General features: G+C 72.8%; 72 protein-coding genes. 28 read left to right on the top strand and 44 right to left on the bottom strand.

The features are described 5' to 3' along the window. Positions 1-197: 197 nt before the first annotated feature. A complete protein-coding gene (locus DFQ13_RS11155; protein WP_110079679.1) occupies positions 198-2,684 on the bottom strand; it encodes an SdrD B-like domain-containing protein in 2,487 nt (828 codons plus the stop codon). 251 nt (positions 2,685-2,935) lie between these two features. On the opposite strand from DFQ13_RS11155, the gene DFQ13_RS11150 reads away from it, so the two are divergent. Continuing rightward, positions 2,936-3,700, top strand: coding sequence for a hypothetical protein (locus DFQ13_RS11150; RefSeq protein ID WP_233438350.1), 765 nt, complete (start codon positions 2,936-2,938; stop codon positions 3,698-3,700). 8 nt (positions 3,701-3,708) lie between these two features. On the opposite strand, the gene DFQ13_RS11145 is transcribed toward DFQ13_RS11150, so the two are convergent. Then, complete coding sequence (locus tag DFQ13_RS11145; RefSeq protein WP_233438349.1) at positions 3,709-4,815, bottom strand: right-handed parallel beta-helix repeat-containing protein; 1,107 nt, start codon at positions 4,813-4,815, stop codon at positions 3,709-3,711. Positions 4,816-5,100: 285 nt separating this feature from the next. Between DFQ13_RS11145 and DFQ13_RS11140 the strand changes: the two genes are divergently transcribed. After that, positions 5,101-6,237, top strand: coding sequence for a Dyp-type peroxidase (locus DFQ13_RS11140; protein ID WP_233438348.1), 1,137 nt, complete (start codon positions 5,101-5,103; stop codon positions 6,235-6,237). Positions 6,238-6,370: 133 nt separating this feature from the next. Here DFQ13_RS11140 and DFQ13_RS11135 read toward each other — a convergent pair whose 3' ends face one another. From DFQ13_RS11135 to DFQ13_RS11110, 6 genes are all read right to left on the bottom strand, one after another. Then, positions 6,371-7,156, bottom strand: a complete 786-nt coding sequence (locus tag DFQ13_RS11135; RefSeq protein ID WP_110079677.1) for a hypothetical protein — start codon at positions 7,154-7,156, stop codon at positions 6,371-6,373. A gap of 13 nt (positions 7,157-7,169) precedes the next feature. Beyond that, the gene (locus tag DFQ13_RS34395; RefSeq protein WP_035286687.1) at positions 7,170-7,484 is read right to left on the bottom strand and encodes a hypothetical protein; all 315 of its coding nucleotides are present in this window, start codon (positions 7,482-7,484) and stop codon (positions 7,170-7,172) included. A gap of 11 nt (positions 7,485-7,495) precedes the next feature. Further along, on the bottom strand, positions 7,496-8,020 hold the full coding sequence (locus DFQ13_RS11125) for a hypothetical protein (RefSeq protein ID WP_146241194.1): 525 nt from the start codon (positions 8,018-8,020) through the stop codon (positions 7,496-7,498). A gap of 196 nt (positions 8,021-8,216) precedes the next feature. Then, positions 8,217-8,600: a hypothetical protein gene (locus DFQ13_RS11120; protein ID WP_035286685.1), complete on the bottom strand. Its 384-nt coding sequence runs from the start codon at positions 8,598-8,600 to the stop codon at positions 8,217-8,219. A 259-nt stretch (positions 8,601-8,859) separates the two neighbouring features. Continuing rightward, complete coding sequence (locus tag DFQ13_RS11115; protein ID WP_035286684.1) at positions 8,860-9,258, bottom strand: VOC family protein; 399 nt, start codon at positions 9,256-9,258, stop codon at positions 8,860-8,862. A 17-nt stretch (positions 9,259-9,275) separates the two neighbouring features. After that, positions 9,276-9,917, bottom strand: coding sequence for an HD domain-containing protein (locus DFQ13_RS11110; protein WP_110079676.1), 642 nt, complete (start codon positions 9,915-9,917; stop codon positions 9,276-9,278). Positions 9,918-9,987: 70 nt separating this feature from the next. Here DFQ13_RS11110 and DFQ13_RS11105 point away from each other — a divergent pair, with 70 nt between their 5' ends. Next, positions 9,988-10,938 carry a GlxA family transcriptional regulator gene (locus tag DFQ13_RS11105; protein ID WP_110079675.1) on the top strand — a complete coding sequence of 317 codons (951 nt, stop codon included), beginning with the start codon at positions 9,988-9,990 and terminating at the stop codon, positions 10,936-10,938. A 95-nt stretch (positions 10,939-11,033) separates the two neighbouring features. Here the strand turns inward: DFQ13_RS11105 and DFQ13_RS11100 are convergent, their stop codons facing one another. Further along, positions 11,034-11,195: a DUF397 domain-containing protein gene (locus DFQ13_RS11100; protein WP_110079753.1), complete on the bottom strand. Its 162-nt coding sequence runs from the start codon at positions 11,193-11,195 to the stop codon at positions 11,034-11,036. 227 nt (positions 11,196-11,422) lie between these two features. On the opposite strand from DFQ13_RS11100, the gene DFQ13_RS11095 reads away from it, so the two are divergent. Further along, positions 11,423-12,010 carry a NucA/NucB deoxyribonuclease domain-containing protein gene (locus tag DFQ13_RS11095; RefSeq protein WP_035286682.1) on the top strand — a complete coding sequence of 196 codons (588 nt, stop codon included), beginning with the start codon at positions 11,423-11,425 and terminating at the stop codon, positions 12,008-12,010. A gap of 2 nt (positions 12,011-12,012) precedes the next feature. Then, positions 12,013-12,438 carry a hypothetical protein gene (locus DFQ13_RS11090; RefSeq protein WP_035286681.1) on the top strand — a complete coding sequence of 142 codons (426 nt, stop codon included), beginning with the start codon at positions 12,013-12,015 and terminating at the stop codon, positions 12,436-12,438. Between the two features lie 57 nt (positions 12,439-12,495). Here DFQ13_RS11090 and DFQ13_RS11085 read toward each other — a convergent pair whose 3' ends face one another. Together DFQ13_RS11085 and DFQ13_RS11080 are read right to left on the bottom strand one after the other, a co-directional pair. Further along, positions 12,496-12,660, bottom strand: a complete 165-nt coding sequence (locus DFQ13_RS11085; RefSeq protein ID WP_084176220.1) for a DUF397 domain-containing protein — start codon at positions 12,658-12,660, stop codon at positions 12,496-12,498. Positions 12,661-12,662: 2 nt separating this feature from the next. Next, the gene (locus DFQ13_RS11080; protein WP_052021723.1) at positions 12,663-13,493 is read right to left on the bottom strand and encodes a helix-turn-helix domain-containing protein; all 831 of its coding nucleotides are present in this window, start codon (positions 13,491-13,493) and stop codon (positions 12,663-12,665) included. A 159-nt stretch (positions 13,494-13,652) separates the two neighbouring features. Between DFQ13_RS11080 and DFQ13_RS11075 the strand changes: the two genes are divergently transcribed. After that, entirely contained in the window at positions 13,653-14,132 is a 480-nt protein-coding gene (locus tag DFQ13_RS11075) for a hypothetical protein (protein ID WP_110079674.1), read from the top strand. Between the two features lie 72 nt (positions 14,133-14,204). Here the strand turns inward: DFQ13_RS11075 and treZ are convergent, their stop codons facing one another. From treZ to DFQ13_RS11055, 4 genes are all read right to left on the bottom strand, one after another. Next, entirely contained in the window at positions 14,205-15,929 is a 1,725-nt protein-coding gene (treZ, locus tag DFQ13_RS11070) for a malto-oligosyltrehalose trehalohydrolase (protein ID WP_035286680.1), read from the bottom strand. Continuing rightward, positions 15,926-18,190 (bottom strand): malto-oligosyltrehalose synthase, encoded by a 2,265-nt coding sequence (gene treY / locus DFQ13_RS11065; protein ID WP_110079673.1) that lies wholly within the window; start codon positions 18,188-18,190, stop codon positions 15,926-15,928. The genes treZ and treY overlap by 4 nt, the downstream gene beginning before the upstream one ends. Positions 18,191-18,193: 3 nt before the next feature. Continuing rightward, a complete protein-coding gene (glgX, locus tag DFQ13_RS11060) occupies positions 18,194-20,314 on the bottom strand; it encodes a glycogen debranching protein GlgX (protein WP_110079672.1) in 2,121 nt (706 codons plus the stop codon). Positions 20,315-20,498: 184 nt separating this feature from the next. Next, entirely contained in the window at positions 20,499-21,707 is a 1,209-nt protein-coding gene (locus DFQ13_RS11055; RefSeq protein ID WP_110079671.1) for a serine/threonine-protein kinase, read from the bottom strand. A gap of 180 nt (positions 21,708-21,887) precedes the next feature. Here DFQ13_RS11055 and DFQ13_RS11050 point away from each other — a divergent pair, with 180 nt between their 5' ends. Genes DFQ13_RS11050 through DFQ13_RS11040 form a run of 3 tightly spaced genes read left to right on the top strand, consistent with a single transcriptional unit; the run spans position 21,888 to position 24,496 of the window. Further along, on the top strand, positions 21,888-22,391 hold the full coding sequence (locus tag DFQ13_RS11050; RefSeq protein ID WP_181399918.1) for a hypothetical protein: 504 nt from the start codon (positions 21,888-21,890) through the stop codon (positions 22,389-22,391). A gap of 3 nt (positions 22,392-22,394) precedes the next feature. Next, positions 22,395-23,639, top strand: a complete 1,245-nt coding sequence (locus DFQ13_RS11045; RefSeq protein WP_110079670.1) for a cupin domain-containing protein — start codon at positions 22,395-22,397, stop codon at positions 23,637-23,639. Then, positions 23,636-24,496: a sucrase ferredoxin gene (locus DFQ13_RS11040; RefSeq protein WP_110079669.1), complete on the top strand. Its 861-nt coding sequence runs from the start codon at positions 23,636-23,638 to the stop codon at positions 24,494-24,496. The genes DFQ13_RS11045 and DFQ13_RS11040 overlap by 4 nt, the downstream gene beginning before the upstream one ends. Before the next feature lie 32 nt (positions 24,497-24,528). Here the strand turns inward: DFQ13_RS11040 and DFQ13_RS11035 are convergent, their stop codons facing one another. Next, a complete protein-coding gene (locus DFQ13_RS11035) occupies positions 24,529-25,932 on the bottom strand; it encodes a DUF2867 domain-containing protein (protein ID WP_110079668.1) in 1,404 nt (467 codons plus the stop codon). Further along, the gene (locus tag DFQ13_RS11030; RefSeq protein WP_035286675.1) at positions 25,929-26,306 is read right to left on the bottom strand and encodes a hypothetical protein; all 378 of its coding nucleotides are present in this window, start codon (positions 26,304-26,306) and stop codon (positions 25,929-25,931) included. Before DFQ13_RS11030 ends, DFQ13_RS11035 begins: the two co-directional genes overlap by 4 nt. A gap of 122 nt (positions 26,307-26,428) precedes the next feature. On the opposite strand from DFQ13_RS11030, the gene cutA reads away from it, so the two are divergent. Then, entirely contained in the window at positions 26,429-26,746 is a 318-nt protein-coding gene (gene cutA / locus DFQ13_RS11025; RefSeq protein ID WP_110079667.1) for a divalent-cation tolerance protein CutA, read from the top strand. A gap of 8 nt (positions 26,747-26,754) precedes the next feature. Here the strand turns inward: cutA and DFQ13_RS11020 are convergent, their stop codons facing one another. The 3 genes from DFQ13_RS11020 to DFQ13_RS11010 form a co-directional block, all read right to left on the bottom strand. Beyond that, the gene (locus tag DFQ13_RS11020) at positions 26,755-27,909 is read right to left on the bottom strand and encodes a P-loop NTPase family protein (protein WP_110079666.1); all 1,155 of its coding nucleotides are present in this window, start codon (positions 27,907-27,909) and stop codon (positions 26,755-26,757) included. Continuing rightward, the gene (locus DFQ13_RS11015) at positions 27,906-29,630 is read right to left on the bottom strand and encodes a dynamin family protein (protein WP_325050921.1); all 1,725 of its coding nucleotides are present in this window, start codon (positions 29,628-29,630) and stop codon (positions 27,906-27,908) included. Before DFQ13_RS11015 ends, DFQ13_RS11020 begins: the two co-directional genes overlap by 4 nt. A 222-nt stretch (positions 29,631-29,852) precedes the next feature. Continuing rightward, positions 29,853-31,637: an IniB N-terminal domain-containing protein gene (locus DFQ13_RS11010; RefSeq protein WP_035286669.1), complete on the bottom strand. Its 1,785-nt coding sequence runs from the start codon at positions 31,635-31,637 to the stop codon at positions 29,853-29,855. Between the two features lie 273 nt (positions 31,638-31,910). Here DFQ13_RS11010 and DFQ13_RS11005 point away from each other — a divergent pair, with 273 nt between their 5' ends. Both DFQ13_RS11005 and DFQ13_RS11000 read left to right on the top strand, forming a co-directional pair. Then, positions 31,911-34,256: an Hsp70 family protein gene (locus DFQ13_RS11005; protein WP_110079664.1), complete on the top strand. Its 2,346-nt coding sequence runs from the start codon at positions 31,911-31,913 to the stop codon at positions 34,254-34,256. A gap of 73 nt (positions 34,257-34,329) precedes the next feature. Then, positions 34,330-36,732, top strand: a complete 2,403-nt coding sequence (locus DFQ13_RS11000; protein ID WP_110079663.1) for a helix-turn-helix transcriptional regulator — start codon at positions 34,330-34,332, stop codon at positions 36,730-36,732. Positions 36,733-37,298: 566 nt separating this feature from the next. Here DFQ13_RS11000 and DFQ13_RS10995 read toward each other — a convergent pair. The 5 genes from DFQ13_RS10995 to DFQ13_RS10975 form a co-directional block, all read right to left on the bottom strand. Next, a complete protein-coding gene (locus DFQ13_RS10995; RefSeq protein ID WP_110079662.1) occupies positions 37,299-38,465 on the bottom strand; it encodes an acyl-CoA dehydrogenase family protein in 1,167 nt (388 codons plus the stop codon). After that, positions 38,465-39,286, bottom strand: coding sequence for a MaoC/PaaZ C-terminal domain-containing protein (locus DFQ13_RS10990; protein WP_035278236.1), 822 nt, complete (start codon positions 39,284-39,286; stop codon positions 38,465-38,467). Before DFQ13_RS10990 ends, DFQ13_RS10995 begins: the two co-directional genes overlap by 1 nt. Positions 39,287-39,348: 62 nt before the next feature. Next, positions 39,349-40,041 (bottom strand): histidine phosphatase family protein, encoded by a 693-nt coding sequence (locus tag DFQ13_RS10985; RefSeq protein ID WP_233438347.1) that lies wholly within the window; start codon positions 40,039-40,041, stop codon positions 39,349-39,351. A gap of 41 nt (positions 40,042-40,082) precedes the next feature. Continuing rightward, positions 40,083-41,483 (bottom strand): hypothetical protein, encoded by a 1,401-nt coding sequence (locus tag DFQ13_RS10980; RefSeq protein WP_146241193.1) that lies wholly within the window; start codon positions 41,481-41,483, stop codon positions 40,083-40,085. A 60-nt stretch (positions 41,484-41,543) separates the two neighbouring features. Then, positions 41,544-42,068, bottom strand: a complete 525-nt coding sequence (locus DFQ13_RS10975; RefSeq protein WP_110079659.1) for a GNAT family N-acetyltransferase — start codon at positions 42,066-42,068, stop codon at positions 41,544-41,546. 39 nt (positions 42,069-42,107) lie between these two features. Here DFQ13_RS10975 and DFQ13_RS10970 point away from each other — a divergent pair, with 39 nt between their 5' ends. Next, the gene (locus tag DFQ13_RS10970; protein ID WP_052020501.1) at positions 42,108-43,118 is read left to right on the top strand and encodes a hypothetical protein; all 1,011 of its coding nucleotides are present in this window, start codon (positions 42,108-42,110) and stop codon (positions 43,116-43,118) included. Between the two features lie 41 nt (positions 43,119-43,159). Here the strand turns inward: DFQ13_RS10970 and DFQ13_RS33735 are convergent, their stop codons facing one another. The 3 genes from DFQ13_RS33735 to DFQ13_RS10955 form a co-directional block, all read right to left on the bottom strand. Further along, positions 43,160-43,453, bottom strand: coding sequence for a hypothetical protein (locus DFQ13_RS33735; RefSeq protein ID WP_181399917.1), 294 nt, complete (start codon positions 43,451-43,453; stop codon positions 43,160-43,162). 87 nt (positions 43,454-43,540) lie between these two features. Further along, on the bottom strand, positions 43,541-44,749 hold the full coding sequence (locus DFQ13_RS10960; protein ID WP_110079658.1) for an MBL fold metallo-hydrolase: 1,209 nt from the start codon (positions 44,747-44,749) through the stop codon (positions 43,541-43,543). Between the two features lie 67 nt (positions 44,750-44,816). Then, complete coding sequence (locus DFQ13_RS10955) at positions 44,817-45,011, bottom strand: hypothetical protein (RefSeq protein ID WP_035278232.1); 195 nt, start codon at positions 45,009-45,011, stop codon at positions 44,817-44,819. 557 nt (positions 45,012-45,568) lie between these two features. On the opposite strand from DFQ13_RS10955, the gene DFQ13_RS10950 reads away from it, so the two are divergent. Continuing rightward, positions 45,569-46,210, top strand: a complete 642-nt coding sequence (locus DFQ13_RS10950) for an LPXTG cell wall anchor domain-containing protein (protein ID WP_035278230.1) — start codon at positions 45,569-45,571, stop codon at positions 46,208-46,210. Positions 46,211-46,266: 56 nt separating this feature from the next. Here the strand turns inward: DFQ13_RS10950 and DFQ13_RS10945 are convergent, their stop codons facing one another. Next, positions 46,267-46,740, bottom strand: coding sequence for an Lrp/AsnC family transcriptional regulator (locus DFQ13_RS10945; RefSeq protein ID WP_110079657.1), 474 nt, complete (start codon positions 46,738-46,740; stop codon positions 46,267-46,269). A gap of 324 nt (positions 46,741-47,064) precedes the next feature. Then, on the bottom strand, positions 47,065-47,688 hold the full coding sequence (locus tag DFQ13_RS10940; RefSeq protein WP_181399916.1) for a TetR/AcrR family transcriptional regulator: 624 nt from the start codon (positions 47,686-47,688) through the stop codon (positions 47,065-47,067). Positions 47,689-47,719: 31 nt separating this feature from the next. On the opposite strand from DFQ13_RS10940, the gene DFQ13_RS10935 reads away from it, so the two are divergent. The 6 genes from DFQ13_RS10935 (at position 47,720) to DFQ13_RS10910 (ending at position 54,059) form a co-directional block, all read left to right on the top strand. Further along, positions 47,720-48,166 (top strand): HIT family protein, encoded by a 447-nt coding sequence (locus DFQ13_RS10935; protein WP_233438346.1) that lies wholly within the window; start codon positions 47,720-47,722, stop codon positions 48,164-48,166. A gap of 65 nt (positions 48,167-48,231) precedes the next feature. Then, positions 48,232-48,891 (top strand): Crp/Fnr family transcriptional regulator, encoded by a 660-nt coding sequence (locus DFQ13_RS10930; RefSeq protein ID WP_035278224.1) that lies wholly within the window; start codon positions 48,232-48,234, stop codon positions 48,889-48,891. Positions 48,892-48,976: 85 nt separating this feature from the next. Further along, the gene (locus tag DFQ13_RS10925; protein WP_146241192.1) at positions 48,977-49,771 is read left to right on the top strand and encodes a hypothetical protein; all 795 of its coding nucleotides are present in this window, start codon (positions 48,977-48,979) and stop codon (positions 49,769-49,771) included. Next, entirely contained in the window at positions 49,764-51,707 is a 1,944-nt protein-coding gene (locus DFQ13_RS10920) for a hypothetical protein (RefSeq protein WP_035278222.1), read from the top strand. The genes DFQ13_RS10925 and DFQ13_RS10920 overlap by 8 nt, the downstream gene beginning before the upstream one ends. Continuing rightward, positions 51,701-52,678 carry a hypothetical protein gene (locus DFQ13_RS10915; RefSeq protein ID WP_146241191.1) on the top strand — a complete coding sequence of 326 codons (978 nt, stop codon included), beginning with the start codon at positions 51,701-51,703 and terminating at the stop codon, positions 52,676-52,678. The genes DFQ13_RS10920 and DFQ13_RS10915 overlap by 7 nt, the downstream gene beginning before the upstream one ends. A 397-nt stretch (positions 52,679-53,075) precedes the next feature. Continuing rightward, positions 53,076-54,059: a hypothetical protein gene (locus DFQ13_RS10910; RefSeq protein WP_052020496.1), complete on the top strand. Its 984-nt coding sequence runs from the start codon at positions 53,076-53,078 to the stop codon at positions 54,057-54,059. Positions 54,060-55,432: 1,373 nt separating this feature from the next. Here the strand turns inward: DFQ13_RS10910 and DFQ13_RS10905 are convergent. Continuing rightward, positions 55,433-56,029: a TetR/AcrR family transcriptional regulator gene (locus tag DFQ13_RS10905; protein ID WP_110079654.1), complete on the bottom strand. Its 597-nt coding sequence runs from the start codon at positions 56,027-56,029 to the stop codon at positions 55,433-55,435. Between the two features lie 82 nt (positions 56,030-56,111). Here DFQ13_RS10905 and DFQ13_RS10900 point away from each other — a divergent pair, with 82 nt between their 5' ends. After that, positions 56,112-57,047, top strand: a complete 936-nt coding sequence (locus DFQ13_RS10900) for a sterol desaturase family protein (protein WP_063935882.1) — start codon at positions 56,112-56,114, stop codon at positions 57,045-57,047. A 400-nt stretch (positions 57,048-57,447) separates the two neighbouring features. On the opposite strand, the gene DFQ13_RS10895 is transcribed toward DFQ13_RS10900, so the two are convergent. After that, positions 57,448-58,131 carry a Crp/Fnr family transcriptional regulator gene (locus DFQ13_RS10895; protein WP_035279053.1) on the bottom strand — a complete coding sequence of 228 codons (684 nt, stop codon included), beginning with the start codon at positions 58,129-58,131 and terminating at the stop codon, positions 57,448-57,450. Positions 58,132-58,651: 520 nt separating this feature from the next. Here DFQ13_RS10895 and DFQ13_RS10890 point away from each other — a divergent pair. Beyond that, positions 58,652-59,968: a helix-turn-helix domain-containing protein gene (locus DFQ13_RS10890; RefSeq protein ID WP_084175311.1), complete on the top strand. Its 1,317-nt coding sequence runs from the start codon at positions 58,652-58,654 to the stop codon at positions 59,966-59,968. A gap of 82 nt (positions 59,969-60,050) precedes the next feature. Here the strand turns inward: DFQ13_RS10890 and DFQ13_RS10885 are convergent, their stop codons facing one another. Together DFQ13_RS10885 and DFQ13_RS10880 are read right to left on the bottom strand one after the other, a co-directional pair. Next, on the bottom strand, positions 60,051-60,449 hold the full coding sequence (locus tag DFQ13_RS10885; protein WP_035279049.1) for a DUF3224 domain-containing protein: 399 nt from the start codon (positions 60,447-60,449) through the stop codon (positions 60,051-60,053). Next, positions 60,446-61,909, bottom strand: coding sequence for an MFS transporter (locus DFQ13_RS10880; RefSeq protein ID WP_052020706.1), 1,464 nt, complete (start codon positions 61,907-61,909; stop codon positions 60,446-60,448). The genes DFQ13_RS10885 and DFQ13_RS10880 overlap by 4 nt, the downstream gene beginning before the upstream one ends. A gap of 255 nt (positions 61,910-62,164) precedes the next feature. On the opposite strand from DFQ13_RS10880, the gene DFQ13_RS10875 reads away from it, so the two are divergent. From DFQ13_RS10875 to DFQ13_RS10850, 6 genes are all read left to right on the top strand, one after another. Next, entirely contained in the window at positions 62,165-63,688 is a 1,524-nt protein-coding gene (locus DFQ13_RS10875; RefSeq protein WP_035279046.1) for an ABC transporter substrate-binding protein, read from the top strand. A 10-nt stretch (positions 63,689-63,698) separates the two neighbouring features. Further along, positions 63,699-64,649 carry an ABC transporter permease gene (locus DFQ13_RS10870; protein WP_110079653.1) on the top strand — a complete coding sequence of 317 codons (951 nt, stop codon included), beginning with the start codon at positions 63,699-63,701 and terminating at the stop codon, positions 64,647-64,649. Between the two features lie 23 nt (positions 64,650-64,672). Beyond that, the gene (locus DFQ13_RS10865) at positions 64,673-65,518 is read left to right on the top strand and encodes an ABC transporter permease (protein WP_233438345.1); all 846 of its coding nucleotides are present in this window, start codon (positions 64,673-64,675) and stop codon (positions 65,516-65,518) included. Next, a complete protein-coding gene (locus tag DFQ13_RS10860) occupies positions 65,515-67,092 on the top strand; it encodes an ABC transporter ATP-binding protein (RefSeq protein WP_110079651.1) in 1,578 nt (525 codons plus the stop codon). Before DFQ13_RS10865 ends, DFQ13_RS10860 begins: the two co-directional genes overlap by 4 nt. Beyond that, positions 67,089-68,183, top strand: coding sequence for an acyltransferase family protein (locus tag DFQ13_RS10855; RefSeq protein WP_110079650.1), 1,095 nt, complete (start codon positions 67,089-67,091; stop codon positions 68,181-68,183). Before DFQ13_RS10860 ends, DFQ13_RS10855 begins: the two co-directional genes overlap by 4 nt. A gap of 159 nt (positions 68,184-68,342) precedes the next feature. Further along, positions 68,343-69,986 carry a lipase family protein gene (locus tag DFQ13_RS10850; RefSeq protein WP_110079649.1) on the top strand — a complete coding sequence of 548 codons (1,644 nt, stop codon included), beginning with the start codon at positions 68,343-68,345 and terminating at the stop codon, positions 69,984-69,986. A 61-nt stretch (positions 69,987-70,047) separates the two neighbouring features. On the opposite strand, the gene DFQ13_RS10845 is transcribed toward DFQ13_RS10850, so the two are convergent. The 10 genes from DFQ13_RS10845 to DFQ13_RS33730 all read right to left on the bottom strand — a co-directional run bounded on the left by DFQ13_RS10845 (position 70,048) and on the right by DFQ13_RS33730 (position 89,755). Beyond that, positions 70,048-70,416, bottom strand: coding sequence for a nuclear transport factor 2 family protein (locus DFQ13_RS10845; protein ID WP_035279040.1), 369 nt, complete (start codon positions 70,414-70,416; stop codon positions 70,048-70,050). Positions 70,417-70,449: 33 nt separating this feature from the next. After that, complete coding sequence (locus tag DFQ13_RS10840; protein WP_110079648.1) at positions 70,450-71,571, bottom strand: nucleotide disphospho-sugar-binding domain-containing protein; 1,122 nt, start codon at positions 71,569-71,571, stop codon at positions 70,450-70,452. Positions 71,572-71,586: 15 nt separating this feature from the next. Then, a complete protein-coding gene (locus DFQ13_RS10835) occupies positions 71,587-73,143 on the bottom strand; it encodes an AMP-binding protein (RefSeq protein WP_110079647.1) in 1,557 nt (518 codons plus the stop codon). A 3-nt stretch (positions 73,144-73,146) separates the two neighbouring features. Continuing rightward, positions 73,147-73,416, bottom strand: coding sequence for an acyl carrier protein (locus tag DFQ13_RS10830; protein WP_219994354.1), 270 nt, complete (start codon positions 73,414-73,416; stop codon positions 73,147-73,149). A 28-nt stretch (positions 73,417-73,444) separates the two neighbouring features. Continuing rightward, positions 73,445-74,572, bottom strand: coding sequence for a nucleotide disphospho-sugar-binding domain-containing protein (locus DFQ13_RS10825; protein WP_035279038.1), 1,128 nt, complete (start codon positions 74,570-74,572; stop codon positions 73,445-73,447). A 70-nt stretch (positions 74,573-74,642) separates the two neighbouring features. After that, a complete protein-coding gene (locus tag DFQ13_RS10820) occupies positions 74,643-75,398 on the bottom strand; it encodes a thioesterase II family protein (protein ID WP_110079749.1) in 756 nt (251 codons plus the stop codon). A 2-nt stretch (positions 75,399-75,400) separates the two neighbouring features. Continuing rightward, the gene (locus DFQ13_RS10815; RefSeq protein WP_110079646.1) at positions 75,401-76,630 is read right to left on the bottom strand and encodes a hydroxymethylglutaryl-CoA synthase family protein; all 1,230 of its coding nucleotides are present in this window, start codon (positions 76,628-76,630) and stop codon (positions 75,401-75,403) included. Continuing rightward, positions 76,627-76,881: an acyl carrier protein gene (locus DFQ13_RS10810; RefSeq protein ID WP_110079645.1), complete on the bottom strand. Its 255-nt coding sequence runs from the start codon at positions 76,879-76,881 to the stop codon at positions 76,627-76,629. The genes DFQ13_RS10815 and DFQ13_RS10810 overlap by 4 nt, the downstream gene beginning before the upstream one ends. Then, complete coding sequence (locus tag DFQ13_RS10805; protein ID WP_084175308.1) at positions 76,878-77,918, bottom strand: LnmK family bifunctional acyltransferase/decarboxylase; 1,041 nt, start codon at positions 77,916-77,918, stop codon at positions 76,878-76,880. Before DFQ13_RS10805 ends, DFQ13_RS10810 begins: the two co-directional genes overlap by 4 nt. Then, a complete protein-coding gene (locus DFQ13_RS33730; RefSeq protein ID WP_267897647.1) occupies positions 77,915-89,755 on the bottom strand; it encodes an alpha/beta fold hydrolase in 11,841 nt (3,946 codons plus the stop codon). The genes DFQ13_RS10805 and DFQ13_RS33730 overlap by 4 nt, the downstream gene beginning before the upstream one ends. Positions 89,756-89,774: the final 19 nt, after the last annotated feature.

Here is an 89,774-nt window from a genome sequence, read left to right as displayed (position 1 = left end):
CGTCGTCGAACGCTGTTTCAACCGGCTCAAGCAGTTCCGCGGCCTGGCCACCAGGTTCGCCAAACGAGCCGCCTACCACCGAGCCGAGATCATCCCCGCCTGCATCGTCCTCCATCTCAAGTGAAGATCCGCAGGACAGGCCCTAGCCGTGCGCGAGATCACCGGCTCGATCTCGCGCACGGCGCGGCGGGTCGGCGTCAGCCGGTGCGGCGTCGGCGGCTGACGACGCGCAGCGCCACGCCCGCGACGACGGCCAGGGCACCGAGGAAGACCAGACCGGGCAGCGCGGAGAGGCCGGTGTGCGCCAGGGAATCCTCGTCCGCCCGGCTCGACGGCTGCTCGGGTGCCCCCGGCTCGACGGGTGACACCGCCTCGCTCGTGGGGAGTGCCCCGCTGGTGGGCGGCGTCGTGGGCGGGTCGGGCTTCGGGATGTGCACCCCGGCGTCGATCGTGTGGTCGACGCCGCCCGCCTCGGCGGGCGCGGTGACGGGGGTGGACCCGTCGCAGAGCTTCCCGGTGGTGGGCGGGGTGACGTTGGAGTCGCGGGTCCGGTCGTCACCGGCGGTCGGGAGCGTGAAGCGCAGGTCCTCCGCCGGTGGGGTGCCGGGGACGTTGTCGGTCGCCGCGGTGCACACGTCGAACCGCACCGTGTACCGCGCTCCCCTCGTCAGCTCGGGGGTGGCGCCGACCCCGCCGAAGTAGTACTCGCCCGCGGCGTCGGTCCGGGTGGTAGCGAGCTGCTTGCCCTCGGCGTCCAGCAGGTGCACGGTCGCGCCTTCGAGCGGCACCTCGTCCTCGTGGTACGGGTCCTGGACGCCGTTGTGGTCGCCGTCGAACCAGACCACGTTGCCGATCTGGACCGGCGCGTTCGCGGTCTGGTAGGCGATGTCGCCGAGGCCGCCCGCCTTGGCGAAGCCGTTGTCGCGGGGCCCGACGAACTGGTAGCCGTGGGTGGGGTTCTCGTGGCCGGGGCCGACACCGGTGTCCACGTCGTAGAAGCCCGCCCCGTTGGAGTTCACGTCCCTGGCCGGGTCCAGTTCGGTGCTGACGACCCACTGCTGCTGCGGGATGTAGGCCACCGACCCCTGCGCCGTCTCCTGGTGGGTGCCGCTGCCCGACCGGCCCGGGTCGAAGAAGTCGCCGTGGAAGTACTCGACGACGCCGTCGGGCTGCCTGCCGTTGTTGGCCGACGTGCCGTGGTTGGGGCACTCGCCGGTGCCCTCCCAGTCGAACCCGCCACCGGGCTTGGCGCAGGCCATGGTGATGTCACCACCGGACATGGCCGACTGCGGGGTGTCGACGGCCGGGCGCGGGTCGAAGCCGCCCGCGCCGAGGACGTCGGTGAACCGGTCGCGGAACCCCAGGACCAGCGAGCCGTCCCTGGTAAAGGCCATGGTGGCCAGTTCGGGCTGCGGATCGATGAAGACGCCCTCCCGGTTGCGCTCGTCCCAGCTCGCCGGGTCGGTGTTCCACGGGTTCCAGTGGTTGGTGTCGGGGTGGGTGCGCGAGGGGATCACGTAGCCGCGCGGGTACGCCAGCCCGTGGGACAGCACCTCGGTGAACGTCGAACCGTCGTAGGCGTGGACGAAGACCTCGAGGTCGGCCCGGTCCTGCGTGCTCTCGGCGGAGCACACGCCGCCGACGTAGAGCTTCGCGTCGTGGGCGGTGAGGGCGAACGGCCGCCAGTCGGTCGCCGCCGCGCACCCCGGGTCGGGGATGGGCACGGTCTTCGCCACGCCCGGCGCGGTCGCCGCGGTGGCGTCGAAGCTCACCAGCTCGCGCGTCAGCAGGTTCACCGCGTGGAGGGTCTTGCCGTCCTCGGTCACGGTGAGGCCGCCGAGGCCCTCCTTGCCCGGCACGTCCACGAAGGCCGGGTCCTTGCGCATGTCGACGGCGCCGTGCTCGGTCGTCGCGGCACCGGGCACCGTGGCGAACAGCACCGGTGGCGCCGAGCCGTCGGCGGGCGTCGCGTAGATCGCGCCGCCACCGCCGGGGCCGTACCGGGTGAAGCGCTTGGCGAAGGCGGACTGGAAGACGCGCTTGCGGTCCCTGTCGTAGGCCAGGCCCCAGGTGGTGCCGACCTGGGCCTGGGTGTTGACGACCGTCGGGCACGCCACCTGGTCGGGGCAGGTGCCGCGCGCCCCCTGGTCGAACGCCACCAGCGCCCGGCCGCCCGGGTCGGCCGGGCTGCCGTCGCGGTTCACGGCCGGGCTCTGCACGGGGACGTAGTAGCGGCTGTCGGGCAGCGTGTGGTCGGCCGGGTTCCACACCCCGGTGATCACCGACCGGTCCTCGCCGTCGCGGACGTCGGCGAAGGAGGTGAAGCTGTCGAAGTGGTCGGGCTTCGTCGAGGCGGGCGCCGCCCGCAGGTGGTCGCCGTACCGGGCGGGGATCGACACGTCCACGCGGTACTGGCCGCCGACGAGTTCCGCCGACGGCGGTACGACGACCTTGCCGGTCGCGTCCGTCGACGCCCGGATGCTGTGGCCCGCCACGTCGGTCACCTCGACGGTCATGCCCTGCTGCGGCGTGTCCATCGTCGTGTTGATGACGCCGGTGCCGAAGAAGTCCCGCAGCACCTGGACCGTCAGGGTGCCGTCCGTGGTCGACGCGGCGGCCGTGGCGCCGCCCGCCACCACCGTGCCCGAGGCGCACCCGAACAGCAGCAGACCGGACAACCCCACCCGGGCCAGTCGACGAGCGCCGGTCCGCGTTCTGTGGTCTCTTGTCTTACCGGCTCCGCGCACAGCCACAGTTGTCCCCTTGCCGTGGATGGTTTCCCGTTACCGGGCAACACATCCGGTTCGGGTTGAAGGCACGCGGCGGGTCGCGCGTGCAACCGAGCCGAACCAGGAAACCAGAACGCGCGCCTACCCGCTACGGGGAAGCGGGTGAACTTTCGGGTGAATCCGAACCGCTGTTAGCCTCGACGGTCATGCCGATCCCCAGGGAAACCGCCCAGCGGTCGCGGCGGCGGATCGCGGTCCTCACCGGGCTCGCCGCCGCGGTGGTCGTCGCGGTGGCCGTGGCCTTCACCGCTTGCGGGACAACGGATGTGGCGGGACCGCGCGCGCTGACCGCGGACGAGGCCGACCGGTTGGCGATCGCGCGGTTCCGCAACTTCGAGGCGGGCGGGCGCGCGGTGACGATCACCGTGCCGGACCCGGCGGGTGGCCTGGTCATCACCGGATCGGTGGACTACCGAACCCAACTCGGATACGGCGTGGTGCGCGGAACCGGGCGCAACACCTCCGGCGATGGGCTGATCGAGTGGTCGAGGACCACTGTGTTCGTTCACCCGATGGGGGAAACACCCACGCAGGCGCCGACCACGCCACCCACGACGGGGTGGCACCACCGTCCACTCCTGACATCCGGCAGCACACTGGACACCGCCCTGGCCATCGTGCTCGGGCTCGGCAGCGACCGGCCGGACAACGCCCAGTTGCTCCCGCAGAACGGCGCCGCCTGGATCGGGCAGGACCAGGTGAACGGTCACCGGGTCGACGTCGTGCTCGGTCCCGGCACCCGGGACCGGGCGGCCACGGCGGGCTCGGTGCGCTACTGGCTCGGGCAGGACGGCACCATGCACCGGGTCCGGGCCGCGGTGGCCTCCGAGCCGGAACCGGTCGTCGTCGACTTCGACACGCACAGCCGGGCCGCGGTGCCCCCGGTCCCCGGGATCGCCCCGCCGCGGTGACGGCCGCCCTAGGACACCCGCACCAGCGCGCGGTCGGCCAGCAGGGACGCCGACGGCGCCGGGACACCGGCGAGGTCGGGCAGTGCGGGGACGGCGGGCACCGCGGTCGCCCCGGCGGTGTTCGGGATCTGGGGCTGCGCGGGCGGTGCCGCCACGTCGGTGAACGGGATGCCCCGGGGTGGGCGCGGGCCGGTCAGCACCCCGGACGGGGAGGGCGACCCGGCGGTCGCCGGGCAGGGGGCGACCGCCGCGAGCCCGGCGGGCACGGTGCGCGTGTCCGCGTCGCCGAGGCAGTTGCCGTACCCCTTGGTCTGCGTGGGGAACGTCCAGGCCACGTCGACCCCGTTGGCGGTGAAGACGTTGTCCAGGACCTGGTTGCCGTTCGCCGGGAGGTCCTGGGTGGCGGTGATCACCAGGCCCGCGTTGGCGTTGTCGGTGATGCGGTTGCGGATCACCCGGTTGTCGCTCCCGCCGTCGATGCCCACACCGGTGCCCCACCCGCCGTCCGCCTGCTCGGGGGTGGCGGCCTGCTGGTTGGCCGCGACCAGGTTGCCCGCGATGACGGAACCCTGTTGCGGCAGCAACTTCTCCTGGTGGTCGGAGCTGGTGGTGAGGCCGACCCGGTTGCCGGAGAAGCGGTTGCCGACCACGTACACGTCACCGCTGGCGTTGGTCCCCTCGAAACCGATCGCGTTCAGCTCGGCGACGTTGTCGCGCACCACGACGCGGCACGGCTTGCACTGCCCGAGGTAGATCCCGGAGTCGGCGCTCCCGGAGGCGTACGAACCCTCGATCACGCCGTTGCGCGCGGAGAACGCGTAGATGCCGTACAGGCCGTTGCCGGTGGCGGTCACGTGCGAGACCAGGAACGACTCCACGAAGTGGACCTCCTCGTCGCCGGTGTCGTAGCCGCCCTCGCCCGGCGCGCCGTCGATCGCCTTGGCCGAACCCGTGACCAGGACCCCGTTCTGGGTGTTCCCCTTGACGGTCAGGTTCTCCACCGCCACCCCGGACGCCGCGACGACGACGCCGTTCGACTGCCGCAGTTGCCCGTCGAGGACCACGTCATTGCGGGATTCGCCCCGGAGGGTGATGTCCGGCGTCGTGATTTTCACTCGATCGTGGTACACCCCGGGCGCGACGAGCACGAGGTCCCCCGGCTGCGCGAGGGACACCGCGGCCGAGATCGTCGGCGCGTCGGCCGGAACCCGGATCGTGACGCGCTCACCGGCGGGGCGGTCGCCCTGACGTGCGCTGTCGTCGCCGGAACAACCGGGGAGCGACACCGCCAGAACGACCAGAAGCGCGGCCCGGAAACGAAAACCCACACGAGGCATGGACCGAGTCTGGCACGGCCCGGAACTGGCCCGCGTCGAGCGGCGTGTGGCACGCTGCGGTCCGTGAACCGCCACCCGTCACGTCGGACGTTCCTCGGCGCCGCGGGTGCCGCGGTGACCGCCGGTCTCGTCGCCGGGTGCGAAAGCCGTTCCGGCGGACCGCCCGGCCGACCCGCGCCCGCGGCCCAGCCTCCCGCGACGGGCGAGCACCAGGCGGGGATCGCCGAACCCCGGGACGCCCAACCCAACCTGCTCGCGGTCGTGGCCGACCTCGACGACACCACGGCGGTGGGACCGCTGCTGGCCGAACTCGGCCGGACCGTCCTCGCCCTCACCGCGGGCACCGACCCGCGACTGCTCGGCCTCGCGCCGGGCGACCTCACCGTGACGGTCGGGATCGGCCCCCGGGTCGTCCGGCTGGCCGACCCGGCGCTGCCCGGCGCGGCGGACCTGCCGCCGTTCGCCCGGGAGCAGGTCGCCGACCGGGAACGCGGCGGTGACCTGCTGGTGCAGGTGTGCGCGAGCGAAGCCCCGCTGCTGTCGGTCGCGGCGGCGGCACTCCTGGGCCGGGCGGGCGTCCGCGAGCGCTGGCGGCAGTCCGGCAGGCGCGGCCCGGGCACCGCCCTGGCCGAGGGGCGCACCGCGCCCCGGAACCAACTGGGGTTCGTCGACGGCATCGTGGGACCGCACACACCCGCCGAGCGGCAACGGGACCTGTGGCTGGCCGCACCGCCGCCGGTGGCCGGTGGCACCATCGCCGTGCTCCGCCGCATGGAGCTCGACCTGCCGCGGTTCGCCGGTCTGTCCACTTCGGACCAGGAAGCCGTCATCGGCCGCCACCGGGACACGGGTGCCCCGCTGTCGGGCGGTCCCGCCGCCGCCGGACCGGACCTCGCGGCCAAGACCCCCGACGGCAGGTACCTGGTCCCCGCCGACGCCCACGCGCGCCGCGCGCACGCCGGGGCGATCGGCGTCGGCCTCATGCTCCGCCGCTCCTACAGCACCGACGACCCCGCCCCCGGCCTGCTGTTCATCAGCTTCCAGAACGACCTGCGGACCTTCACCACCACCCTCACCCACATGGAGCGCTCCGACGCGCTCCTCCCGTTCACCACGACCACGGCGAGCGCGACCTTCCTGGTGCTCCCGGGGTTCGACCGGCAGCGGCCACTCGGCTCCACCCTGTTCCCCGCAGGCTGAACCGGGCGCTGGGGAGTTCGTGCAGCGGGCACAAGATCGGTGCTCCACGGGGCACATACCCCGCGCCGGGAAGGAACTCGATTCCCTACGCGGTGGTATGCGGGTGCCGGAGAAGGCGGGGACAAGGTCGGAATCAGGCAAGGGACCAGGTTGCGTTTCCATCTTTCACTGTGCCATCGCCATAGGTGGCGGCTACCGGGTCGGGCCAGGTGCCACCGGGGAAGACGCTGTTGTCGCGGGCTTCGCCGTGGAGGGCGACCAATTGCTGGGCTTGGGCGCCGAGGACGGCGGTGAGGGCGCTGATGGCGGCGATGATGAGGCCGGTGTTGACCCCCGCTTCCTCCACCGCCAAGGCCACGCCCGCCCAGGAGAAGGCCACCGAGCCCATGGCCGCCACCACGGCGATCATGGCCACGATGAACTTGACCAGGATGACGCCGATCGCGATGTAGAACGCCAAGCCTGCCGCCGCGCAGATGCCCAGTGCGACCGACGCCTTGTCCGCGACCGTGCCGACGCGGGTCGCCGCCGCACCCTGCGGGGGGATGTTCTTGCGGTAGGCGTCCGCAGCCGAACCGTGCCAGGCCGAGGTGCCGGTGAGGGCCTCCGGCTTCACCGAACCCACCACGTCACTTGCCAAGCCGCGAACATCCTGCCAGTCGAAGGCGTACTTGAAGAAGTGGACCGGGGCGGCGACCCCCTTGAGCACCTCGACGATCTTGTCCCAAATGGACTTCGCCAGGGACACCGCCTTCTCCGCCGACCATATCACCATGTCGGCGACGAAGTCCGGGACGTACCAGTGGTTCACACCCGCCCGGGCGGCCGGGAGGATCTCGCCCATCTTCGCTGACAGGTCGTTCATTCCGGTGTTGATTTTGTCGACGGCCGCCTGGAACTGGGCCTCGCTGAATGCCACGTGCTTCCCCTGCTCAGTAGACGTTGCGCAGGCCGTGCTCGTTCGCCTGCTCTTCCTGGTCGTAGGTGTTGGCGACCTGGATGAGCGTCGCGGCGATCTCGTCCATGCGCCGGGAGCCCTCGCGAGCTCGGTCGGTGACGGTGGTGACCGCCTCCTCATAGGCGGAGAAGACCACCTGGAACAGGCCTGCCTCGATCCTGGTCAGCCGCAGGCCCTCGGCCTTGCCCGCCAGGGTGTCGAGGACGCCTGCCTGCGCGGACCACACGGCACCCTCGGCGCGCAGCGCGTCGGTGGCGACCCGGATGCTCGCCTTGCTCGGGATGGTCATGGCGGTACTCCTCAGGGGCGCAGGCGGCCGGGGTCGCCGAGGATGGCGAAGACCTCCGACAGCAGGTCGTTGAGCGGGGACTCGGGCGCGGGCGCGGCCTCGCGCAGGGAGGCGCGGGCGGCGGCCAGCGCCTCCAGCAGGGCATTGGTGAGCATCGTGGCAGTCTGCCGCGACACCCAGGCCGGGTCGGCGGTGCAGGACACGAGCGCGGACGGCGACAGCGTCAGCGTCACCTTCCCGCCCGCCGCCGAGCCGGTGCCCGTCGCGGGTTTCGGGGCAGGTGCGCGGCCGACTTCGTCGAACGCGGAGATCAAGTCCTCGGCGAGGTCGCCGAGAGGACGCGGCGGCGGTTGCCCGGCGGAGCGCCGGAACGCGAGCGGGATCTCGCCGGAGACGGGCGTCGGGACGGTGCGCAAGTTGTCGACCTCGGCTTGCAGGCCGAGAGCCTGCTGGGTGCGGGTCCACTCCGCGAGCCGCTCCCCCGTCGCCGCCTGGAAGGCCTCCAGCACCGCAGACCCGAAGGCCTCCGCTTCCAACGCCCGATTCCAGTTGGCATCGACCCGGAGCGTTTCGAGCAGGCCGTCGCGGCCGAGCACCACCCGGATGGAGCCGGAGCGGTCGGTCCCCTCGGTCGAGCGCGGCGCTTCCGCCTACGCCTCGGCGAGCAGGCCACTGAGCCCAGCCGCGTACTGCTGCAACTTGCCGAGTTCGGCAAGCAGGTCTTCTGCCATCTCACACTCTCCGGTCATCACGCGACTGGGCACGGGGCAGGGCGGCAGCCAACGCGGCCATGGCGACGGCCGCGGCGAGCAGCAGGATGGCCACCCCCGAGGCGTCGGAGTCGGCCAGTGCCCCGAACCCGAGCACAACCACACCCCCGGCGGCCCCGGCGAGCGACACAGCGAGCACGACCCGGCCGCCCCTGGGCACCGGTGCGAACAGTGAAACCGCACCCAGCGCGGTCAGCACAAGACCTGCGACCAACACCACCCGTGGCCCCACCGCCGCCAACGCGGCACCCAATGACGGGCTCAGCCCGCCGAGCACCACCAACCCGACCAACAGGACCTCCGCCACCATGGCGCACACGACCGCGGTTGACCTCGACCCACTCATCCCCGATCTCCTGCCTCTAGGACGGCGAACCTAACAGCCAGGCGTGCGCCGTACGCGCCGTTTGGATGAAGTCAGGAGTGAGACATGCAACCCGGCTGTACACAGTCCGCCGGGCCAATGCCTGGGAAGCCGCCCAGGACATACCGGACGGCGCTTGGCTGAACACCTGGGTAGGCGACCTGCGCCGCACCACGGCCACAGCCCCTCATCGCGGTGATGATGCCGGGTCCGGGTCGGGGACTGTCCGCCCGGTGTGTTCTCAGCCCGCCGAGGTGTTCTTGACCCAGCAGATCTCCCACTGGTGGCCGTCGGGGTCCTCGAAGACGCGCTGGTAGAAGAAGTCCGCGTCCCACGGTGCGGAGTACTCCCGGCCGCCTGCCGCGACGGCGCGGTCCACGATGCGCTCGACCTCGTCGCGGCTGTCGACGAAGATGCCGAACACGGCTTCGGTGTCGGTCGCGGTGTCGACGGCGTGCTTCTTGGTGACGACCTCGAACGACGACGGGATGTGCAGCAGCACCTGGGCGTCACCGACGAGCATCGTGGCGAAGTCGTCGTTGGTGAAGGCCGGGTCGAAGTCGAGCCCGATCGCGGTGAAGAAGTCCTTGGCGCGGTCGAGGTCGGCGACCCGCAGGATGGTGAAGAGGCGGTGGTCCATCGTTCCTCCTCGGGAGGTCAGGCCGCGCCCCAGCGGGACATGAAGCCCATGTCGAAACCGTGGACGGCGTGGTGGAAGTAGTCGGCGGCGGACAGGTGCGGTGCCTTGCCGCGGTTGCGTTCGGCCTGCTCCACGATCTGCCTGCCGATGGACGTGTTGATGTCCAGCCGGGGGAACGCGTCGTTGATCACCGCGGCTTCCTCGTCGGTGATGTCGTCGGCGTTGTGGCCGAAGTCGAGTCCGGTGCCGACGTGGGTGAGGTCGCAGACGACGCCGCGGCGGGTGGTGATGCCGGGGCTGGTGTGCAGGGCGATGGCGTCCCACACGGTGTCGACCACCTCGGCGGCGATCCCGTGCCCGGTCAGGAATTCCGCGGCCAGGTCGGCGCCCGCGACCTCGAAGCGGTCCGGCCGGGCCTCGCCCTCGTCGGAGAGCCCGAGGTCGTGCAGCACGGTCGCGTAGAACAGCGTGTCGTCGTCGTAGTCGACGCCGCTTCGCAGCCCGCGCAGGTCAGCGGCCTTGGTGGCGAAGAGGTAGCTGCGGAGGCTGTGGTGCGCGACGGACCGCTCCTCGGCGGCGAGCACGTGGTCGACGGCCGCCTGGCGCAGCGGCGAGGACAGCAGGTCGGGTAGTGACAATCCGGGTGTGGAAGTGGTCATGCACCAACCATGGCCGCTGCGGGCACAGACAACCACTGGCAAGATTGACAACTTGGGTTATGTTATTGCCATGGTCGGTCATCGCGTCTCGGTTCTCGCCCTCGACGGGGTGCTCGCGTTCGAGCTGGGCATGCCGTTCATGACCATGGGCACCCTCGGCGACCGCTACGCGCTGTCGGTGGTGACACCGACGCGGCAGGGCGTCACCACCGACAGCGGTCTGCGGCTCTCCGCCGCGGGCGCGCTGACCGAACTGGCGGCGGCGGACACCGTCATCGTCCCCGGCTACGCGTTCGACCGCGGCATCCCGGAAAGCGTCGCCGAGGCCCTCCGCGCCTGCCACGACCGCTCGACCCGCGTGGTGTCGCTCTGCGTCGGCGCGTTCGCGCTCGCGCAGTCCGGTCTCCTCGCGGGGCGGAGGGCGACCACCCACTGGAGCCAGGCGGACCGCCTCGCGCGGGAGCACCCGGACGTCACCGTGGACCGCGGGGTGCTCTACGTCGACGAGGAGACCGTGCTGACCGCGGCGGGCACGGCCGCGGGCATCGACCTCTGCCTGCACCTGATCCGCAAGGACCACGGGGCGACCGTCGCCAACCAGGCCGCCCGCAACGTGGTCGCCGCACCCCACCGCGAAGGCGGCCAAGCGCAGTTCATCGAACACCACCTCCCCGCGGCGGCGGGCACGTCCCTCGCCGCGACCCGCGCCTGGGCGCTGGAACGCCTCGGCGAGCCGCTCCTGCTCCGCGAACTCGCCGCCCACGCGCACCTGTCCCAGCGCACGTTCATCCGCCGCTTCGTCGCGGAAACCGGCCTGCCGCCGATGAGGTGGCTCCAACTGGCCCGGATCGACCGCGCCAAGCAGCTCCTCGAACACAACGGCGCCACCATCGACGAGGTGGCCCGCAGGAGCGGCTTCGGCACGGCCCAGAACCTCCGCACCCACTTCGCCCAGCACTGCGGGCTGACCCCGTCCGCCTACCGGAACGTGTACGCCCGCGAACCGGCCCGGGTCCGGTAGGACTCGGGCGGAGTTCCGACCACGGCGAACCGCCCCTCGTCGGTGACCTGCTCGGCTCCCGACTCGGGGGCGTGCGGGAGCCGAGCGGGGGTTGGTCAGCGGGCCAGCTTGCCGGACTTGACGACGACCGACAGGCGGGGCAGGTCGACGGCAAGGGTGGGGCCACCGGGGTTCTTGCTGTCCCGGACGGCGGCCAAGTCCTGCCTGACCTGCACGCAGTTGGCATCGTCACTACGACTCGACTTGCGCCACTCCATGATCACGCCTCCCTCAGGATCGATCGGAGCATAGTCTGACTTTCGGCAGTGGAAAGGGCTTGGGTTGCGGCATGGTCGAGGATGCAACCCAATGGCGAGACCACGCCCTCCACTGGGCCGTTCAGGTTCACCTTTCGTTCGGCCCCGCGAAACCACCCATCCTGCCGATGCACCCTGGGATGCTCATACGACGGTCGAACAGTCTTCACGCGTGGCACGGGGGAGACATGAGCACGAAAACCAAAAGCGGGTTGTTGCCCATCCTGCTTGCGGTCGGGGCGGTCGTCGCAGTGACTCAAACCGATATCGCACAGGAGGTGATCAACTCGGTAGACATCGAGGAAAAAGAAGCGGACGAGGTTCTGGTTCCACCCAGCTTTCGGGGCCGGGTCAAGGAGTGCACGCCTGAGCAACTCACCAAGGACCGGCGCTGCAAAGACCTTCCTGTGGTCCCGATCGACGCCGAGAAGATGCCGTACATCGCCCGCCACATATCTGTGGCGTGGTCGACCGGACAGCCTGCCCTACTCCACTACGAAGTGGACCTGAAGGCGCGCGAGCTGAAGAACCGCTCGGTGTGCACGCCTGCTCGGCTGGCGGAGCTGAAGCCGAAGTCGTGCGACGAATACCCCTTCAAGTCCGCGAAGGAAGGCGGGCCGGGTGCGAGCACGCAAGGTGTTCCCACCATCGAGCAGAACCGGCAAGGCGGCGCGGTGGGACGCGCCTACACTGTCAACCGGTTGCAGGACGGCGACGCGTTCCTGGTCGTCATCATCAATCCTGGCCAGATCGCCACCGAAGAGTTCGAGGGGTAGCCATGCTGTTGTTGCGCCAGCCGGTCCGCCCGTCCCACGGGCAGGTGTGTCTCGGCGACTACAAGTCGGACCCCGACACCTGGCCGGAATGGACCGATGCGGAATTCGAGCGCGGTGTCGCCACATCTCCAGGAATGATTTTCATCAGCATCGATGACACCTCGGAGTTCGTCATCGTCGACGTCCGGGACGGGACTCCGAGCACAGGCGAGGCGGTCCTGTTCGATGGAGTGCTCGACGTGAGCACGCTGAGTGTCACCGGCGGTGGAACGACGACCGCACAATCCCTTCTCCTGCCCGACTCCCGAGAGCAGAAGGTGACGATCACCGCCAATGGCACGGATCGTTCCAACATCCGACACGTGACGATTCATTTTCCCGAGTACGCCGATCCGGACATGCCGGACGGGGCGTGGATGAACCTCTGAGCAGGTGACCAGCCCGGCTCCCGACGCAGGGGGCGTGCGGGAGCCGAGCGGGGTCGGTCAGCGGTCCAGCTTGCCGGACTTGACGACGGCCGACAGGCGGGACAGGTCGACGGCGAGCACGGGGCCGACCGGGTTCTTGCTGTCCCGGACGGCGGCCAAGTCCTGCCGCACTTGAACACAGTTGCCGCCGGACCCGCTGAAGCTCGACTTGCGCCACTGCATGATCACGCCTCCTTCAGGATCGACCGGAGCTTAGTCTGACTTTCAGTGGTGGAAAGGGCATTGTGATCCAGCTTGGCGAGCACCTTCGCGTACGGCTCCGCTTGGTCGTCGTGCAGGTAGACCCCACCTTCGGCCACCTCGACGTTCACGACGGGAGTGGTGTTGGGGAACGTCAGGTAAAGCCATGAGTGGCTGATCAAGCCGAGTGGCAGATGTTCCGGCACAACCCGAACGGAGATCCCCCGATCACGAGCCTCCAGGAGATGACTGAGCTGCCTTCGATGGGTTACGGCACCCCCGAATGGCGTCCGTAGTGCCGTCTCGCTGATGTAGGCGCCGTACTCCAGCGTGCCCAGGATCTGCTGTCGCCTACGCCTGGCCACCCATCGCAACTCCGCAACCTCCACCGACATATCATCGGAGAGCATCAACGCCATGGCGTAGTCCTCGATTTGGAGCAGGCCCGGTACCAGCGTCACCGCCCAGTCGGTCAGGCTGTCGGCGTCGACGGCGTAGCTGGCCAGGGTGCCGACTTCGGCGGGAACGCCGGGCAGGGGGCGGTCCCACCACCCGGAGGCGTTCTCCGCTCTGGCTTCGGCGATGATGTCCCTGCGCTCATCGGCTGGGATGCCGTAGACGGTGAGCATCATCGCCACCTCTTCGGTGTCGATGACGCGCTTGCCGTTCTCGATCCTGGACATGGTCGCCAGGCCCCAGCCGAGGAGCTTGGCGGCGGCTTCGAGGCTCAAGTCCGTCCGCTCCTTGCGGATCGCGCGCAGGCGGGCACCGATGATGCGGTCCCTGGGCCTCGGGGGTTGTCGCTTGCCCGACATGGTGTTGCCTTTCCACCCCTGGAAGGACGGATACCTTCCTGAAAGTAGAATTTACCTCACTCTGCGTGCCCGCCAGCGGCGCGACACTCCCACCGCCACGGGTTAGGCCGGTTGCCCGGCTGTCCAGCGGAGCGCGCGTGCCGGTGTCACCATCGTGCAATGAGCTACCCGGAGAGCGATCCCGAGCGGACCAGGGCCTTCCCGCCCCAGGAGCAGTACGTCGCACCCCGGCAGCAGCCGCCTCCCGGCCAGTACGGGCCGCCGGACGAGGAGGTCGTGCACGAGCGGGTGCGGGACACCCACGCCCAGCGGTGGCGCACGATCCGGATGATCACCTCGGCGGTCACCTTCATCACCGGGCTGTTCGCGGTGGTGCTGGTCGCGCAGATCATCCTGACGCTCGCCGAAGCCAACCCGGACAACGGGTTCGCGGGCTTCATCAGCGACTTCTCCGGGGCCGTCTCGCTCGGGTTCGACGGGCTGTTCACGCCGGGGTCGGCGAAGCTGGCGACCCTGCTCGACTACGGGCTGGCCGCCATCGTGTGGCTGCTGATCGGTGCGGCGATCAACTTCCTGATCCGCCGGTTCGCCTCGCCAGGGCCGCAGCGCGAGGTCCGCTACCGCCGCAGCGTCGAATAAGTCCCCGAAAACCACGGACCGGCCGCCCGAGCACTCGGGCGGCCGGTCCGCGTCATCAGACCTCGGGAGCCGTCAGACCTCCAGGACGGCGAACGTGTCGGCGGGCAGGACCACCGTGTCCACCCCGACGTGCACGCCCTCGGCGGCCAGCAGGGTCGACACCGCCGCCACCGGCAGCGACACCTCCGCCCCGGACAGGTTCACCGCCACCCGCAGCCCGCCCCGGTGCAGCAGCAGCCAACCGTCCCCGGCCTCGACCGTGAACCGGTCCAGGCGGGGGTCGCTCAGCTCCGGGCGGGCCTTGCGCAGGGCGATGAGCGCCCGGTACGTCTCGTACACGCCCCGGTGCGCCGGGTCGGCCAGTTCCGCCCAGTTCAGGGTGGAGGCGCGGACGGTGTCGGGGTCCATCGGGTCCGGCACCTCCGACTCGCCCCAGCCGTGCTCGGCGAACTCACGGCGGCGGCCGGTGCGGACCGCCTCGGCCAGTTCCTCGTCGGGGAACGAGGCGAAGAAGCGCCACGGGGTGGTTGCCGCCCACTCCTCGCCCATGAACAGCATCGGCGTGTACGGGGAGCAGAACAGGATCGCCGCCCCGCACAGCACCCGCTCTTGCGACACCGTGGCGGTGAGGCGGTCGCCGGTGGCGCGGTTGCCGATCTGGTCGTGGTTCTGCAAGTACGCCAGGAAGCGGTGGCCGGAGACCGTGCGGGTGTCCAGCGGCCTGCCGTGCGAGCGCTTGCGGAACGACGACCACGTGCCGACGTGGTAGAACGCCCGGCGCAGTGTCGTCTCCAGCGCGCCGGGGGTGCCGAAGTCGGTGTAGTAGCCGTCCGTCTCGCCGGTCAGGGCGACGTGCAGGACGTGGTGCAGGTCGTCGCACCACTGGGCGGTGAGGCCGTAGCCGCCCGCTTCGCGCGGGGTGGTGTGGCGGGGGTCGTTGAGGTCGGATTCGGCGATCAGCGACAGCGGGCGGCCCAGGGCCGCCGACAGGGCGTCCACTTCGGACGAAAGCTGCTCCAGCAAGTGGGTGGCCCTGGTGTCGCGCAGGGCGTGCACGGCGTCGAGGCGCAGGCCGTCGACGTGGAAGTCGCGGAACCAGCCCAGGGCGTTGTCGATGACGTAGCGGCGGACCTCGTCCGAATCCGGGCCGTCGAGGTTGAGGGTGGGGCCCCAGATCGTGCTGCCCGCGAAGTACGGGGCGAACTTGTCCAGGTACGCGCCCGACGGGCCGAGGTGGTTGTAGACCACGTCCAGCACCACGCCCAGGCCGCGCCGGTGGCAGGCGTCGACGAACTGCTTGAACGCGGTCGGGCCGCCGTAGGGCTGGTGGACCGCGCCCCACAGCACGCCGTCGTAGCCCCAGCCCTCGGTGCCGTCGAAGGCGTTGACCGGCAGCACCTCCACCAGGTCGACGCCCAGCTCCACCAGGTGGTCCAGCCGCTCGATGGCGGCGTTGAACGTGCCCTCCTCGGTGAAGGTGCCGATGTGCAGCTCGTAGAGCACCGACCCGGCCAGCGCGCGGCCGGTCCAGCCCTCGTCGGTCCAGTCGAACGTGCGGTGCTCGTAGCGCCGGGACGGGCCGTGCACGCCCTCGGGCTGCCACAGCGAACGCGGGTCGGGGTAGCTCTGCTCCTGGTCGTCGAGCAGGAAGGCGTAGTCGGTGCCCGCCCCGGTGCCGGGGACCTCGACGTGCCACCAGCCCGCGTCGTCCCTGGTCATCTCGTGCAGTTGGGCGCCGGTGGCGAGTCGGACCCGGTCGCGTTCGGGGGCCCAGACGGAGAAGTGCTCGGGGTTCACGCCTGGCCTCCCACCAGCAGGGCAACGGGGTAGTCCGACAGCAGGTCGGCGAGCCCACCCTCGGCGCGGCGACCGGTGAGGGCGTCGGTCCACTCGCCGTCCGGCAGGTCGAGCCGGGTGTCGCCCCAGCCGGGCAGGCTGACCGGCAGGCGGGTGGCGACGGCGATCAGGCCGGTGCGCTCGAAGGCGACGACGTGTTCGGCCGCGGTGCCGGTGGCGGTCACCGGGCGGTAGCCGGTGAACAGCTCGGGGCGGTCGCGGCGCAGCCGCAGCACGGTGCGCACCACGTGCAGCTTGGCGGCGCCGGTGTCGTCGACCGGCGGGAGCCAGCCGTCGTCGAGGCGGGCCAGCAGCGCGCGCCGCTCGGCGAAGTCCACGTCGCGGCGGTTGTCCGGGTCGACCAGGGACAGGTCCCACAGCTCGGTGCCCTGGTAGACGTCCGGGATGCCCGGTCCGGCCAGTTGCAGCAGCTTCTGGCCCAGCGCGTTCGACCAGCCGGGCGCGGTGATCCTCTCGGCGAGGGCGCGGACCTCGGCGGCCAGCTCCGGGTCGCCCAGCACGGCGGCGGGCCAGGCCCGCACGGCCGCCTCGAACTCCTCGTCGTGGTCGACCCAGGTGGTGCGGACCTTGGCCTCCTTGGCGGCCTTGTCCAGGTACGCCGAGAGCCGGTCCGGGCCGATCGGCCACGCGCCGAGCAGGGTCTGCCAGGCGAGCAGGTTCAGCGTGGGCTCCTCGATGCCCAGCTTCTCCGTCCAGCGGCGCACGGCGGCGGTGAACTCGTCGGGCAGTTCGGCCAGCACGGCCAAGCGGGCGCGCACGTCCTCCGACCGCTTGGTGTCGTGCGTGGACAGGGCGGTCATCGCCTCCGGCCACTTGGCCTCGCGCTCGGCCTGCGCGGCGTGGAACTCCGCGACCGGCACGCCGAAGTGGTCCGGGCTGCCGCCGACCTCGTTGAGGCCGACGAACCGGGAGTAGCGGTAGAACGCGGTGTCCTCGGTGCCCTTGGCCACGACCATGCCGGAGGTCTGCTGCACCCGGGTGGCCAGCTCCCCGGTCGGGTCGGCGCGCACCTGGGTGTCCAGGGCGGCCACCGCCTCGGCCAGCTCCGGCCACGCCGTGCGCACCCGCTCGATCGCGGCGGCCCAGTTCGCCTCGCCCTCGGGCAGGTACGAGCGGTAGACCGGGAAGGCCACCATCAGCTCGGCCACCGCGCGCCGGGCGTCCATCGGGTCGACCCCGGTCACCAGGTCGGCGATGCGGCGCACCTCGGCGGCCAGCGACGTGGTGGTGATGAGCTGCCTGCACTCCTCGCGCAGCAGCTCGAAGTCGGTCGGCACGCCCAGGGAGCGGGCCAGCTCGGTGAACGGTGCCTCGGCGGCCGGGTCGACGAACACCCCGCACACCTCGCGCAGCGCGTCGTAGCCGGTGGTGCCCGCGACCGGCCAGGACTCCGACAGCTTCTCGCCGGGCTCCAGGATCTTCTCCAGCACGATCCAGCAGCCCGCCCGCTCAGCCAGGCGCTTGGCGTAGCCGCCGGGGTCGGCGAGGCCGTCCGGGTGGTCCACGCGCAGGCCCTGCACGTCGCCCTCGGCGACCCAGCGCAGCACCTCGGCGTGCGTGGCGTCGAACACCTCCGGCTTCTCCACGCGCACCCCGGCCAGGGTGGTCACGTCGAAGAACCGGCGGTAGTTCAGCTCGGCCCCGGCGCGGCGCCAGTCGACCAGGCGGTAGTGCTGCCGCTCGTGCACCTCGCGGGCATCAGCGTCGACACCGTCCCCCTCGGTGCCGGGCGCGATGGGGAACTCGTGCTCGTAATAGGTGAGCTTGCCGTCCTTGACGGCCAGCTCGGTGATGTCGTCGTCGGAGCCGAGGACCGGCAGCAGCACCGGGAACGACTCGATGTCGAAGTACCCCGCGTACGCCGAGTCCGGGCCGTGCTCCAGCACGTCCCACCACCAGGCGTTCTGCGACGGCACCTCCACGGCCATGTGGTTGGGCACGATGTCGACCACCAGGTCCAGGCCCAGCTCGCGCAGCCGGGCGACCAGCGCCCGACGGCCGTCCTCACCGCCCAGCTCCGGGTTGGCCCTGGTCGGGTCCACGACGTCGTAGCCGTGCGTCGACCCGGCGGTGGGGGTCAGGATCGGCGAGGAGTACAGCGCGCCGACCCCGAGGTCGGCCAGGTAGTCGGCGATGGCGGCGGCGTCGGGGAAACCGAACGCCGGGCGCATCTGGACGCGGTAGGTCGACCTCGGGGCCACCTTCTACTCCGTTCCGGTGCGGCGCAGCACGATCAATGAGCGGGACGTCAGGGAGAGCTTGGTGTCCTTGGTGATCACCCTCGGCGCAGGCGCGGACACCTCACCGGTGGCGGTGTCGAGCACCACCTCCCACTCGGCGCCGTAGTCGCCGTCGGGCACGGTGACGTCGATGTCCTCGTGGTGGGCGTTGAAGCACAGCAGGAACGAGTCGTCGGAGACCCGCTCGCCGCGCTGGTCCAGGTCGGGGATGCCCTCGCCGTTGAGGAAGGTGACGATGCACCGGCCGAAGCCCGAACCCCAGTCCTCGTCGGACATCTCGTCGCCGGACGGGGTGAACCAGGCGATGTCGCGCAGCTCGTCGCCGCGCCGGATCGGCCTGCCCGCGAAGAAGCGCCTGCGCCGGAACACCGGGTGCTTTGCGCGCAGGGCGATCACCCCGGCGGTGAAGTCGACCAGGTCGGCGTTGGTCTCCGCCAGCGACCAGTCCACCCAGGACAGTTCGCTGTCCTGGCAGTAGCCGTTGTTGTTGCCCTGCTGGGTGCGGGCCATCTCGTCGCCGTGCAGCAGCATCGGCACGCCCTGCGACAGGAACAGGGTGGCGATGAGGTTGCGCCGCTGCCGGGCGCGCAGGTCGTTGACCTCGGGGTCGTCGGTCGGGCCCTCGACGCCGCAGTTCCAGGAGCGGTTGTCGTCGGCGCCGTCGCGGCCGTCCTCGCCGTTGGCCTCGTTGTGCTTGTCGTTGTAGGAGACCAGGTCGTTGAGGGTGAAGCCGTCGTGCGCGGTGACGAAGTTGATCGAGGCGAACGGCTTGCGGCCGTCCTCCTGGTAGAGGTCCGAGGAACCGGTGATGCGCGAGGCGAACTCGCCCAGGGTCGCGGGCTCACCGCGCCAGAAGTCGCGGGCGGTGTCGCGGTACTTGCCGTTCCACTCCGTCCACAGCGGCGGGAAGTTGCCCACCTGGTACCCGCCGGGGCCGACGTCCCACGGCTCGGCGATCAGCTTCACCTGGGAGATCACCGGGTCCTGCTGCACGATGTCGAAGAACGCCGAGAGCCGGTCGACGTCGTAGAACTCGCGGGCCAGGGTGGCGGCGAGGTCGAACCGGAACCCGTCGACGTGCATCTCGGTGATCCAGTACCGCAGCGAGTCCATGATCAACTGGAGCGTGTGCGGGTTACGCACGTTCAGCGAGTTGCCGGTGCCGGTGTAGTCCATGTAGTACCGCTGGTCGTCCTCGACCAGCCGGTAGTAGGCGTCGTTGTCGATGCCGCGCATGGACAGCGTCGGACCCAGGTGGTTGCCCTCGGCGGTGTGGTTGTAGACCACGTCGAGGATGACCTCGATGTTCGCGTCGTGCAGGGTGCGCACCATCGACTTGAACTCGGCCACGTGCGCGCCCTGCTCGGTCGAGGTCGCGTAACCGGAGTGCGGGGCGAAGAAGCCGATGGTGTTGTAGCCCCAGTAGTTGCGCAGCCCCTTCTCCTGCAGGCCGTGGTCGTGCAGGAACTCGTGCACCGGCATCAGCTCGATGGCGGTCACGCCGAGCTTCTTCAGGTGCTCGACCACCGACGGGTGCGCCAGGCCCGCGTAGGTGCCGCGCATCTCCTCGGGCACGTCCGGGTGGCGCATGGTCAGGCCGCGCACGTGCGCCTCGTAGATGACGCTCTCGTTGTACGGGGTCTTCGGCGGGCGGTCGTTGGCCCAGTCGAAGAACGGGTTGATCACCACCGACTTGGCGGTGTGCCTGGCCGAGTCCTCGTCGTTGCGCTGCTCGGGCTCGCCGAACTGGTAGCCGAAGACCGACTGGTCCCAGTCGACCTCGCCGTCGACCGCCTTGGCGTACGGGTCGATCAGCAGCTTGTTCGGGTTGCAGCGCAGACCCTGCTCCGGGTTGTGCGGGCCGGTCACCCGGTAGCCGTACTTCTGCCCGGGCAGCACACCGGGCAGGTAGGCGTGCCAGACGAAGCCGTCGACCTCGGGCAGCCGCACCCGGTGCTCGGTGCCGTCGTGGTCGAACAGGCACAGGTCGACGCGGGTCGCCACCTCCGAGAAGAGGGCGAAGTTGGTGCCCGCGCCGTCGTAGGTGGCGCCGAGCGGGTAAGGGGTTCCAGGCCAGGGGCGCACACAGTCTCCTCGGTCATGCCCAGGCCGGACTCCGGCCGAGAGGGCTGTCGTCAATCACCATATGGGGCGGGGGAGCCTCCCCGCCGGACGATGTGGCGGGGTCGGTGGGGGGTGGTCGTCAGAACAGTCGTCGGTCAGTCGTCGGTCAGTCGTCGATCGGAACAGTCGTCGGTCAGTCGTCGGATCAGTCGTCGCCCCGGCCGCTCCCGCTCACCTCGACCGGGTGGTCCGCTTTGGCCGCGCCCTTGGAGTGCTTCCTCGCGGCGGTCGACGATCCCCGGCCGCGCGCCGGGGTGGGGGGCCGCACGACCACGGTGGCGGCCCCGGTCCGCGTCGCCGCGGACGGCGACGGACCGAGCGGCACCGGCACGACGACGGCCGGGGCCTCCTGCGGGCGGGCCTGCTGGCGCGCGGCGCCGGGCAGGGTCGCGGTCACCGCGGCCAGCCCGCCGAACAGCAGGGCCCCGGTGAACAGGGCGGCGCGCAGCACGTTCGTCGGCCGCTTGTCCGCTGCGACCAGGGGAATCCGCACGGTGGTCGCCCGGGGCGCGGGCACCTGCCGGGTCGGGGCGACCGCGGGGCGGCGGGCCAGCGGGCCGCGCAGCGCGCAGTGCGCCAGCCTGCGGGCCACCTCGGCCATGTCCGGGCGGTCGGCGGGCTCGCGCAGCGTCATCGCCGCCAGCGTGTCCGCCCACACCCGGGGCAGCCACTTCGGGATGCGCGGCGAGCGCGACAGCCGGGCGATGGCGGCCTCGATGTCGGACCCGGTGAACTCCGGCTCCCCGGTCAGGCACTCCAGCAGCACCAGGCCCAGGGAGTAGACGTCGCCCGCCGGGCCGGTCTCCGCACCGCGCACCTGCTCGGGGGCGAGGTAGGCGGCGGTGCCCACGCAGTGCCCGGCCGAGGTCAGCCGCTCGGTGCCCATGGCCCGCGCGATGCCGAAGTCGGCCAGGAAGCAGGTGCCGTCGTGGTCGATGAGGATGTTCGACGGTTTGAGGTCGCGGTGGACGATGCCGCGCGAGTGCACGTAGGCCAGGGTGTCGGCCAGCCGCATCCCGAACCGGGCCACCGAGTCGGCGGGGAGCACGCCCCGGTCCAGGTGCCCGCGCAGGGTGGACCCGTCCACGAGCTGCATGACCAGGTAGGGGCGGGAGTCGTCGGCGCCGATGTCGTAGAGGCGGACCAGACCGGGGTGCGACAGGCCCGCCAGCAGCCTGGCCTCGGTCTCCAGCCGGGCGATGGTGGCGCCGTCGGCCTTGGGGTGGAACAACTTCACCGCCACCGGGCGGCTCAGCCGCAGGTCGACCGCCCGGTGGACGTCGGCCATGCCCCCCGTGCCCAGCAGGTCGCCGAGGCGGTACCGGCCGTCGAGCGGTGTCCCCGTCGTGCCCATCCCACCTCCACCTCGCCGCCGACACCGAAGATACCCGGCAACCCCCGTGGGCAAACCGCAGGCGGCCCCGGCGAGCCGTGCCCGATCGGACGCATGGATCACACCTTCCGGGGGTACCAGGGCGTACAACGGGGGTTGCGGTCGCCGGAACCCCGGTTCGACGAAACGCGAGGAGGCGTTATGTCCCTGGAAGACGACGACATCCGCAGTGGACACATCGGTGAGCACGGCCCCGCCGACAGCGGCGCGGGCACGGCCGACCACGGTGCCTCCGGTACCCCGGGCGGCCACGACGGCGGCGCCGATGGCGGTGCTGACGGCGGAGCCGACGGTGGCGCGGACAGCGGAGCCGGTACGGCCGACCACGGCGCCTCGGGCACCCCGGGCGGCCACGACGGTGGCGCTGACGGCGGAGCCGACGGTGGCGCTGACGGCGGTGCGGACGGTGGCGCCGACAGCGGCGCGGCCGGGCAGGCCGATCACGGCGCCTCCGGTGCCCCGGGCGGCCACGACGGCGGTGCCGACGGTGGCGCCGACGGCGGAGCGGGCCACGGCACGGCCGACAGCGGCGCGGGCACGGCCGACCACGGCGCGTCCGGCACCCCGGGCGGCCACGACGGCGGCGCTGACGGTGGAGCCGATGGTGGTGCGGACGGCGGTGCCGACGGCGGCGCGGGCCGGTAGACGATGACCCCGATCCCCACCGCCGCGCGCGCGGCGACGGCAGACCGACCGGCCCTGCGCCGGTGCGTGGCCGCCGAGCCGGACGCGTTCGCCGCCGAGCACTGGGGCCGCGCCCCGCTGCTGAGCCCGGCGGGCACGCTGCCCAAGGCGTTCGAGGACCTGCTGACCCTCGGTGACGTCGACGAGCTGCTGTCCCGGCGCGGCCTGCGCACCCCGTTCCTGCGGGTGGCCAAGAACGGTTCGGTGCTGTCGTCGGCGCAGTTCACCGCGCCCGGTGGGGTCGGGGCCGAGATCGGCGACCAGGTGTCCGACGACAAGGTGGCGCACGTGTTCGACCAGGGCGCCACCCTGGTGCTGCAGGGCCTGCACCGGCTCTGGCCGCCGGTGATCGACTTCGCCGCCCAGCTCGGGGTCGACCTCGGCCACCCGGTCCAGGTGAACGCCTACATCACCCCGGCGTCCTCCCAGGGCTTCTCCGCGCACTACGACGTGCACGACGTGTTCGTGCTCCAGGTGGCGGGCGAGAAGCGTTGGCTGGTGCACGAACCGGTGCACGCCGACCCGCTGCGCGACCAGCCCTGGGACCAGCACTCGGCCGCCGTCGCCGCCCGCGCGGAAGAGGAACCCCTGATCGACGAGGTGCTGCGCCCCGGCGACGCCCTCTACCTGCCGCGCGGCTACCTGCACTCGGCGCGCGCCCTGGGCGGCGTGTCCGCGCACCTGACCGTGGGCATCCACGTGCTGACCCGGTTCGCCCTGGTCGAGGCCCTGCTCAAGCTGGCGGGCCGGGACGGGGACCTGCGCGGGTCGCTGCCGCTGGGGATCGACGCGGCCGACCCGGACGCGCTGGCCCCGCACCTGGCGGAAACCGTCGACGCACTCGCCCGGGTGGTCAGGTCCAGCACACCGGGTGAAGTCGCCGAACTGCTGCGTGACCGAGCGTGGTCGGGCAACCGCCCGGCGCCGCTGGCCCCGCTCGCCCAGGTCGCGGCGGCCCAGTCGGTGGCCGAGGGCAGCCGCGTGGTGCTCCGCACGGGCCTGCGCTCCCGGCTCACCCCGGCTGGGGACCGCGTGCTGCTCGACGTCCCGGGTGACCGGCTGTCGCTGCCCGCCTACACCGCCCCGGCCCTGGCGGCCCTGCTCACCGGCGCCTCGGTGGCGGTGGGCGACCTGCCCGGCCTGGACGTCGCCGACCAGACCACGCTCGTGCGGAGGCTGCTCCGCGAGGGCGTCCTGGTCCCCGCGTGACGGCGGAGCGCTGCGCCGCCGCCTGCGTGCGCCGGGGCGACCCGATGACCGCGACCGCTCCCCCGGTGCTGCGCTGGTTGCTGGTCGAACAGCCGAAGGCGTGGGGCCCGGACCCGTGGCGCGACTGCGACTTACCCGGCCCGGTGATCACCGGACTGGCGGAACGGGCGGCGTCGGTGGGCGCCCGGGTGCTGCTGATCCGCAAACCCGGCAGGCACACCGACGCCCCGCTGCGCTGGGCCTACGTCGACTCGGTGCGCGAGCTGACCTGGTGGTCGACCTTCACCGACCCGCACGACCTGCTCACCGCGCCCTGGCCCAGCGGCACGCCCACGGCCGAGCCTGCGTACCTGGTCTGCGCGCACGGCCGCCACGACACCTGCTGCGCCCTGCGCGGGCGCCCGGTCGCCGCCGCGCTGGCCGCCACCCGGCCCGAGGCCACCTGGGAGTGCTCGCACGTCGGCGGCGACCGCTTCGCCGCGAACCTGGTCGCGCTGCCGCACGGCTTCTACTTCGGGCAGGTGGGCGTGGACGCGGTGACCGGGCTGGCGGACCGGTTCGAGGCGGGCAGGCTCACCGTGCCGCTGCTGCGCGGGCGCAGCACGGTCACCGCCCCGGTGCAGGCGGCCCAGCGGATCGCCCGGGAGCGCACCGGTGAGGACGCCGTGCACGCCTACCCCCCGGTGTCGGTGACCCCGCTCGGGCGCGACCGCTGGTCGGTCGCCCTGGACGGCCTGCCTGAGCCGATCCGCCTGCGCGCCACCTTCACCACGTCGGACAGCCCGCTCACCTGCTCGGCCACGGCGAACTCGCGGATGCGCAGCTTCACCGAGGACACCGAGGACACCGAGGGCTGAGCACGCCCGGGTACGGCCGTCGCGGCAGCGGGTCAGGCGGCGTCGGCGCGGTCGGCGAGCTTGCGGGCCAGGGCGTGCGCGCGCCGGGTCTGCTTGCGGGCCATGACCCGGAACACCACCAGGTGGATCGGGTACACCGCGCGCCAGTACGCCCAGCCGAGCAGTCCCTTCGACCGCAGCGCGCCCACCTGCCACAGCCGGGGCTCGGCGCCGCCCTCGATCCGGTAGCCCAACCACGCCTCACCGCAGAACCACTTGTCGGTGTAGAGCACGATGTGGTGGTCGCCGCAGTCGGCGACGGTCCACCAGTCGACGGTCGCGCCGACCTCCACGGTGTCCGGGCGGTGCAGGGTCAGCTCCTCACCGAAGAGCTTGCCCAGCCAGATGCGCAGCACCCACGCCCACGCCCAGCCGTACCAGTGCAGGTCGCCGCCGCAGCGCGACAGGTCGAGCCGGGCGCCCTTGACCTCGCCCCGGTCCATCTCCACGCTGGTGCTGAGGTTGAACACGCCGTCGACCACACCGTGGGCGAAGTCGAACACCTCGTGCGCGACCCGGTCGCGCTGCTCGTCCAGGGCGCGGGCGATGGCCTCGGCCATCGGCACCCGCTCGACGTCGAACGGGCTGTCGGCCCGGGTGACCACCACGTCGTTGCGCAGGCTGTCGATCAGCGACCCGCTGACCGCCCGGTCCACCGGGGTCACCGCGTGCACCCAGTACGACGACAGCCGGGGCGAGAGCAGCGGCACGCGCACGATCCGCCGCCTACGCAGGCCGCGCACCCTGGCGTAGAGCTGCATCAGGTCCTCGTAGGTCAGCACGTCCGGCCCGCCGACCTCGTGCACCCCCGGCGGCACCCGGTCCTCGTCGGCCGCCTGGCGCAGGCAGGCCAGCAGGTCGGACTCGGCGATCGGCTGCACCCGGGTCCGCACCCAGCGCGGGCACACCATGAACGGCAACCGCTCGGTCAGGTAGCGCAACAGCTCGAAGGAGATGCTGCCCGACCCGATGACCACGGCCGCGCGCAGCTCCACGACCGGCACCCCGGTCCCGGCGAGCAACTGCCCGACCTCCTGCCGCGACTCCAGGTGCTCGGAAAGCCCCTCGTCGCCCAGGCCGCCCAGGTAGACGATCCGCCGCACCCCGGCCGCCGCGGCGGCGTCGGCGAAGGAACGGGCCATCGCCCGGTCCCGGTCGGCGAAGTCGGCGCCACCCGCCATGGCGTGCACCAGGTAGTAGGCGGTCCGCACCCCGTCGAGGACACCGGTCAGCGCGGCGGTGTCGGCCACGTCCACCGCCGAGGACCGCACGCTGCCGCCGCCCGGCAGCGAGTCGAGGTGCCTGCCCAGCGCCAGCACCGGCTCCCCCGCCGCGTCGAGCGCGGCGACCAACCGCTGCCCGACGTACCCGCTCGCCCCCGCGACCGCGATCGTCATGTCAGGCGCAGGTGCCGGGTGAAGGTGCGCACGGACCCGAACGCGGAGTGCCACCCCGCCGCGCCCGCGCCCCGGGACCGGGCCACCCGGTCCTGCCAGGCCGCGTGCCCCACCGCCACCTTGATCGCGGTGTGGCTGGAGCGCTCGCGCAGCGCGGCGGCCATCAGCGGCACCAGCTCCGCGCGGATCGCGTCGTCGTCGAGGTCGGGGGAATCGACCAGGTGCGGGTTGCGGCCGAACAGGTCGACCGTCATGGCGCAGGCCAGGTCGCGGTCGCGGACGCAGCAGTCGAAGGCGCGGAACACGAAGTTCAACAACCGGTCGTGCTGCTCGCCCCACACGACGCCCGCCAAGCGCGGCCCGAAGGTCGCCATGCAGGTTCCCCCAAACGGTCGGATCAGGACCCCCGACGGTAGTCCTGGGACCGGGCGCCCACCACTCGGCGGGGGCCGTTGCCCGACCGTTCTCCCTGGCACCGATCGCTACCCTGGGACCGGTGGACGGACACGTGTTGGTGATCACCACCTGGGACGACGTCGAGGCGGCGACCCGGCTCGGGGAATCGTTGGTGGAAGCGCGTCTTGCCGCCTGCGCGCAGGTGGTGGGGCCCGTGCGCAGCGTCTACCGGTGGGAGGGGGCGGTGACCTCGTCCACCGAGTGGCAGCTCCACGTCAAGACCACCGGGGAGCGGGTCGCGGAGGTGACCGAGCACATCGTTGCCCAGCACGGGTACGACGTGCCGGAAGTCATAGCTGTTCCGATCACCGGCGGCCACCGCGCCTACCTCGACTGGGTGACGGCCGAGACCGGCTGACCGCGGGCTCAGGGGGCGGTGGTGGCACCACGGGTCACCAGTTCCTCGCAGCTGCGGACGACCACCAGTGCGGCCCGGCGGGCGCGGGAGTCCCGGCGGGGGTCCTCGGCGTGGGCCCGCCAGCGCAGGACGGCGGTGTGGGCGTCGTCGGAGACGGCGAGGCGGGCGGCGGGGGTGGTGCCCTGGGCGCCGAGGAGGTAGCGGGCCTCCGCGACCTCCTCGCCCAGGGAGACGCGGCCGGTGTCCAGGTCGGCCAGGAGGCGGAGTTCGCGCAGTTCGTGGGCGCCCGCGAGGACGCGTTCCACCTCGGCGGCCAGGGCGGGGGCTCGGGGTTCTCGGCGCAGCACCGCCTCCAGGCCGAGCAGGGCGGTGCGGGCGCGCAGCACCGGGGAGCGCTCGGTGAAGCGGGTGCCGATGGCGGTGCGCAGTTCGGTGATTCCGCTGGCGCGCACCAGTTCCGCCGCCAGCGCGGCCCCGGTCAGGCCGCGCCGCGCCTGGGTGGCGGCGAGGCGGACGCCGAAGAGGCCGAGGCGGGTCAGCAGGGCGGGGCCTTCGGCGGGGAAGGCGGTGGCGAACCGGTCCGCCGAGAGCAGCACCGGGTCCAGTTCCGCCCTGGGCACCCGGCCCAGCGCCGCCAGCGCGGACGCCTCGGTGGGGGTCAGCAGGGACGCGCCCAGCGCCAGGGAACCCGCCACGGCCAGCACGTCCTGGCACAGGCCGCCCAGTTCGGCCGACCGCGCCCGCCGCCGCGCCACCTGCCGGGCGGAGACCAGGGCGTCGACCCGGCCGCCGCCCAGTTCGTCGGCGCGGGAGAGCACGACCAGGGTCGACACGGCGGCGGCGGGGCGCAGGGGGCGGGTGTCGGCGGCCGGGTGCGGCAGCAGGTGCACGACCGCGTCGGTGTCGGTTTCGGGGGCGTCCACCAGCTCCACGTCGCCGGGCCAGTCCACGGTGAGGCGGTCGGTGCCCGGGGGGACGGGTTCGCCGACCACGGCGTTGAGCAGGGTCGTGCGGCCCGAGCGCGGGGGGCCGGTGACGGTGACCCGCAGCGGTCCGGTGAGCCGGGCCATCGCGGTGCCCAGGAATGCCTCCGCGCGCGGGCTGTCGCGGTAGTGCGGCAGTGCCCGCTCCAGCAGGGACCACGCCGCCTCGGCGAGGTTCACGCGCTCAGCGCCCGGGCGGGCCGCTGGGCGCGGATCGCCTCGACCCGCCTGCGCAGGGCCAGCAGTTGCTCCAGCCCGCGCCGCACCTCCGCCGCGCGGGAGGCGCGGCGGGCGGCCTCGGTGTCCAGGTCGAGCTTGATCGCCCTGGCGGACTGGGTGGCCTCGCCGCGCAACTGCTGGGCGACGGCGGCGAACCGGTCGCGCAGGGCCCGGTGGATGACCCTGGTGGCGTCCTTGGTCTCCTTGCCGTAGGAGAGGAAGAAGTCGTCCACGTGGCGCTGGGCGGTGGTCTTGGCGATGGCCTGCCTGCGCTTGAGCCGGGCCCCGCGCTCCTCGAAGACGCTGCGCGCGCCGAAGGCCACCCCGGCGCCGACGGAGAACGGGTTGATCAGCGGCAGCCCGGCCAGCGAGGTCGCCAGGCCGGACATCAGCAGGCCGCTGTAGGACCCGCGCAGGCCGACGAACAGCTTCTGCGGGGTGCTGAACTTCTCGATGTTCGGCGTCCGCAGGGTGCCCACGTGGTTCTCCGAGACCTCGCGCAGGAGGTCGGAGGACCAGGCGGACCCGGACGTGGCGCCCAGCGGGCTGTGCCTGGCGATGCGGGCGGCGGTCCACTCGAACCGCTCCAGCAGCCAGTCGGAGTGCACCTCGGCGACCGCGGTCAGGTTCTCCCGCATCCACTCCTCGAACTCGGGCCACACCTTCGCCGGGTCGGCGACCTCGAAGTAGTCGTCGACCTCGCGCAGGATGCGCCGGGTGCGGTCGCGCAGGTCGTGGTCCATGTCGGCCATCAGGTCGGCCACGTCGTCGGCGAGCAGGGTCTGCCAGCGGGCGGCCGCGCGGCCCAGCTCCTCCACCCGGCGGCCCGCGGCGTGCCAGGCGGCGGTGGCGGCCGGGTCGGCGCCGGGCTGACCGGCGTCGAACTCCGCGCGCAGCGGCACGATCAACTGGTCCAGCGCCAGGCCGCTGGTCGCCGCCGCGACGGCGGCGACCACCCGGCTCGGGTCGGCCAGGATCTCCCGGCGCAGGCAGTCGATCAGCTCGGCGAAGCCGGACTCGGCGTTGAGCCGCTTGTCCCCGGCCTTGGCCGCGGCCAGCCGCAGCACCGACGACACCGGCAGCAGCGGCGCGGCGATGCCCGCCTCGGCCAGCAGCCTGCGGTCGACCTCGGCCACCCGCCGCCACGCGGGCACCATGTCGATCTTCGTCAGGGCCACCAGCACGGTCGGGCACAGCCTGCTGACCTGGGCGAGCAGGTCGATCTCCAGCGCGGACAGCTCGCCGGTGGCGTCGGAGACCAGCAGCACCGCGTCCGCCTCGGCCAGCACCGCCATCGCGCGCGCGGTGCGCGGGCAGCCCGGGTCGCCGATGCCGGGTGAGTCGACCAGCACCAGGCCCTGGCCCAGCAGCGTGCGCGGCAGGCCGATCTCGGTGCGCAGCACGTCGTCGCGGACCAGGGCGAGCTTGTTGGCCCGGGCGGTGGCGGTCTCCACCGGTCCCGCGTCGGCCGGGTCGGCGGCGGCGCCGATGGCCGGGCGCTCGTCGGTCACCACGGTGGCGGTGGGCCGCTCGGCGTGCCGGACGACGGCGGGCACGGCGGTTGTCCGGTCGTCGCCGACCGCGCAGACCGGGGCGTTGAGGAGGGCGTTGACCAGTTGGCTCTTGCCCTGCCCGGGGGTGCCCACGACAGCGACCCGGCGACCCGGATCTAACAGTCGCATTCGACGATCCAGCAACCGATTCACCAGATCAGGGCGTCGACCCGCCGAGCAAGCACGGACGGTGTCATCGAGAAGCGCGAGCCACGGTGGAACGGTCACTCACAAGAGTGTGCCGTAACTTATCTGTGACAGAAACCAGGCGGGGTCCACCACTCGGTGAACCCCGCCCGGTTTGACAATCCATTCACGTTTTCCGGCTCCCGGTTGCCCGGGAGCGCCGGATCAGTGACCCAGGTGCAGACCGTCGGTCAGGCCGCCCACCTCGGGCAGCGCGTCCTCGACACCGTGCACCAGGTCGCCCAGCGGGCTGGCGTCCACGACGCCGCCCAGGGTCTCCGGCAGGTGCGCCAGGTCCGGCAGCGGGTTGACCACCGGCAGGTCCGGCACGTCGACCGGGAGGTCGGTGGGCAGGTCGACCGGCAGGTCCGACAGGTCCGTCGGCAGCTCGGCGGGCAGGTCCGACAGCTCCGGCAGCGCCGGGACGGCGGGCAGCTCGGCGGGCAGGTCCGACAGCCCCGGCAGGGCCGGGAGGGTGCCCAGGCCGTCCAGGGCGTCCAGGCCGTCGGTCAGCGGGGCGGTGCCGGTGGACAGCGCGTCCGAGACCGGGGCGGTGGCGCCGGTGAGGAAGCCGCCGAGGCCCGCCGGGGCCGCACCGGAAGCCAGGTCGGCGGTCTCGCCGACGAGCCTGCCACCCGCGGAGACGAAGTCGGCCACGGTGCCCGCGGACAGGTCGCCGCCGCGCAGGGTCTCCGCGTCGAGCAGGTCGCCCGGGTCCACCAGGTCGGCCAGCTCCGGGGTGGACACCCCGTGCACGCCGACGCTCAGGCCGGACAGGTCCACCTCGCCCAGCGGGGTCTCCAGCTCGGCGCCGAGGGCCAGGTCACCGGCGGCGTAGTCGAGACCGCCCTCGACCCCCAGCACACCCGCGTCCAGGTCGGTGCCCGCCGAGAGGGCGTCGCCACCGGTCTGCACGCCCGCCCAGACGGCCTCGGTCTCCAGGCCCGCGTCGGCCTGGAGGCCGTCGTGGTCCAGACCCAGCGCCGCACCGGCGGACAGGTCGTCGGCTTCCACGCCCGCGGTGGCGTAGACGCCGTCGCGGCTCGCGTCGAGGGAGGCACCCGCGGACAGCGCGTCGGTCTCCACACCCGCCGTGGCGTGCACGCCCTCGGTGGAGGCGTCGAGCGCGGCACCGGCCGTCACGAAGTCGGTCTCCACGCCCGCGACCGCCTGCGTGCCATCCTCGGTGAGGGCGTCCAGGGCGACGCCCGCCTCCAGCTCGTCGGTGTCGAGCACCGCGCTCGTGGCCACACCGTCGGTGGTGTCCAGCTTGGCCTCGTAGGCGGCGAAGTCGGTCTCGCCGTGGGTGCCCGCCTGGACGCCCTCGAAGCCCGCGGCGAACGCGCTGCCGCTGTCGAGGTGGTCGGTCTCGACCGCGAGGTGGCCCCTGGCGCCCTCGGTCGAAGCGGCGAAGGCGCCGTGCGCGGTGGCGTGCTCGGTGGTCAGGTCGGCGTACCCGGCGGCGGTGCCGTCGGTGCCCACGGCGACGCCCGCCTGGCCCTGCGCGTGGTCGGACTCGAACACGGTGTCGAGCGCGGCACCGTCGGAGCCCGCGGCCAGCCAGGTGGTGGCCCCGCCCTGCTCGGTGTCGACGTCGAACTTGCCGTCGAAGCCCTCGTCGGCGGAGTACACGCCGGTCGCGGTGGCGGTGACGACGTCGGTGTCGACCTGGCCCGCGAACGCGGCCCCGCCCACCTCGGCCACGGCCTGCAGCCGCGCGATGGCGTCGTCGCCGTCGGTCGGGATGGCGAGCTCGACGCCCTGCCCGTCGCCGACCGGCGCGTAGTCGACGACCAGCGGGATGACGTCCTGCACGTCCTGCGCGGTCACGTCACCGAGGCCCGCGTCGCCCAGCGCGGCGGTCGGGTTCGCGGCGAACGCGGACCGAGCGGCGTCGTCGGTCAGCAGGTTCAGCACGAAGTCGTGCAGGGTCTGTTCCTGGGCAGACAAGAAACGATCTCCTCTTATACGCAAAGAAAGCTTGGTGTGCCCGAGGTCGGGGGCATCGACCCCGGGCTGACGACGACAACGCTAGGGATCGGGGGGTCCCCTGCCATCGGGGAACACACCCCGTTGCGTCCCCTACCCGAAAGAGCGACAACATTTCGCCTATTAGGGGATTAGGGACTGTTCTTCTGACCACCCGGGGTTGGTCCCCGGGGGTGGCTTGCTGGTACGAACAGGGACCGTTGTTCCCCCCGTGGACCTGGTGGATGGAGTCGCATGGCGCGCGTGCCCTACGTGCTGGGCATCGACGTCGGCCGCACCCGCGGCACGGCGGCGGTCTGCAGGCGCGGGAACGCGGGCCACGGCCGGGCCGAGGTGGTGCCGGTGGACGGCGGCGCCCGCTGGTTCCCCTCGGTGCTGTTCGTGGCCGCCGACGGCGAGGTCGTGCCGGGCCGGGCGGCGCTGCGCCGGGCCGAGGCGGAACCGGACCGGCTGGCCAGGGCCGCCCTCGACCGGGTCGGCGACGACACCGCGGTGCTCCTCGGCGGCGAGCTGTACCCGGCGGAGGCCCTGGTGGCCGCACTCGTCGCCTGGGTGGTCGACACCGTCGCCGAGGCCGAGGGCGGCGACCCCGACCGCATCGCCGTCACCCACCCACCCGAGTGGGGGCCCCACCGGCGCAGGCTGCTGCACGAGGCCCTGCACGAGGCGGGCCTGCCCGGCGCCCTGCTGCTGCCCACGGTGGTCGCCGCCGCCGAGACCCGCCACGCCCGCGACCCGGTGCCCACCGGCACCGCCCTGCTCGTCGCCCTGGTCGGGGCCGCGCACAGCGAACAGGCGGTCCTCTACCGCGGCCCGTCCGCCTTCGACCTGACCGCGCACACCGCCCACCCCGCCACCGCCCCGGGCGACCACCTCGACGACCTGCTCGCCGAGCACGTCCTGGCCGCCACCCCCACCCCGGCCCCCGACGAGACCGTCCCCGACCTGCGCACCGCGGGCCCGGTCCGGGCCGCCGACCTGCCCCGGCAGGCCATGGCCGCCTTCCGCGAGGCCTGCACCGCGGCCAAGGAGCGGCTGTCGGTCGCCACCGAGGTCCGCGTCCCCCTCCCGCACACCCCCGGGGACGTGACCGTCCCCCGGACCACCTTCGCCGAACTCGCCCGCCCGACCCTGGCCGCGGTGGCCGACCAGGTGCGCTCGCTGCTGGCCACCGTCCCCCCGGAACACCTGGCGGGCGCGGTCCTGGCGGGCGGCACCGCCCGGGTCCCGCTGCTGGCCGACCTCGCGGGCTGCCCGGTCGAGGAGGACCCCGCCACCTCCCCCGCCCGCGGCGCCGCCCTCGCCGCCCGCCCCCGCCCGACCGGCTCCCCCGGGGGCCGCGCGGGCAGACCCGGCCGCCCCGACCCCGGCAGCGACCCCGGCTTCCCGCCGCTGAACCCCGGGACCGGGCCGGGCAGCCACCCCGGCTTCGCCCCGCTCACCCAGGGCAGCGCGGACTTCGCCCCCTCGGGCAACCCCGCCCCGGCCGGACCCGGCGGCAGGCCCGGCGGGGACTTCGGCGGCCCCGGCAGCCACCCCGGCTTCACCCCACTGGGCAGCACGGGCCCCGGCGGCCGGGACCACATCTCCGCCGAACTCGCGAGCCACCCCGGCTTCACCCCACTGAGCGGCGCGGGCAGCCCCGGCAACCACCCCAACGGCGCGGACCACGCCTCCGTCGAACTCGCGGGCCGCCCCGGCTCCGGCGCGGCCGGGACGGGCAGCGACCCGGGCTTCCCGCCGCTCGGCTCCACCGGGGTCGGAGCGGGCGGCGAAGCCGGTCCCGCCCCCACCGGTGTCGGCGGCGACCCCGGCTTCCTCCCGCTCACCCCGGGCGGCACGGACTTCGACCCCGCCGGATTCCCCGGCAACCCGGGCCCCGGGGGCCTCGTCCAGCCCGCCCTCGGCGGCGTGGACTTCGCCCCCACCGGGGCACCCGCCCCGGTCGGACCCGGTCACCCCGGCCACACCCCGTTCGACCCCGACGGGGGCCCCGGCCAGGCAGGCGCTCCCGGCAGCCGACCCGGTCACGCCCCCGGCGGCGCGGGTGGGCTTCCCGGCCACCCCGGCAGCCACCCGGGCTTCGCCCCGGTCACCCCCGGTGGCCCGGCCTGGTCCCCCGGCGGTCCCGGCCACGCGGTCGTCGGACCCGGCGGCCCGGCGGGCGGCCAAGGCCCGCACAGCGATCCCCGGCTCACCCCGGCCGTCCCCGGCGCGTTCAGCCAGCCGAGCAGCCCCGGGCTCGTCCCGGCCACCGCGGGCCACCCCGGCCCGCCCGGTCACGCCCTGGTCCCCGCCACCCCCGGGGAGCGGCGCCCGGACGGGCTGGTGCTGCCCGCCCGCAGCGTCACCGCCCACCTCAGCGCCGACCCGCTGCTGGCCCCCCGCCCCACCCCGGCACCCCCGCCGCCGAGGCAGGCACCGCCGCCCGCCCCGGCCGAGCCGCCCGCCGCCGTCGACGGCGCCCCCGACTCGGACCCGCCGCCGCCCCGGCCGCCGGTGGAGCTGACCCCGCTCGTCCCGCCCCCGCCCCGCTTCACCTTCCCCCGCCGCTCCCGCGGCGAGGAGGACACCCGGTGAGCGCGGGTCCCCGTTCCGCCCCCGTGCCAGCCCAGTACGTCGCCCCCGCGACCCGTTGTGATGAGGACCGCCGTTGATCCCCGGACACCCGCAGCCGAGCGAACTCGTGCTCGACGAACCGACGCGGCGGCTCTGCGCGTCGATCACCGCGGGGGAGACGGGGCCGGTGCGGCTGGCGGTGATCGCGCCCGGCGGCTACGGCAAGAGCGCCCTGCTGGACCTGCTGGCCACCGCCGAGGGCGCCGAACGCCACCGGCGCGGACGGGCGGCGGGTGCCCGGCTGCTGCTCGTCGACGACGCGCACCTGCTGGGGGACGACGACTTCGCCGAGCTGGCCGAGGTGGCCCTGGACGACCGGGTCGGCCTGGTCGTCGCCGCCCGGCCCCGGCCGCGGCCCGCGGGGCTGACGGCGCTGCTCGGCAGGCTGCGCGGGCAGATCGCGCTGCGCCCGTTCGACCGCGAACGGGTCCGCCGCTGCCTGGCCGCGACCACCGGCGCGGCGCTGCCGGACGCCGTGGTCGACCTGGTGTTGCACCAGACCGGTGGCATCCCCGGCCTGGTGCACCGCCTCGCCCCGCACCTGCGGCCGGACACCGCGACCGTGCCCGCGGGCGCGATCGAGGACTTCCGCTTCGACGTCGACCGCCTCGCCCCCGACACCGTGCGGGTGCTCATCGCGGTCCAGGCGGGGGTCGGCGGGGACGCGGAACTGCTGGCGGGCCTGGTGTCCGGCCCGGCGGGCGAGGCGGCCGAGGAGGCCAGGGCCACCGGCCTGCTCGGCCCGGACGGGTCGGTGCCGCCGCTGGCCGCCGCCGCGCTGCGCGAGCTGGTGCCCGCCGACCAGCGCGACTCGGTCCTGGGGGCGCTGGCCGACCTGCAACTGCGCCGCGGCGGGGCGCTGCTCGACTTCGCGGGCGCGCTGCTGGCCGCGGGCACCTCGGGCGGTTCCGCGGCGGCGGTCTACGCCGCCGCCGCCGAGCAGGCCGACCCCGCCCTGGCCGTGCGCCTGCACGAGGCCGCGGCGGACGCGGGCCACCCGGTCGACGAGGTCCGCCGCGCCGAGGCCGAAGCCCTGTCCGGGGCCCTGGACAGCGCACTGCGCCGCGCCGACGCGCTGCTGGCGACGGCGGGCGGCGAACGCCGGGCCGCCGCCGCGGGCGTCGCCGCCGCCGCGCTGGCCCACCGCGGCCAACTGGCCCGCAGCGCCGAGCTGTACCAGTGGTCCGGGCAGGGGGCGCTCGCCGCGATCGGCCTGGTCGGCGTCGGCAGGCTCACCGACGCCCGAGCGGCCCTCGACCGCGCCGCGACGGACGGCCCACCCACCCTGCTCGCGGGCGCGGTCAGCTCCGCCGCGCGCGGCATCCTGGCCTCGGTGGACGGCTCCGGCCCCGCCGCGCTGTCCACTGTGGTCCGCGCGGCGGAGATGCTGGAACCGGTCGGCCACGACGTGCTGCTGCCGGACAGCCCCGCCGCACTGGGCGCCCTGCTGGCCCTGCACACCGGAGCGGGCGCGCTCGCCGAGCCACTGCTGGAACGGGCGACCGCGGCCCGCGTCGGCGGCGCGCTGCTGACCACCCGCCACCGCCTGCTGGGCGCCTGGTCGGCCATGGTCCGCGGCGACGGCACCGAGGCCACGGCAGCGCTGTCGGAGGCAGGCACCCCCCTGTCCCCGCGCGACTGGCTGTTCGCCGTGGGCCTGGCCGTCGGCACCGCCCGCCGCGGCAGCGACCTGGCGGCACTGCGCCGCACCTGGGAACAGGCGTACGAGGCGGTGGTCCGCCACCCGGTCGACCTGTTCACCCTGCTGCCGCTGGGCGAGTTCGCCGTCGCCGCGGCCAGGGTCGGCGACCGGGAGCGGTTCGCCCCGCACCTGGACCAGGCCTGGGACCTGCTGCACCAACTGGGCAACCCACCCGCGTGGACCACCATGCTGCACTGGTCCTGCCTGCACGCGGAGATCATCGCCGAACACCCCGCCGCCGCCGACGACCACGCCGCCGCCCTGGCCGCCAACGCCACCGCGGGCCCCTTCCACGCCGCGGTGGCCTCGGCGGCGAGCTGCTGGCGCCACGTCCTCGACGGCGAGGTCGACCCGGTCACCGTCGAAGCGGCGGCCCGCGGCCTGCACGCGGTCGGCCTGTGCTGGGACGCGGCGCGGCTGGCGGGCCAAGCCGCCATCCGCACCTCCGACCGCAAGGCCATGCTGTCCCTCCTGGACTGCGCCCGGATGCTCCAGGGCCAAGGCACCGCGGGCCAACCGCAGGAGGAGGCCGACCGCGTCGGCGCCCGCCTCAGCGAACGCGAACTCCAGGTCGCCACCCTGGTCGTGGAAGGCCTGACCTACAAGCAGATCGGCGATCGCCTGTTCATCTCCGCGAAGACGGTCGAGCACCACATGGCCCGCATGCGCGCCCGCCTCGGCGCCACCAGCCGCTCGGACCTGCTGTCCCGCCTGCGCACAGCCCTGGACCGCTGACCCCGCAAGCGGACCAGCCGGGTTCGGGGCGGCAGACCACCCCGAACCCGGCAGGCGCAGCGACCACCGACCCGAACCGCGGGCCAAGCCGCCAGCCACCCGAACTCCCACCGGGCGCAGCCGGCGACCCCCACCAACCGCCAGCCCGGCGGCCAGCCACGCCAAGCCCCACCAGGCGCAGCCGCCGAGCACCCCACCAACCACCGGCCCGCCGGCCCGGCACGCCGAACCCCTTCCGGCGCAGCGAAACCCAGCCACCCAACAAACCGCCGGCCCGGCTACGGAGATGCCCGGGTGGGTGGATGTGCTTGGGTGGGGGAAGCGATCATGTGCAAGCCTGCCTGGGCAGTGGGGCACTCTTTTCGCCCCACTCGGTCACACCAGGCACATGATCGCTGTAGGGGCCCCGCCCAAGCAGATCCACCCACCCGGGCACGCCCCGAAAAATCCCGGGCTTTGAAACCACGGCACGGCCGAGCAGATCAGCCCACCCGGGCACGCCCAACAAACGACCGGGCTTTGAACCCACGGCACGGCCAAGCAGATCCAGACAGCAGCCCCCTGAGTCACAGCCCGAGCGAGTCCAAGCCACCCCGCTCCACCAGCCGCCGAACAATCACATCCCGCTGGATCTCGTTCGTCCCCTCCCCCACGATCATCAGCGGCGCGTCCCGGAAGTACCGCTCCACGTCGAACTCCGTGGAGTACCCGTACCCCCCGTGCACCCGGATCGCGTCGATGGTGATCTGCATGGTCGTCTCGGAGGCGAACAACTTCGCCATGCCCGCCTCCAGATCAGCCCGGACCCCCCGGTCGATGAGCGCCGCCGCGTGCAGGACGAGCCGCCGCGCGGCCGTCAACCTGGTCGCCATGTCGGCGAGGAGGTTGCCCACGGACTGGTGCTGCCAAATGGGTTTGCCGAAGCTCTCCCGCTCCTGCGCGTACCGCAACGCGTCGTCGAACGCCGCCCGACCCACCCCGGTGGCCCGAGCGGCCACCTGGACCCGCCCGATCTCCAACCCGGCCATCATCTGCGCGAACCCCTTGCCCTCCACCCCGCCGAGCACGGCGCCGACGGGGACCCGGGCGTCGTCGAAGGACAGCTCGCAGCTCTCGACCCCCTTGTAGCCGAGCTTGGGCAGGTCCCGGGAGACGGTGAACCCGGGGACCTTCTCCACGAGCAGCACGCTCACCCCCCGGTGCGCGGGTTCGGCCCGGGGGTCGGTCTTGCACAGCAACGCCACGAGCCCCGCCCGCCGCGCGTTCGTGATCCAGGTCTTGGAACCGTTGACCACGTACTCGTCCCCGTCCCGGCGGGCGGTGGTGCGGATCGCCTGGAGGTCGGAGCCCCCACCGGGTTCGGTCAGCGCCATCGTGGCCCGCAGTTCCCCGGTCGCCAGGCGGGGCAGGTAGTCCTCCTTCTGCTCGTCGGTGCCGAAGCGGCGCAGGAGGTCGCAGACGACGGTGTGCCCGCCCATGGCGCCCGCCAGGCTCATCCACCCGCGGGCCAGTTCCTCGGTGACCAGGGCGTAGCACGGGGTGGAGACCCGGACCTGCCCGTAGGGCTCGGGCACGGCGAGCCCGAAGACCCCCATCCGCTTCATCTGCTCGATCAGTTCTTCGGGATAGGTGTCGGCGTGCTCCAGGTCCCGGGCGACCGGCCGCACGTCCTTGTCCACGAACGCCCGGACGGTGGCGACGATCTCGCGCTCCATCGGGTCCAGGTCGCCCATCACAGCCCGAACCGCGCTTCCGCCTCGGCGTGGATGCCCGCCCCCACGACCGCGAACCCGCCGTCCGGTCCGCCGGTGACCAGCACCTCGTCGCCCGCGAACACGGGTTTCTTGAAGCGGTACCGCAGGGAGGCCAACGTCTCCCCCGCGCGCCGGGGCAGCTCGGCCATGAGCAGCGCCAGCAGCGGCCCGTGCACCACGACACCCGGGTACCCCTCGACGTCCCGCGCGTAGGACTCGTCGTAGTGGATGCGGTGGGAGTTGGCCGTCAGCGCGCTCATCCGGAAGAGCAGCACGGAGTCGGCGTGCAGCCGCAACTGCCAGGGCGAATCGGATTCCACCCTGCGGTCCGGGCGCTCGAACGCCCGCCGCTGGGCGTCACCGCTGCGGTAGACCACGTCGTGCTCCTCGACCAGGCACAGCACACCGCCCTGCACCACCTCGTGCCGCACGGTCACGAACACCATCTCCCCGGTGCGCCCCCGCTTGACCTCGACCCCCTGCAGGGCCGAGACCCGGGTGGCCCGCCGCCCGAGCTGCAACGGCGCGCGCCAGCTCACCCGGCCCCCGGCGATCATCCGCCGCCGGTCCGGGACGGGCGGGAGGAAGTGCCCGGCCAGCGGGTGCCCGTCCGCCCCCAGGTCACCGCCCGGCGGCCACTGCAGGAAGTGGAACCAGTGCCACAACGGCGGCAGCGCGCCGCCCTTCACCCCGGGTTGGTCCAGCGCGGCGGCGAAGGCGGCCGAGGGCGCCCCGCTGAGCCCGTCCTCGACCTCCACCACCCCCGGCCGCCACCCGTCCAGGTACTGATCAAGACCCATGCCCCAGACCCAACCACCAGCCCACCTCGACCGCACCCCAGCCCCCGGCAGGTGAACTCGGCTCAGGTTTGCGCCTCGCCCGCGACGGACAGGTCCCCCGCCAGGTGCGCCGTGTCGTTGAACCGCCGGACCCGCCAGGAGTCCCCGTCGACGACCACGTGCGACAGGGAACCGTTGTCCGCGCCCAGGAACGCGAACGGCTCGGCGCCGGTGGCCACGGCGAGCACCTGGGCGATCACCCCGCCGTGGGTGAACACCGCGACCCGCCGCCCCGGCTGCGCCGCGTGGATGCGCCGCACCGCCGCGCCGATCCGCTCCCGCAGGGCGTCGAGCCCCTCGGCCCCCGGGATCACGTCCCACCGCTGCTCCGCCCGCATCCGCGCCACCAGCGGATCGCCCTCGGCGACCTTCCACCGCAGCGCCCCGCCCTCCCACTCCCCCAGGTGGACCTCCCGCAGGTCCCGCTCGACGACCGCCGCGAGCCCGGTGGCCTCGACCAGTGGCGCCGCGGTCTGCGCGGTCCGGCGCAGGTTCGTCACGTAGATCGCCCCGACCCCGGCAGCGGCCAGCCGCGCGCCCACCCGCCGCGCCTGCACCACCCCGTCCGGCGCCAACTCGGGGTCGCCCTGGCCGTCGACCAGCGGGAACAACCGGTCCGGCCGGGCGGCCGCGGACTCGCCGTGGCGCACCAGGAGCAGTTCGGTGGCACCGGGCGGCGGGACGAAGCGGCTCTGGCGGTACTCGGTGGTCGACACGGTCACAGCAGACCCGCCCGGCGGGGGGTTCGTCAACACGGTCAGCCGGTGAGGAGCTGGGCCATGCTCTCCCGCAGCGCGGGGTCGGGTTCGGCGTCGATCGCCCGGCGCAGCGCGGACTGGATGCCCTCCGCCCACGCCGCGGGCCCCCAGCCCACCAGCGTCCGCACGGCCATCGCCCGGTTGCGCCCGACCGGGGACGCCAGCGACGCCAGCACCAGGTCGACCCCGTGGCCCGGGTGCGCCCGCAACGCGGTGACCACCGTGTCCAGGTCCGCGGGCGCCAACCGGGCCGCCGCGGCGAGGGCGAGGACCCCGGGCAGCCGGTCCGCGGTGGTCTCGGCCATCAGCAGCGGCCAGTCACCCGCACCCGCGCGGACGTGGTCGAGCAGGGCCGGGAAGGTGTCGACGTCCAGCGCGCGGGCGGCCTGGCGGGCGTCGTGGAAGGTGTCGGGGCGGGTGAGGCCCGCGGTGACCAGGGCGGGCCAGTGCGGGCGGGCCAGCAGGTCGCGGACCCGGCGGACCAGGGCCTCGTGCCGGGCGATGGTCCACTGCCGCCGGTAGCGGGCGGGCCAGCCGCCGTCGGCCAGGTAGTCGTCCAGGCGGGCCAGGGCCACCAGGTGCCGCAGCTCACCGGGGTGGGCCTCCAGGTGGGTGAGCAGCGCGGCGAGGGCGCGCGGCGCGTCGGCGTAGTCGTCGATGGTGGCCGCGGGGCCGCCGTCGAGGAGGGCGCAGACGATGTCGCAGGCGGCGGTGAGCAACTCGCCGTCGACCGCGGGGGCCGACAGGGCGGCGGCCAGGTCGCCCACGGTGGCGGCGCGGTGGGCGAGGTAGGCGTCGAGCACGGCGTTGCGGAAACCGCCGCGCAGCAACCAGTCCCGCACCCCCGGCCCGGCGCCCGGGCCGAACCGCTCGACGACACCGATGCGCCCCCACCCGGTCACCGCGTCGGCCAGCCGCAGCAGCGCGGGCTCGGCGTCGGCGTGGGTGACCTCGATGGTCGCCGCGGCGGCGCCGGTGAACTCCTCGTGCCTGCCGATGAGCAGCAGCAGCTCGGTGTCGTCGGCGCCGAGCAGGCCCAGGCCGAAGCGGACCGGTTCGCGGTGCCGCGCCCCGGTGACCAGCCGCACCCCCAGGTCGTGCAGCGGACCCGCGGGCAGGTGCGCGACCCCGGCGGGTTCGGCCGCGCCCGCGGTCAGCGCCTCGTACAGCGCGGCGTACCCGGGGTCACCGGCCAGCGCGTCGGCCACCAGCCCGGCCAGCTCGCCCGCGTCCGGGCCCGCCCCGAACCGGCCGAGCACCGGCCGGGCGTCGCGGGCGCCGGAGGCCCACCGGATGCCGCCGGTCGGCTCGTCCGGCAGCTCGGCGCCACCGGGGAGCAGGCCGCGGCCGCTGGGGTCGAGGTGGGCGCGGATGTGGTCGTGGATCGTGGGTCCGGACACCACCGCATTGTCGCGCGCGCATGGGACGCGGCGGAGCCCGGGGCCGCCCGCACTGTCCGATCAGGACGCAAGGGGCTTGACCAGCGTCTCGAAGGCGAGGTCGGCGCGGCGGGGCACGCCGAAACGCACGTCACCGTAGGGGAAGGGGGAGAGCCGACCGGTCCGGGCGTAACCGCGGCGGACGTACCAGGCGATCAGGTCCTCGCGGGCGGTGAGGACCTTCATCCGCATCTCGGACACACCCCACTCCCGCGCCGCGACCCGCTCCGCCTCGGCCAGCGCGAGCCTGCCGACACCCCCGGCCTGGTGCCGCGGCGACACGGCGAACAGCCCGAAGTAGCCCGCGCCGTCGACCACCGCCACCTGGCAGCACACCACGACCTCCCCGCCCCGCTCCCCGACCAGCACCGCGCTGCCCGGTCCGGTGATCGCCTCCAGGACCCCACCGAGGTCGGTGCGCTGCCCGTCGAGCAGGTCCGCCTCGGTGGTCCAGCCCGCCCGGCTGGCGTCACCGCGGTAGGCGGATTCCACCAGGGGAACGAGAAACCGGACGTCATCGGGGGTGGCGCGGCGGAACGTGAGCACAACCCGAGCCTAACCCGGGCGGGTGGATACCCTCGGGGCATGGGACTGTTCGGCCGCAAGAAGGCGCGGGAAGCGGTGTCGGCGATCGCCGACACCCTGGTGATGGACCGCTGCTGGGACGACATGGCCCTGGACGCGGGCGTGGACGCCGTGCGCGACGGGCACCGCAAGGCGGGGCAGGCACTGCTGCGCGAGTGCCGCGACTACCACGAACTGCGCACCCAGCGGGTGCGCGCCCTCGCCGAGGCCGCCATCGGCCAGTCCACCGAGATCCGCGCGATGATCGCCGAGGGCCTGCCCCCCGGCGAAGCCGCCGACGCCCTCCTCTGGCTGGGCGCCACCCTCATCACCGAAGCCTGGGAGATCCGCGGCGACGGCTGGGCCCACACGATCCGCGACGACCGCCTCCGCCTGTTCACCGCCCGCCTCCGCGAAGCCCGCGACCCCCTGATGGCCGCGGCGAAACTCGCCCCCGCCGACGCCACCCCCTGGGTCGAACTCCAGCGCTACGCCCGCGGCATGCAACTCGACCCCGCCCAGCGCGACCTGGTCTGGCTCGAAGCCACCAAGCGCTGCCCCACCTCCTACCCCGCCCACTGCGCCCGACTCCAAACCCTCGCCCTCAAGTGGGGCGGCTCCCACGAGGAGATGTTCGAGTTCGCCAGGGACACCGTCGCCAAGGCCCCACCCGGCAGCCCACTGGCCGCCATGCTCCCCCTCGCCCACGCCGAGTACCTGCTCAAGGAAGGCGACCGCTTCATCGAGGAAGGCAGCACCTGGGCCTACGTCCGCCTGCACGCCCGCCACTTCCGCGGCCCGTTCCGCGACGAGGTCCTGGCCGCGGAGAGCAAGTGGGGCCAGTCCAACCGGGTCCGCGCCTACGACAAGGAAGCCCACAACCTGTTCGGTTGGGCGATGCTGGAGGCGGGCGAACACGAACGCGCCCGCAAGCACCTGGCCTTCGTCGGCAACCGGCCGTCGGCGCTGCCGTGGAGCTACGGCGGGGAGAACGCCTTCGCGCGGGCGCTGGTGCGGTTGGGGCTGGACTGACCCCCAGGCCGTGTAGGGAGACCGCGAGAGGCAGCAATGGATCAAGCACCCGCGGCGAGCTGATCGGCAGGCTGGCCGAGGCGATCAGCTCTGCCACGATCGCGCATCCGCTGCGGGTCGCCATCGACGGGCCGCCCGCCGCAGGCAAGACCACGCTGGCCGACGAGCTCGCCGTCGTCCTGCGCGCGCAGGACCGCGACGTCATCCGCGCGACCGTCGACGACTTCCTCTTCCCCCGTGCGCAGCGCTACCGGCGCGGCCGGTACTCGGCCGAGGGCTGCTACCTCGACGCCCACGACCACGCCGACGTCATCGTGTACAACGATCAGTTCCAACGGCCGACCTGGGAAATCCGACCACACCCATCGGCGTACGGGGCTTGACGAGCGCTCCCCTCGGGGGTCGGCGCCCTCGCGGCCACTCTAGCTCGGGCAGCGGGTCGGGGAGGGGGTGTTGATCTTGGCTGTGGACGACTCCGGGGTCGGTGTGTCGCCCGGTCGGGTGGGAGTTGCGGACGGGGCGCCCAGGCGTTGCCACCACGGGTCGACCGGGGCGGGGTTGTGGACGTCGACCCGTTCGCCGGGGCGGGGGATGGCCACGGGGACGCCGTGGGCGCGGGCCGCGCGCCAGAGGCGGTCGGCGGGGGCGGTCCAGGGGTGGGTGGCGAGGTTGAAGGTGGCCCAGTGGACCGGGACCAGCAGGCCGCCGTCGACGTCGAGGTGGGTGGCGAGGCCCTCCTCGGGGGTCATGTGGATGTCGGCCCAGTTGTCGTTGTAGGCGCCGATCTGGACCAGGGTGGCGTCGAACGGGCCGTGTTCGGCGCCGATCTCCGCGTAGCCGGGGAAGTAGCCGGAATCGCCGGTGTAGAAGACGCGGTGGACCGGGCCAGCGGCGACCCAGGAGGTCCACAGGGTGCGGTCTCGGGTGAAGAGGCGGCCGGAGAAGTGCTGGGCGGGGGTGGCGGTGAGGGTGATGCCCGCGACCTCCGCGCTCTCCGACCAGTCGAGTTCGACGATGCGGTCGGCGGGGACCTTCCAGCGCTCCAGGTGGGCGCCGATGCCCAGGGGGACGACGATCGGCGCGGTCTGGGTGCGCAGGAGGGTGCGGATGGTGGGCAGGTCGAGGTGGTCGTAGTGGTCGTGGGAGATGACCACGGCGTCGACCGCCGGGAGTTCCGACAGCGGTTGCGGTGGGCGGTGGAGCCTGCGGGGACCGGCGAGCCTCGACGGGGAGACGCGGTCGCTCCAGACCGGGTCGAAGAGGATGCGGGCGCCGTCGATCTCCACCAGGACCGTGGCGTGGCCGTACCAGGTCAGGTGCAGGCCCTGGGCGCGTTCGGCCGGGATGGTGGGGGTGACCAGCGGGATGTCACCGAGGGGCGTGCGCTGCTCCTTGCCGAGGGCCATCTCGCGCAGGGTGCTGCCGAGGGTGGCGGGGGCCATGGCGGCACTCGGGGTGCGGTCGGCGGCCGGGGTGGGCCGGTTGCGGAACCGGCCGTCGCGGAACTGCGGGGAACGGGCGACCCGGGTGGCGCGGTCGCCGCGGGCGCGACCGCCCACGGCGACCGGGATGTCGCGCAGCGCCCACGCCGCTGCGCCGAGCAGACCGAGGGCGACCAGGGAACGTCTCATGCACAGATGATCCCACCGACAGCACTGAGGACACTCTCAGCGACTGAAAAGACTCTCAGGAACACCCTCAGCGACGGCGCGCGCGCAGGGTCTCCACCAGCAGCCACACCCCCGCCAGCACGAGGACCAGGCCGATCGCCAGCCACACCGGCGAGCCGGTCATGAAGCTGCCGCCGATCACGCCGAGGCCCTGGAAGGTCCACACGCCGCCGACGAGGAAGCAGACCACCACGAGCACGAACTTCCACCAAGGAGTCTTCACCCCGACAGCCTATTGATCGCGGGCAACCTCCACCCGACACAGACGTCCCCGCGCAAAACCTCGGCGCGGACCGGCTGTACCCGAGGTGGCGAAACCCGGTTGTTGACCCGGCGTGAGCAATTCCGCCACCAATCGATCGCCGCCCGTTCAGGCGTCCATTGATCGACTCCGCCGCTTTCGCATCCGGGAATGGCGACGCCACCGGAAAACCGGCCCGACAGGCGCGGAACCCACCGGAACGGCGCAGCGGCACCACCCGTTCGGCCGCACCGGAACCGCGCGGACGCCGACCCCGATAACGGGAAGTACCCGGTGCGGTACCGCACGACCACCTGGATGCCGCCCCGATGCGTGACACTCAGCCAGCATCAATAGCCCATCTCACCCGTTCGAGCGATAGGTGCGCCCCCCTGTTCTTGATAACGAATACACCATCAGTGTCGACCCGGCTGCTGCGTCACCCATGTAGGTGGCTAGTCTCCCCGCCATAACGTCACGCGGCTTACGGGAGTCGGGGCTGCGGGCGACTTTTCCAGCACGAACCGAGGAGAGTTTCCGTGAGCACGTCCCGTTCCCGTGTCCTGGCCCGCACCGCGGTCATCGGCATCTTCGCGTCCACCGCCGTCTTCGGCCTGACCGGCGTCGCCTCCGCCCACGCGGGCAAGGTCAGCGCGTCGTGCGACAAGGAGACGTCCACCGTGACGGTCAACCTGCACGACTACACCCAGGGGTCGACCAACACCTGGACCCTGACCGACAACGGTGAGGAACTGGGCAAGGGCAGCTTCGGCAAGGGCCACCAGCAGACCTGGGACAAGCAGGACGCCACGATCAAGCACGAGTACGTGCTGACCGTGAAGACCAGCGACGACCCCACCGGTGAGAAGAAGTGGAGCTTCACCGCCAAGGCCGAGGCGGACGCCTGCAAGAAGGTGGTCCCCCCGACCACCCCGCCCGCGGAGACCACCACGCCGCCCGCGTCGACGACCACCCCGCCCGCGGAGACCACCGCCCCGCCGGTGACCACGACCACCTCGGCCGCCGTGTCGACCTCGCCCGCACCGGCCGCGGCCCCGGCCGAGGACGACCTCGCCGACACCGGCGCCAGCATCGCGCTGCCGCTGGCCATCGGTGGCGTCCTGGTCCTGGGTGGCGCGGGCGCGCTCATCGCCGTGCGCCGCCGCGCGAGCAACAACTGACCTGAGCCGAGGAAGGCCCGGACACCCGCTGCGGGGTCCGGGCCTTTCCGCGTCCGCTAGGCGAGCGGCGCCTGCACGACCCGGTCGATGGCCTCGAAGACCAGCACCGTGCTCACCGACATGACCTCGGGCCGGGTCTCCAGCCGCTCCACCAGCAGCTTGCGCAGGTGGTCGGTGTCGGGCACCGCGACCTGCACCAGGTAGTCGTCCGGGCCCGCGACGTGCATCATCGACACCGTCTCCGGCTGCCCGAGCACGTACTCGGTGAACGCCTCGGCGATCTGCGTCCGGTGCGGGCGGACCCGCACCGACAGCAGTGCGCTGATCGGCCTGCCGAGCGCGGACAGGCTGACCGTGGCGTGGAACCCGGTCAGCACGCCGCGCCTGCGCAGCGAGCGCACGCGTTCCAGCGCGGTCGACGGGGCGACCCCCACGATCGCGGCCAGCTCCTTGTTCTGCAACCGCGCGTCGCGCTGCAACTCGCGCAGGATGGCCACATCGATCGGATCGAGTTCGGCTGTGTGCGCCATCGGCGTCGCACCCCTCTCCGGCGGTGGGCGTCCCGTCGAGGTCTGTCCCCGACGGCAGGCCGCCGTGCACGGCGGTCCCGTGCGTGATTCGACGCGGTGGCGTGTTCGGTTTGGTGGAACCGCGATCGCGTCGAATCCGGTTCAACGGCGGTCGGGCGCGTCACACAATGCGCTGAACGGCGGTATGCCGGGCGGGCTCGGATCGCCACCCTGGGAGGCGGGTTTGTTGCTCACCCATACAAACATCCCCGGGCCGGTCACCCCGGGGAGCAGACCGCGGCGCGGCGGTGCAAGTCCCAGCACCGCCGCGCCGCACCCACACCGTCAGGGCGCGTGGGGCGCCAAGAGGTCCACGATGATGCGCTTGGTCTGCGCCAGGGTCTCCGGGTGTCCACCCGGGACGAGCCGGAACGCCAACCTGGTCAGCACGTCGCCGATGGTCACCGCCTGCAGCATGGTGGTGCGCAGCTCCGGCGAGGCCGGGAAGTCGAAGCGCGCGGTCAGCATCTGGGCGAACGCGGGCGAGAGCGGGTCCTCCACCCCCGCCGCGGTCGACTCCAGCTCACCGGAGGCGATCCCGGCACCGCTGAGCGCGCGGAAGCCGTCGTCACCGCGGCACATGTCCACGTAGATGTCGTAGGCGTGCTCCACCGCCTCCCGCCACCGGTGCGACGGCATGGCGGCGGTCTCCTCGTCCACCCGGCGCTGGTACCGCGCCGAGTTCCGCTCCACCACCGCCTTCATCACGGCCACCTTGTCCGGGAAGTAGCGGTAGACCGACCCGATGGAGACCTTGGCCGACTTGGCGATGTCGGCGGTGGTGGTACCCGCGAAACCCTTCTCGGTGACCACACGCGAGGCGGCGTCCAGAATCCGTTCGATCTGTCGGCTCGCCCGGTACTGCGTCGGAGCTCTGCGCACTTGGTACGGCGTGTCTGGAACGGTCACCGCACCATTGTGCCCAGAGTGTGATGAACCCATGGGCAGCCTGGAGGACCTGATGTCGCAAACGTGCTCGTTCTGTCGGATACTCGCTGGTGAGCTCCCCGCCGACGTGGTCCACGAGGACGACCGGGCGCTCGCCTTCCTGGACCACCGCCCCCTCTTCCGCGGTCACGTCCTGCTGGTACCCAAAACCCACCACACCATCCTGAGCGACCTGCCCGCCGCCGACGTCCCCGCCTTCTTCACCCTCGCCCAGCGGCTGGAGCGCGCCGTGGAGGACGGTCTCGGCGCGGACGGCTCGCTGGTGATGGTGAACAACATCGTCAGCCAGTCCGTGCCGCACCTGCACCTGCACGTGATCCCCCGGCACAAGAAGGACGGCCTCCGCTTCTGGCTCGGCCCCCGCCACCCGTACGACGAGGAGAACCCGGCGGCGGCGTACGCGGATAAGATCCGCGCCGCGCTGGCGGCGCAGGACTGATCCATTCGGGCGGAGGCTCAGTACTCCGGACGTACACAACACGCCCGACCGGTACAGCTTGACCCGTGACCAAGGGTTTTCGGCTGCTCGTCGGGGAACGCGTCTGGCAGGCACTTCGAGCGGAAAGCACACAACACGTGTTCCGGGCCGGGGCAACGATGCTGCGCCAGGGAGATCCGGGTGGATACGTCCTCATGCTGACCAGCGGTCGGGTGCGGGTGATGGCGCGGCAGAACGACCGGCCCGACCTGCTGGTGGCACTGCGCGGTTCAGGTGACCTCGTCGGGGAGCTGACCGCGGACCCGACGGGTGTCCGCACAGCCTCGGTCGTGGCGATCGACCACTGCACGGCGGGTCGTCTGCCATTCCCTGCGTTCAGGCGAATCCTCGCCGCACACGACCGCCAAGAGGCCTTCACCGACTACATGGTGTCCAAACTGTCCCAAACCGTGCCATTCCACGTGCAACTGGCGCAGTTCTCCCCCACCCAACGGCTCGCCCGCTTGCTGCTGGAGATCGTGGCCCTGGCCGACCCCGGTACCGCCGATCCGTCTCGAGTGCCACTGCCGCAGGAAACGATCGCCCATGCGCTCCACCTGTCCCGCAGCACGGTGGCGAAGGAGATCGCGGCACTGCGGGTGGAGGGCGTGCTCGCGCCCGGTCCGCGCCTGCGCGTACTGGACCGACGACAACTGGCGATCCTCGCCGTCGACCATCCGCTATGACCTGCGTCACCACCGGACTGTCCGCCGCCGGACAGTCCGGGACCGGCGGCCGGGCAACACTGAGCCCCCACCCGAGAGGAGCCACATGTCCCGCACAGCACCCGTCGAAATGCCACCGCACCGCGCCCTGCTGATCGTCGACGTCAAGGACTTCAGCACCCGGCCGGGCCGGTACCACGCCGAACTCACCGACCGGATTCCGTTGATCCTGCGGCAGGCCTTCCAGCGCTGCGGGTTGGTCGACATGTGGGACGAAACCAGGTTCAGCGGCGGCACCGGTGACGGCTACTACCTGGGCTTCACTTCGATGAAACTCCCGCTCCTGCTCAACCCCTTCCTCCCCGCGCTGCAGGAGGAACTCGACTACCGCAACACCTTGGCCGCGGCGGAGGCGCCGATGCGGATGCGGGTGAGCGTGCAGGTCGGACCGATGACAGACGACTCGATCTCTGACCTGAGCACCGGCAGCGGCGACGCGAGGGTGCAAGCCCACCGGCTCCTGGACGCCGAACCGGTGCGCGATCTCCTGACCCGCTCGACGCACAAGACCTGCGTCGCCGCGATCGTGTCGCAGGCCGCCTACGCCAACGCCGTCCAGGGTGGTTACACCGGCGAGTCCCCGGACGACTACGTGGCCACCCCGGTACGGGTCAAGCAGTTCGAGGGCATCGCCTACCTGCGGGTGCCCACGCCGACCGGGGATCTGTTGAAACAGGGGTTCGTCCCAGCGGAGGCACCGCCAGCGGCAGCAGTGGCGGAGAAACCCGGCGCGAACACGAGCAACACCATGAATTTCTCAGGTGCCAGCGGCACTTTCGTGGGCGTCAACCAGAACTCGACCAACCACGGCAAGCAGAACTACCGGGTGGGACATGACTGACGACCTCCCCGGCCGCACGCAGGGGACCATGGACTTCTCCAGCGCGAGCGGGATGTTCTCGGGGATCAACCAGAACTCCCCCAACCACGGCACGCAGAACTACATCACAGCCGCGTTGGACGGCGAGGCGTTGGCGTCGCTGCTGCGGCGGACCGCCCCGCAGACGGTGGCAGCGGACGGGCTCTCCTGGCTCCGCGCCAGGTTCGTCCGGCCCACCGGATTCGACGCGATGCTGAGCAGGGTGCGGCCGGAGGGCTCCACGCTGCTGCTGGGCGGCAAGTCGGGTGCGGGCAAGGAAGCGACCGCGCGGATGCTGCTGAGCCGCACGGAGGGAGAGCCCATTCGGCTCATCTCGGTGCAACCCGAGGACGGCGGCTCACTGATCGAACCGGACGCGGTGCTCAGCGGCGACAACCTGCTGCTCCACCTGTCCGAAGCAGACGAGAAGACGTTTGACGCGTGCTGCCGGAGACTGGTGGGGCTACGCGCGGAGGTGGCGGTGAAACGGGCTCGGCTCGTGGTGGTCCTGCCGCCGTGGGCCGAGCGCAGGCTGCCGCCCGACCTCCGCCCCCTGTGCACCGAGGTCGTGGCACCCGACCGGATCGCGGTGCTCCGATCGCACCTCGAGACCCACGACCTCGACCTGCGCGCCGACGAGGTGCCTGCTGACCTAAGAGGTCAGATAGAAGAACTGGGTATGGACGGGGTCGCCGAACTCGTGCACCACGCGGTGGCGACCGCGGGTGGGATCATCGAGCGCCTGCGCACGGCCTTGGCCGTCATCCATGAGCAGGCGTCCGCGGTGACGCGGATGATGTCGGACCTCGACACCCGCGCCCGAGCGCTCAGCGCGGCGCTGGCCCTGCTGGAAGGCGGATCGGTGGATGTGGTCGCCGCCGCCGAGCGGGAGCTGCTTGAGCAGGTGGAGTACACCGAAGAACCTGCGCCCCAACTCCAGGACGTTGGACTGACCATCCGGGCGAGCAGGTTGCAGGCAGTGGTCGAGCAGCGCAGGGTCCGCTTCGACAACACCTGGCGGGGTCAAGCGGTGTTGGCGCACCTCTGGGACGCGTACCCGCAGATGCACGCGGTGTTCGCGTCCTGGGTGTCGGCCGTGGGACTGGACCGGACCACCGACGACGCGGACCTGGAACGGATCACCGAGCGGTTCGTCAGCCAAGCGATGCGCGCCGGGTACGTCGATGACGTGCTCAGCGTGGTCGTGAACTGGGCAGACAAGCGCAAACCGCTGCGCGAGCAAGCACTGGCGCTGTTGGGTCGTGCTGCGGTCGACGACCGGTTCGGCTACCTGGCACGACGGCGCGTCTACTTCTGGTCGCGCGACCCAGCCCTCAGCCCAGCCCTGGCTGAAGCGGTGGTGGCGGTGTGCGAACGGGTGTTGGGTGTCGACTTCCCGAACCAGGCCATCGTCCGACTGCGATACCTCGCCGAGCACCCCGACGCCGCCACGGCCGCGCTCGCCACAGCGGCTCTCGTCCGGCTGACCGAGGACCGGCAGATGCTTCGCCGCTTCCTGGCGGACGGGGAGAGCACTACCAGGCCCGCGGTGTTCCGGGCAGTCGTGCGCCCGGAACGGCTCGTCTCAGCGGGGCCGGGTGGGAAGTCCCTGCTGGCGAACAGTGCGGTCCGCGCCCAGGTCGTGGCGGGGTGGCGGGCGGCGCTCGCGGACGAGGGCTGGGCGGACACCGCCATGACCTGGATGGCGACCGGCTCCCCCGCCGTGATGGATGTGCTGGTGACAGCCTGCGCGGGTGCCTGGGGTCCGCTGGCCGACCTCTTCGCCGCGAACCGGCGCCTGCTGCGCCTGTCACCGGAAGACGAGCGGGTCCGCCGAGCGGCGATCGACATGGAACGAAGGATTCAACTCGTCCGGGACCCCCTGGCAGTGGGAACGAAGGAGGAACAGCGGTGCTGACGGACAACAGGAAATTGGCGTTGGCGGGCCTGGGGTGCGCCTCAGTGGGGCTGCCACTGCTGTTGGCAGCGGCATTCGACCTCAGCGCGGGGGTGTGGATTCCACTGCTGGCCGTCGGCCTGATCGCCGCAGGTGTGATCGGCCGACGGCTGTACGAGCAGTGGACGCTGTCCGTGCGGCCGCACCGGGAGCCGCTGAGGGAACCCATACCGGAACCCGCACCGCAGCCGGTGGTCGAAGACGTTGTCGTCGAAGGCGTGCAACTGCGCTCCGCAGCGCCGGACTACCGGTTCACGTTCTCCTGTCGGGTCCACTGGCACTCACTGGTCCCGGGAACCCACGGCGACCGGGCGATCCGCTCGATCCTCGACCGCGCCGCCCGGGTGACCGCGTCGATCAGACCAGAAGAACTGGACGCGGCGGCCCGCGCCGTCACCGCCGAGGTGGAGGCGCGCCGCCCGGACGGCCACGGGGTGGGGACGTGGGCGAGTGAAGTCGTGTTGGCCCTCCCCGAGGAGGACGCGCGCAGACTCGCCCGGATGGCGGAACTGCGCAAAGACGAGGAGTTGTGGGACCGCGAGCGCGCCCAGGAACGCAACATGCGCAGGTACCTCACCGACGACGTCTTCGAGACCCCGGGCAGCGCGGTGGCGTGGTGGTTGGCGGGGCACCGCGCGGAACCGGTGCAAACCCTGGATCTGGCACCCACGCTCGCCCGGTTGTCCGCGATCATCCGCGGAGAGTTGGAACCCTCCTCGGTCACCTCGCCTGTGCTCGAACCGAAGAGCCTGTTCGAACGCATCTGTGACGTCGTCGATTCCGTCCACGAGGACCAGGGCAGGCGCTTGGTGCTGGTTCACGACCTGGCGCGAGTGCTCGACGGGAACGGGCAGAGCGCGCTGTCCGGTGAACTCAGGAACCGCTACGGAGTCGATGACCTGAGCATGGTCGTGGACGACGGGTCCGGCTGACACCGCTGTCGGTCGAGGTACGTGGGGCACGCTCCGTGGTGCGGTCATCCGCCGGTCGTCCCACCGGGTGCCGCCGCCTCGACCGACACCCGGTGATCACGTCCAGTCACAGGATTTTGCTCGCCCGCGGGCATCCGCCCGCGGGCGCCCGGCGGTCCGGTCCGGTGACGTCGTCCGATGACGGCGGGGCGGATTGAGCGGATGTGAGCGTGCAGTGTTGTCACCGGGCACCAAAGGCTCTGCGTGATCACCCGGTTCGGGAGCGTGGAACCGGCGGTATGTCCATCCCCCGTCCGGCCCAGCGTGCCGACCGGTGATGGGAGCAGCATTCGTATGTTCGAGCGAATGTCCAGGATGTGTCTACTCCTCGACGGCCGCAGCAGGTACCCACCTAGGTGTGGATTTCACCTCGCGCTGGCGCGCGCCCGCACTGGTGGTGGTCGTGGGACTGGCCCTGCCGTGGGCCCTGGGGCTCGCACTGGGCTGGGGCCGATGGCTGATCATGCTGGCGCTGCTGGTGTCGCTGGGGCTCAGCGGGCTGGTCGTCAAGCAGATACTCTTCCAGCGCGACCAGCGCGCGCTGCGCGACGAGGCCGCCCGGCGCCGCGCCGCCGCCGCGAAGCCGCCGACGCCGCCGCACTCCGAGCACCACGTGCCGTCGATCCCGGTGGACAGCGCGGAGCCGTACTACCGGTTCCTGCTCTCCTGCACGGTGTGCTGGGTGCCGCAGGAACAGGGCCAGCAGCAGCACGGCAACCTGCGCGGCCTGGCGGTGCACGCGATCCTGGAACGCGCCAGGGTCGTCACGATCACCGGCGCCCCCACCGACGTCGACGCGGTGCAGACCCGCCTGGCCGCCGAACTGGGCGCGATGCTCCCCGACCGCTCCGGCCAGGTCATCTCCTGGGCCGAGTCCATCGGCCTCACCGTCCCCGACGACGACGCCCGCAGGCTGGCCCGGCTCACCGAGCTGCGCAAGGAGAAGCAGGTCCGCCACCAGGAACGCGAACTGGAACAGCACGCCCGCGCCTACCTCGCCGAAGAGGTCCTCACCGACCCCGGCACGGCCGTCGTCTGGTGGCTGTCCCGACACCCGGAACAGGTCCGGGAGGCAGCGGAACTCCTCCCCACCTTCGCCCAGCTCACGGCGGCGGTCACCAAGACCGACCCCGACCCCCACTACCAGGCCGAGCGCCTGGACACCCCGACCCCCGACCGCCCCGCCCTGAGCGCCGTCGCCAACCCCGGCTGGCCCCGCATCACCGCCCACCAGGAAGAAGAACGCCGCCACCTCCGCCGCACCGACGACGACACCCCCGCCTGGCCCCGCGCCAAGGACCACGACGACCGGCCAGGGGAGGACACCTCCTCCGCCCGCTGAGCCACGCACCCCGAGGCCCGCCGTCCACGGACGGCGGGTCTCGTCGTCTGTCGCACCCGGACAGGAGGAGCGTCGTCCCAATGCGACACCGACACGCGAACCGGTCGATCGCGGCGGAATCAGTTGGAACAGCAGGGCAGATTCGACAAGGCGCAAGTGGACAACGCCCGACACAAGGCACAGCTCGACAAGGCATGGCCCGCAACGGCGAGGCGCCGCAAGCCGCGAGACGAGGCGCCGCCCGGCCCAGCGCGGCCCAGCCCGCGCGACACGGACAAGGCGGACCGAAGCAGGTTGGCAAGGCACGGCACCGCAAGGCCCAGCCCGACGCGGTCTGGCGCAGCACGGCGCGGCGCGAGGCAGCACGGCGCAGCCCGGCACGGCGCAGCCCGGCACGGCGCAGCCCGGCACGGCGCAGCCCGGCGCGGGGCAGCGCGGCACGGGGCAGCGCGGCACGGCGCAGCGCAGCGCAGCGCGGCACAGCACGGCGCAGCGGGCGCGGGGCGGGGCGGCGCGGCGCGGGGCGGCGCGGCGCGGCGCGGGGCGGCGCGGCGCGGCGCGGCGCGGGGCGGCGCGGCGCGGCGCGGCGCGGGGCGGCGCGGCGCGGGGCGGGGCGGGGCAGCGCGGGGCAGCGCGGGGCAGCGCGGGGCAGCGCGGGGCAGCGCGGGGCAGCGCGGGGCGGGGCGGGGCAGCGCGGGGCGGGGCAGCGCGGGGCGGCGCGGTCCGCTCTGGGGCGAGGTGGCGCGGGGCCGGGGCGAGACGGGGCGGCGCGGTGGGGCGGCACGGGGCAAGGCGAAGCGGCGCGAGGCGCGGCGCGGGACGGGACATGGCGAGGCGCGGGGCGCGGGACGACCCGGCCACCAGTTACGCCTACCCCCTCGGCGCAGCCGTCTGCCCTCTCGCCGCCGACCACCCCGAAAACCGCCAGCCCGGCGAGCCAACTGCCCGGGTGGGTGGAGGTGCTCGCCCAGCCGACCACCCACCAAACCGCCGGCCCGGCGAGCCAACTGCCCGGGTGGGTGGAGGTGCTTGCCCAGCCGACCACCCACCAAACCGCCGGCCCGGCGAGCCAACTGCCCGGGTGGGTGGATGTGTTTGGCCGGGGGTGGCGATCATGTGACAGCCTGCCTGGGCGGTGGGGCATCTTTTCAGCCCCACCCGGTCACACTGGAGCACATGATCGCCATAGGGGCCCCGGCCAAACACATCCACCCAGCCGGGCACACCCGCAAAAAATCCGGGCCTTGCAAGACCAGACCCGGCACCGCGAGGCGCGGCCCTGCAACGCATCGCGCGGCGTAGAGCGGCAAGGCGGGCAAGACAACGCGGGCGGGGCGGCGCGGAGCGGATGGCGTGCAGAGGCAGGGGCGGGATCAGGGGGCGAACAGGGCGGTGATGAGGCGTTCGCAGCGGTCGGTCATGTTCTGGGCGGATTCGGCGGGGTGGTCCTGCCACCAGCGGACCAGGGCCGTCACCGTGCTGAGCCAGACCGCGACCAGGGCGGAGGCGTCGGTGGGGTCGGTGTTGCCGCGTTCGGCCAGGAGGGAGCGGACGCCGTCGACCGCCATTTCGCTGAGGGTTTGGCGGTAGCCCCGGGCGGCGGCGGCTGCCGCGCTGTTCACCGGTGGGGTGAGGTCGTGGATCAGGGTCCAGTCGTGGGGGCGGGGGCCGAGGGCGGTGAAGACGGCGCGGAGGGTTTCGGCGGGCAGGCGCATGCCGGTGTGGGGCCTGGCGGCTTCGATGGAGGTGATGACGTTGTCGGCGCCTCGGCGGAGGCAGGCGATGAACAGGTCCTCCTTGGAGCCGAAGTAGCTGTACACCAGGGGTTTGGAGATGCCCGCCACGGCGGCGACGGTGGCGACCGAGGCGTTGGCGTAGCCGTGGCGGCCGAATTCCGCCACGGCGGCGTCCAGGATCTGGGGTTCCCGTTCCGCCCGGGGGACGCCCTTGGTGCCGGTGTGCGCGGTCATGCGACCGATCCTATCCAGCAGCCTGGGCAGGGAAGTGACTTCGCGGTAACTTACCTGGAGGTCAATTGCTTGGAGGTGGGACGTGCTCGACGCGCTGCGGCACCAGTTCGGCGATCCGATCGGTTACGCGCTGCCGGTGTTCCTCCTGTTCATCGGGGTCGAGCTGCTGGCCCTGCGGTTCCTCGACGACGAGCAGGCGAAGGGGTACCACGGGCGGGACACCGCGGCGAGCCTGTCGATGGGGGTGGTGAGCGTCGGGGTGGGGTTGTTCTTCCGGGCGGGGGCGTTGCTGCTTTACGTCGTGCTGTGGGAGCACGTGGCGCCGTGGCACGTGCCCACCACGTGGTGGTCGTGGGTGGTGCTGCTCGTCGGCGTGGACTTCCTGTTCTACTGGTACCACCGGTTCGCGCACCGGGTGCGGTTGGCCTGGGCCGCCCACCAGGCGCACCACTCCAGCGAGTACTTCAACCTCGGCACCGCGCTGCGGCAGAAGTGGAACCAGTGGTTCGAGGTGCTGGCCTGGGTGCCGCTGCCGCTGCTGGGCTTCTCCCCCTGGACCATCTACACGGCGTTCTCCGTCAACCTGATCTACCAGTTCTTCGTGCACACCGAGAAGGTCGACCGGCTGCCGCGGTGGGTCGAGGCCGTGTTCAACACCCCCTCGCACCACCGGGTGCACCACGGCAGCGACCCCGAGTACCTCGACCGCAACTACGCGGGCGTGCTCATCGTGTGGGACCGCCTCTTCGGCACCTTCCGCGCCGAGCGGCACCGGCCCACCTACGGCCTGACCAGTCCGGTCGGGACCTACGACATCGTCAGCCTCCAGTTCCACGAGTACGGGGCGATCCTGCGCGACGTCCGGGCGGCGGGCCGCTGGCGGGACCGGCTCGGGTACGTCCTGGGTCCGCCCGGGTGGCGTCCTGAGCACCGTAGGGGCGACGGCGGAATCCCGCACCCGGTTGTCCACAGACCCCAGCCCGGCGAGGTGGACGGGACCCCGGAACGCACCCCGTGAAGGCCCGCGAACGGCAAGGGCCCCGGCAGCTCGCGCCGCCGGGGCCCCGCGGCCCTCATCGCACGAGGGCGCGACGCCCGGTGTCCCGGCCGGTTGTCGCATGGCGATGAGGGCGTGGCGGCGGCTCCCGGGAATCGACCCTGCACGACACCGGGAGCACCGACCGGGGTCCATGCTCCTCGCCCCGGACCCCGGGCGGCAAACCCGGTCCCCTTTTCGGTGACGACGACCGCTCGATCGGGTGATGACAATTGTTGACAGAGTTGTCGACGACACCGTGGGAATTCGCCGTTTCCTCACCCGCGTGAGCGAGGAAAAACCGGACGGGTGATGCGGTTTCCCGAATTTCCCGGGCGATCGGCCGCGGGGCGCTTCACCGAATCGGAGCAGCGGGGTCCACCTACATGCGGTTGTCGAGGTAGGCGACCAGGCGCTCCTCGTCGATGCGCAGGAAGCAGCCCTGGCGGACCTCGACGATGCCCGCCTCGCGGAAGCGCTTGAGGAAGTGGCCGACCCGGGAGCGGGTGGTGCCGACCATCCCGGCCAGCTCCTCCTGGGTGATCTTCTCGTCGATGCGCAGCGTGCGGGCCTCGCGCTTGCCCAGCTTGCGCCCCAGGCTGAGCAGGGTGGAGCCGAGCCGCTGCTCGCTGTCGACGGTGACCAGGTCGCTGATGACCTGCTGCTGCTCGGCCAGGCGGGTGGCCATGTGGCGGACGAAGTCCTCCAGCAGGCCCTCGCGGCGCATGGCGACGAGGAAGGCGTCCATCGTCATGTACTGCAGCACGGTGGGGACCATGGCGATGGCGGTCTCCGCGCGGGGGCCGCCGAGCACGCACAGCTCGCCGAACAGGTCGCCCGCCGGGTGGATGGACAGCAGGCACTCCTTGCCGCCCTTGGAGTACATGACGGTCTTGATGCGGCCGGAGCGGACCAGGTACACCTGGTCGCAGCGATAGCCGCAGTTGTAGACGTTGGCGTTCTTGTCGACCCGGACCGACGGGGCGCTGAGCGTCTCCCGGGTGATCATCGATTCGAGCCGCTCGGCGAAGGACGTGCTGGACAGTGGCGCCAAGGTCGTCGACATGGCGAACCCCCTCGAAGCGCGGTCGGCCGGTGGTGCGGCGGTCGACCGGTCTGTGAGCATGGTGTGGGTGGTGACGCCCCTGGCGCGTATTCGCGGATCGGGACCGTGAACTGCTGAAACCTGGCGACTGCGGTGACGACAACTGTCACAACCCGGAGGTCGGGCCGCAGTGGGGCAGGGGGGTCGATCCATCCCGTCGACCGGGGGTGCCGCTGCTGGACCGGGGTGGCGTGAACCCCTACTTACACCAGTCAATCCGGCGTACTACGTACTGGAGGTCAGATCCAGGGCCAGTCAAGGGTTCGCGCCCGCTCACCGGATGCTGGAACGCCCGACTTGACAGAGGTAAGTTCGACCTGGGTTGCGGTAGAGTCGACACCTAAGCTTCCAGCGTCGGAGGGGGTGACATGGACCAGGCCGAAGCCCACGAGGGCCAGCGATGCGGTCAACACGGCGGTGGCAATGGTCTTCATGACTTCCTCCGGGGCTTGTTGACTTGAGTCAGTGACTAGAGGAAATCATGAGTCAGCAACGGAGTCAACAATTGTCAGCACCATTGCGTGCGGGTAAGGTCTCCCAGCCTGAGTTCGGTCAACGGCTCAGGGAGCTGCGGCTGCAGCGCGGGATGTCGCAGCGCGACCTCGTCGCCGACGGCGGCACGGTCAGCGCCAGCTACGTCTCGCTGCTGGAGGCGGGCAACCGGGTGCCCACCCTGGAGGTGGTGCACCAGCTCGCGCGCACGCTCGGGGTGCGCCCCCGCGACCTGGCGGGCGACAGCTGGCCCGACGACGGCGCCCCGCCGACCCCCCGGACCAGCGAACATGACTCCGGTCAACTGATGACCCGCATCCTCACCCAGTCCGCGTTCGCCTCCGGCGACCTGGTCGACGCCCGCCGCCACGCCGAGGACGCCTTCGACCGGGCCCGCCAGCACGGGGAGTCCACTTCGATCATCGAGAGCGGGATGTCGTTGCAGCGCATCCTGGGCATGACCAACGAGCACCGGCAGCGGCTGGCCGTCCTCGACGAGCTGGCCAAGGTGGCCGACACCGCGGGCCTGGAGACCATCCAGCTCTCCATCAGCATCGACCTGGCCACCGCGTGCCGCGCGGTCGGCGAGCTGAACCGGGCGCGGGCCCTGCTCAGCGAGACCCAACACGCCCTGGTGGTCAGCCCGCTCGCGGGCACGGCGGAGGAGGTCCGGCTCTACGCGGTGCAGATCTCGGTGCTGTGCGACCTGGACGAGTCACCGCTGGCGCTGGACCTGATCGACCCGATGCTGGCCGCGGCGACCACCCTGGACTCCCCGGCCACCTCGGGGCGGGCGTACTGGACCGCGGCGGTGGCCCTGGGCCGCGCCGGGATGCGCGCGGACGCGCTGAGCCACCTGGAGAAGGCGCGCGACTCGCTCAACGGGTCGATGCCGGTGCAGGACTGGCTGCGGTTCTGCCGGGCGGCGGCGTCGATCCAGCTCGACTGCGGCGGCGACCTGGAGGAGGTGCGCAAGCTGATCGCGGACGCGCGCAGCGCCCAGCGCACGCTGAGCATGTCGACCGACCGCGACGAGGTGGACAGCCTCCAGGCGCGGTTCGAACTGGCCTCGGGCGCCCCGCGCGAGGCCATGCGGATCTCGCAGGCGGTGCTCGACCGGGCCGAGGTCGCGGGCTACGAGCTGCTGCGGCTGCGCCGGACGCTGGCGCTGGCCGCGCAGGAGGCTGGTGAGGTCGAGGTGGCGATCGCGTCGCTGCGGACGCTGGCGGCGGATGCGGAGGACGAGGGCGCGCTGTCGATCGCGGTGTGGGCGTGGAAGCGGCTGGAGTCGTTGCGGGACAGGTGAGACCGCGGCGGTGAGGGGGACCGCCGAGAGCCACCCCAGGGGACGTGCGCCGTCCGCCCGGGGTGGCTTCGTCGTCGTCGGACTAGGCCGTGAAGTCGTAGTCCAGTGTGTACTCGGCGGTGGTGGCGTCGACCGCGGTCACGGTCCCCTTGCCGCGCAGGCCGACCAGCTCGCCGGTGCCCGAGCCGGGCACGACGAACCAGGTGGAGGTGGGCGGGCCGCCGTCGACGACGCCCTCGGTCTGCAGGACGAACTGGCCCGCCTTGCCGTCGAGGGTGCCGGTGATCCGCTGCAGGCCCACGAAGCTGGCGTAGTTCTCCGGGTAGACCAGCAGGTAGGTCAGGGTCCCCTCGCCGACGATGGTGCCCTCGAAGGTGTTCTTCACGTCGGCCTTGGCCAGCGCGGGCACGCCGTCGCCGGTGTCGTAGGGGGCCTCGTCCCACACGGAGGTGATGAACTTGCCGGTGGCGGTGGTGCTCATGCGGTTTCCTTCTCTTCTTCGGGAACGGCTGCCGGTGCGTGCGGGACGCGCAGCACGGCCGCGCAGACCAGCAGCGCGAGGACCGCCAGGCCCGCACCGGTGAGGAACACGCCCTGGAAGCCGCCGATGGCCTCCGGGGTGGGGGTGGACAGCGGCAGCATCGGGATCTCGCCGGTGAGGCCCGAGGCGATGGTCAGCACGGCGATGCCGATGGACCCGCCGATGAGGACGGCCACGTTGAACAGGCCCGACACCGCGCCCGCGTCGCGCGGGTCGACGCCGGAGGTGGCCGAGATGGACAGCGGCACGAACGTCAGGCCGATGCCCAGGCCCGCCAGCACCGTCGGGCCGAGGACGTCGCCGACCCAGGACCCGTCGACCGGCACCTGCGACAGCCAGCCCAGGCCCGCGATGATCAGCACCAGTCCGGGCACCAGGGCGGCCTTCACCCCGCGAGCGGCGATGATCTTGTTGGCCAGGGTGGTGGTGACGGCCAGCGCGGCGATGAGCGGCAGGTAGGACAGACCGGTCTGGATGGCGCTGAAGCCCAGGACGTTCTGCAGGTACAGGGTGACGAAGAAGAAGTACCCCATCTGCGTGGTGCCGAACAGCGCGGTGGCGCCGAGGGAGCCCGCGGTGTTGCGGTTGGCGAACAGGCTCATCGGGATCAGCGGTTCGTGGTGGCGCTTCTCCACCGCCACGAACACCGCCAGCAGCAGCGCGCCGAGCACGAGCAGCCCGACCGAACCCAGGTCCAGGCCCGCTCCGCCGTGCGCGCCGAGCAGGGCGTAGGTGATGACGAGCAGCGCGGCGGTGATGGTGATCGCGCCACCGGCGTCGAGGGAGGGCCTGCTGGCCGCCCTGCTCTCCTTGAGCACGAACGGGGCGAGCGCCACGATGGCCAGGCCGACCGGCACGTTGATGTAGAAGATCCACCGCCAGTCCACGGTGGAGGTGAGCACGCCGCCGATGAGCAGGCCGAACAGCGACCCGCCCGCGCTGGCCCCGCCCCAGGCGGCCAGCGCGCCGTTGCGCTCGGCGCCCTCGCGGAACGAGGTGATGATCAGCGACAGCACGGCGGGGGCGGCCGCGGCGGCGCCGATGCCCTGCAACGCGCGGGCCAGCACCAGGACCACCGGGTCGCCCGCGAGACCGCAGAGCACCGAGGCGGCGGTGAAGACGGACACGCCGGTCATGAGCACGAGCCTGCGCCCGTACACGTCGGCGAGCCGCCCGCCCAGCAGCAGGAGACCGCCGTAGCAGAGCATGTAGCCGTTGACGACCCAGGCGAGGCTGGTGCCGGTGAAGCCGAGGTCTTGCTGGATGCTGGGCAGCGACACGTTCACGATGGTCGCGTCGATCTGGATCATGAACTCGGCCAGCAGCAGGGTCAGCAGGACGATCTTCCCCGCCGTCGCCACCGGTGACGGCGGAGCCGCCCGCTCGAAGGTGTCGGTCATACGGTCTCCCCTGGAGTGGTCACGCGCGGTCGCGCAAGAGGGACCGAGCGTATGGGCGTACCCGGTACGGGCAATGCTCAGAACTGAGCACCCGGAGGTGTGATCACCGCCGAATGGCCCAGCCCTGCCCGTCCGGGTGGCCCGGGTACGCCGAACGTGTCCGACCTGCGCAGATTTGCGCAGACCGTGACAACCGTGCGCACCCACCATCGGGGGCCAGTCCACCCCGGTCGTCCGTGCGAGGAGCCACAGCACATGTCTGCCACCAACATCGACCGCCGCCGATTCCTGCAGTTCTCCGCGCTGGCCGCTGGTGTCCTGGGCACCGGGGCGCTGACCGGCTGCGCCTCCCGGGCCTCCAGCACCACCGCCGGTACCGGCACCGACCGCCTGCGCATCGGCATCGCCGACGCCACCAAGAGCACCGCGTTAGACCCGCGGGCCATCGGCTACGGCGCCAGTCTCATGGTGCTGCACCACGTCTACGACTCGCTGATGTTCATCGACGGCGGCAAGTACGCCTACGGCCTGGCCGAGTCGGTCACCCCGAACGCCGACGCCACCAAGTGGACGATCAAGATCCGCCCCGACGCGAAGTTCCACAGCGGCAGGCCGGTGACCGCCGCCGACGTGGCGTTCAGCCTCCAGACCATCGGAGCGCCGAAGTCCACCCGCAGCTCGGTCTACGCCGACGTCGACGGCGCCAACATCAAGGCGCTGGACAAGACCACGCTGGAGGTGCCGCTCAAGCGCCCGCGCGGCGACTTCCGCGAGGCCGTCCTGGTGATCTTCTCCGTGGTGTTCCCCGAGGGCACCACCGACTTCACCAAGGTCGACGGCTCCGGCCCGTACACGCTCGACACCAACGACGGCAAGAACGTGGTGCTGCTGGCCAACAAGGGCTACTGGGGCGCCAAGCCGCCGCTGACCCGGCTCGACATCGCCAGGATGGCCGACGCGCCCGCCCGGCTCAACGCGCTCAAGGCAGGCGAGATCGACTACGCGGTGGGCATCTCCGCCACCGGGGCCCAGGCCGAGCGGGCCAACCAGGGCATCGAGCTCAAGCGCGGCGGCGCGGCCAACTCCAACGGCCTGTCGTTCAGCATGAACGTCAACCTCAAGCCGTTCGACGACCCGCGGGTGCGCCGGGCCGTCCGGCTCGCCGTGGACCGCAAGGCGCTGGTGGACAACTCCCTGCTCGGCCTAGCCACCCCGGGCAACGACGTGATCGGCCTCGGCCTGCCCGGCTACGCCGACCTGCCCGAGCGCACCCAGGACCTCAACGGGGCGCGGGAGCTGTTCCAGCAGGCCGGGGTCAGCGAGCTGACGCTGCGCATCGCCGAGCTGGTGCCGGGTCTGGTCGGCGCGGCGCAGCTCTTCGGCCAGCAGCTCGGGCAGGCGGGGGTGAAGCTGAACCTGGAGCAGGTCCCGGCCGACACCTACTACGCCGACCTGTCCTCGCTGGCGAAGACGCCGTTCCAGGGCTTCTACTACCTCAACCGCCCGGCCGCCGTGCACCTGGCCGCGGTGACCAACGCCAAGGCCCCGTTCAACGTGACCGGCCAGGGCGCCGACCACCAGAAGCGGCTCACCGAGGCGCAGAGCACCGTCGACGACACCGCGCGCGCGGCCAGGTTCGCCGACATCCAGCGCCGGTTCCACGACGAGGGCGGCGACGTGCTCTGGGGCTTCCAGGAGCAGGTCGACGCGGCCCGCCCCGGCGTGCGCGACGTGCAGGTGCGCGACTCGCTGCCGCTGTTCATGAAGGCGTCCGCCTGAGGAGGCAACCGTGAGAGCACTGTTGTTCCTGGCAAGAAGACTGCTCGCCGCGGCGGGCACCCTGCTGGCGGTGTCGATCGTGCTGTTCGCGGGCTCGGAGGTGCTGCCGGGGGACGCGGCGGCGGCCTCGCTGGGCACCAACGCCACCGCGGAGCAGACCGCCGCCGTCCGCGCCGAACTCGGCCTCGACCGGCCGCTGGCGGTGCGGTACGCGGAGTGGGTCGGCAACGCCGTGCGGGGTGACCTCGGGGACAGCATCGTCGAGCGCGCCCCGGTCACCGAGATCGTGGCGATCCCGCTGGCGGACACCGCGCTGCTGACCGTCCTCGCCGCGCTGGCGACCATCGTGCTGGCCACCGCGATCGGCCTGGCGGCCGGGCTGCGACCGGGCAGCAGGCTCGACCGGGTGCTCTCCAGCGGCGCGCTGGTGGCGGTGTCGGTGCCCCAGTTCGTCATCGCCGGGCTGCTGGTGCTGCTGTTCTCCACCGTGCTCGGCTGGTTCCCGGCGGTGTCGCTGATCCCGGCGGGCGGGGCGCCGCTGGACCGCCCGGAGATCCTGGTGCTGCCGGTGGCGGCGCTGACGATCTTCGCCGCGGCCTGGGCGTCGCGGCTGATCCGGGCGATCGTGATCGACGCCGACACCGCGCCGAACGTGGAGGCCGCCCGGCTGGCCGGGCTGCCGGAGTCGGTGGTCATCCGCAGGCACCTGCTGCCCGCCACGGTCGGCCCGGCCGCGCAGGCGTTCGCCTGGCTGGCCAGCGCCCTGTTCGGCGGCACGGCGGTGGTGGAGCAGATCTTCAACTACCCGGGCCTGTCCGAGACGCTGGTCAGCGCTGTGCGCCACCACGACACCCCGGTGCTGGAGGGGGTGGGGCTGCTGCTGGCGGCGATCATCATCGGGTCGCTGGTGGTCGCCGACCTCATCGGACTCCTGGCCAACCCGAAGCTGAGGACGGCATGACACCCGCGGCGCAGACACCCCCCGTGCAGACACCTCCCGCACAAACGCTGACCCGGGCCGTGGCACCCGCCCCGCCGGGGAACCGGCGCAGGCTGGTCGGCCTGCTGTTCCTGGTGCCGGGCATCCTGGTGGCGGGCCTGGCGATCATCGGCCCGTGGCTCACCGGCGCGGACCCGCAACTGATCGTGGCACCGCCGTACACCGAGGCCGGGCCGGGGCTGCCGCTGGGCACCGACGCCACCGGCCGGGACGTGTGGGTGCGGATGCTGACCGGCGGTCGGCCGCTGATCGTGATCCCGGTGCTGGCGACCGTCGCCACCGCCGTGCTCGGCACCGCCCTGGGCGCCGCCGCGGGCTACCTCGGCGGCTGGTTCGACGCGGTGGTGTCCCGGTTCGACGCGCTGTTCCTGGCGTTCCCGCCGATCCTGGCCATGCTGATCCTGCTCAACGGCTGGGGCTACTCGCCGGTGACGCTGATCGCCGCGGTGGTCGTGACCGGGGTGCCGTTCGTGTCCAGGGTGGCCAGGGCGGCCACCGCGCAGATCGTCCACAGCGGGTTCGTCGACGCCGCCGCCGCGCTCGGCGACGGGTCGGCGGCGATCCTGGTCCGCGAGGTCCTGCCGAACATCGCCCGGCCGATCCTGGCCGACGCGGGCACCCGGCTGGCCATCGCCATCACCCTCACCGCCTCGGCGGGCTTCCTCGGCTTCGGCCCGGACGCGCCCAACTGGGGCGCGATGATCAGCGAGAACATGGAGGGCATCACCCTCACCCCGTGGGGCGTCGTCGCCCCGGCGCTCGGGCTCGCGATCCTCGCCGTCTCCACCAACCTGGCCATCGACCGACTCGCGGGAAAGATCGGCACATGATCGAGATCACCGACCTGACCGTCGCCGACACCTCCGGCCGCGCCGTGCTCGACCGGGTCTCGCTGCACGTCTCCCCCGGTGAGCGGGTGGGCATCGTGGGCGAGTCCGGCTCCGGCAAGACCACCCTGGCCACCGCCCTGCTCGGCGCGATCCGCCCCGGCCTGCGCGCGGCGGGCGGCACCGTCACCTTCTCCGGCACCGACGTCCTCGCCCTCGACCGGCGCAGGCTGCGGGCGCTGCGCCGCGAGTCGATCGCCTACCTCGGGCAGGACCCGGCCACCGCGCTCACCCCGACCCTGCGGGTGGGCGGGCAGGTGGCCGAGCTGGCCACCGACCCGTCCCCGGAGTCGGTCGCCCGGCACCTGGCGGGCGTCGGCCTGCCCGGCGACCGGGCGTTCCAGCGGCGCTTCCCGCACCAGCTCTCCGGCGGGCAGCAGCAGCGGCTGGCGCTGGCCCGGGTCCTGGCGGGCGACCCGGAGCTGCTGATCCTCGACGAGCCCACCACCGGCCTCGACGCGATCACCCAGGACCTGGTGCTGCGCCAGATCGAGGAACTGGCCGCCGCGCGCGGCATCACGCTGCTGTTCATCACCCACGACCTCGTCGCCGCCGCCCGCCTGTCCGACCGGCTGGTGGTGCTGCGGCACGGCCGGGTGGTGGAGGAGGGCCCGCTGGCCTCGACGCTGTCGGCGCCGCGGCACCCGTACACGCGGGAGCTGGTGGCGGCGGTGCCGGACGTGGCCGAGGCGTTCGAGAAGTACGGGCACTCGGTGTTCGAGACGTCGCGGGCACCGCTGCTGGAGGTCCGCACCCTGGTCGCCGGGCACGGACGGGGCCGCAAGCGGGTCACCACCGCGCGCGAGGTGTCGTTCACCGTCGAGCGCGGCGAGTGCGTGGCGCTGCTCGGCGAGTCCGGCTCCGGCAAGACCACCATCGCCCGGTGCGTCAGCGGCCACCACCGCCCCGACTCCGGCGAGGTCGTCGTGGACGGGGAGGTCCTGCCCGACGTGCGGTCGCGGACCCTGGCGCAGCGGCGCAAGGTGCAGTTGGTGCCGCAGGACTCGGCGGGCTCGCTCAACCCCCGCCGCACGGTCGGCGCGGCCATCGCCCGGGTGCTCAAGGTGTTGCAGGGCCTCACCGGGGCCGCGGCGGAGGCGGAGACCGCCCGGCTGCTCGCGCTCGTCGGCCTGCCCGCGGAGATGGCCGGGCGGCTGCCCCGGCAGCTCTCCGGCGGGCAGCGGCAGCGGGTGACGATCGCCCGCGCCCTGGCCGCCGGACCGGACCTGCTGGTGTGCGACGAGATCACCTCCAGCCTGGACGTGCGGGTGCAGGCCGGGGTGCTGGACCTGGTGGCGTCGCTGAGCGAGTCCGAGGGCCTGGGCGTCGTGCTGATCACCCACGACCTGGGGGTGATCGCGCGGATGGCCGACCGGGTGCTGGCGCTGCGCGGCGGCGAGGTGTGCGAGCAGGGCACGGTGCACGAGGTGCTCGGCGAACCGCGGCACGAGTGGACCGCGGCGCTGGTGGCGGCGGTGCCGTCGCTGCGCGCCGAACTGGACGCCCGCGTCGCATGAGCGGCACCCGGCTGCCGTCGCTCACCGGGCTGCGGTTCGCCGCCGCCCTCGCCGTCTTCGCCTTCCACGCCGCCATCGAGGGCGTGTTCGCCGACCCCGGCCTGGGCGCCGGGCTGGGGTCGGCGGTGAGCCGGGCCGGGTTCTTCGGGGTGGAGTTCTTCTTCGTCCTCAGCGGTTTCGTGCTCACCTGGAACCACCGGCCCGGTCGGGCGCGGTCGTTCTGGTGGCGCCGGGCGCGCAAGGTGTACCCGAACCACGTGGTGACGTGGGTGGCGGCGGTCGTGCTGATGGCGGTGGCCGGGCAGGCGGTGGTGGGCTGGCAGGTGCTGCCGAACCTGCTGCTGGTGCACGCCTGGGTGCCGGTGCCGGAGGTGCTGTCGAGCGCGAACATCGTCGCCTGGTCGCTGGCCTGCGAAGTGGTGTTCTACCTGCTGTTCCCGCTGCTGCACCGGGTCGTGGCCGGGGTGCGGCGGCTGTGGTGGTGGGTCGGCGGCGCGGTCGCGCTGATCTTCCTGCTGCCCGTGGTGGCGCTGGTGTTCCTGCCGGGCGACCCGGTGGTGGCGACCCCGGGCGGGCCGGTGCCGTTCCACGCCGTGTGGTTCGTCTACCTGTTCCCGCTCGCCAGGGTGCCGGAGTTCGTGCTCGGGATGCTCGTCGCCCGCCTGGTCCGCGACGGGCGCTGGACACCGCCGTCGCTGGGCGTCTCGGCGCTGCTGGCCGGGTTGGCGTACCTGGCGGCGTTCACCGTGCCGTACCTGTGGTCGAAGGTGGCGGTCGGCGCGGTGCCGCTGGCGCTGGTGATCGCCTCGGCCGCGGTCGCCGACCTGCGCGGCTCCCCGTCGCCGCTGCGGTCGCGGGCGTTCGTGTGGCTCGGGGAGGTGTCGTTCGCCTTCTACCTGGTGCACCGGCTGGTCCTGGTCACCGGGCACTCGCTGCTGGGCGGCGGGGCGTGGGGCGTGCTCGGCGGGGTGGCGTTCCTGGTAGGCGCGCTCGGGGTCTCGCTGCTGCTGTCGTGGGCGCTGTACACCGGTGTGGAGCGCCCGCTGACCCGACGAGTTGTCACGAACGGGGAAAAAGCCCGCCGGGGGTGACAAGTTCTTCCCGGTGTTGACGGCACCCTTGACCTGCGGTAACGGGCGTCAATAGCGTCCGTGGGACGGTTCGGTTAGGGGAATGGGGTTGCAGTGGTGGGTGTCCGAAGGCGTGCACTCGGGGTTCTGCTCGCGGCGGCCGCCGTCGTGGGTGGGGCCGTGGCGTTCGTCCAACCGTCCGCGGTCGCCGCGGGCGGACCGGGAACGCTGGTCAGCTCGACCCCGCTCGCGGCCGGGCAGGTCCCCGCCGGGGCCGGGAGCGGCTACAAGATCCTCTACTCCTCCACCGGCGTCGGCGGCGCCGCCACCGACGTCAGCGGACTGGTCTACCTGCCGCAGGGCACCCCGCCCCCGGGCGGCTGGCGGGTGCTGTCGTGGGCGCACGGCACCACCGGCCTCGGCGACCAGTGCGCGCCCTCGGCGCTCGGACCCGACGGCTACCTCTCCGGCTGGCTCAAGGCCGGGTACGCGGTGGTGGAGACCGACTACGCCGGTCTCGGCACCCCGGGCAGCCACCCCTACCTAGACGGCAAGGTCGCCGCGCACGGGGTGATCGACGCCGTGCGGGCCGGGCGGGAGCTGGACCCGGGGCTGTCGGCGCACTGGTTCGTCGCCGGGCAGTCCCAGGGCGGGCACGCGGCGATGTTCACCGGGCACGAAGCCGCCGCCTACGCCCCCGAGCTGGACTTCCGCGGCACCATCGGGCACGGCGTGCCGTCGAACCTGAGCTACTTCGTCTCGCTGATCGGCCCCACGTTCCCGCCGTCGCTGATCGGCACCGGGACCAAGACGCTGATCGCGTTCATCCTCGCCGGGATGCGCACCGCCGTGCCCGACTTCGACCTCGACTCGTACCTGACCCCGCTGGGCCGCGACGTCGTGGGCAAGGCCGACACGCTGTGCAACGGGGCGCTCGGCGCGCTGATGGCGCAGACGAACCTGGCGGACATGTTCACCAAGGACCTCGGCCCGGCGTTCCAGCAGGCCTGGGGCGCGGTGTTCGACGTCCCGGTCACCGGCTACGACAAGCCGATCTTCATCGCCCAGGGCGCCCAGGACGACACGGTGCCGCCGTCGCTGACCGGCCAGCTCGTCACGGCGTTGCAGCAGAACAACCAGCCGCTGACGTTCACCTCCTACCCGAGCGGCCACGGCGGCACGCCGGGCACGGCGCTGCCGGACGCCCTCGCGTTCGCCGACCGGCTGTTCGCGGGCATCACCGACCCGACCACCCCGCCCACCACCCCGCCGACGACCCCACCGACGACACCGCCGACCACCCCGCCCGCGCCGGGTCCGGCGGACGTGAAGGCCACCGCGGACCGGGCCCCCGACGCCGACGGCTGGTACCGCGCGCCGTTCACCGCGAAGTGGTCGGCCACCGCCGCGGCGGGCATCGCCTCCTGCACCACCACGGCCTACCCCGGCCCGGACACCGCCACCGGGTCGCTGACCGGCACCTGCACCGACAACAACGGCAAGAGCGCGGACGCGGCGTTCGCCTTCAAGTACGACGCCACCGCGCCGACGGCGACCATGACGAGCGGCGGCTACGTCCGCTCCGGCGCTCCCGTCGCGGGCACCGCCGCCGACGCCACCTCCGGCGTGCGCGAAGCCGCGGTCACCTTCGCCGACCTGATGGGCAAGCGCGTCACCCGCCCGGCCACCTGCGCCGCCGACTGCACCACGTGGACGGCGCCGACCGCCGGCCTGCGCGGGTTCTACCTGGTGTCCGCGTCCGCCGTGGACGCGGCGGGCAACGCGGGCGCGGCGAGCGCGGCCAGGCTGGTGCTGGTCCTCTAGAACCGGACAACGCGAAACGGCCCGCCCGGGACCACCCGGGCGGGCCGTACGCGTTCCAGGGCTACCAGAAGGAGACGGCGCCGCCCTCGACCGCGCCGAAGATGCGCCACAGCATGCCGTCCTTGACCACGTAGGCGCCGAACGCGACCTCCGTCGTGCCCTTGATGGTCATGGTGCTGCGGGTCATGATCGTGTCGCCGCTGTGGATGTACTCGTCCATCGAGACGAACTCGACGCCCAGGGCCCAGTACCGCTCCAGCACCTCCCGGATCTCCGCGCGACCGCGCAGGACGCCCTGGAAGCGGGCCCACTCGGCGTCGGGGTGGTACAGCTCGACGAGGGCTTCGAAGTCGCCCCTGGCGGTCGCCTCGGCCATGGCGGCGAAGACGGGGTGGACGTCGGGGGTGGTGGCCGTGCTCGTGGCGGTCATCCGGTGCTGCTCCTCGGGGGTGGGGTACGGAACTCAGGCGACCAGGGTTTCCAGCTTCCTGGCCAGGTGGGCGGGGGTGGGCATGTGCGCCATCTCCAGGCGGATGTCCCTGGCGGACTTGATCAGGGCCTCGTCCTCCAGCAGCCGGGTCAGCTCGGCGGCGGTGACGTCGCGCAACGACCCCTCGATCGCCCCGCCGCGCTCCACGGCCGCCTTGGTGTTGGCGAACTGGTCGGCGAAGGCGGGCATGAGCATCTGCGGGATGCCCGCGTGCAGGGCGGTGAACGTCGTGCCCGAACCGGCGTGGTGCACGACCGCGTCGGAGGTCTGCAACAGCGCCGTCAGCGGCACCCACCCGCCCAGCTTGACGTTGGCGGGCAGCGGGCCCAGCGCGTCGTAGTCGACCTTGCCCAGGGCGAGGATGAACTCGGCGTCGACCGAGGCCGCCTCCGACACCAGGCGGCGCACCGGTTCCACGCCCACGCGCTTGAGCAGCATCGTCCCGAAGGTCACGGTGATCCGCTTGCGCTCCGGCTTGTCCAGCAGCCAACGGGGGATCTCCCCGCCGCCGTTGTGCGGCATGTACCGCACGTTCCAGCCGTCGGACTCGGCCATGGACTCCGGCGAGACGTCCACGTTGAGCCGCACCGACGGCAGGCCGCCGATGCCGTGCCGCTCGCGCAGGTCGGCCATGTCGGCGAACTGCTGGTCCTCCAGGTCCCTGGTGCGCATGAACCCGATGCCGTGGCTGACCGCGGGCACGCCCAGCTTCGCCGCGGCCACCAACCCGGCGGGCCAGAGCTGCGAGTACACCACCAGGTCCGGCCGCCAGGCGGTGGCGATGTCGATCAGCCCGTCGCCGATGGGGCCCGCGCCCATCCGCGCCCACAGGAACGACGGGCCCTCCATCTCGGTGAACGGCTTCGCCGCCAGCTCCCGCACCAGGTCGGCGTGGTCGCGCTCCAGGTCCCGGCGGGCCTGGTTCATGTCGAACCCGGGGGCGATGTCGGCCACGTGCAGGCCGGTGGGCTGCACCAGGATGTCGCGGGTGGTGGCCAGCAGGACCTCGTGCCCGGCGGCGCGCAGGCCCCAGGCCAGCGGCACCAGGGGCGCCATGTGCGACGGGTGTGGATTGGGTGCGAACAGGACGCGCATGGGACCCCTCGTTCGTTAGTCGCGTAAGCGGCGTTCGGCCTCGGCGCGCAGCGCGAGCCGGTCGACCTTGCCGTTGGGAGTGAGCACGGGCTCGACCGGCCACAGGTGCCGGGGCAGCATGTAGCCGGGCAGGGCGGCGGCCAGCCGGGTGGCCAGGTCGGTCGTGTCAGAGCCGGTGCCGGTGCCGGTCACGAACACCACCAGCACGCCGTCGACGGCGAAGGCGGTGCCGTCGAGCCCGGGCCCGGCCGCGCGCACGGCGGCCTCGACGTCGCCCAGCTCGATCCGGTAGCCCTGCACCTTGACCTGGTTGTCGTTTCGCCCCAGGTGGACCAGGCCGACGCCGGTCAGCTCGGCGCGGTCGCCGGTGCGGTACCAGGTCTGCCCGTCCAGCTCGACGAACCTGCCCGCGTCGTTGGCCGGGTCGAGGTAGCCGCCGAACATCTGCGACCCGGTGAACACCAGCTCACCGGCGCTCGGGTGCACGGTGTCGCCGTCGAGCAGGGCGTACCGCATCCCCGGGAAGACCTCGCCGATCGGCACCGTCCCGGTCGCGGCGGCGGTGGCCGCGTCGAACCGGTACCCGGTGCACGCCACGGCCAGCTCGGTCGGGCCGTAGAGGTTGTCGACCACCGCGTTCGGCGCGGCGGCCTGCCAGAAGGCGGCGCTCTGCACCGGCAGCGGCTCGCCGCAGAACATGGTGACGCGCAACCCGGGCAGGCTCCCGGGCCCGAGCGTGCCGCGCCCGCGCAGCGCCCCGGCCAGGCTCGGCGTGGACGTCCACACCGTGATGCCGTGGTCGCGGACGTACCGCAGCGGGTTGAGCGCCTGGAGGCGGTTGAGCACGGTCAGCGCCGCCCCGGAGGCCCAGGCCACCCACACCTCGAACATCGACAGGTCGAACGTCAGCTCGTAGACCTGGCTGAACACGTCGGTCGGGCCGACGTCGTAGCGCTCCAGGCACGCCTGCACGAACGCGCCGATGTTGCGGTGCCGGATCGGCACGCCCTTGGGCTGACCGGTCGACCCGGAGGTAAACAGGATGTAGGCCAACCCGTCGGCCGACCCCTCGGCGGGGGCGCCGAGCAGCGCGTCGCGCGCCTCGGGCACGACGACCGGCACCGACACCGGGCCGGACCACTCCGCGAGCCGGGGGGCCAGCACCGGCGGCAGCTCCCCGAGGCCGTCGAGCTGCGCGGCACCGGCCGGGTCGACGATGAGCGCGTCGACGTCGGCGGACTCCAGCACCGCCCGGTTGCGCTCCACCGGGAACTCCGGGTTCAGCGGCACGAACACCGCCCCGGCGTACAGGGCGGCGAGGAACCCCACGTGCGACTCCACCGACTTGCTCGCCAGCACCCCCACCCGCCGCGGCGCGGCGTGCCGGACCAGCGCCCCGGCCCACCGCCTGGCCAGCGCGTCGACCTCGGCGTAGGACCAGGTGGCCGAGTTGATCCGCAGCGCCACCCCGGCCGGGTTCGCCGCCACCCCGTCGAGGAACCAGGAGTGCAGCGGCCGGTCCGCCGTGCGCGCCGGGGTTCGCGGCAGCGCGCGTGCCGCCTCGCCGGGCACGGCCTAACCGGCCAGGCGGTCCGCGGCGATCAGCGAGGTGACCGTCGCCCAGGCCGCCCGGGGGGTGGCGAAGTTGGCGGGCACCAGCGCCTCGTCCGGGAACACCACGCCGTACATCTGCTCCAGCGAGGCGATCAGGCCCACCATGCCGATGGAGTCCAGGCCGAACGCGGACAGCACCAGGTCCGGGTCGAGCGGGGCGTCCATGTCGAGGCTGGGCAGGTAGCAGCGGATGACGCACTCGAACTCGGTGTCCCAGGTCATCGAGGCCATCGTCTTCTCCTTGTTCGTGCGGCCCGGTTCAGGCAGCGTGCACCACAGTGGACAGTTTGTGCGCGAGGTGCGCGGGGGTCGGCATCGCGGCCATCTCCAGCCGGATGTCGCGGGCGCTCTTGACGAGCGAGTCGTCGGACAGCAACCGCTCCAACTGGGCGGCGGTGATCTCCTCCAGCGTCCCGGAGATCGCCGCGCCGCGGGCGGCGACGGTCTCGGCGTTGACGAACTGGTCGCCGAACACCGGCAGCATCAACTGCGGGATGCCCGCGTGCAGGGCGGTGAACGTGGTGCCGGAACCGGCGTGGTGCACCACCGCGTCGGAGGTCTGCAACAGCGCGGTCAGCGGCACCCACCCACCGGAGCGGACGTTGGCGGGCAGCGGCCCCAGCTCGGCGTAGTCCACCTTGCCCAGGGCGAGGACGAACTCGGCGTCGACCTCGGCGGCCTCGTCGATCAGCCTGCGCACCGGCCGCAGGCCGACCCGCTTGAGCAGCACCGTGCCCAGGGTGACGGTGATCCGCTTGCGCTCGGGCTCCTCCAGCAGCCAGCGCGGGATCTCCCCGCCACCGTTGTGCGGCATGTACCGGACGTTGAACCCGTCGGACTCGGCCATCGACTCCGGTGACACGTCCACGGTCAACCGCACCGGCGGCAGCTCGGCAACCCCGTGCCGCTCGCGGATGTCGGCCATGTCGGCGAACTGCCGGTCCTCCAGATCCCTGGTCCGCATGAACCCGACGCCGTGGCTCACCGCGGGCACCCCCAGCTTCGCCGCCGCGAGCAGGCCCGCGGGCCAGAGCTGCGAGTACACCACCAGGTCCGGCCGCCACGCGGTGGCGATGTCGACCAGGCCGTCGCCGATGGGACCGGCCGCCATCCTGGCCCACAGGAACGCCGACCCGTCCATGTCCATGAACGGCTTGGACTGCATCTCCTCGACCACGTCCGGGTGGTCGCGCTCCAGGTCGAGCCGGGCCTGGCCCAGGTCGAAGCCGGGGGCGATGTCGGCCACGTGCAGGCCGGTGGGCTTGGTGAGGATGTCGGAGGTGGTGGCGAGCAGGATCTCGTGCCCCGCCGCCCGCAGCCCCCAGGCGAGCGGGACCATCGGGAACATGTGCGACGGGTGCGGGTTGGAGGCGAACAGAACGCGCATGGCGGGCACGCTCCTCTGTGGTCTCGTGGGCCGGGTACCAGTCTGGGGTGGCCACGGCCGGTGGCACTGCCTACTTCTGAGCAAGCAGGCGGCGGGCGCGGCGCAGGTCGGCCCGGACCGCGGCCAGGACCCCGGTGCTGTCGCGGAGGTAGAAGTGGTCACCGCGGAACACCCGCAGCCCGAACGACCCGGACGTCACCCGCGCCCAGGCCGCGACCTCGTCCGGGTCGGCCAGCGGGTCGGCGTCCCCGGTGAAGCCGAACACCGGGCAGTCCAGCGGCGCCGCCGGGGCGGGCCGGTAGGTCTCGTTCAGCTCGAAGTCCGCGCGCAGCACCGGCAGGAAGAACTCCAGCAGCTCCGGCTGGCGCACCAGCTCCGGCGGCGTGCCGCCCAGGCCCAGCATCTCCGCGACGAAGTCGCCGCTGGGCAGGGCGTGCACGTCGCGGCGGCGGTTGGGGAGCTGCGGGGCCCGCCTGCCGGAGGCGATCAGGCAGCCCGGCCCGGCGTGGCCGGTCTCGCGCAGGCGCTTGGCCAGCTCGAACGCCACGATCGAACCCAGGCTGTGCCCGAAGAACGCGAACGGCCGGTCCAGGTGCGGACCGAGCCCGTCCACCAGGGCGTCGACGAGCGGCCCGATCCGGGTGAACGGCGCCTCCCGGACCCGGCCCTCGCGACCGGGCAGCACCACCGGGCACACCGCGGTGTCCTCGCCCAGCGCACCCCGCCAGGGGCGGAAGAACCCGCCCCCACCGCCCGCGTGCGCGAAGCAGAACAGCCGGGTGGGCGCGTCGTCGGCGAGCGCGTCGCCGCTGATCCATCCGGCCACGGTCAGCCCCACGCGTACTGTCGGTGGTACTCGCGGACCCCGGTGAACAGCAACTGCTCCTTGCGGTCCGGGACGCGGTCGAGGATCGGCGCGTAGCCCGCCGGGTCGATGTCGCGGTCGGGCACCGGCACCAGGCACTGCTTGTTGACGGCGAGGGCGGCCAGGTACTGGTCGAAGTCGATCTCGACCCGCTTTGCCAACCGTTCGCCGATGCCCATGGTGGCCAGCTTGTCCTTGGCGGCCGGGCCGGTGATCCCGCTGAAGAACTCACTGGAACACCCGGAACCGTAGGAGAACAGGCCCACCCGCACGGGCTCGGGAAGCGGCGCGGAGTCGATCAGGCTGGCCAGCGCCAGGTACACCGACCCGGAGCACAGGTTGCCCACGACACTCGGGTACACCAGCGACGGCGCCACCCGGCGCTCGAAGTCCGCCGCCACCTCACCCGGCCCGCGCACCCCGTGCTCGCGCAGCAGCTTGCGGTGCCCCGCCTTGACCAACCCGGCGAACGGGGTGTGCATGACCAGGTGGTCGAAGGTGGTCATGAAGTCCGCGCCGTCGACCTTCGACCGGTAGTCGGCCACGCTGTTGCTGAAGCAGTCCAGGTAGGCGAACAGGCTGCGATCCACGTCGGCGATGTCGAAGGTCGGCTCCGGGCGCGCGGAGTCCAGCGTCTCGTAGCTGTAGTTGCCGAACGCACCCAGGTCGAACTCCAGGATGGTGCCCTCGTCCCCGACCAGCACCGCCGCGGCGCCGTGGCCCGCGGCGGGCTCGGAGTACTCGGCGTGCTCGTCCACCACGGCCACGTCGGTGGCGATCACCAGCGCCTTCGCCCCCGGGGAGATCCCCGACGCCAGGTAGCCCGCGGCGAGCTGGATCGCCCCGGTCGCGCCGTAGCAAGCCTGCTTGACCTCGAAGAACCGGCAGTTGCGGGACAGCCCCAGGTACTCGTGCACGTAGGAGGCCACCGACTTGCTCAGGTCCACCCCGGACTCGGTGGAGGTCACCAGGACCTCGATGCTCGCCCGCTCCTCGTCGCTGAGCGCCGCGACGATCGGCAACGCCGCGTTGACCGCGTTCGTCACCGGGTCCTCGCACGGCAACCCGATGGACCGGCGGGTCATCATCAGGTTCTCGACGCGGCCCGGGTCCAGGCCGCGACCGCGGAACAGCTCCGGCACGGTGGCGTAGGCGTACCCGCAGTGGACGTTCAGCGCCTCGATCCCGGTCACCGCGTGCTCCGCTCGGCGAGGAAGGCCACCAGGCGGTCCACGTCCGGGACGGCGGAGAAGTCCGACATCGGCGCCTGCACCCCGAAGTGGTCCATCAGCGCCAGGATGATCTCCACCCGGTCCACCGAGTCCGCGCCGAGGTCCTTGAGGTGCTTGTGCCCGGGGATGTCGGTGACCTCCGGCAGGATTTCGCTGACGACCTCGCGCACCACGGTGAAGACCTCGCTGTGGGTGGATTGTGTGCTGGTCACCGGGACACCTCCGGGGTGGTCAGGTGGATCGTGGCGACGGCGATCGCGCGCCCGGTCGTGCGGTCGGTGGCCACCACGGTGAACACCTCGTGCCGCGGGTCGTCGACCGACCGGTAGGCCTGCACGGACACGCGCAGGACGGAATCGGCGTCGGCGTTGCCGAGGTAGCAAAGCTTGTGGTCGGTCACCACCCGGGTCAGGAAGGAGGCGTCCGAGCGGCCGAGCCTGCGCCACAGCTTGAGCAGCGCCCGGTCCACGATGGAGAAGTAGGAGGCGAAGTAGATCAACCCGACGCCGTTGATGTCGCGGGTGATGTCGATCTGGTAGTCGAAGCTGGCCGTCCCGACCTGGTGGAACCCGGGGTCGGCGACGTCGTGGAACGTGTGGGAGGTGCGCGCCTGCTTGTAGGCCAGGCGGGGCGAGTACCGGGCGGGCAGCGTCGGCAGGTGCCCGTGGCGGAAGTCCGGGGGCGAACTCTTGACCAGCCCCACGTTGCTGCCCTCGGCGCTGCGGGTCACCCAGCGGTTGAAGTTCTGCACGTAGAGGCAGTCCGGCCGCGGGTCCTCGAAGAACTCCACCGGGTCCACGGCGGTCCTGGCCGAACCACCACCGCTGCGGCTGATCCGGTGCAGGGTCAGCACGGACTCACTGCCGTAGTCGAAGGAGCTGGAAGCCACCTCGATGCGGTCGCCGAAGGTCAGGCCACCGTGGTGGAACTCCGGGCTGCCCTGGATGTGGTAGTAGTAGAACGCCAGGTAGGTGGGATTGCCGTCGGCGTCGCGGGCGGCGAAGACGTTGGTGTCGCACAACGCGGTCACCGTCTCCCACGTCCAGTCCCCGACCTGGCCGACGAACAGCGAGTTGTGCCCGCACATCCCCGGCCGGACGGTCAGCCGCCGCCACACGGAGTGCCCGTCCACCACGGCGAACTCCGGCTGCTCGCCCCGGCTCGGCGCTGCGCTCTCCGGCGCTGTGTTGTCCGGCGCTGTGTTGTCCGGCGCGGTGTCTGCCACCGGTTCTGCCACTGTCGCGGTCATGCCCTCACTCCGTTCAGCGCGTCGCGCTCGGCCAGGAAGCCAGCGATGAGCCGGTTGGTCTCCTCCGGGCTGGTCAGGTTCGGCCAGTGCCCGGCGTCGGCCACCTCGTGGTACCGACTGTCCTCGATCGACCCGTGCAGGAGATGCGCCGTTTTGAGCGGAATCACCGTGTCGTGCCGCCCCTGCACGATCAGGGTGGGCACGGAGATGTCCGGCAGCCGGGTCAGCAGGTTCGGCTGGGCGGCGAACACGTCCAGGTAGCGCAGCCCGGTGCGCGGGTCCATGCTCTCGCTGCGCAGCAGCAGCTCCTCCAACCGGGCGCGGTCGGCCCGCAGCCGCTCGGAACCGGTCTTGGCGATGACGTTGTCCAGGTCCTCCCTGGCCACCACCGACAACCGGTTGACCTCCCCGGACCGGTTGCCCAGCTTGTAGGAGCTGCACAGCAGCGTCAGCGAGGCGGTGAACTCCGGGTACCGCAGCGCGAACACCTGGGCGGTGATCCCCCCGAAGGAGGCCCCGGCCACGTGCACCGGCCCGGTTTCCCCGAGCGCCGCCAGCGCCCGCCGGGTCAGGTCCGCGATCCCGTCGTAGGTCAGGTCCCGCGCGGCGGTCGTGGCCCCCACCCCGGAGTGGTGCACCACGGTCACGCGGTAGGACTGCGCCAGCGCGGCGAACTGCGGCCCGAACAACCCGGCCCCGATGTTGAACGGCAGCATCAGCAGCAGCGTCCGCCCGGACCCGGCGGTGAACACCTCCACGTCCCCGTCCTCCAGGGCCAGGACCTGCCGCCGGACGTCGGGGTTGTACTCGCGCAGGACCTCCAGGTTCTCGCTGCGCGCCTGGTGCCCCTCGGCCATGGCCTCCCGGATGTCCTGGGGCACCCGGTCGGCCGGGTGGTAGGCGGCGAGCGGCCCGGTCTCCCCGGTGGCGGGCACCAGGTCCGGGATCGGGGTCGGGTCCGCGAGGAACGCCAACAGCCGGGTGGTGATCGTCCCGATGTCGGTCAACCCCAACGGCACGGCGAGCCGCACCAGGTTCTCCCCCGCCAGGTGCCCACCCGCCCGGATGCCGGTGACGCGGTAGAGAGCGGTCAGGAAAGCCTGCACCGGGTGGGCGTGGGTGGCGGAGAGGTGGGAGACGTCGAGCAACACGCAGTGCGCGTCCCCCCCGCCGCGCACGGCCGCCCCACCCTGCTCCAACGCCGTCCGCAACGTCGTCACCTGGGCGACCCGCCTAGCCGTCGCCTGTTCACTCCAGGCCCGGTCGGCCAACGCCTTGGCCAGGGTGGTCCGCGCGTGCAGCCCGATCTCGTGCCCGCGCGAAGCCACCCGCTCGTTCAGGTGGTGCGCCACCTCCGGGTCACTGGTCGCCACCACCCCACCGAAGTCCACCCCGAAGTCCTTGGAAAGACTGAGCGTCACCGCGTCGGCCAACCCCAGGACGTCGGTCACCACGTCCCACACCGGCCGCTGCTGCCCCGGCTCCAACCGAGTGATCGCCAACGCGTTCTCCAACACCCGCGTCGCGTCGAGGACGAGCGGAACCCCGTGCAACCGGGCGGTGTCCCGAACCCGCCGCAGGTTCCCCAACGACATCGGCGCCCCACCCCGCGAATTCGCCCCCACCTCCACGCACACGAAGGCGGTCCCCCGCTCCAACGCGGCGTCCAACGCCTCGATGTCGAGATCCCCACCGAACGGGCAATCCAGGTCGACGGTGGGCACCTCCCGGGGCTCCAACCCGTTGTCGACGAGGTTGAAGTACCAGGACGGGAACACCCCGTTGTGCAGCACAACCCCGCGCCGCGGCCACGCCCGGCACAGAGCGGCCTCGGCGGACTTCCCGGACGCGGTGGGCACGATGGTGTCGAAGGGGAGCGTCCCCGCGATCGCCCGCCCGGGCGCCCCCTCCAACTCCCGCCGCCGCTGCCCCACCGCGGCGTGCCCCAACTCCGCCCACGAGTCGGTCAGCAGGTCGAACTCGACAGCGGCCGACGGCACCAGCAACGGGTTGTGCCCGTGATCGGCCAACACCCGATCCCGATCCCCCAACGCGACATCAGCGGTGACCCGAGCCACCCCGGCGATCCCGGCCGCCCCACCCGCGGAACCACCGGCACCCACCTGGCCAGCCACACCCGCCGAATCGGACCCGCCTGCCCGCCCAACCGCGCCCACCGAGCCCGCCTGCCCCGCCGTACCCACCGGACCGGACGTGCCCACCAAGCCGGACGCACCCACCGAGCCACCAGCACCCACCCGGCCAGCGGTGCCCACCGAGCCCGCGTCGCCCACCCGGCCACCGGCACCCACCCGGCCAGCGGTGCCCACCGAGCCCGCATTGCCCACCCGGCCACCGGCACCCGCCAAGGCAGCGTCGCCCACCTGACCAGCGGTGCCCACCGAGGCAGCGGCACCACCCGCGCCGACAGCACCTCCCGCAGCCGCAGCACCCGCCGCACCCACAGCACCGACACCCGCCGCGGTCCCCCCACCGCCCAAGATCATCCGGCCCTGGGGACCCCCGATTTCCACATTACCGTCCACACCCGACAATCCGGAACCTGCGCCGTCGGCCCTGTGGACAACCTCCGTCAGCGCCTCGGCACCCGCACCCCCACCAGCCGTCCCCAAGATCAACTTTCCCGGGGGACCCCCGTTTTCAACGTTACCCGGGGGGACCGACGGTTCGGAACCTCCGGCGGCGGTCCTGTGGACAACCGGGGGCGTGGACTGGCGGGCGGCGCGGTTGGCCGGGTTGGCGATCATCAGGATGATGTCGGCGACGTCGGCGTTGGGGACGCCCGCGGGCCTGCACAGGTAGACCGGGAGGTTCGTGGTGCGGAACTTGTTCTTGAAGCGGAAGTTCCCGTCGCCGGTGAAGATGCCCTGGGAGCGGAGCTCCTCCAGGCCCGCCTCCAGGTCGGGGTCGGCGTTGGGGGAGTTGGCGACCTTCGCGCCGAAGCTGCCGCCGAAGCTGAAGACGGTGGCGCCCTCGGCCACGGTCCGCTCGATGATCTTCACCACCGTCCACTCCAGACCGCCGAGCGGCATGTCGTGGCGGTAGAACTCCAGGTCGAGCAGGTAACCCGCCTGCGACGGGATCTTGGTGACGATGACGGCGCTGACGATCCGGTCGGCGACGCTGGTGAGGAACATGCGGTGCCGGGGGGCCAGCACGCCGTGGCCGATCTCCTCCCGCACCGTGTGCACGTACGGGTTGACCATCGGCTTCCCGTCGGCCCACTCGTCGATGATCTCGGTGATCTGGCGGTCGACCGCCGGGTCGGAGCCGACGGCGTACTCGGTCAGCGCGCAGCGGCCCGCGCGCTCGAACTTGTTCAGCACGTACCGCAGCCGCTGCATCTTGCTGCCCTGCACGGTGAACGTGCTCAGGTCGTCGAGCCGCTGCAACGCGCCGAACGGGGTCGCGGTGAACGGGATGCCGTCCGCGTCCTCCAGGCGGTCGAGGCCGAGCAGGTTCGGCTGGAGGCCGTTGGCCGCCGCGTACTCGGTGTACTCGCGCGCCAGCCGCGGGAAGTACGCGTCCGGCCCGACGTAGCTCCAGGAGAAGATCACCCGGTCGCGGCGGGAGAAGTTGAAGTACCCCTTCCGCTGCGCACCGAGGAAGATCAGCGGCGCGATGTCGCGGCCCGGCAGCCCGCCCTCGCGGCCGTGCTCGCGCTCCAGCTCGGCGACGACGGACGCGAACTCGGGCCGCTCGTCCAGCCGGTCCTTCTCCAGCACGGTCCAGTCGCCGCCGCCGATGACCATCGTGGGGACGAACGCGCTGTCCACGGTGGCCAGCTTCGCGGCGATGTCATCACCGAGCTGGGCGGTCAACTCCGCCACGGTCGGGTGGTCGAAGAGCAGCGTCTTGCGCAGCGCCCCGAACCGCTTCTCCAGCGCCCCGACGACCCGCAGCATGTCGAACGAGCTGAACCCGTTGTCGGTGAACGACACGGCCGGGTCCACGTCCCGCCCCAGCTCCTCGGCGATGAACCGCCGCACCAACTCCACCGGCTCCCCCACCGGCACGGCAGGCGCCGCCACGACGGCCGGGGTCTCCACCACCGGCGCCGGGGCCACCGGCGCAGCGGCAACCGGCGGCGCGGCAACCGGCGGCGCGGCAACCGGCAGCGGCACGACCACCACCGGCCCGGCGGCAACCGGCGACGCGGCAGCCACCACCGGCCCGGCGGCCACCGGCGGCACCGCGACGAGCGCGGGCACCACGGCCGCAGGCTCAGCCACCGCGGGCTGAGCCTGCACGGGCTGGGCGGGCGCGGTGATCCCCAACCCCGCCACGAAGGCATCCAGCTCGTCGATGGTGTCGTACTCGTACAGCTCGGCGGCGGTCAGCTCGGTGCCCAGTTCGGCGTTGAACAGGCGGGCGAAGTCCATCCGGAAGATGGAGTCGAGCCCCAACTCGGTGAACGAGGAGTCGTCGGCGATCTCGTCGGTGGGGATGCCGAGGATCTCCGACAGCTTCTCCCGCACCGACTCCCGCAGTCCCGCACCCGCACTGCTCGCGGGCTGCACGGCGACCGGCGCGGCCACGGCCACCGGGGCCGGGGCGACGACCGGTGCGGCCGGGGGCGCGGACCGGGTCGGGGTGCTCAGGACGAGCTTGGGTCCTCGTGGGCGGGGGCTGGACATCGCTCGTCCTCCGGTGTCTGTGCTCGAACTGGTGGGTCGGTCGGGTGAGCCGGTTCGGGGGGTGGGAACGGTGACGGGAAGCCTCACCTCGGCTGCGGCGCCCACCACTTGCGGCGACTCCGCGACCTTGTGGGCCGCTGCCACGCCGGGCTCGGCCACCGGCACGTCGGCCCCGGGAGCGGTGTGGGCGGGAACCGCCGTGGTGGTCTCCCCGCCCGGTGCCGCGGGCCGGTCGACCGGGGTGAACCAGTGCCGGGTGGTGGCGAAGGGCACCGGCGGCAGCGGCACCCGGTTCGGCCTGCGGTGACCCCACCACTGCTGCCACGGGACCTCCGCGCCCGCGGCCCACAGCCGGGCCAACTCCTCCGCGGGCTCGTCGCCGGTGGCCGGGGCCGCGTTCTTCACCGCCGTGCCGCGAACCCCGTCGAGGGTGCGGAGCCGGGCGACGAGGTCGGCGCGGTCGCTGGTCGCGATCACGAGCCGGGCGGCCCGCGGTGCCCGACCGGTTTGCAGCGTGTGGGCGACGGTGGCGAGGTGGGCCTCCGGCGTGGCCTCCAGGTGGTCGGCCAGCGCGGTGGCGTAGCGGGCCAGCGACTCCTCGTCCGGCGCCGACAGCGGGACCAGGTACCGCCTGCCGTCCACGGTGGCGCACCGCGGCCGCGCCGGGCCGTTCTCCAGCACCAGGTGCGCGTTGGTCCCGCCGAACCCGAACGAGCTGATGCCCGCCCGCAGCACCGGCACACCCGCGTCCGGCACCGGCTCCCACACCCGCGCGGCGGACAGCACCTCGAACGGCGTCCCGGCCAACCGCAGGTACGGGTTCGGCGAGGAGTAGTGCAACGAGGCGGGGAGCACGCCGTGCCGCATCGCCAGGACCACCTTGAGCACGCCCGCGATCCCGGCCGCAGCTTCCAGGTGGCCGATGTTCGTCTTCACCGTGCCCAGGGCGATGTGGCCGGAGGCGGGTAACCCGCGGGACCCGTACAGCTCGGTGAACGCCTTCTTCAACCCCTCCGCCTCGATCGGGTCGCCGAGCCGGGTGCCGGTGCCGTGCGCCTCGACGTAGGTGACGGTGTCCGGGTCGACCCCGGCGTCGCGGTGCGCGCGGACGAGGACGCGGGCCTGGGCGAGCGGGTTGGGGGCGGTGAGGGAGGTGCTGCGCCCACCGTGGTTGACGGCGCTGCCCTTGATCACCGCGTACACGTGGTCGCCGTCGTCGACGGCGCGGCGGAGCGGCTTGAGCAGCACCGCGCCCGCGCCCTCCCCGCGCACGTACCCGTCGGCGGCGGCGTCGAAGGTCTTGCACCTGCCGTCCGGGGACAGCATCCCGGATTTGGTGAACGCGATCAGCAGCCCCGGGCTGAGGATCACGTTGACCCCACCCGCGATGGCCTGCGCGCACTCCCCCGCCTGGATCGACCGCACCGCCCGGTGGATGGCCACCAACGAGCTGGAGCAGGCGGTGTCCGCCGTCTCGCTCGGCCCGCGCAGGTCGAGCAGGTAGGAAACCCGGTTGGCCAGCACGGAGTGCGCGATCCCGGTGGCGGTGTGCGCCTCGACGGCGACACCGTGCTCCTTGAGCAGCTCGTCGTAGTCGGTGGTGGCGACCCCGGCGAACACCCCGGTCTCGGTGCCCGCGAGCGCGCTCGGCCGGTACCCGGCGTCCTCCACCGCCCGCCAGGCCTGCTGGAGGAACAACCGCTGCTGCGGGTCCATCACCGCCGCTTCGCGCGGGGAGATCCCGAACAGCTTGGCGTCGAAGGCGTCGATGTCATCGAGGAACCCGCCGCGCGCGTCCCGGCTGTCCGGGTTCGCCCGCAGGTCGGCCCGGTCCTCCGGCACGGTCCGCACCAGGTCGGCCCCGGCCACCAGGTTCGCCCAGAACCCACCCGCGTCGGCGGACCCCGGGAACACCCCGGCGATCCCCACGATCGCCACCGGCTCCGCGGCCGAGTAGCCGCCCGCGGCCACCCCGACGGGCGATTCCACGCTCCCCGGCCCAACCTGCTCCGTACGGCCCGAACCGACCTCCGCGCCCCCGCCGTGCGTCCCGGCGCTCCCGCTCGACCCAGCAGCCCCGCTCACCTCGGCACCCGCAAACGACTCGGCGGCTTCGCCCGACCCAGCACTCGCAGGTGGCCCAGCAGCCTTTCTCCGTTCGGAACTCACAGGTGGCTCAGCAACCCCGCCCAGTCCTCCACTCCCACGTGGCCCGGCAGCCTCTCGCAGCCCGGCATCCGCACCTGGTCCAGTGGCTTCGCTCAGTCCGGCACTCCCGATCGGCCCGGCAGGCTCTCCCAGCCCAGCATCCGCACCTGGCCCGGTGGACTCGCTCAGTCCAGTGCCCCCGAGTGGCTCAGTTGCCCCTCGCGGCACAGCACCCGCAAGTGGCTCAGCGGCCTTGCCGAATCCGGCGCTCCCGCTCGGCTCTACAGTTCCGCGCAGCCCGGCGCCACCACTCACCTGAGAATTCCCGCCGAACCCGGAATCACCCCTCACCCCAGCGTTCCCGCCCACCCCGGCGCCATCCCCCACTCCAGCTCCACCACCCAGCCCAGCGGACCCACTCCACGCCCCGGCGGTCAACCCCGACAGCTCCCCTGTGGACAGCTCCCCGAGTTGCCCACAAGCAAGATCCACACCAGCCGTTCCGTCGCCCACCGGCGGTAGACTGGCCTCGGGGTCAGCCCCCTGGGTGCGGTGGGGCATGTGGGGCGCGCGCGCGAGGGGGGTCGGGGGGGCGGGGGTCAGGGCGGTGGGGTGTTGGGTGCGGAGGTGGTCGGCGAAGGCCAGCAGGTCGGGGCACTCGAAGAGGACCGTGGGGAGGAGTTCGAGGCCGAAGCGGTCGTTCACCCGGTTCACCAGCTCGGTCAACGTGATCGAGTCGAAGCCCAGCTCCAGCAATTCCGCGTGCATGTCCACATCGGATTCGTCCACCAGGAGGAACCCGGCGGCCAGGAGGCGCAGTTCGCGTTCGAGGTCGAGTTCCGCCGTGGGGGGTGCGACGGCGGCGCCGTGGTTGTCGCACAGGTGGTCGGCGAAGGTTGTCAGGTCGGGGCACTCGAAGAGGACCGTGGGCAGGAGTTCCAGGCCGAAGCGGTCGTTCACCCGGTTCACCAGCTCGGTCAACGTGATCGAGTCGAAGCCCAGCTCCAGCAGCTCCGCGTGCACGTCCACGTCCGATTCGTCCACCAGGAGGAACCCGGCGGCGAGCCCGCGCAGGGCCTGTTCGACCTCCGCGCGGTCGACGCCCGGCCCGGCCGGGGGCTGGGCGGCGGGGGCGGTGGCGGGTGCGCGGACGGGGCCCTCGACGACCACCAGGGACGGTTCGGTGCTCGCCAGGCCGCGGATGAAGGCTTCGAAGCCCGCCCGGGTGCTGAGCGGGACCATGTCCCAGACCCGGGCGAAGAGGGTCACCGTGGCCTCGTCGACGGTCATGCCGCCTTCGGCCCAGAGGGGCCAGCCGAGGGCGAGGGTGCGGCCGGGGCCGGTGCGCTGGGTGGCGTAGGCGTTGAGGAAAGCGTTTGCGTAGGCGTAGTCGGCTTGGCCGGGGTTGCCCGCCTCGCCGGAGACGGAGGAGAAGAGGACGAAGAAGTCCAGGGGGGCGCCCGCGGTGGCGGCGTCCAGGTTGCGGGTGCCGTCGACCTTGGGCGCCAGGACCGCGGCCACCTGGTCCTCGGTCTTGACGACGGCGCGCGCGTCCCGGGTGACCCCGGCGGCGTGGATGACGCCGCGCAGCGGGGTGTCGGCGGGCAGGGACGCGACCAGGGCGGTGACCTGCTCGGCGTCGGCCAGGTCGGTGCGGTGGTAGCGGGCGCCGAGGGCGGCGACCTTGGCGGCGGTGGGGGCGTCGAGGTCGGAGCGGCCGAGGAGGACGACGGAACCGGCGCCGCGTTCGGTGAGGAAGGCGGCGAAGTGCAGGCCGAGGGCGCCCGCGCCGCCGGTCACCAGGTAGGTGCCGTCCGGGCGGACGGTCAGCGCGGTCGCGGCGGGCGGTTCGAAGCGCTCCAGGGTCTTGCGCAGGCGGGTGCCGTGGACGTACCGGATCTCCGCGGCACCGGTGTGCAGGGCGCGCAGTTCGTCGACCACCCGGTCGGCCGCGCCCGCGTCGACCTGGACGCGGGCACCGGCGAAGCGGCTGTGCTCCAGGGCCAGGGTGCGCAGCGTGCCCGCGACGGCGGTGTGCTCGGGGGCGTCGGAGGTGGAGACGGCGAGGACGCGCAGCGCGGCCGACCGGTCGCGTTCCAGGACGGCGGTGCTCAGCCAGAGGACCGGCTCGAACGCGGCTCCGGCGGCGACGATGGTGTCCGGCACCCGGCCCCGGGCCACCAGTGCGGCGACCTGTTCGCGGTAGTGCGCGCGGTCGCCCGCGGTGATCGTGATGACCTCGGCGTCGGGGTGGCGGTCGGCCAGTTCGGCGCGCAGGCCGGGGTCGCCCGCGACGAGCAGCGTGCGCGGGGGCGCGGCGGCCTCGTCGACCGCGGGCGCGGCCGTCCACACCGGGCGCAGGTAGCGGGTCTCGGTCGGTTCGGTGCGGCGGGGGGCGATCTCCAGGCCGGTGACGGCTTGGCGGACCACGCCGTCGGCGCCTGACAGCCGCAGGTCGAACCGCCGGTGCCCGTTGACCCGCCCGGGTGGGGTGGTCTCCCGGACGTGCACCCGGGCCCGGCCGTCGAGCGGCCCGCCGACGGTGAGCGCGCCGATCCCGACGGGCAGGTAGCCGGTGGTGCCGGAGCACAGCGCGGACACGGTTTGCAGGGCGCCGTCGAGCAGGCCCGGGTCCAGCAGGTGGCCGCCCGCGGACTCCAGCTCCGACACGGCCTCCCCCCGCCCGACCCGCAGCGCACGGACGACGCGCAACGCGGGCCCGTACTCCAGCCCGGTGCGGCTGAACGCCGAGTAGAACGACTCGACGTCGACCTCGCGCGGGCACTTCCCTTCGACGGCCGCCTGCGGGAGGGCCGCGCCCGCGGTGATGGTGCCGCGCGCGAACGTGGTGCCGGAACCGTTGACGGCGAACGCGGAACCGTCGAGGTCGACGGTGATGGGTCCGGGGGTGGTGTCGAGGTTGACCGGCGCCACCCAGCGCACGTCGGACACCGTGACCGGTGCGCCGAGCCCGGCTGCCAGCCGCGCGACCTCCAGCAGGGCGACCCCGGGCACCCACCGCTGACCGGCGAGCAGGTGGTCCCCCGCGACGGCCAGCAGCGGGTGGTCGGCGGCGAACTCCCGCACCGGGCCTGCCTCGGTGGTCACGGTCGCGGGGGCGAGGGCCAGGTGGTGCGGGTCGTCGGTGATCCAGTGGCGGCGGCGGTCGAAGACCGTGGTGGGGAAGTGGACGCGGCGGGCGGGGGTGGTCCAGCGGGCGGCCCAGTCCTCGCGCTTGCCCGCGACCCACTCCGGTTCGACGCCGGTGGGTTCGCCGGTGCGGGCGAACCCGACGAGGGCGGCGGCCAGTTCCGCCTTGTCCGCGACGGTGAAGGCGGCGCGGCGGGGTTGGGCGCGGCGGCCGACCTGGCTGGTGAAGGCCAGGTCGCGCAGCGGCGCGGTGCTGGTGGGGAGGAAGTCGGCGACGGCGGCTGCCAGCGCGCGCAGGGCCGTGTCGGTGCGGGCGGACAGGACGAACGTCTGCGACTCCCCCGGCGCGTCGGGGGTGGCGGGGGCGCCGACGTACTCCTCCAGGACGACGTGGGCGTTCGCCCCTCCCGCCCCGAAGGAGCTCATGGCCGCCCGCCGCGGCCCGGTGGACTCCCACGGCTGCGCCGCGAGCTGCGGGCGGAAGCGGGACTCCGACAGGTCGATCTTCGGGTTGAGCGCGGTGAGGTTCGCCGTCGGAACCAGGGCCCGGTGGCGGAACTGGAGCAGCAGCTTGGTCAGGCCCGCCACGCCCGCGGCGCCTTCCAGGTGGCCGATGTTGGACTTCACCGAGCCGATGGCGATGGGGGACCCGGTGCCATAGGCGCGGGACAGGGCGGTCAGCTCGATCGGGTCGCCGAGGGCGGTGCCGGTGCCGTGGGCCTCGACGTAGGAGATCCCGGCGGGGTCGACGCCGGAGCGGGTGAGGGCGTCGGCGATCAGGGCGGCCTGGGCGTTGGGGTTGGGGACGGTGTAGCCGGAGGTCTTGCCGCCCGCGTTGAGTGCGCTGCCCTTGAGGACCGCCCACACCGCGTCCCCGTCGGCCACCGCGGCCGACAGCGGCTTGAGCAGCACGGCGCCCACACCCTCGCCGGGGACGAAACCGTCCGCCGCCTCGTCGAACACGCGGCAGCCGTCGCCGGAGGCGAGCATGTTGCGGGCGCAGAGGGCGGCGAAGTGCGCCGGGTGGGTGATCAGGTTGACCCCGCCCGCGATGGCCATCCGGCAGTCCCCCCGCCGCAGCGACTCCGCCGCCAGGTGCAGGGCGGTGAGCGAGGACGAGCAGGCCGAGTCGACGGCGAAGCTGGGGCCGGTGAAGTCGAACACGTAGGACACCCGGTTCGCCACCGACCAGTACGCCGAGTGCCCGGTGGCGAACCGGCCCGCGGGCCAGTCCTGGGCGGCGGCCAGCAGCCCGTAGCCGCCGTACATCAGGCCCGCGAACACGCCGGTGGCCTGCTCCTTGGATGCCTCACCCAAGTACCCGGCCGATTCCAGCAGCTCCCAGCAGGTCTCCAGGAACAGCCGCTCCTGCGGGTCGATGTCGGCGGCGTCGCGCGGCAGGATGCCGAACAGGCCCGCGTCGAACTGCTCGATGCCGTCGAGGAAGCCGCCCCAGCGGTTGTAGGTGGTGTTCGGCGCGCGGCCGGTGTCGAAGTGCTCGCGCCAGTCCCACCGGGTGGCGGGGACCTCGGTGATGCCGCTGTACCCGGCGGACAGGTTGCGCCAGAACGCGTCCAGGTCCGGTGAACCCGGGTAGCGGCCCGCCACACCGATGATCGCGACGTCGTCGGTGGACACGGGTTCGGACACCACGGGCGCGGCGGGGGCCGGGACCGGCTCCGGGGCCGCCGGGACGCCCAGCAGCGCGGTCAGCTCGGCGCGGTGCGTGGTGAGCAGGTGGGTGGCGAGCTGGTCGATGGTCAGGTGCTCGAACAGCAGCGTGGACGGCAGGTCCCCGAGGTCCCGCTCGAACCGGGAGATGATGTTCAGGCTGACCAGGGAATCCACCCCGAAGTTCTCGAACGTCGCGTACTCGTCCAGCGACGCGGCGTCGGACTTC

The organism is Actinokineospora spheciospongiae, assembly GCF_003182415.1.
Classification (GTDB): Bacteria; Actinomycetota; Actinomycetes; order Mycobacteriales; family Pseudonocardiaceae; genus Actinokineospora; species Actinokineospora spheciospongiae.
This window is presented reverse-complemented; position numbering and strand designations above follow the sequence as displayed.

Bases quoted from the DNA above. Each gene is read 5' to 3' on its own strand.
- DFQ13_RS10855 (WP_110079650.1), top strand. From the start codon at position 67,089: ATGAGCGGCACCCGGCTGCCGTCGCTCACCGGGCTGCGGTTCGCCGCC.
- DFQ13_RS11075 (WP_110079674.1), top strand. From the start codon at position 13,653: ATGAGCTACCCGGAGAGCGATCCCGAGCGGACCAGGGCCTTCCCGCCC.
- DFQ13_RS10970 (WP_052020501.1), top strand. From the start codon at position 42,108: ATGGGACTGTTCGGCCGCAAGAAGGCGCGGGAAGCGGTGTCGGCGATC.
- DFQ13_RS10845 (WP_035279040.1), bottom strand. From the start codon at position 70,416: ATGACCGCCACGAGCACGGCCACCACCCCCGACGTCCACCCCGTCTTC.
- DFQ13_RS10825 (WP_035279038.1), bottom strand. From the start codon at position 74,572: ATGCGCGTTCTGTTCGCCTCCAACCCGCACCCGTCGCACATGTTCCCG.
- DFQ13_RS10960 (WP_110079658.1), bottom strand. From the start codon at position 44,749: ATGAGACGTTCCCTGGTCGCCCTCGGTCTGCTCGGCGCAGCGGCGTGG.
- DFQ13_RS11015 (WP_325050921.1), bottom strand. From the start codon at position 29,630: ATGCGACTGTTAGATCCGGGTCGCCGGGTCGCTGTCGTGGGCACCCCC.
- DFQ13_RS10990 (WP_035278236.1), bottom strand. From the start codon at position 39,286: ATGGGTCTTGATCAGTACCTGGACGGGTGGCGGCCGGGGGTGGTGGAG.
- DFQ13_RS11035 (WP_110079668.1), bottom strand. From the start codon at position 25,932: ATGACGATCGCGGTCGCGGGGGCGAGCGGGTACGTCGGGCAGCGGTTG.
- DFQ13_RS11090 (WP_035286681.1), top strand. From the start codon at position 12,013: ATGCTGTTGTTGCGCCAGCCGGTCCGCCCGTCCCACGGGCAGGTGTGT.
- DFQ13_RS10860 (WP_110079651.1), top strand. From the start codon at position 65,515: ATGATCGAGATCACCGACCTGACCGTCGCCGACACCTCCGGCCGCGCC.
- DFQ13_RS11120 (WP_035286685.1), bottom strand. From the start codon at position 8,600: ATGAGTGGGTCGAGGTCAACCGCGGTCGTGTGCGCCATGGTGGCGGAG.
- DFQ13_RS10905 (WP_110079654.1), bottom strand. From the start codon at position 56,029: ATGACCGCGCACACCGGCACCAAGGGCGTCCCCCGGGCGGAACGGGAA.
- DFQ13_RS10875 (WP_035279046.1), top strand. From the start codon at position 62,165: ATGTCTGCCACCAACATCGACCGCCGCCGATTCCTGCAGTTCTCCGCG.
- DFQ13_RS10840 (WP_110079648.1), bottom strand. From the start codon at position 71,571: ATGCGCGTCCTGTTCGCACCCAATCCACACCCGTCGCACATGGCGCCC.
- DFQ13_RS11045 (WP_110079670.1), top strand. From the start codon at position 22,395: ATGACCCCGATCCCCACCGCCGCGCGCGCGGCGACGGCAGACCGACCG.
- DFQ13_RS11055 (WP_110079671.1), bottom strand. From the start codon at position 21,707: ATGGGCACGACGGGGACACCGCTCGACGGCCGGTACCGCCTCGGCGAC.
- DFQ13_RS10945 (WP_110079657.1), bottom strand. From the start codon at position 46,740: ATGGCGCACACAGCCGAACTCGATCCGATCGATGTGGCCATCCTGCGC.
- DFQ13_RS10885 (WP_035279049.1), bottom strand. From the start codon at position 60,449: ATGAGCACCACCGCCACCGGCAAGTTCATCACCTCCGTGTGGGACGAG.
- DFQ13_RS11095 (WP_035286682.1), top strand. From the start codon at position 11,423: ATGAGCACGAAAACCAAAAGCGGGTTGTTGCCCATCCTGCTTGCGGTC.
- DFQ13_RS11110 (WP_110079676.1), bottom strand. From the start codon at position 9,917: ATGACCACTTCCACACCCGGATTGTCACTACCCGACCTGCTGTCCTCG.
- DFQ13_RS11105 (WP_110079675.1), top strand. From the start codon at position 9,988: ATGGTCGGTCATCGCGTCTCGGTTCTCGCCCTCGACGGGGTGCTCGCG.
- DFQ13_RS10925 (WP_146241192.1), top strand. From the start codon at position 48,977: ATGTCCCGCACAGCACCCGTCGAAATGCCACCGCACCGCGCCCTGCTG.
- DFQ13_RS10995 (WP_110079662.1), bottom strand. From the start codon at position 38,465: ATGGGCGACCTGGACCCGATGGAGCGCGAGATCGTCGCCACCGTCCGG.
- DFQ13_RS11085 (WP_084176220.1), bottom strand. From the start codon at position 12,660: ATGCAGTGGCGCAAGTCGAGCTTCAGCGGGTCCGGCGGCAACTGTGTT.
- DFQ13_RS10935 (WP_233438346.1), top strand. From the start codon at position 47,720: ATGGGCAGCCTGGAGGACCTGATGTCGCAAACGTGCTCGTTCTGTCGG.
- DFQ13_RS11080 (WP_052021723.1), bottom strand. From the start codon at position 13,493: ATGTCGGGCAAGCGACAACCCCCGAGGCCCAGGGACCGCATCATCGGT.
- DFQ13_RS11115 (WP_035286684.1), bottom strand. From the start codon at position 9,258: ATGGACCACCGCCTCTTCACCATCCTGCGGGTCGCCGACCTCGACCGC.
- DFQ13_RS10830 (WP_219994354.1), bottom strand. From the start codon at position 73,416: ATGGCCTCGATGACCTGGGACACCGAGTTCGAGTGCGTCATCCGCTGC.
- DFQ13_RS10920 (WP_035278222.1), top strand. From the start codon at position 49,764: ATGACTGACGACCTCCCCGGCCGCACGCAGGGGACCATGGACTTCTCC.
- DFQ13_RS11150 (WP_233438350.1), top strand. From the start codon at position 2,936: ATGCCGATCCCCAGGGAAACCGCCCAGCGGTCGCGGCGGCGGATCGCG.
- DFQ13_RS11005 (WP_110079664.1), top strand. From the start codon at position 31,911: ATGGCGCGCGTGCCCTACGTGCTGGGCATCGACGTCGGCCGCACCCGC.
- DFQ13_RS10895 (WP_035279053.1), bottom strand. From the start codon at position 58,131: ATGTCGACGACCTTGGCGCCACTGTCCAGCACGTCCTTCGCCGAGCGG.
- DFQ13_RS10880 (WP_052020706.1), bottom strand. From the start codon at position 61,909: ATGACCGACACCTTCGAGCGGGCGGCTCCGCCGTCACCGGTGGCGACG.
- DFQ13_RS34395 (WP_035286687.1), bottom strand. From the start codon at position 7,484: ATGACCATCCCGAGCAAGGCGAGCATCCGGGTCGCCACCGACGCGCTG.
- DFQ13_RS11050 (WP_181399918.1), top strand. From the start codon at position 21,888: ATGTCCCTGGAAGACGACGACATCCGCAGTGGACACATCGGTGAGCAC.
- DFQ13_RS10890 (WP_084175311.1), top strand. From the start codon at position 58,652: ATGAGTCAGCAACGGAGTCAACAATTGTCAGCACCATTGCGTGCGGGT.
- DFQ13_RS11030 (WP_035286675.1), bottom strand. From the start codon at position 26,306: ATGGCGACCTTCGGGCCGCGCTTGGCGGGCGTCGTGTGGGGCGAGCAG.
- DFQ13_RS11100 (WP_110079753.1), bottom strand. From the start codon at position 11,195: ATGGAGTGGCGCAAGTCGAGTCGTAGTGACGATGCCAACTGCGTGCAG.
- DFQ13_RS10805 (WP_084175308.1), bottom strand. From the start codon at position 77,918: ATGACCGCGACAGTGGCAGAACCGGTGGCAGACACCGCGCCGGACAAC.